The organism is Streptomyces sp. NPDC087420, from assembly GCF_044744165.1.
GTDB lineage: Bacteria > Actinomycetota > Actinomycetes > Streptomycetales > Streptomycetaceae > Streptomyces.
Window position 1 is genome coordinate 284,545 of sequence record NZ_JBIUXU010000010.1, and the last position, 90,802, is coordinate 375,346.

Consider the following 90,802-nt stretch of genomic DNA (forward strand, 5'->3'; position numbering starts at 1 on the left):
CCGCCGTGGTGCGCGCGGTCCGGACCGTCGCGCCCGACCTGGAGTTCGTCAACGGCGGTGGCACCGGCAGTGTGCAGCACACCGCCGCCGAGGACGCGGTCACCGAGATCGCCGCCGGGTCGGGCCTCTACCAGCCCCGGCTCTTCGACAACTACACCTCGTTCAGCGGCCGTCCGGCCGCGCTGTTCGCCCTGCCGGTCGTCCGCAGGCCCGGCGTCGGCGTGGTGACGGTACTCGGCGGCGGTTACCCCGCGTCCGGCGCGGCGGGCCGGGACCGGCTGCCCGTCCCGTACCTGCCGGAAGGCCTGCGCTACGACCCGCAGGAAGGCCCCGGCGAGGTGCAGACCCCGCTCCTCGGCTCCGCCGCCGACGATCTGCTGATCGGCGACAAGGTGTGGTTCCGGCACGCGAAGGCCGGCGAACTCTGCGAGCGCTTCGACACGTTGCACCTCGTGGAGGACGACCGCGTGGTCGCGAGCGCCCCCACGTACCGGGGCGAGGGACTCACCTTCCTCTGAAGCGACGACAAGGGGCCGGTCCCGCACGGGACCGGCCGCCGGCCCCGCTACACCGGTGTCACGTACGCCCCCGAAATGCCCCCGTCCACCAGGAAGTCCGACGCGTTCACGAACGACGAGTCGTCGCTCGCCAGGAACGCGACCGCCGCCGCGATCTCGTCCGCCTCCGCGAACCGGCCCAGCGGGATGTGCACCAGGCGGCGCGCGGCCCGCTCGGGGTCCTTCGCGAACAGCTCCTGGAGCAAGGGGGTGTTGACGGGCCCCGGGCACAGCGCGTTGACGCGGATCCCCTCACGGGCGAACTGCACGCCCAGTTCACGGGACATCGCCAACACCCCGCCCTTGGACGCGGTGTACGAGATCTGCGAGGTCGCCGCGCCCAACCGGGCCACGAACGAGGCGGTGTTGATGATCGAGCCCTTCCCCTGGCGCCGCATGTAGGGGATCGCGGCCTTGCAACACAGGTACACCGAGGTCAGGTTGACCTCCTGGACCCGCCGCCAGGCGTCGAGGCCCGTGGTGAGGATCGAGTCGTCCTCCGGCGGCGAGATGCCCGCGTTGTTGAAGGCGATGTCGACGCTGCCGTAGGTCTCGTACGCCGTCCTGAACAGCGTCTCGACCTCGTCGGCGTCGGTGACGTCGACCCGTACGAAAGTGCCGCCCGACTGCTCGGCGGCGGCAATGCCCGCCGTCTCGTCGATGTCACCGCAGACGATGTGCGCGCCCTCGGAGGCCAGGCGGCGCGCGGTGGCGAGGCCGATGCCGCTGCCGGCTCCGGTGATGACGGCGGTACGGCCGATCAGGCGCCGGCAGACGGGCGCTTCGCTCGGGGCGCTCAGGGCGGCGCTCTGGGGGTCGGTCATGGTGGGCTCAGGCCTCCGTGCTGATGAAGACGTTCTTGGTTTCTGTGAAGGCCGCGAGGGCGTCGGGGCCCAGTTCGCGGCCGAGTCCGGACTGCTTGTAGCCGCCGAACGGCGTCCCGTAACGGACGCTGCTGTGGGAGTTGACCGACAGGTTGCCCGCCGCGACGGCCCGCGAGACGCGCAGCGCGCGGCCCACGTCCCGGGTCCAGATGGACCCGGCGAGGCCGTAGTCCGTGGCGTTGGCCAGCCGGACGGCGTCCTCCTCGTCGTCGAAGGGCAGCACGACGGCGACCGGTCCGAAGACCTCGTCCGTCGCGACCGGGGCGCCGGCGTCCTGGTCGGTGAGGACGGTCGGCGGGAACCAGAAGCCGGGTCCTTCCGGCGCGCTGCCCCGGATGCCCTCGGCGCCTTCGGGGACGTACGACCGTACCCGCTCCAGCTGGACCGCCGAGATGAGCGGGCCCATCTGCGTCTTCTCGTCGGAGGGGTCGCCGACGACCACCGACTCGACGGCGGGGGCGAGCAGTTCGAGGAACCGCTCGTGGGCCTCCCGCTGGACGAGGATGCGGGTACGGGCGCAGCAGTCCTGGCCGCTGTTGTCGAGGAACGCCATCGGGGCGGTGGCGGCCGCGAGGGCGAGATCGGAGTCGGCGAAGACGATGTTCGGGCTCTTGCCGCCGAGTTCGAGTGTCAGGCGCTTCACCAGGCCGGCGCTCCTGGCCATGATCTGCTTGCCGATCCGGGTGGATCCGGTGAACACGATCTTGGCGACGCCCGGGTGTTCGACCAGCGCGTTGCCCGCGACGGCGCCCACGCCGGGCAGGACCTGGAAGAGGTGCTCGGGAAGGCCTGCCTCCAGGGCGAGTTCGGCCAGGCGCAGCGCGGTGAGCGGGGTGGTCTCCGCCGGCTTGAGCAGGACGGCGTTGCCGGCCGCGAGCGCCGGGGCGGCGCCCCAGGCGGCGATGGGCATCGGGAAGTTCCAGGGGGCGATGACGCCGACCACGCCGAGGGGTTCGAGCAAAGTGATGTCGAGGCCGCCGGCGACCGGGATCTGACGTCCCGTCAGCCGTTCGACTCCCCCGGCGGAGTAGTCGAGGAGGTCGCGGACGTTGCCGGCCTCCCAGCGGGCGTTACCGATGGTGTGGCCGGCCTCGGTGACCTCCAGGAGGGCCAGTTCCTCGGTGTGGGCGTCGACCGCGGCGGCGAAGCGGCGCAGCAGCCGCGCGCGGTCGGCGGGGGCCGCGGCGGCCCAGCGGGCCTGCGCGACGGTGGCCCGTACGACCGCGGTGTCGACCTGCTCCAGGGTGGTCGCCGCCACCGTGGTCACGACCTCGCCGGTGGCGGGGTTCAGGATGTGGTGTTCGGTGGGGTGCCGCAGGTGGTCGGCCGGGTGGTACCGGTGTTCGGTGGGGTGCTGCTCGGGCACGTCGTTCCTCACAGGCGTTCGAAGGAGCGGCGCAGCTCCCAGTCGGTCACCGCGGCGTCGTAGGCCTCGACCTCGACCCGCGCCATGTTGCGGTAGTGGGCCACGACCTCGTCGCCGAAGGCCGCCCGGGCGATGGGGCTGTTCTCCCACAGTTCGGCCGCCTCGCGCAGAGAGGTCGGGACGTGCGCGTAGTCGGCGGTGTAGGCGTTGCCGGTGCACGCCTCGGGGAGGTCCAGCCCGTGCTCGATGCCGTACAGCCCGGCGGCGACGAGGCCCGCGACGGCGAGGTGCGGGTTGACGTCCCCGCCCGGCAGCCGGTTCTCGAAGCGCAGCGAGCGGCCGTGGCCGACGACGCGCAGCGCGCAGGTGCGGTTGTCGACGCCCCAGGCGACGGCGGTCGGGGCGAAGGATCCGGGCTGGAAGCGTTTGTACGAGTTGATGTTCGGCGCGTACAGCAGGGAGAAGTCACGCAGCGCGGCGAGCTGGCCCGCGAGGAAGTGCCGCATGACGTCCGACATCCCGCCGGGGCCGTCCCCGGCCATGGCGTTGGCGCCGTGCTCGTCCTGGAGCGAGAGGTGGATGTGGCAGGAGTTGCCCTCGCGCTCGTTGTACTTGGCCATGAACGTCAGCGAGACGCCCTCCTGCGAGGCGATCTCCTTGGCGCCGGTCTTGTAGACGGCGTGCTGGTCACAGGTGACGAGCGCTTCGTCGTACTTGAATACGATCTCGTGCTGCCCCGGGTTGCACTCGCCCTTGGCCGACTCCACCACCAGCCCGGCGGCCGTCATGTCGTTGCGGATTCGGCGCAGCAGCGGCTCGATCCGGCCGGTGCCGAGGACGGAGTAGTCGATGTTGTACTGGTTGGCGGGGGTCAGGCCCTTGTACCCGCTGTCCCAGGCCTGCTCGTACGTGTCCTTGAAGACGATGAACTCCAGCTCCGTGCCCACGTGCGCGGTGAAGCCGCGCTCGGCCAGGCGCTCCAGCTGGCGGCGGAGGATCTGGCGGGGCGCGGCGACGACGGGGGAACCGTCGTTCCAGGCGAGGTCGGCGAGGAGCATCGCCGTACCCGCGTTCCAGGGGACGCGGCGCAGGGTGGAGAAGTCGGGGTGCATCGCGAAGTCACCGTAGCCGCGGTCCCAGGAGGACATCGCGTAGCCGTCGACGGTGTTCATCTCCGTGTCGACGGCGAGGAGGTAGTTGCAGCCCTCGGTGCCGTGTTCCAGGACCTCTTGGAGGAAGAAGGGCGCGGCGAACCGCTTGCCCTGGAGCCGCCCCTGCATGTCGGGGAAGGCCAGGACGACCGTGTCGATCTCGCCGCTCTCGACCAGGACGCGCAGTTCCTCGACGCTCAGCGGGGGTGTGCGGTCTGCCACGGGATGGAGCCTCCTTCGGTCAGCCGGAAGCCATAAGGTATTCCTGGAGACCATTGATTGGGAAGGGGAAACGGCGCCGTGGCGAAGAAGAACGAGCCGATGGACCCGTTGGAGCCACGGTCCGAACCGACGTCCGAACCGGAGTCCGGCCGCGAGTCCGAACCGGCGGCTCCCGATTCCCATCGCGCGATCCCGGACTCGCTGACCCCGGACTCGCTGACCCCGGTCCTGCGGCCCGTGCGGTCCGGCAACGGTTTCGAGGAGGCGCTGGAGCAGATCCTCCAGGTCGTCCGGCTCGGTCTGGTGGCGGCCGGTGAACGGCTGCCCGCCGAGCGGGAGTTGGCGGACCGGCTGCGGATCAGCCGGGTCACGCTGCGCGAGGTGCTCAAGGTGCTCCAGGACCAGGGCCTGGTGGAGAGCCGCCGGGGCCGGTACGGCGGTACGTTCGTACGCCCCCGGCCCGACACCCCGGCGGGCGGCGCCGAGGAGGAGCTGCGGCGGCGCGTTTCCGGCGTGGACATCGAGGACGTCCTGCGCTTCCGCGAGGTGCTGGAGGTGGGCGCGGCGGGGCTCTGCGCCGCGCACGGGCTGGACGGGGAGCGGGCGGAGCGGCTGCGCGCGGCGCTCGCCGCGACGCACGACGCGCCGCTGGCGGAGTACCGCAGACTGGACACCCTGCTGCACCTGACCCTGGCCGAGCTGTCCGGGTCGGCGACGCTGACCGCGCAGTACGCGGCCGTCCGGGCGACGGTCAACGACCTGCTGGACTGCATCCCGCTGCTCGTACGGAACTTGGAGCACTCGCAACAGCAGCACACGGCGCTGGTGGGGGCGGTGCTCGACGGGGACGCGGACGGCGCCCGCGAGATGACGCGCGAGCACTGCGCGGGGACGGCGGCGCTGCTGCGGGGGTTCCTGGCGTGAGCGGCGGGCGTCCTCCACAGGCCGCCGTCACCCGTCACCGCCAAGAAGTAACAGCCTGTTGACGCCGGGGTCTTGCGCGGGACCGCACGGCCCGCAAAGGTGTGGCCTCACACCTTTGCCCCTCACCCCTTTCCCCTCACATCTTTGCCCTCACATCTTTGCCCTCACATCTTTGCCCTCACATCTGCGCCCTCACATCTTTGCCCCTCACCCGGCACCACCGAGGCAGGAGCTGCTCATGAGCGACGGCACCGACTCGCGCGTCCCCACCACCCCCGCCGATTCCGTCCCCGGCGCCGGTCAGGGCCCCGGCACCGACGACGCCGAGTACCTGCGCCGCCGTACGCTGCGCCGAGGCAGCGCCGGCTGGCTGCTGCTCACCGGCCTCGGAGTGGCGTACGTCGTCTCCGGGGACTTCTCCGGCTGGAACCTCGGCCTCGCCGAGGGCGGCTTCGGCGGTCTCGCCATCGCCACCCTCCTGATGGGCGTGATGTACGCCTGTCTCGTCTTCGCCCTCGCCGAACTCTCCGCCATCCTGCCCACGGCAGGCGGCGGTTACGGCTTCGCCCGGCGCGCGCTCGGCACCTGGGGCGGCTTCCTGACCGGTACGGCGATCCTCATCGAGTACATCCTGGCGCCCGCCGCGATCGCCCTCTTCATCGGCGACTACGTGGAGTCGCTCGGCCTCTTCGGGCTGACAGCCGGCTGGCCGGTCTACCTCGCCTGCTTCGTGATCTTCATCGGCATCCACCTGTGGGGGGTCGGCGAGGCCCTGCGCTTCAGCCTCGTGGTGACGGCCGTCGCCGTCGCGGCGCTGCTGATCTTCGCCGTCGGCGCGTTCACCGAGTTCGACTCCGGGGGCCTGAACGACATCCCCGTCGACCAGGACGCCTTCGGCTCGGGCTCCTGGCTGCCGTTCGGCCTCCTGGGCATCTGGTCGGCGTTCCCGTTCGGCATGTGGTTCTTCCTGGGGGTGGAAGGGGTGCCGCTGGCCGCCGAGGAGGCCAAGGACCCGGTGCGCTCGATGCCGAAGGCCCTGTCGATCTCCATGGCGGTGCTGGCCCTGCTCGCACTCATCACCTTCTTCGCCGCGACCGGCGCGCGCGGCTCGGCCGCCGTCGCGGACGCGGGCAATCCGCTGGTGGTCGCGCTCCAGGGCGACGGGGAGCCGACCCCGCTGAGCCGGTTCGTGAACTACGCGGGGCTGGCCGGTCTGGTGGCCTCGTTCTTCTCGCTCATCTACGCCGGTTCCCGGCAGCTGTTCGCGCTCTCCCGGGCGGGCTACCTGCCCCGGTTCCTCTCGCTCACCAGCCGCCGCAAGGCGCCGTACCTCGGTCTGCTCATCCCCGGCGCGATCGGCTTCGCCCTCGCGGCGGGCAGCGGGGACGGCGGGCGGATGCTGAACGTGGCGGTGTTCGGCGCGACCATCTCGTACGCCCTGATGGCGCTCTCGCACCTCGTGCTGCGCCGCCGCGAGCCGGGCCTGCCCCGCCCGTACCGCACCCCCGGCGGGATGGTCACCTCCGGCACCGCCTTCGTGCTGGCGCTGTCGGCGCTGGTCGCGACGTTCCTGGTGGACCAGGACGCGGCCTTCATCGCCCTGGGCGTGTACGCGGTCGCCCTCGCCTACTTCACCTTCTACAGTCGGCACCGGCTGGTCGCGGCGGCGCCGGAGGAGGAGTTCGCGGCGCTGGCCGAGGCGGAGGCGGAACTGGAACGGGGCTGACGGGGCTGACGGGGCCCACCGGGCGGCGCCAAGGATCACCACAACAAAAAGCAACACCGGCACAGAGACCCACGGAGGACCGACCCCCCATGAAGCCGCTCATCGGCGTCAGCACCTACCTGGAGGACTCAGCGCGGTGGGGCGTCTGGGACCTGCCCGCCGCCCTGCTGCCCGTCGGCTACCCGAGGCTCGTCCAGCGCGCGGGCGGCCTCGCGGCGATGCTGCCGCCCGACGACCCGGCCTCGGCGGCCTCCGTGGTGGCCCGGCTGGACGGGCTGGTGATCGCGGGCGGGCCCGACGTGGAGCCCGTACGGTACGGCTCCGAGCCGCATCCGCGCACCGGCCCGCCGGCCCGGGAGCGGGACGCGTGGGAACTGGCCCTGATCGAGGCCGCGTTGGCGTCCGGGACACCGCTGCTGGGCATCTGCCGGGGCATGCAACTGCTGAACGTCGCCGTCGGCGGCACCCTCGTCCAGCACCTGGAGGGGCACACCTCGACGGTCGTCGGCTCCTTCGGCTCGCATCCGGTGAAGCCGGTGCCGGGCACGCTGTACGAGTCCCTCGTCCCGGAGGAGATGACCGTACCCACCCAGCACCACCAGTCGGTCGACCGGCTCGGGGACGGCCTGACGGTCTCCGCGTTCGCGCCCGACGGCACGGTCGAGGCGGTCGAACTGGCCCCGCCCCAATGGGTGCTGGGCGTGCAGTGGCATCCGGAGATGGCCGAGGACACCCGGGTCGTGGCGGCCCTGGTACGGGCGGCGGCGGGCGACGACGGCTGAACGACGCCTGCACGGCGCCCGGCCCGCCAGGGCACCCGGCCCCCGTCAGGGCGCCCGCCGTGTCAGCGCCAGGAGGTCGCGGGCCGGGCCCGTGGGCCGTGGGCCCGCCGGCCAGACGGCCCGCAGTTCGCGGCGCAGCCCGATCCCGGTCACCGGCACGGCGACCAGGCGGCGGGCCGCCAGCTCCTCCACCACCGCGAGTTCGCTCAGCACACACGGCCCCACCCCGCCCATCACGGCGGCCTTGAGCGCGGTGGTGGACGCCAGCTCCAGCAGGGGCGCGGCGGGACCTCCGTACGGGGCGAGGGCGGCGTCCAGCACCTGGCGGTTGCCGGATCCCGGTTCCCGCAGGATCAAGCCGGTGGCGGCGAGTTCGGCGGGGTCGAGCGGAGCGCGGCGGCGGGCCCAGGGGTGGCCCGGCGCCGCGACCACGACCAGCCGGTCGTGCCCGATGACGGTGGCGTCGAGCCCCGCCGGTACGGTCGGGCCCTCGACGAAGCCGAGATCCGCGTCGTGGGCGAGGACACGCGCCCCGACGCTGTCGGAGTTCCCCGCGTACAGGGAGACAGCCGTGCCGGGACGGGCCCGGTGCAGCGCGATCAGCCAGCCCGGCAGCAGGTACTCGGCGATGGTCATGCTGGCGGCGACCCGCAGCCGGGAGTCCTGGCGGGCCCGCAGCGCCCGCGCCCCCGCGTCGAAGGCCTCCGCCGATTCCACGACCCGCCGCGCCCACTCCGTGACGAGGATCCCCGCGTCGGTGAGCCGGGAGCCGCGCGGCGAGCGGTCCAGCAGCGCCACCCCGAGCTGCCGTTCCATGGCCTGGACGCGGCCGCTGGCGGCGGGCTGGCTGATGCCCGTCTCCCGGGCCGCGCGGCCGAGGCTGCCCAGCCGGGCGACGGCGAGCAACAGCTCCAGCGCGCCGAGATCGGGCACGCGGTGTGCGAGAGAATGCCCTTCCACGTCGGTCATAGGTTCAGCTTATGACCTCATAGGCACAAAGGGGCTGGTGGGGCCGGTGCCCCCGCCCCAGGGTGAGGACATGGTCAGCCTCGCCCAGCCGCTCGTACGCCCCCCGGCCCCCGCCGAGCCGCACGTCCCCCGCCCGTCGGCGCTGCGGCACCTCGGGCCCGCCTGGTACGCGACCGTCATGGGAACGGCCGTCGTGGCGAGCGCCGGGGCCGCCCTCCCCCTGCGGACACCGGGCCTGCGGACCGCCGCCACCGCGCTGTGGGCGCTGTCGGCGGTGCTGCTCGCCGCCGTGCTGGCCGCCCGCGCCACGCGCTGGGCGCGCCATCGCGACGCGGCGCGCGCCGATCTGCTGGACCCGGCGGTCGCGCCCTTCTACGGATGCCTGCCGATGGCGCTGCTGGCGGTGGGCGGCGCGACCCTCGCCGTCGGGGGTGACGTGCTCGGGCAGCGGGCCGCTCTGCTCGTGGACGGGGTGCTGTTCGGCGCGGGGACGGTGCTCGGGCTCGTGGTCGCCGTGACGATCCCGTACCTGATGGTCGTACGGCACCGGCTGACCCTCGCGGACGTGTCGCCGGTCTGGCTGCTGCCGGTGGTCCCGCCCCTGGTCGCGGCGGGGGCCGGGGCCGGGCTGGTGCCGCGTCTGCCGGCCGGGCAGGGCCGGGAGGCGCTGCTGCTGGGCTGTTACGCGATGTTCGGGCTGAGCCTCCTCGCCACGCTCACGCTGCTGCCGCTGATCGCCGGGCGGCTGACGCTGCACGGCCCGCTGCCGCTCGCGCTGACGCCCGCGATGTTCCTGGTGCTGGGGCCGCTCGGCCAGTCGACCACGGCGGTGGGCCGGCTCGCGGACGCGGCGCCGACGGCGGTCGGCGGCTCCCTCCCGCCCGCGCTCGGCGCGTTCGCCGTGGTGTACGGCGTGCCCGTGATGGGGTTCGCGCTGCTGTGGCTGGCGCTGTCCGCCGCGCTGGTGGTGCGGGCGCTGCGGCGCGGGATGCCGTTCTCGATGGGCTGGTGGGCGTTCACCTTCCCGGTCGGCACCTGTGTGACCGGCGCGGAGACACTGGCGCACCGGACCGGCCTGGTGGCGTTCCAGTGGCTGGCGGCGGGGCTGTTCGCCCTGCTGGTGTCGGCCTGGGTCACGGCCTGCGCGGGCACGGTACGGGGGCTGCTCGACGGAGCGCTGCCCGCAGGGCCGCCGGCGCCTCGGCCAGGGACGGCCCGTACCAGGTGAGGAAACGTCCGTCGACCAGCGCGGCGGGCAGCCCGGGGAAGGCCTCGGGGCCGTCGTCGGCGGTGAAGCGGTACGGCTCGTCGGGCAGGACCACCAGGTCGGCGCCGGACGCGCGCAGCTCGTCGAGCGGGACGCGCGGGTAGCGCTCGGGGTGGTCGGCGTAGACGTTCCGTACACCGAGGCGGGCCAGCAGATCTGCCGCGAAGGTGTCGCGCCCGAGCACCATCCACGGACGGCGCCAGATCGGGATGACGGCGGTGCGCGGCCGGTACGGGTCCGGGGGCGGCGCGGCCCACGCGGCCCGCGCGTCGTCCAGCCAGCGGGGCGGGGCGGCGAGGCCGCACCCGGTCAGCAGGACCCGTTCCAGCTCGGTGAAGGCCTGGTCCAGGGTCCTGACCTCGGTGACCATGACGTCGAGCCCGGCGGCGCGCAGGGCGGCCAGGTCGGGAGCGCGGTTCTCCTCCTCGTTGGCGATGACCAGGTCGGGGCGGAGCGCCACGACAGCCGCGACGTCGGGGTTCTTCGTGCCGCCGATCCGTACGACATCGAGGCCGGCCGGGCGCTCGCACCAGTCCGTGGCGCCCACCAGCAGACCGGGGGCGCTGACCGCGACCGCCTCGGTGAGGGAGGGGACGAGCGAGACGATCCGGCGTACGGACCGGGGGGACGTCACAGGTGGCACTGGTCGTGTCAGCGCGGCGGGTCGACGGTCGCGTCGATGTGTTCCGCGACGGCGACCACGAGGATGCGGGTGCCCGGCTCCGTGGCGCGCCAGCGGTGCCGTACCCCACCGGACAGATAAAGCGTGTCGCCGCGCTCCAGGCGGTACGCGCGCCCCTCGGCCTCGACCTCCGCCGCGCCGTCGGCGATGTACATCACCTCGTCGTTGCGGTGCTGGTACTCCCGCCCGGTGTCCTGCTCGCCCGTGTACTCCTTGGCGTGCAGCTGATGCCCGCCGCGCGCCACCCGGCGGACCCCGGGGCCGCCGTCCCCGGCCCGGACGACGTCGACCGTCCGCGCGGAGTCGGCCGCCGCGTGCAGCTTGGGGATCGTCGTCTCCAGGGCGTCGGCCACCCGCTCCAGGGAGCGGGTGCTCGGCCTGGCGCGTTCGTTCTCGATCTGGCTCAGGAAGGGCACGGACAACCCGCTGCGGGCCGCGACCGCCGCCAGCGTCAGGCCCAGCGACCTGCGCCTCCTGCGGACGGCGGCGCCCACCCTGAGCGCTTCCTTGTCGTCCATAGCTGGGCTCCCTCCCGACCGGACCGTCATCCTCTCAGAGTTGACGCCGGTACAAGGGCTGTCCCCGGAGGTTCCCCCTCTCGCTCCATCATGCGCGCGTCAGACGGAAGGCGGTACCGGTACGACGCGGCGCCAGGTGAGGCACGGGCGTGGCACCGGTAAGGCGCGCGTGGCACCGGTAAGGTGCGGGCGTGGCACCGGTACGTGCCTCAGCCCCTCTGCCCCCCTCTGCCGTGCCGGATCAGCACTGTCAGTGCCGTGCGGCATCATCGGGGACGTGACGCGACGCCTGATGCTCCTCGACACCGCCTCCCTCTACTACCGCGCCTATTTCGGGGTCCCCGACTCCGTGCGGGCCCCGGACGGCACCCCGGTCAACGCGGTGAAGGGACTGCTGGACTTCATCGCCCGCCTGGTCCAGGACCACCATCCCGACGACCTGGTGGCGTGCATGGACGCGGACTGGCGGCCGCGGTGGCGGGTCGACCTGATCCCCTCGTACAAGGCGCACCGCGTGGCCGAGTTGCACGCGGAGGGGCCCGACGAGGAGGAGACCCCCGACACCCTGGCGCCGCAGGTGCCGGTGATCGAGGAGGTGCTCGACGCGCTGGGCATCGCGCGGGTCGGCGTGGCGGGGTACGAGGCGGACGACGTGATCGGCACCCTGGCGACCCGGGCGGCCGGCCCCGTGGACATCGTCACGGGCGACCGCGACCTCTACCAGCTGATCGACGACGCCCGGGGCGTCCGCGTGCTGTACCCCCTCAAGGGCGTCGGTTCGCTGCATCTCACGGACGAGGCGGCGCTGCGCGAGAAGTACGGGGTGGACGGGGCGGGCTATGTGAACCTCGCCCTCCTGCGCGGCGACCCGAGCGACGGGCTGCCGGGCGTGCCGGGCATCGGCGAGAAGACGGCGGCCAAGCTGATCGACGCGTACGGAGACCTGGCGGGCATCATGGCGGCGGTCGCCGACCCCCGGTCGAAGCTGACTCCGTCGCAGCGCAAGCGGCTCGACGAGGCCCGGGAGTACGTGGCGGTGGCCCCGGTCGTGGTGCGGGTCGCGCGGGACGTCCCCCTGCCGGACTTCGACCCCGTACTGCCCTCCGAGCCACTGCATCCGGAGACCCTGGACGAGCTGGCCGAGCGGTGGGGGCTGGGCGGCGCCCTGCGGCGGCTTCTCCTGGCGCTCCAGCGCTGAGGTGTTAGCTTAGGTAAGCCTAAGCAACGCAACAGTTGGGGAGACCGCCGTGGCAGCACAGCCCGCCCGCAGGACACCGAAGGCACGTGAGGCACAGGTGGTGCGCACCGAGTGGATCACTCCACACATGGTGCGCCTCGTCCTGGGCGGTGACGGGCTGGACGGCCTGGACATCGGCGAGTTCACCGACCACTACGTCAAGGTGCTGTTCGCCCCTGCGGGGGTGACGTACCCGGAACCGTTCGACGTGGAGCGCATCCGGGAGGAGTTCCCGCGCGAGCAGTGGCCGACGACCCGTACGTACACCGTCCGCGCCTGGGACCCGTCGGCCCGTGAGCTGAGCGTCGACTTCGTGGTGCACGGCGACGAGGGGCTGGCCGGCCCGTGGGCGGCGCGGGCCCGGGTCGGCGAGACGATGCGCTTCCTCGGTCCCGGTGGCGGGTACGCGCCGGACCCGGCGGCGGACTGGCACCTGCTGGCCGGTGACGAGAGCGCCCTGCCGGCGATCGCCGCGGCGCTGGAGCGGGCCCCGGCGGGCGCGACCGTGCACGCCTTCGTGGAGATCTCGGGCCCCGGGGAGGAGCAGAAGATCGCGACGCCGGACGGGTCCGGCATCCACTGGCTGCACCGCGGGGACCGGCCGGTGGGCGAGGCGCTGGTCGCCGCCGTACGGGCGCTGGACTTCCCCGCCGGGGACGTGCAGGCCTTCGTCCACGGCGAGGCCGGCTTCGTGAAGGAGCTGCGCCGCCATCTGCGGCTGGAGCGGGAGATCCCGCGCGAGCGGCTCTCCATCTCGGGGTACTGGCGGCTCGGCCAGAGCGACGAGGCGTGGCGCGCGGCCAAGCGGGAGTGGAACGAGCAGGTGGAGCGGGAGCAGGAAAGCGCGTCCTGAGCGGCTGTGGCGTCGTTAGCCGCCACCTGGGCACCCCGGGTCACAAGCCGCCATCCCGGCCCAACGAGCCGCCATCCCGGCACCCCGGCATCCAGCCACCCCGGCACAGCAAGCCGCCTCCGCGTCACGCGGGAAAAGAAATTCGACGAAAGTGGCCCCCGGACCAATCCGCCGGGGCCACCGCTCCGAACCCTCGTCGAACCCCCGCCCGGACGCATCGTGGAGGACGCCGCGTGAAGGAAGCAGTACACATCGGCGGACCCGCTTCGGCGGGGCCCGACCTTCAGGAGTTGCTGGGGCAGGTCGCCCGGGGCGACCAGGAGGCCTTCTCCCGCGTGTACGACCAGGTCTGCGGGCCCGTCCTCGGCCTCGTCCGCTCCGTCCTGCGCGATCCGGCCCAGTCCGAGGAGGTCGCCCAGGAGGTGCTCCTGGAGGTCTGGCGTACCGCCCCGCGCTTCCGCCCCGCCCGGGGCTCCGCCATGACCTGGGTCCTGACCCTCGCCCACCGCAGGGCGGTGGACCGGGTGCGCTCCGCCCAGGCGTCCAGCGACCGCGAGCACCGGGCCGCGCTGCTGGACAGGACCCCGGCGTACGACGAGGTGGTCGAGCAGGTCGAGGCCGGTCTCGAACGCGAACAGGTGCGCCGCTGCCTGCGTACCCTCACCGAACTCCAGCGCCAGTCCGTGACGCTGGCGTACTACCAGGGGCTCGCCTACCGCGAGGTGGCCGAACTGCTGTCCGTACCGCTGGGCACGGTCAAGACCCGGCTGCGCGACGGACTGATCCGCCTGCGCGACTGCTTGGGGGTGAGCGCATGACCACCGCGGATCTGCACACGCTGACCGGCGCCTACGCGCTGCACGCGCTGGCGGGCGACGAGGAGGCCGCGTTCGAACGGCATCTGGAGGTCTGCCCGGCGTGTGCCCAGGAGGTACGTGAACTGGCCGCCACGGCGGCCCGGTTGGGCCGGGCCGTGACGGTGGTCCCGCCCCCGGCGCTCAAGGAGCAGGTGCTGCGCCGGATCGCCACCGAACGCCAGGACCCGCCCAAGGTCGCCCCCCACACCCGGGGCGGCGGAGGCGGCGGCGCGGCCCGCGGGCGCGCGCTGTCCCGCTTCGTCCTGGCCGCGTGCCTGGCCGCCGCCGTCGGGTTCGGCGGGATCGCGGTGTGGCAGCACCAGGAGGCACGGGACGCCCGGCAGCGGGCCGAGGCGACCGACAACCGGGCCCAGCAGCGGTCGGAGTCGCTGGCCGCCGTCCTCGCCGCGCCGGACGCCAAGGTCAGCACGGGAAGGCTGGCGGACGGCGCGACCGGCACCGTCGTGGTCTCCCGCGACCGGGACCGGGCCGTGTTCGTGGCGTCCGGTCTGCCGAGGACGCCCGCCGGGAAGGTCTACCAGCTCTGGTACGACGACGGCGGAAAGATGCGCGCCGCGGGCCTGTTGCACCCGTCGGCGGGCTCCGATGCGGTACTGATGGCCGGGTCCGTCGGCTCGGCCTCCGGGATGGGGATCACGGTGGAACCGGCCGGCGGATCGGTGGCACCCACCACCGACCCCCTGGCCGTGATGGCCTTCCCGAGCGCGTAAGGACGCACGTCCATGAGTGTTGCGGTGGTGCTCTTCACCTCCGACCTGCGGGTGCACGACCAGCCGGTGCTCCGCGCCGCCCTGCGCGGCACGGACCAGGTGGTGCCCCTGTTCGTACGGGACGAGGGGGTGCGGGCGGCGGGCTTCGACGCGCCGAACCGGCTGGCCTTCCTCGCCGACTGCCTGGGCTCGCTGGACGCGGGTCTGCGTCAACGCGGCGGCCGGCTGGTCGTCCGTACGGGGGACGTGGTCGAGCAGGTCTCCCGGGTGGTCCGGGAGTCCGGCGCCCGGCGGGTCCATGTCGCGGCGGGGGTGAGCCGGTACGCGACGGCCCGCGAGGAGCGGCTGCGTACGGCGCTGCGGGGCGTCGGCTGCGCGCTGGACGTGCACGACGCCGTGGTCACCGCCCTGCCGCCCGGTCAGATCACCCCGGCGGGCGGTGACGCCTTCGCCGTCTTCACCCCGTACTTCCGCCGCTGGTCGGAGACGCGGCTGCGCGAGGTGCTCGCCGCACCCCGGACCGTACGGGTCCCGGACATCGCGAGCGATCCGCTGCCGCGGCGCGCGGACGTCGGCCGGGTGTCCCCCGGTCTCCCCGAGGGCGGCGAGAGCGTGGCGCGCAAGCGGCTCAGCGCGTGGCTGGCGAGCGGCATCGAGGCGTACGAGGACCGCCACGACGACCTGCCGGGCGACGCCACGTCCCGGCTCTCGCCGTACCTGCACTTCGGCTGTCTCTCCCCGGTGGAGGCCGTCCACCGGGCACGGGAGAGGCCGGGCGCGGGCGCCGAGGCGTTCGTACGGCAGCTGGCCTGGCGGGACTTCCACCACCAGGTGCTCGCGGCCCGCCCCGAGGTGTCCTGGTCGGACTACCGCCCGCGCGGGGACAGCTGGCGTTCGGACCGGCAGGAGATCGCCGCCTGGCGGGAGGGCCGTACGGGATACCCGGTCGTGGACGCGGCGATGCGCCAACTGGCCCACGAGGGCTGGATGCACAACCGGGGGCGGCTGCTGGTGGCGAGCTTCCTGACCAAGACCCTGTACGTGGACTGGCGTGTCGGCGCCCGCCACTTCCTGGACCTGCTGGTGGACGGGGACCTGGCCAACAACCAGCTGAACTGGCAGTGGGCGGCGGGCACGGGAACGGACACCAGGCCGGGCCGGGTCCTCAACCCCCTGACCCAGGCGGCCCGGTTCGACCCGAAGGGCGACTATGTCCGCCGCTGGGTCCCGGAGTTGGCGGACCTGGCGGGCGGCGCGGTACACCGCCCCTGGCTCCTGCCACCCGAGGACCGCGCCCAACTCGCCTACCCGGAACCGATCGTGGACCTCGCGGAGGGCCGCGACCGCTTCGCCCGCGCACGGGGGTAGCGGGCGGAACCCCGGGGGCGCCCGGCCGGCCTCCCAGCCGGCCGGGCGCCCCCGTGTGGTGCCACCCTCAACCCCGCCCCGCGCCCCCACGCGGTGGGCGGGGGAAGAAGCCGCTTGTTCTGGCGCGGTATTCGGGGTATCCCGGGCGGTCCGCCATGTGGCGTTCCAGGAGGCGTTTTCCGCTGCCGTTGATCAGCAGGTAGCTCATCACCAGCGGGCCGGCCACTGTCGCCGCGGCCACCGCCGGGTTGTCGCAGACGAAGAGGAACAGGCCCCACCAGACGCAGAAGTCCCCGAAGTAGTTGGGGTGGCGGGTCCAGCTCCACAGGCCGCGGTCCATGAGGCGGCCCCGGTGGGCGGGGTCGGACTTGAAGCGGGCCAGCTGGTGGTCCCCCACCGCCTCGAAGAACAGCCCGGTCAGCCAGAGGACGGCTCCCGCGTACGCGACCGGGCCGACCGGGCCCCGGACGTACTGCGCCGCCTGCACCGGCAGCGAGACCAGCACCACGAGGGCGCCCTGGAGGAGGTAGACCATGCGCAGGGCGTAGAGGTTCCGGTGGCCGGGGGCCTTGGCCAGCATCTTCTCGTACCGCTCGTCCTCCCCATGGCCCCTCCCGCGCGCCGCGATGTGGGCCGCCAGCCGCAGCCCCCAGACCGCGGTCAGTACGGTCACGGCCAGCCGCCGCGCGCTGTCCCCCTCCCCCGCCGACGCGGCGTACGAGACGACCGCGACGGCGGCGAAGGCGAGGCCCCAGGCGACGTCGACGATCCGGTGCAGGCCCTTGACCACGGCGATCGCGAAGGTCAGCAGCATGACGGCGAGGGCGGCGGCCGCCGCGTACCCGATGCCCCGGCCGAACTCCGCCCACGGGTAGCCGCCGTTCATACGGTGTCCCCCTCCCCGGGCCTCGTCAGCACCATCTGCTGCACATCCAGGTAGCCGGAGCGGAAGCCCGCCTCGGAGTAGGCCAGGTAGAAGGTCCACATCCGCCGGAACGTCTCGTCGAAGCCGAGCGCCTCGACCTGCGCGGCCTGTTCCGTGAAGCGTTCGCGCCAGAGCCGGAGCGTCTGCTCGTAGTGCGGTCCGAAACCGTCCCGGTCGGTGACCCGCAGGGCGGTGTGTTCGGCGGTGATCTGCTCGATCGCCTCGACCGACGGCAGGAAACCGCCGGGGAAGACGTACTTCTGGATCCAGGTGAAGGTGTCCCGGGTCGCGAGCATGCGGTCGTGCGGCATGGTGATCGCCTGGAGGGCGATCCGCCCGCCCGGCGCCAGCAGCCGGTCCAGCGTCCGGAAGTACTCGGGCCAGAACTCCGCGCCGACGGCCTCGACCATCTCCACGCTGACCACGGCGTCGAACGTGCCCATCACCCGCCGGTAGTCCCGCAGGAGGACGGTGACGTTCTCCTCGTACCCCGCCGCCCTGATCCGGGCCCGGGCCAGGTCCCGCTGTTCCGCCGAGAGGGTCACGGTGATCACACGGGCGCCGCGCTCGGCCGCCCGGATCGCCAACTCGCCCCAGCCGGTGCCGATCTCCAGCAGCTGCGTGCCCAGTCCGACGCCGGCCCGGTCGAGCAGCCGGTCGATCTTGCGGCGCTGCGCGGCGGCCAGCAGGGACCGGTCGGCGGGGAAGCTGCGGAAGAGGGCGGAGGAGTACGAGAGGGTCTCGTCCAGGAACAGCGCGAAGAGGTCGTTCGACAGGTCGTAGTGACGGCTGATGTTGTCGCGCGAGCCCTCGGGGGTGTTGCGCTGGGCGTCCGGCTGCTTCGACGCCCATACGGAGCGCAGCCGTTGGAGCGGGGCGGGGATCAGGTGCGCGGCTCGCTCGGCCAGTACGGTGAGCGCCCCGACCAGGTCCGGTGCCTCCCACTCCCCCGCCATGTACGACTCGCCGAAGCCGATCAGCCCGTCGGCGCCGATCCTGCGGAAGAACGCCGCCGGGTCCCGTACCTCCAGCAGCGGGCCGCCCAGCCCGAGCGTCTCCGTGGCGCCGACCCGTACGCGCAGGGGCAGTTGGCCGAGGGCGCGGCGGACGATCCGTTCCGCGACCGCGGTGCGGACGCGCGAGGTACGGGGCGTACGGGCCACGTCGGGCCAGCGGCGCTCGTCGACGGCGTGTGGCGCCCGATCCGGCAAGACGGTGGCCGGGGCCGACGGTGAGGACGAAGACGCCGCTGACGAAGATGACGAGGTCATTGAGGACAGACTCACTTCACGCCCTCCTGGGCACGGTGATGGGGACGGGGACGCACGGGCAGCCCGCGCAGATACAGCCGGATGCCGTGCAGACGGATCGCGGCGGAGACGACGGCGGTGGACCACGGGTGGCGCACCGCGAGACGCAGCAGGGTCAGGACCGTCGCGGGGCGGCGCTCGCCGTGCACGGTCGCGGTGAACGGCCTTCCCCCGGACCGGTTCAGATGGACCGTCAGGCTCAGCCGGCCGTCCGGCTCCGGCAGCCGCATCGAGTAGCCGCCGTCGACGGGGAAGAACGGCGAGACGTACAGCTCCTTGGCGGCCTCGGCGCGCCCGTCGGCGTCGGGACGCAGCAGGTAGCAGTGGCGTTCGCCGTACGTGTTGTGCACCTCGGCCACGACACACCGCAGTTCGCCGCCGGGGCCGTGGCACCAGTAGAGGCTCAGCGGGTTGAAGACGTACCCGAGGACCCGGGCGTGGGCGAGCATCGTCACGCGCCCGCCGGCCAGTTCGACCCCCTGGGCGGCGAGGAACGCCTCCAGGCCCGCGCGGATCGTCGGCCGGCCGCCGCCGAAGTGGTCGCGGCTGTCGAAGCGGGCGAGCGGGCGCAACACCCGTGGCAGGCGCGGCGGGTGGTCCGGGTCGATCAGCCACATGTACGTCCGGTGGCGCAGCGCGTAGCGGCGGGGCGCGGTCCGTACGTGGCTGATCCGGCAGGTGTAGAGCGCGGGCGGGGCTACGGGCGCGGCGCCCGGCCCCGGGGCGGCGCTCACCACGTCACCCCGAGCGCGGCGGCGGCCAGGACCCCGGAGCGGCAGCCGTCCTCGTGGAATCCCCACCCGTGGTACGCCCCGGCGAACGCGGTGACCGGGCCGCTCAGCGCGGGCAGCCTCCCCTGCGCGGTCACCGACTCCGGTGTGTAGACGGGGTGTTCGTACACCATGCGGGCGATCACCCGCTCCTGGTCCACGTGGTCGGCGCCGTTCAGGGTGACGACGTACGTCTCGGGGGCGTCGAGGCGCTGGAGGCGGCTCATGTCGTAGCTGACCCGTACGGCTCCGGAGTCGGCGTCGCAGGACGGCATCAGGTAGTTCCAGGAGGCGCGGGCGCCCCGGGCGCGCGGCAGCACACCGGTGTCGGTGTGCAGTTGGGTGGGGTTGCGTGAGTACCGGAACGCGCCCAGGACCTGGCGCTCGTCGTCGGTGGCGTCGGCCAGCAGCCGCAGTGCCTCGTCGGGGTGGACGGCGACGACGACGGAGTCGTACCGCCGCACGTCCCCGTCCTCGGCGGTGATCTCGACCCCGTCGGCGAGGCGCCGCACGGCCCGTACCGGAGTGGTGGTGCGGGCGGCGGCGAGCTGCTTGGCCAGCCGGTCCACGTACACACGCGAACCGCCGGTCACGGTCCGCCACTTGGGCGAGCCGCCGACCGACAGCAGGCCGTGGTGCGCCAGGAAGCGGAACAGGTAGCGGGCGGGGTAGCGCATCGCCGTCGCCGCGTCGCAGGACCAGACGCAGGAGACGAGCGGGGTCATGAAGTGCGAGACGAAGTAGGGCGAGAAGCGCCCCTCGGCGAGGAACTCCCCCAGGGTCGGGGTGGCTTCGGTGCCGGCGGTCGACTCGATCAGCCGGCGGGCCCGGCGGTGGAAGACCGGCACCTCGGTGAGCAGGCGCAGGTAGCGGGGGCTGAGGGCGTTGCGCGGCTGGGCGAACACCCCGGCGGGGCCGAGGGCGCCGGCGTATTCGAGCCCGCACCCGTCGCACCGTACGGACATGCTCATCTCCGACTCCTGCGTGGCGACGCCCAGTTCGACGAAGAGCCGCAGGAGGTACGGGTAGGTCCGCTCGTTGTGCACGATGAAGCCGGAGTCGACGTGGTGCACGCGGCCGTCGGCGGACGGGACGTCGTGAGTGTGGGCGTGCCCGCCGAGCCGGTCGTCCGCCTCGTACACCACCACGTCGTGCGCGCGCCGCAGGACGTACGCGGCCGTCAGCCCCGCGATCCCGCCGCCGATCACCGCCGTACGCCGGCGCTGGTCACCGCTCATGCCACTCCTCGCCCCGGGGCCGTCCGGGGTGCTCGGCGCACACCCTCACTGGGCAACAGCCCCTCACTGAGCATTCGAGGCAGGGGGCGCCGGGGATTGGTGGGGGACGGGATCTTTCTTGGCGCCTCCCCGACTTTTAATTCTTTGGAGTGACGGACCAATCCGCCTTGCTTCCCGTGCCGAATAGCCGCCGTGAGCAAAGATCGGAAAGTCCTCTTCGGCCGGGGCGGTCGCCCCGGCCGGCCGGCGCGTCTGCTGCGGAACGCGGCGGCCGCGTCGAGCGGGCTGGTCGCGGGGCTCGCCGCGCTGTGTGTGGCGGAGCTGGTGTCGGTGGCGGTACGCCCCGAGGCGAGCCCGGTCACGGCGGTCGGCGGAGCCTTCATCGACCGCACCCCGCCGTGGCTCAAGGAGTTCGCGGTACGGAACTTCGGGACCGGCGACAAGCTCGTGCTCCAGCTCGGCATCCTCGCCGCGCTGGGGCTCTTCGCCCTGGCGGCCGGCGTGTTCGCGGCCCGCCGCCGGGTGGCCGGTTCCGCGGTGGTGCTGGTGTTCGGCGCGGTCGGGGCCTGGGCGGCGGTGGAGCGTCCTGACGGGCATCTGCCGGACGCCTGGCCGTCGGCGGTGGGCGCGGTGGTGGCGGCGGGGGTCCTGTACCTGCTGGCCGGCACGCTGACTCCGCGTCCGGCGCCGGGGGCGTCAGGGGCGCCGGCAGCACCGGGGGACGGCGAGCCGGCCGCCGGGTCCGGACCCGACGGCGGGCCCGGACCCGGCCCCGGACCGGCCGCCGGATCCACGGCCGCCGCGTCCGAGCCCCCGGCCGGAGCCACGGCCGTCCTGGCCGAGCCCTCCCCCGGAGCCACGGCCGGCCCGCCCGGGCCCATCCCCGGTGCCTTCGACCGGCGGGGCTTCGTGATCGCCGCGAGCGCCGCCGCCGCGGCCTCGGCCGTCGCGGGCGGGGTCGGCCGCCGCCTCAACACCTCGGAGCTGGCGAAGGCCGCCGCCACCCGCGAGGACATCGTGCTCCCGCCGCCCGCGTCACCGGCCCGTCCGGTGCCGGCCGGCGCGGATCTCCGTATCCCGGGCCTGAGTTCGTTCACCACGCCGAACAAGGACTTCTACCGGGTGGACACCGCCCTCGTCGTCCCGCGCGTCGACGCCTCGGCCTGGCGCCTGCGGATCCACGGCACCGGCGTGACCCGCCCGCTGACGGTCGGCTTCGACGACCTGCTCCGCAGGGAGCTGATCGAACGGGACATCACCCTGACCTGTGTGTCCAACGAGGTCGGCGGACCGTACGTCGGGAACGCCCGCTGGATCGGCGTCAGGCTCGCGGACCTGCTGCGCGAGGCCGGCGTCCGGCCGCCGTCCGACGGCGGGCCCGCCGACCAGCTCGTGGCCCGCTCGGTGGACGGCATGACCATCGGGTCACCGGTCGAGACCGTCATGGACGGCCGTGACGCGATGCTCGCGCTGGGCATGAACGGCGAGCCGCTCCCCTTCGCCCACGGCTTCCCCGTCCGGATGCTGGTGCCGGGACTGTACGGCTATGTCTCGGCCTGCAAATGGATCCAGGACCTCGAACTCACCACGTTCGACGCCTACGACGCGTACTGGGTGAAGCGGACCTGGTCCCGCGAGGCCCCCATCAAGACCCAGTCGCGGATCGACACCCCGAGGCCGTTCGCGAGCCCCAAGGCGGGCCGGGTGCCGGTCGCCGGGGTGGCGTGGGCGCAGCACCGGGGCATAGCCCGCGTCGAGGTCCGGGTGGACGGCGGCGCCTGGCAGACGGCCCGGCTGGCCGAGGAGAGCGGCCGGGACACCTGGCGGCAGTGGATGTGGGAGTGGCCGGCCACGGCGGGCAGCCACACGCTCGAAGTCCGCGCGACCGACCGGGACGGCTCCACGCAGACGGCGCAGCGCGCCGGGACCGTGCCGAACGGCGCGACCGGCAGGCACTCGGTGGTGGTCGCGGTGACCTGACGCGCCTCCACACAGACCGATTCACCGAACACCACTCGGCCCATCTCAGAAAAATCAACAAGGAGACATTCCATGACCGCCACCCGTATTCAGCGTGCCGCCCTCGCCGCCGTCGGCGTTTTTGTCCTGCCCCTGGCCCTGAGCGCCTGTTCCAGCGACGACAGCGGCGACAACGCCAAGACGAAGGACTCGGCCGCCGCCGCGCCCGAGGAGTCGCAGAGCGCGACGGACGACGCGGCGGGCGCGATGGACAAGCCGTTCGGTCCCGGCTGCGCGTCGGTCCCCGCGACCGGCGCGGGCAGCTTCGACGGTATGTCGACGGCGCCGGTCGCGACCGCCGCGTCCAACAACCCCGACCTGTCCACCCTGGTCACCGCGGTGAAGAAGGCCGGTCTGGTCGACACGCTCAACAACGCCCAGAACATCACGGTGTTCGCGCCGACCAACGAGGCCTTCGCCAAGATCCCCAAGGCCGACCTGGACAAGGTCCTGGCCGACAAGGCCACGCTGACCAAGATCCTCACGTACCACGTCGTGGGCGAGAAGCTGGCGCCCGCGCAGCTGGCGAGCGGTACGTACCCGACGCTGGAGAAGTCGACGCTGGCGACCGCGGGTTCGGGTGAGTCGTACAAGGTCAACGACACGGCGAGTGTGGTCTGCGGCAACGTGCCGACCTCGAACGCCACGGTCTACATCATCGACACGGTCCTGATGCCGAAGATGTGAGCGATACGGCCCCGTGGTGGGCGGTGACGCCGCACGGCGGGTGCGCGGCGGCCTCCGGTGAGGAGATGTGCCCCGGGCGGACACGGGCGCGTGACGCCGGTGAAACAGGCCCTCCCTAATTTCTGTCAATCGACAGGAATCAGCGACAGGGGCCGCCATGACCGCCACCGCATCCACGGACGTACAGGCCGACCCGGCCGGGACCGGCCGGCTCGACTCGGTCGAGCTGGCCGGTTTCGGCTACCGGCAGGAGCTGCACCGCAGCATGGGGCGGTACGCCTCGTTCGCCGCCGGATTCTCGTTCATCTCGGTCCTCACCACCGTGTTCCAGTTCTTCGCCTTCGGCTTCTCGTTCGGCGGGGCGGCCTTCTTCTGGACCTGGCCGGTGGTACTCACCGGCCAGCTGCTGGTGGCGGCCTGTTTCGGTGAACTCGCCGCGCGCTACCCGCTGTCGGGGGCCATCTACCAGTGGTCGACGCGGCTGAGCACGCCGGTGTTCGGCTGGTTCGCGGGCTGGATCATGGTGATCGGCCAGATGGTCGTGGTGGCGGCCGCGGCGCTCGCGCTCCAGGTGGTGCTGCCCGCGATCTGGTCGGGGTTCCAGCTGGTCGGCAGCGATCCGTCGCCGGCGTCGGCGAGCGGTGCGGCGAACGCGGCGCTGCTGGCCGTGGTGCTGCTCGTCCTGACGACGGCGGTGAACCTGCTGGACAACCGGGTGATGTCGGCCGTCAACCGCATCGGGGTGACCGCCGAGATCATCGGGGCCGTACTGATCGTGGTGCTCCTGTTCACCCACGCGGACCGGGGTCCCGGCGTCACCCTGCACACCGGCGGGCAGGGCGGTGCGATCGGCGCGCTGCTGGTGGGGTCGTTCACGGCGGCGTACGTCCTGATCGGCTTCGACAGCGCGGGCGAGCTGAGCGAGGAGACGCGCGCACCGCGCCGTACCGCCCCGCGCACGATCCTGCTGGCGCTGGCCTCGGCGGGCGTCCTCGGCGGACTGCTGCTGCTGGGCGGGCTGTTGGCCGCGCCCAGCCTGACCGACGGCCGGCTCGCCACGGAGGGCCTGTCGTACGTCCTGACGAGCACGCTCGGCGACGGGGTGGGCCGGGCGCTGCTCGCCGACGTGGTGGTCGCGATCGCGGTCGCGACGCTCGCGATCCAGACCTCGGGGTCGCGGATGCTGTTCTCCATGGCCCGCGACGGCGTCCTGCCCGCCTCGGGCCCGCTGTCGAAGGTCTCGCCCCGCACGGGCATGCCGACGGGCCCCGCCCTGGTGGTGGGCGCGGCGGCGGCGGCGCTGTGCCTGCTCAACCTGGCGTCCCCGGACGCCTTCCTGGCCATCGGCACCACGTGCATCGCGATGCTCTACCTCGCGTACGTCATGGTCACGGGCCCCATGCTGGTACGCCGCCTGCGCGGCACGTACACACCGTCCGCCCCCGGTCTCGACGAGACGGGCAAACCCCTGTTCTCCCTGGGCCGTTGGGGCCTCCCGGTGAACATACTCGCGGTGCTGTACGGCACGGCGATGACGGTGAACCTGGCCTGGCCCCGGGGCCCGGTCTACGACCCGGCGGGCGGCCACTGGTACTTCCAGTGGTTCACGCTCCTGTTCCTCGCCGTCACGGTCGGCGCGGGGGCGCTCTGGCTGGCGGTACGGGCACGGCGGGGGGCGAAGCTGCCAACGCCGACCCGATGACGCGCGGTCGGAGACCGCCCCCTCACGCCCCCTCCGCCGTCACCCCCACGATGCGCAGCGCCGCGTCCGCCGTCGCCGCGGCGAATGCTTCCACCGGGCGGTCGGGGTCCGAGCGGTGGACCAGGATCACGCCCTCGATCAGGCCGAACACCAGGTCCGTGCGGACCGCCAACTCGCCCTTGTCCAGGAGGGATCCGGGACGGGTCGCCGCGAGCAGCCGGCCGTACGCGTCCTTGAGGTCGGCCCGCACCCGGTGGAAGCCTGCGAAGCGCTCCGCCCTCACCTCCGGCAGCAGGTACAGGCCGCCCAGGTTGTGCGGGCCGCCGCACAGCAGCTCCACGTCCGAGCGGCACAGGTCCCACAGCCTGGTCTCCGGCGACCGCGACTCCTCGGCGAGCAGCCCCCGCGCGAGCGCCAGCGACGGCGTCACGGTCGATTCCAGCAGCTCGGCGAGGAGGTCCTCCTTGCCGTCGAAGTAGTGGTACATCGTGGCCTGCCGCAGGCCCGCCCGCTCGGCGACCGTCCGCGTCGTGGTCGCCGCGTACCCGAGCGTCGTGAACAGCTCGGCCGCCGCCCCGAGCAGCTCGTCCCGCACCGCCAGCCCGCTGTCCGGCCGCTGTGCGGCGCGCGGCCTTCCGACCCGTCGTCCCGTCGTGCCCATGGCACCGATCGTCGCACACAGGCGTTTCCGCCGATCTTGGCCGCTCACGGTGAGCGTCCCGTAACTCCCGCGCAACAGACGGGCAATCGCTCCGAATCTCCCCACCCCTCTAATTTCTGTCGGACGACAGAAATCGGAGGCCACGCCATGGCGAAAGCGACAGCGAAGGCGACAACGAAGGCGACATCGACGACGTACGGGGCCAGGGACCACGCCCGCGCCCAGGCCGGTACCAGGACCGACGCCATGCCGGTGGTGCCCGCCACCGACTGGCCCGCGCCGCCCTGCGAGGCGGGCCACCTGGTGTGGGCGGAGACCGTCGCCGGCGGCGGTTACACCCACCGCGCCGTGGCGCGCGGCACCGAGATCCGCCTCACGGACCTGCGCGGCGACGCCTGCGCGCACCTCCTGCTCCACGTGGACGGCCGCCCCTGGGAGCGGCTCAACACGGCGGACACCGTCAAGGTCCAGTGGAACGCCTACCTGGGCGCGGGCCGGCTGCTCCTCTCCGACCAGGGCCGCGTCCTCGCCTCGCTCGTCACCGACACGGCCGACGGCAGACACGACGCCCTCTGCGGCACCTCGACCCTGCGGCGGAACACCGAGCGGTACGGGGACGGCGCCCCGCACTCCGCCACCCCCGCCGGCCGCGAACTCCTCAAGCTGGCCGCCCTCAAGCACGGTCTCGAACCCCGCGATCTGCCGCCGTCGGTCTCCTTCTTCCAGGGCGTGGAGGTACGGGAGGACGGCACGCTCGCCTTCACCGGCTCGTACGGCCCCGGCGGATCGGTCACCCTGCGCGCCGAGCAGAACCTGACCGTACTGATCGCCAACGTGCCGCACCCGCTCGACCCGCGCCCCGCCTACACCAGCACCCCGCTGGAGGTGCTGGCCTGGGCCGCCGGCCCGACGCCGCCCGGCGACCCGCTCCGGGAGGCGACCCCCGAAGGTCGTCGCGCGTTCCTCAACACCGAAGAGGCGCTGGCCTCCAGGGGGATCCGATGAACTCGGTGGCCATACCCACCACCACGAAGGGCTCCGTCGTGGTCCCCGCCCGCGCCGCCTGGTCCGCCGTCCTCCGCCGGGGCGAACACCTCACCCTCACCGACCTGGGCGGCAACCAGGCCGTGGACTTCCTGGTGTACGACGCCCACGACACCGCCGTCCGCTACAGCGCCCCGGACACCATCCACGCCCAGGGCAACATCTTCCTGACCACGGGAAGTGTGCTGCTGTCCAACGAACACACCCCGCTGATGACGGTCACCGAGGACACCTGCGGCCGGCACGACACGCTCGGCGGCGCCTGTTCCAAGGAGTCCAACACCCTGCGCTACGGCCACCACACGTGGTCACAGCACGCCTGCGTGGACAACTTCCTTTCGGAGGGGGCCCGTTACGGCCTGGGCAAGCGCGACCTGGTCTCCAATGTCAACTGGTACATGAACGTGCCGGTGGAGAAGGACGGCACGCTCGGCATCGTGGACGGCCTGTCGGCGCCCGGCCTGCGCGTCACCCTCCGCGCCGAGACCGACGTCCTGGTCCTCGTCTCCAACTGCCCCCAGATCAACAACCCGTGCAACGGCTTCGACCCGACACCGGTGGAGATGACGATCACGGCGGGCACCTCATGACGACCGCCTCCGCCCCCGCCCCCTCCTTCGACACCCTCCTCGTCGCCAACCGGGGCGAGATCGCCGTACGGATCATCCGCACCGCCCGCCGCCTGGGCCTCCGTACCGTCGCGGTCTTCTCCGACCCCGACCGTCCCGCGCCGCACGTCCGGCTCGCCGACCACGCCGTACGGATCGGTCCCGCCGCGCCCAAGGAGTCCTATCTCGACGGGGAGTTGATCCTGCGGGCCGCGAAGGACACCGGAGCGGGTGCCATCCACCCCGGCTACGGGTTCCTCTCCGAGGACGCCGGATTCGCCCGGCGCTGCGAGGACGCCGGCATCGTCTTCGTCGGACCGACCCCGGAACAGCTGGAGCTGTTCGGGGCCAAGCACACCGCACGCGCCGCCGCCCGCGCGGCCGGTGTGCCGCTCGCTCCCGGTACGGACCTGCTGCCCGACCTCGGAACGGCACTGGCGGCAGCCGAGTCGATCGGCTACCCCGTGATGCTCAAGGCCACCGGCGGGGGCGGCGGGATCGGGATGCGCGCAATCCGCGACCCGGCCGGACTCGCCGACGCCTGGGAGGGGGTACGGCGGGTGGCGTCGGCGTCCTTCTCCTCCGCCGGACTCTTCCTGGAACGGCTGGTGGAGGACGCCCGCCACGTCGAGGTACAGGTCTTCGGCGACGGCCTGGGACAGGTCGTCAGCCTCGGCGACCGGGACTGCTCCCTCCAGCGCCGTAACCAGAAAGTCCTCGAAGAGGCCCCCGCGCCGGACCTTCCCACCCCCATTCGCGATCAACTCGCCACTTCCGCACGGGACTTGTGTGCGTCCGTCGGCTACCGCTCGGCGGGCACGGTCGAGTTCGTCTACGACGCCGCCCGCGCCGAGGCGTACTTCCTGGAGGTCAACACCCGCCTCCAGGTCGAACACCCCGTCACCGAGGCCGTCCACGGCATCGACCTCGTCGAGTGGATGCTGCGCCTCGCGCAGGGCGAGACGTCGGTCGTACGGGAACCGGACGCGCCGCGCGGTCACGCCGTCGAGGCCCGCGTCTACGCGGAGGACCCCTCCCGCGACCACCGCCCCGGCGCCGGACTGCTCACCCGGGTCTCCTTCCCGCCGGACGTCCGGGTCGACTCCTGGATCGAGACGGGGACGGAGGTGACCACGGCGTACGACCCGCTCCTCGCCAAGATCGTCGCGCACGGCGCCGACCGCGCCGAGGCCCTGGCCGCGCTGGACACCGCCCTGGCCGCGACCCGGATCGACGGCATCGAGACCAACCTCGGGCTGGTACGGGCGGCCCTGGCCGACCCGTCCGTGCGCGCCGCCACCCACTCCACCGCGACCCTCGCCACGATCACCGACCCGACCCCTCGCATCGAGGTGATCTCCGGCGGGACCCTGACCACCGTGCAGGACTGGCCTGGCCGCACCGGCTACTGGCAGGTCGGCGTGCCGCCTTCGGGGCCGATGGACAGCCTGTCGTTCCGGCTGGGCAACCGTGCCCTCGGCAACGAGGAGGGCGCCCCGGGCCTGGAGTGCACCCTCCAGGGCCCGACCCTGCGTTTCACCCACGCCACCACCGTCTGTGTCACGGGCGCGCCCGCCCCCGTCACCGCCGACGGCGTACCCGCCCCGCAGTGGGAGCCGTTCACGGTTCCCGCCGGCGGCTCACTCGCCGTCGGCGCCCCCACCGAACGGGGTTTGCGGACGTACGTCCTCGTCGCGGGCGGCGGCCTGGACGTCCCGGCCTTCCTGGGCAGCGCGGCCACCTTCACCCTCGGCGGTCTCGGCGGCCACGGCGGGCGGGCCCTGCGCACGGGCGACGTCCTGCACCCCACCGCGCACCCGGCGCAGACCACACCCGGCGCCCCCGTCCCCCGTACCGAACGGCCCGAGATCCCCACCGTCTGGCGGATCGGAGTGGTCGAAGGCCCGCACGCGGCCCCGGAGTTCTTCACCGAGGACGACATGCGGACGTTCTACGACGCCGAGTGGAAGGTCCATTTCAACTCCGCCCGCACGGGAGTCCGGTTGGTCGGCCCCAAGCCCCGCTGGGCGCGAACGGACGGCGGGGAGGCGGGACTTCACCCCTCCAACATCCACGACACCCCCTACTCCGTCGGAGCGGTCGACTACACCGGGGACATGCCGGTGCTCCTCGGCCCCGACGGGCCCTCCCTCGGCGGCTTCGTCTGCCCGGCGACCGTCGTGGTGGGCCAGCGCTGGAAGCTCGGCCAGCTGCGCCCCGGCGACACGGTCCGCTTCGTCCCCGTGACGGCCCGCGCGGCGGCGGCCCTGCGCCGCGCGCCCGCGACCGCTCCGGCCGCCGGCCGCCCCGCCGTGGTCGACGGCGGCGTCCTCGGGCGCGGGGAGCCCCGCGCCCGCCGGGATCCGCTGTCGGGCGTCCTAAACGCCCCTTCGGTCACGTACCGCCGCAGCGGGGACGACAACGTCCTCGTCGAGTACGGCGAGATGCAGCTCGACCTCGCCCTGCGGATGCGCGTGCACGCGCTGGCGGAGGCGGTACGGGCCGAGGCGCTGCCCGGGATCACGGACCTCACGCCCGGCATCCGCTCGCTCCAGATCCAACTCGACCCGGACGTCCTGTCCCAGGAGACCCTCCTCCCCGTCCTCACCCGGATCGAGGACGGACTCCCGCCCACGGACGCCCTGGTGGTCCCGTCGCGCACGGTCCACCTCCCGCTGTCCTGGGACGACCCGGCGACCCGCGAGGCCATCGAGCGCTACATGACGGGGGTACGGGACGACGCGCCCTGGTGCCCGTGGAACATCGAGTTCATCCGCCGGATCAACGGCCTCGACTCGCCCGACGACGTGTACCGCACGGTGTTCGGCGCCGAGTACCTCGTCCTGGGCCTGGGGGACGTCTACCTGGGCGCCCCGGTCGCCACCCCCCTGGACCCGCGCCACCGCCTGGTCACCACCAAGTACAACCCGGCGCGCACCTGGACGGCCGAGAACTCGGTGGGCATCGGCGGCGCGTACCTCTGCGTGTACGGCATGGAGGGACCGGGCGGCTACCAGTTCGTGGGCCGTACGACGCAGGTGTGGTCGGGCCGTCAGCAGCGCGGCGCGTTCGAGGAGGGCAAGCCGTGGCTGCTGCGCTTCTTCGACCGGATCACGTGGTACCCGGTCGAGGCGGACGAACTGCTGGCGCTGCGCGCGGACATGGCGGTGGGCCGGTTTGTCCCCCACGTCGAGGAGGGCACGTTCGCCCTCGCCGACCACGAACGCTTCCTGGCGGAGAACGCCGAGTCGATCGCGGCCTTCCGGGCCCGTCAGGCGACCGCGTTCCGCGCGGAACGTGACGCCTGGGAGGCCTCGGGGGAGTTCACCCGCGCGGAGTCGGTGGCCGCGCCGCCACTCCCCCGTACCGACTTCGAGGTCCCCCCGGGATCCCACCTCCTGGAGGCCGAATTCGCCGCGTCGGTCTGGCAGTTGAACGTCTCACCGGGCGACCGGGTGAGTGCGGGCCAGCCGCTGCTGGCGCTGGAGGCGATGAAGATGGAGTCACGGGTCAACGCGCCGGTGGACGGGGTGGTCACCCACATCCTGACCGCCCCCGGAGCCCAGGTGGAGGCGGGCACGCCGCTGCTGGTGCTGTCGCCGCCCGTCCCCGACGCAAGGAACTCGTGATGACCTTCTCCTCGACTCCCTCAGACCTCTCAGACCTCTCAGCCCCCTCCGCACTCGACCGCGTCCGCGCCGCCTACGCCCGGATCGCCCACGTCGACCGCCCCGAGATCTGGATCTCGCTACGGCCGCAGGCCGACGTGGAGGCCGAGGCCCGCGCCCTCGACGCGCGACGCGGCACCGGTGTCCCCCTTCCCCTGGCTGGCCAACTCCTCGCCGTCAAGGGCAACATCGACGTCGCCGGCCTCCCCACCACCGCCGGCTGCCCCTCCTACGCCTACCTCCCGGAGCGCGACGCCCCGGTCGTGGCCCGCCTCAGGGACGCGGGCGCCCTCGTCCTCGGCACCACCAACCTGGACCAGTTCGCCACCGGCCTGGTCGGCACCCGCTCGCCGTACGGCGCGGTACGCAACGCCCGCGACCCCCTGCGCGTCTCGGGCGGGTCCAGCTCGGGATCCGCCGTCGCCGTCGCCCTCGGCCTCGTGGATCTCGCGCTCGGCACCGACACGGCGGGATCCGGCCGGGTCCCCGCCGCCTTCAACGGCATCGTCGGTCTCAAGCCCACCCGGGGCCTGGTCTCCGCCGAGGGGGTGGTCCCGGCCTGCGCGAGCCTCGACTGCGTCGGCGTGTTCGCCCGTACGCTCCCCGAGGCGCGACTCGCCCTCGCCCTGATGTCCGAGCCGGACGGCGCCCGCGCCACCCCGCCCCGTACACCGGGACCCTGGCGGGTCGCCGTGCCGCCGCTCGCGCAGCTCGGCGAGCTGGACGACGGCTGGGCGCGGGCGTACGAAGCCGCCGCGGCCCGGCTCGCCGCCGCCGGGGCCCGGTTGACGACCGTTGATCTGACGGCCTTCACCGAGGCCGCCGCGATGCTCTACGAAGGGGCGTTTGTCGCCGAGCGGTACACCGCCGTCGGCGCCTTTGTCGACAAGGGCTCCCCCGACCTCGACCCGACCGTCGCCGCGATCGTCCGCCGGGCCCGTGACATCCCCGCGCACCAGCTGTACGCGGACCAGGCCGCCCTCGCCGCGCTGCGGGCCACCGCGCTGACCGCCCTCGGCGACGCGGACGCCCTCCTGCTGCCCACCGCCCCCGGCCACCCCACACTCGCCGAGGTGGCGGCCGACCCGCTGGGCGCCAACGCCCGCCTCGGCCGGTTCACCAACTCCACCAACCTCTTCGACCTGGCGGCCGTGGCGGTCCCGGCCGACGAGGTGGACGGACGCCCGTTCGGCGTGATGCTCGTGGGCCCGGCGGGCACGGACGAGAACCTGGCCACCGTCGCGGCCCTGCTCACCCCGCCCGCCCAGGTCGCGGTGGTGGGCGCCCACCTGACGGGCCAGCCGCTGAACCCCCCACTCCTGTCATTGGGCGCCCGCTTGATCCGTACCACCACCACGGCCCCGGCCTACCGCCTGCACGCCCTGCGCACCGACCCACCCAAACCGGGCCTGGTCCACACCGGGACGCGCGAAGGCCAGGAGATCGAGGTCGAGATCTGGCAGCTGCCGCCCGAAGGCCTCGGCGCCCTGACGGCCGCACTCCCCCGGCCGATGACCCTGGGCCGCGTCGAACTGTCCGACACCACGACCGTCCCCGGCTTCCTGTGCGAACCCTCCGCACTCGAAGGCACAGAGGGCACAGAAGACACAGAAGACACAGAAGACGCCGGGAAAGCCGAAGACATCACCCGGTACGGCGGCTGGCGCGCCTACCTCAACCGCTGATACGCACAAGCCGTCCCCCCGGCCGATACGGACACGGCCCGGGGGACGGCTACGCCGTTGACGGCCCCTCACCCCACCGAGCTGTACGCCACCACCCCGCGCAGCACCGCGTCCACCGCCTTGCGCGCGTTCTTCGCGACCGTGCTGTTCTCCCGGGGCGCCGCCGCCGCGACCTGGCCCAGCACGTCGATGACCTGCTTGCACCAGCGGACGAAGTCGCCCGCCGGCATCTCCGCGTCGCGCAGCACCTCGTCCAGGCCCTTGCCGGACGCCCACCGGTGGACCGCCCAGGCGAAACCGAGGTCGGGCTCACGCTGTCCGACACCCTCCGCCTGGTTGATCTTGAAGTCCTCCTCCAGGGCGTCGAGACGGCCCCAGATGCGGACCATCTCGCCGAGCGCCGCCTTCACGTCGCCCGCCGGGACCTTGGGCGGCCCCGCGTCGTCCGCCTGCCGGGACTCGTACACCAGTGCCGAGACACACGCCGCCAGCTCGGCCGGGCCCAGCCCCTCCCAGACGCCCTCCCGCAGGCATTCGCTCGCCAGGAGGTCCAGCTCGCCGTAGAGGCGGGCCAGCCGCTTGCCGTGCTGGGTGACCTCGTCGCCGCGCAGGTAGTCCATCTCGGTGAGCAGCGCCACAATCCGGTCGAACGTACGGGCGATGGTGTTGGTGCGCCCCTCGATCCGGTTCTCCAGCTGGCGGGTGTCCCGCTGGAGCCGGTGGTACCGCTCGGCCCAGCGCGCGTGGTCCTCCCGCTCGTCGCAGCCGTGGCACGGGTGGGCGCGCAGCTCCGTGCGGAGCCGGGCGATCTCCCGGTCGTCCGCGGCGGCGGCCCGCTCCCTGCGGTGGCGCTCGGGCACGATGTGACCGGCCTTCGACCGCAGCGCGGACGCGAGGTCACGCCGGGACTGCGGCGCGCGCGCGTTGAACGACTTCGGGATCCGCATCCGCTCCAGCACCTCCACGGCCACCGGGAAGTCCATCGACGCCAGCCGCTTGACCTGCCGCTCGGCGGTGAGGACCAGCGGGCGGGGACCGTCCTGGTACTCCATCCCGCGATGTCCGTTGGCCCGCCCGGCCGGCACACCGGGGTCGAGGACCAGCGCGAGGCCGGCGAACTTCCCCGTCGGTACGTGGATGACGTCGCCGGGCTTGAGCCGCTCCAGCGAGGACGCGGCGGCGGCCCTGCGCTGGGCCGCGCCCTGCTTGGCCAGGTCCGTCTCGCGGTCCTTGAGGTCGCGGCGCAGCCGCGCGTACTCCTCGAAGTCCCCGAGGTGGCAGGTCATGCCCGCCTTGTAGCCGTCGAGGCCCTCCTCGTTCTTCTGCACCTGCCGGGAGATCCCGACGACCGACCTGTCGGCCTGGAACTGCGCGAAGGACGTCTCCAGCAACTCGCGCGAGCGGTGCCGCCCGAACTGCTGGGTCAGGTTGACCGCCATGTTGTACGAGGGGCGGAAGCTGGAGCGCAGCGGATACGTCCTGGTCCCGGCCAGGCCGGCCAGCGCGCCCGGGTCCATGCCGCGCTGCCAGAGCACCACCGCGTGGCCCTCGACGTCGATGCCCCGCCGCCCGGCGCGGCCGGTCAGCTGGGTGTACTCGCCGGGGGTGATGTCCGCGTGCTGCTCGCCGTTCCACTTGACGAGCTTCTCCAGGACCACGGACCGCGCGGGCATGTTGATGCCCAGGGCCAGCGTCTCGGTGGCGAAGACCGCCTTGACCAGGCCCTTGACGAACAGCTCCTCCACAACCTCCTTGAAGGTCGGCAGCATGCCCGCGTGGTGCGCGGCGATGCCCCGCTCCAGGCCCTCCAGCCACTCGTAGTACCCGAGGACGTGCAGATCCTCGCCCGGGATGGGCGCCGTGCGCTCCTCGACGATCTCGCGGACCTGCTGCCGCTGCTCGTCGTTGTTGAGCCGCAGCCCGGCGAACATGCACTGCTGTACGGCGGCCTCGCACGCGGCGCGGCTGAAGATGAACGTGATCGCGGGCAGCAGGCCCTCGGTCGCCAGCCGCTCGATCACCTCGGGCCGCGAGGGCGTCCAGATCCGGCTGCGCTGCCTGCGCTCGCGCTCCCGGTCCGCCTCGCGGACCATCTTGCCGCGGCGGCGGTCGCGCGGGTTGTACGTGCGCTGGTTCTCCATCCGGGCCAGCCGGACGAGGTCGGGGTTGGTCTCCCGCTTGCCCACGCCCCGGCCGCCGTGGTCGCTCTCCTCCTCGAACAGGTCGTACATCCGCCGGCCCGCCATCACGTGCTGCCACAGCGGCACGGGGCGGTGCTCGGAGACGATCACCTGGGTGTCGCCGCGGACGGTGTCCAGCCAGTCGCCGAACTCCTCCGCGTTCGACACCGTCGCCGACAACGAGACCAGCGTGACCGACTCGGGGAGGTGGATGATCACCTCTTCCCAGACGGCGCCCCGGAAGCGGTCGGAGAGGTAGTGCACCTCGTCCATCACCACGTAACCGAGGCCGAGGAGCGCCCGCGAGCCCGCGTACAGCATGTTCCGCAGGACTTCCGTGGTCATGACGACCACCGGCGCGTCCGAATTGACGCTGTTGTCCCCGGTCAGCAGGCCCACCTTGTCGGCGCCGTAGCGCTTGCACAGGTCGGCGTACTTCTGGTTGGACAGGGCCTTGATCGGCGTGGTGTAGAAGCACTTGCGGCCCTCGGCCAGGGCCAGGTGCACGGCGAACTCGCCGACGATGGTCTTGCCCGACCCGGTGGGGGCCGCGACGAGCACGCCCTTTCCGGCTTCCAGTGCCTCGCAGGCCTCGATCTGGAACGGGTCCAGCCCGAAGTCGTACATCTCACGGAAGGGGGCGAGCGCCGTGGCCTGCTCGGCGGCGCGGATCCGGGAAGCGGCGTACCGCTCGGCTGGGGAGAGGTCCTCTGTCATCTTGCTGTCGAGCCTACCCGTCACCTCTGACAGTCAGCCCGATCTTTATCCGTCCTTGGAAAGCGCCTCCGGCGACCCCTCCGCGCGCAGGACCCGTACCGCGCCCGGGACACAGACGGCGGTGAGCGGCAGCGGGCCGAGCGGTTCGCCGTCCGCGTACCCCGTGAGCCCGGGCGCGGCCAGCGTCACCCGGGCGGCGCGGTGGACGGTGACGGCGGGGTGGCTGAGGTGGGTGCCCCGGTAGACCCGCGGGAAGACGGTGAGCAGGGTCGTACGGGAGCAGCTTCCGACAACCGTCACGTCGAAGAGCCCGTCGTCGGTGCGCGCGCCGGCGCAGATGCGCATGCCGCCGCCGTACGAGGAGCCGTTGCCGACGGCGACGAGTGTGGCCTCGATCTCCCGCTCGGCGCCGTCGTCCAGGGTGAGGCGGTACGGCACGGGCCGGAAGGCGGCGAGCTCGGCGAGCATCGCGAGGTCGTACTTGGCGCGCCCGCGCGGCCACCGCATCCGGTTGCCCCGGTCGTTGACCCGGGAGTCGAAGCCGGTGGCCAGGACCGTGCCGAACCAGGTCCCGCCGACCCGTCCCTCTTCCCCGGCGGACCCGCCGATCCGTCCCAGGTCCACGGCGGACCCGCCAACCCTCCCCAGGTCCACGGCGGACCCGCCGTCCCGCTTGAGCGCGTCGGCGGCGAGGCGGCCCGCGGCGGCCGGGTCGCGGACGGGCAGTCCGAGTGTCCTGGCGAAGTCGTTGCCGGTGCCGACGGCGATCACGCCGAGCGGGGTGGCCGTACCGGCGACGGCCTGGAGGGCGAGGGAGACCATCCCGTCGCCGCCGACGGCGATCAGCGCGCCGGTCCCGCCGGCCACGGCGTCACGCGCCCGCCGCAGGGTGTCGGCGGAGTCCGTGCCGGTGACGGTGGTGACGGAGAGGCCCGCGTCCCGCAACGCCGAAGCGGCCGGCCTCGCGGCGTGCGCGCCCCGGCCGCGTCCCGCGGTGGGATTGACGAGGAGGGTGATCCCCCCGGTCATGGCCGCCCCCGCCGACCGGACCGCCCGTGAAGCCCGCAGAGTCCGCCGAGAGGGACGGCCGGTCTCACGTCACGTCGTCGTATCCGTTGACCCGGTGGTTCCGGCCGCCGTCGGACTGCTCGGGCAGCATCGGCACGGATCCGACGGGCTCGATGCCGCCGACCGACTCGGGGGTCAGATCGAGGTCGGACGCCTCGTCGTCGTCAAGTCCCGCGTCCGGGTTGTTGCGCCGCCTGCGCCGGTCGTTGAGCAGGCAGATGCCCAGCGCGATGAAGTACAGGAGCACGATGGGCGCCGCCAGCGACATCATGGTGAGCGGATCGCCCGTCGGGGTCGCGAACGCCGCGAAGAGGGTGATGCCCAGGATCATGATGCGCCACCAGGAGGCGAGACGCTTCGCGGTCAGCACCCCGGTGAAATTGAGCAGGACGAGCAGCAGGGGCAGCTCGAAGGCGAGCCCGAAGACGATCACCATCCGCACGACGAGGTCGAGGTACTCGTCCACGGGCAGCAGGTTGCGCGCGTCGTCCGGAGTGAACTCCAGCAGGATCTGCGCGGTCTGGGGAAGGATCTTGTACGCGAGGACGGCACCGGCCAGGAAGAGGGGCACCCCGGCTCCGACGAAGGAGAGGGCGTACCGCTTCTCGTGGCGGTGCAGACCGGGCGCCAGGAAGGCCCAGAGCTGGTAGAGCCAGACCGGGGTGGAGAGCACCACACCCGCTACGAGCGAGACCTTCAGCGCGATGGAGAACGGCGCGATCAGACCGTTCACGGTCATGTCCGCGCACGGCCTGCCGTTCACCTGCCTGCGGGCGCCGTCGACACAGCCGACCGAGTCGAGGATCGGCTTCAGCATGAAGTCGATCAGGTCCTTGTAGTAGAACGCGGCGACGACGGTGATGACCATGATCGCCAACACCGCCTTCAGCAGGCGGTTTCGCAGCTCACGCAGGTGCTCCTTGAGGGGCATGCGCCCCTCGGCGTCCTTCTCCTGCTTGCGGGCAGACTTGAGCAACCCACGTTCCTCGTCTCGTAACAGCAGCCGTCGGTGGGGAGGTTCAGCCCTGGGTGGTGCGGTTCGGCTCGGTGACCGGACGGGAGCTGGTGACATCACCGGGAGCGGCTTGGATCGTCCGTGCGACGGGCTGCTGCTGGGCGGTCGGGTCGACCACCGTGTCGTTGACGGGCGGCACCGGCACGTCGTCGTCCTTCTTCATCGCCTTGGCCTCGCTCTTGAGGATGCGGGCGGACTTGCCGAGCGAACGCGCCATGTCGGGAAGCTTCTTGGCACCGAACAGCAACAGGATGACAACGATGATCAGTACGATCTCGAGCGGCTTCAGATTGCCGATCATGTGCGACTTCCTTCTCACTGAGGCGGCTGGGAGGGTGCTGCCCGTACCACCGGACCGAGGTCACGTCATGGTGCTGTCAGCGATCGTAACCCGAGTGGGTAAACGCGGGGCAATGCCCGCGCATACTCCCCGTAGGGCCCGCGCCTCGTCGGGGCCACGGTCAGCAGCGTACCGTCCGGCCCTGTGAATCAGGAGGGGGCGGTCACCATCACCTGCCTCAGCGCAAGGCGTCGCCGGTCGCCGCGAGGCGGGTCGCCGCGTGTTCCAGGTCCTCCGCCGCGCGGTTGATCCGCTCCGTCGTGGTGGCGACCTGACGGCCCAGGCGCTGGACTTCGAGGAAGACACGGATCGCCAGGACGCCGAGCACGGCGATCCCGCAGAAACCCAGGGCGATGGCGAGCATGGGCCAGAACATGCCCCAGAGCCTAGCCCGTCGGGGCGGGCCCGGCGGGTACGGGCGGGGCTTGTACGGGCGGGGCGGAGGGCACCGCGGCCGCCAGCCGGAGCGTCCGTACCCCGCCGCGTGTGAGCAGTTCGACTATCCGCTCCCCCGCGGGCTTGCGCACCGCCGCGTCGCACTCGGGGCACACGAACGAGTAGAACGTGGTGCGCCGGCTCGCCCCTATCGCCAGGCGCAGCGCGCCCGCGGAGAGTTCGAAGCGGGCACGGCACTCCGGGCAGGCCGCCTTGAAAAGGACCGGGCCCACCATGGAGAGTTCGGACATCTCAGACATTGCCGACATCTTTCATTCTCTCGCCATCTCCGACCTTCACCGGCCCGCGCCGGCCCCGCCACCGCGCGCCGCCCGCACGTCCTACACGTCGTCCTCGTAGGCCGCCAGCGCCTCACGCGCCGCCGACCGCGCGCTGTCCGCGAGCTCCGGCGGCGAGACGATCCGGCCGTCCCCGCCCAGCCGCAGCGCCAGACGCCTCAGCGACGCCGGCGCGGGGGTCCGCAGCGTGATGCGCAGCCCGCCGTCGGGCAACTCCTCCGCGCTGTCGTGCGGGTAGTACTCCGCCACCCACCGGCCGCCGGGCCCGACCTCGACGACCACCTCGGGATCGTCCGCCGACGGCTGCACCAGCCCCGCCGACAGGTCACGCAGTTCCAGCTCCGGAGGCGCCGCCGGGGCGTCCAGCAGCTTGATCTCGGCGACCCGGTCGAGGCGGAACGTACGCCGGGCCTCGGAGAGCCGGCACCACGCCTCCATGTACGTGTGCCCGACCGCGAAGAGCCGGATCGGGTCGACCTCACGCTCCGTCAACTCGTCGCGAGCCGGGGAGTAGTAGCGCAGCCACAGCCTGCGCCGCTCGGAGATGGCCCGGTCGACCTCGGCGAACACCCCGCCCTCCGACTCGAAGGTGACCGACAGCCGGGAACTGGCCCCCGCCGCCTCCCCCGCCGCGGTCTCCAGCTTGGCGGTGGCCCGCAGCAGCGCCTGCCGGTCGCCCTCCCGCAGCCCCGGGAGCGTGGCGACCGCACGGGCCGCGACCAGCAGCGCCGTCGCCTCGTCCGCCGCGAGGCGCAGCGGCTCCGCCACGTCGTCCGGGTTGTGCCACCAGATCCGGTCGCCGTCGGTGTCGATGTCCAGCAGGTCGCCGCCGCGGAAACTCGTCCCGCACATCGGCAGCACGTCGAGGTCGGAGATCAGCTCGTCCTCGGTGATGCCGAAGGCGCGGGCGACGTCGCTGACGTGCGCGCCGGGACGCTCCCGCAGGTAGGTCACGAGCGAGAGCATCCGCCGGGTCTGGTCGATGGCGTTGGCTGCCATGGTGTACGCGTTCCCCTCAGGCCATGTCGATCGGATCTTGCCGGGCCCACCGAAGCCGGAGCCCCCGTCCCCGCCTTGGGGCGCGCCCTAGCCCTTGGCCACGGCGCGCAGCCGCTCCACCACGTCGGCCCGCAGGTCCGCGGGCTCCACCACGGCCACGTCGGGGCCGAACTCCACCAGCCAGGCGTCGAGACCGTGGCCGTACGGGATCTCCAGCTCGTCCCAGCCGTCGCCCAGCTCCCGCGACGACAGCGCCCGCGAGCGCAGCGGATAGCCCGCGCCCGCCCGCAGCCTGATCAGCGCCGACCGGGTCGCGGTCTCCCCCGCCCAGCTCTCCACGGTCTCCCGCACGGTGACCACGTCCGGCACCGGCGCGCTGAACGACCCCGACCGGGAGCGGACCCGGCCGGTGATCCGGGAGAGCCGGAAGACCCGCTCGGCGCCCCGGTCGCGGTCCCAGCCGGCCAGGTACCAGTGCCCGCGCCAGCACTCCAGCGTCCACGGCTCGACCTGGCGCGTGCCGGCGGTCGCCGCGTTGCCCTTGCGGTAGTCGAAGACGACGGGCCGCCGGTCACGGCAGGCCAGCATCAACGGCTCGAAGGCGGCCTCGTGGACGGGGATGCGGGGTTCGAGGGCGCTGTGGTGCGCCTCGTACGAGTCCTCCGCCTCCGGCATCCCGGCGGCCCGCAGCTTCTGGAGCGCCCCGCTGGCCGCGCCGGCCAGCCGCGCCTGCTGCCAGACCTTGGCCGCCAGGCCCAGCGCCGCGGCCTCCTCGGCGTCCAGCGTGATCGCCGGCAGCCGGTTGCTGTCCCGCCGGGCCAGATAGCCGGTGTCCCCGTCGAGATTCTCGACCGTCTCGATGACCAGGCCCAGCTCGCGCAGATCGTCCTTGTCGCGCTCGAACATCCGGTTGAAGGAGTCGTCGGTGCCGGCTTCCAGATACGCCTCGATGGAGCCGCGCAGTTCACGCTTGCTGAGGGGGCGGCGTGTGCCGAGCAGACACAGCGCCAGATTCATCAACCGCTCGGCCTTGGCAATGGCCATCGACGCTCTGCTCCCCTTCGGTCGTGCGGGATCACACGCTGCCCGCCCGTTGACCGTACCGCCACAGGGTGGTGCGGCAAAGCTCGGGCGTGTCCGGGACACGCCCGAGGGCCCATGCCGGTCGGCATGGGCCCTCGAACTGTCCGGTGGTGATCGGACGGCGATCAGACAGCGACCAGATCGCAGACAAAGATCAGCGTCTCGCCGGGGGCGATGGCCCCGGGCGCGCCACGGTCGCCGTACGCCAGGTTCGCCGGGATGATCAGCTGGCGGCGGCCGCCGACCCTCATGCCCTGCACGCCCTGGTCCCAGCCCTGGATGACCTGTCCGGCACCGAGGTGGAACTTCAGCGGCGTACCGCGGTTCCAGGACGAGTCGAACTCCTCGCCCGTGGAGAAGGCCACGCCCACGTAGTGGACGGAGACGGTGTCACCCGCCTTGGCGACCTCCCCGTCACCTTCCCAGATCTCCTTGATGTCCAGCTCGACCGGCGGCTCGCCGCCCGGGAAGTCGACCTCGGGCTTCTCGATGCTCACGTGATTACTCCTAGGAACGCGGTCTTTAAACCGTGTCAGTCTCGCAGATCGCCGTCAGACCTTGCCGATGATGTCGACCACGAAGACAAGTGTGTTCTTCTGGAGCTCGTTGCCGTCCACGGCGCCGTAGCCGTCCTTCGGCGGGATCACCAGCTCGACGCGGTCACCGACGTGCTTGCCGGTCAGGCCCTTGTCCCAGCCCGCCACCACGGAGCCCGTACCGATCTGGAAGCCGATCGCACCGCCGTGGTCCCAGGACGAGTCGAACTTCTTGCCGTCCTCCCACTTCACGCCGGTGTACTGGCCGATCAGGCCCTCGCCCGCCTTGACCTCCGGGCCCGTGCCCTTGATCAGGACCTGCTGCTCCAGCTCCTTGGGGGCCTTCTCGCCCTTGGGGATGGTGATCTCCGCGGCCTTCTGGGACGGGGCCTTCACCGTGGGAAGACCCGCCTTCGGAGCGGCCTGGGTGCCCTTGGCCTCGGCCTTCGCGTCCACCGACGCGGCGTTCACCACGTCGACGACCCACACCAGGCCGTCGGTCGCCTTGATGCCCGACTCCGGGTTGAGGCCGGCGCCGATGAGCGCCTGGGCCGTACCCTCCACCTCGACGCGGCTGCCCGTCTTCTGGCCGATGACCGCCTCCAGGACCTTGGCGGGGATCCGCTGGCTGCTCTGCTGGATGCCCAGCTCGTTCAGCTGCGACACCAGCTGGGGCCGGGGCCCCTTCGTCTGGGCCTGCGCCTGCGAGGACCAGCTGCCGCCGAGGCTCTGGCCGTCCTTCATCGTCTGGCCCTCGAAGTCCAGGCGGACGAAGTTGTCCTTCGTGACCTTCGCGCCCTTGCCCTCGATGACCGTCGTGGCGATCAGCTTGTCCGAGGGCTTGGCGTCCTTCGGGGTCGTGATCTTGGGCTGGGCCCCGAACGCCCCCTCCACCTTGACCACGGGCTTCGACCCGCCCTCGTCGTCACCGCCACCACCGCTCTTGTCGTCCGAACCGCACGCCACGGCGGACAGCAGCAGGGCGGGCACGGCCAGTGCCACAGCGAGACGGCGCTTGTTCTTGGTGTGGTTCATGAGTCCAACTCGGGCTAGGGGGGTGAGGGCAACGCCCGCCACTCTACGGCTTGTGCCTTTGCTATCAACCTCATCCGGCACGCCCGACACAGCGGCACGCCAGGACCACGGAAGTCCTGGCGTGCCGCCGTACCCGTGACGAGTGCCCGGGGGGACACCCGTACGGGCGGGGATCACATCCCCGCGATGAGCTTCTCCACCCGGTCGTCCACCGACCGGAAGGGGTCCTTGCACAGCACCGTGCGCTGCGCCTGGTCGTTGAGCTTGAGATGGACCCAGTCGACGGTGAAGTCCCGCCGCTGCTCCTGCGCCCGGCGGATGAAGTCGCCGCGCAACCGTGCCCTGGTGGTCTGCGGGGGCACGGACTTGCCCTCGAAGATCTTCATGTCGTTGCAGATCCTGGCGGCCTGCCCGCGCTTCTCCAGGAGGTAGTAGAGACCCCGGCGACGGTGGATGTCGTGGTAGGCGAGGTCTATCTGGGCGACCCGCGGATTGGACATGGTCATGTTGTGCTTGGCGCGGTAGCGCTCGATGAGCTTGTACTTCATGACCCAGTCGATCTCCGTGCCGATACGGTCGAGGTCCTCCGCCTCGATCGCGTCCAGCGTCCGGCCCCACAGCTCCAGGACCTGCGCGACCACACCGGTGCGGATGCCCCGGCGGTCCACGAAGTCCACGGCCTTCTCGTAGTACTCCCGCTGGACCTCGATGGCGGAGGCCTCCCGGCCGCTCGCCAGGCGCACCTTGCGCTGGCCCGTGATGTCGTGGCTGACCTCGCGGATCGCCCGGATCGGGTTCTCCAGGGTCAGATCGCGCATCACCGTGCCCGCCTCGATCATGCGCAGCACGAGGTCGGTGGCCCCGACCTTGAGCAGCATGGTCGTCTCGGACATGTTCGAGTCGCCGACGATCACATGCAGACGGCGGTAGCGCTCCGCGTCGGCGTGCGGCTCGTCACGGGTGTTGATGATCGGCCGGGAGCGGGTCGTCGCGGAGCTGACACCCTCCCAGATGTGCTCGGCGCGCTGACTGACGCAGTAGACCGCCCCGCGCGGCGTCTGGAGCACCTTGCCGGCGCCGCAGAGGAGCTGGCGGGTGACGAGGAAGGGAATGAGGATGTCCGCGAGCCGGGAGAACTCTCCGTGACGGGCGACGAGATAGTTCTCGTGGCACCCGTACGAGTTTCCCGCCGAGTCGGTGTTGTTCTTGAAGAGATAGACGTCGCCCGCGATTCCCTCCTCGTGCAGGCGGCGTTCGGCGTCGACGAGCAGGCCTTCGAGAATGCGCTCGCCGGCCTTGTCGTGGGTGACCAGCTCGGTCACGTTGTCGCATTCGGGAGTGGCGTATTCCGGATGCGAACCGACATCGAGGTAGAGGCGGGCGCCGTTCCGCAGAAAGACATTGCTGCTGCGGCCCCATGAGACAACACGGCGGAAGAGGTAGCGCGCCACTTCGTCAGGTGACAGTCGGCGCTGTCCCCTGAACGTGCACGTGACGCCGTACTCGTTCTCCAGCCCGAAAATGCGGCGGTCCATGTCTGAACATTACGCCTGATGGCCTGAGCCCAAACCGGGTTCGGCCGCCCCGCTTCGATCATTTTCGATCAGGGGTGCGGCATTCGAAGGATGTACGGGAGCCGAGAGCACCCGCTGAGTGGTCAGCAGGACCAGCAGCGCGGCGGCCCCGCCCGCCCCCGCCACGGCGAAACTCGCCGGCGTTCCGGCCAGCTCCACCACGGGTCCCGCGACGGCCGTTCCCAGGGCCGCGCCCACCCCGAAGGTCGTCACGAGCCACGAGAACGCCTCGGTGACCGTGCCCTGCGGAGCGTGCCGGTCCACCACCAGGAAGGCACACGCGATGGCCGGTGCGAGGAACACCCCGGCGACGGCGGCGAACGCCGTCATCGCCAGGACCCCGGGGGTGAGGATCAGCGGCAGATAGCCGAGTGCCAGCAGCGCCACGATCACCCGCAGCCGCCGCTCGGGCGCACCCTTCCACTCCCGCGACCCGTACACCGTGCCGCCCACCAGCGCCCCCAGGCCCAGCGCGGCCATCAGCCACGTGTAGACCGCCTCCCGGCCGTGGTCGTCCGCGTACGCCACCCCCGCGACCGTGATCGAACCCAGCGCGATGCCCACGAACAGGAACGCGCCCAGCAGCGCCAGCAGCCCCGGCGAGCGCAGGGCGCCCAGCCAGTGCGCCTCGCGCGGCGCCGAGCGCCAGGCGCGCGACGGCTCCGACAGGACGACCGACAGCGCGCCGAGGACCCCGACCGCGTTCAGGACGAGCAGGGCGGCTCCCGGCGACCACAGCGAGACCAGCAGGGTCACGAGCAGCGGGCCGACCGTGAACATCACCTCCTGCGCCACCGCGTCCATGGCGTACGCCCGGTGCACCCGCTCCTCCGCGCCCAGGACCCCGGGCCACAGGGCCCGCAGCCCGCCCTCCAGCGGCGGCGTGGCCAGACCCGCGACCACCACGGCCGCGTACGCGACCGGCAGCGACCCGATGCCTGCGGTCACCAGCAGGACCGCGCCCAGCGCCGAGACGACGGCGGCGGGCAGCTGGACGCGCGGCTGGCCGTACAGGTCCACCGCCCGCCCCAGCAGCGGCTGGCCGATCGCGTTGGCGATGCCGTACACCGCCGCGAGCCCGCCGGCCAGGCTGTAGCTGCCACCCGCCGCGCGCACGAGCAGGACGATGGCGATGGGGGCCGTGGCGTTCGGCAGCCGCCCCACCAGCGTGCCCGTGAGCAGCCGCGCCGCGTGCGGCGCCCCGAGTATGTCTGCGTACCCCGCGGCCATGTCCCGTCCCCTCGTACCCGGCGTGGCCGGATCGCGCCCGGCCTGGCCGGGTTTTACGTATAACCTGTGGACGTCATACGTACCATGAGTGCAGTCCGCAGGTCCACACCACCGAGATCGGCAGCCATGACAGCACAGCCCCCGCGGCCCACCAGCCGGGACGTGGCACGCGCCGCCGGCGTCTCCCAGGCCACGGTGTCGCTCGTCCTCGGCGACAAATGGCGCGGCAGGGTCTCCGAACCGACCGTCGCACAGGTGCGCGAGACCGCGCGGGCCCTCGGCTACACACCCAACCTCGCCGCCCGCAGCCTGCGCCTCGGCCGCACCAGGACCGCCCTGCTCGTCGTGCCCGCCCTCACCAACGAATTCTTCGCCCGCGTCTACACCGGCGCCGCCGCCGTCGCCGCCGAACACGGCTTCGGCGTGGTCATCTACCCCTCACCCGCCGGCATCGGACCCGCCAGGGACCCCTTCGGCTCGGCCCGCACCGCCCTCGACGGCGTCATCGCCTCCTCCATGGCCACCGACGCCCTCGGCGCGATCCGCGACACCGGACTCCCCCTCGTCATGCTCGACAGCGACCCGGCCGCCCCCGGGGCCGCCGCCCAGGTCAACCTCGACATCGCCGACGGCTTCCGGCAGGTCACCGACCACCTCCTCGGCCTCGGCCACCGCCGCCTGGTCCACCTCGCCTCCGCCGTGGACTCCTGGACCTTCGGCGTACGCGCCGGAGCCCTCGCCGACGCCGTGCGCCACGTACCCGACGCCGGCGTCACCACCGTGACCGCGCCCTTCGACGTCGGCGCCGCCAAGGAAGCCGCCCTGCGCGCCCTGACCGCCCCCGGCCCCCGCCCCACAGCCGTCGTCTGCGACGGCGACATCTTCGCCGCGGGCGCCTGCAAAGCCGTACGCCACCTCGGCCTGCGCGTCCCGCACGACGTGTCCGTCACCGGCTTCGACGACCTCGCCCTGGCCACCGCCGTCGAACCGGAACTCACCACCGTCCGCCTGCCCGCCGAACAGGTGGGCGAACGCGGCATGGCGGCGCTCCTGGCCGTCCTCGACGGCCGCCGGCCCGAGCAGGGCGACCTCCCCGTCTCCCTGGTCGTCCGGGGCTCCACCGCGCCCGCACCGGACAACAAAACGCCGGGCAGGCCACTGCTCGGCCTGCCCGGCGCATAAAGCCATCCGGCGGGTACGGGAGCCCACGGCGCCCCGCCCTACGTCACCTACTTGTCGGAGTCCCCCGACGTCCCACCCGAACCGGAGCCGGAGTCGGAGTCGGAATCGCTCGCGTCCTCCGTGTCCGACGGGGCGTCCGTCGGGGTCGACGCCGCACCGTCCGCCTCCAGGAGACGGGCCAGCTGACGACCCACCACCCGCTTGAACTTCCGCGCCTGCGGACGCTCACGGTCCAGGACCGCCACCTCCAGCCGCTCGGCCGGAATCTCCCGCTCACCACCATTGGTGTCCCGCGACAGCGCCTGCACCGCCAGCTTCAGCGCCTCCGCGAGCGACATGCCCTCACGGTGCTGCTGATCCAGGAACGTACTGATCTGCTCCGCGTTCCCGCCCACCGCGACCGAGCCGTGCTCGTCCACGATCGAGCCGTCGTGCGGCAGCCGGTAGATCTGGTCACCGTCCGGCGTGGACCCCACCTCGGCCACCACCAGCTCCACCTCGTACGGCTTCTCACCGGCACTGGAGAAGATCGTGCCCAGCGTCTGCGCGTACACGTTGGCGAGGCCACGGGCCGTCACGTCGTCGCGGTCGTAGGTGTATCCGCGCAGATCCGCGTAGCGCACACCGCCGATCCGCAGATTCTCGTACTCGTTGTACTTGCCGGCGGCCGCGAAGCCGATCCGGTCGTAGATCTCGCTGAACTTATGCAGCGCCCGGGACGGGTTCTCGCCGACGAAGACGATGCCGTCGGCGTACTGGAGCACAACCAGACTGCGACCGCGGGCAATGCCCTTCCTGGCGTATTCCGCCCGGTCGGCCATCGCCTGCTGGGGTGAGACATAGAACGGCGTCGACACCGGCTATCCGTCCCTTTCTGTCAGTGGCATGGTGTTCAGAAGAGGGGTGGCGGTCAGAGCAGCGCGGCGCGCGGACCGTCGGGCTGTTGCAGGCGTCGCTCCAGGATCGAGCGGGCGATCTCGGCGGAATCCGTGTCGTTCAGCCTCCGGAAACCGTCCTCCGTGATCACCGTGACGATCGGATAGATCCGGCGGGCCACGTCCGGGCCGCCCGTCGCCGAGTCGTCGTCCGCCGCGTCGTACAGCGCCTGGATCACCAGCGTCGTGGCCTGCTGCTCCGTCAGCTCGTCGTGGTAGAGCTTCTTCATCGCCCCCCGGGCGAAGATGGAACCGGACCCGGTGGACGCGTAACCCGTCTCCTCGGAGCGGCCGCCCGTCACGTCGTACGAGAAGATGCGGCCCTTGCCGCGGTCCACGTCGTAGCCGGCGAAAAGCGGGACGACGGCCAGGCCCTGCATGGCCATCGCCAGATTGCTGCGGATCATCGTGGAGAGCCGGTTGGCCTTGCCCTCCAGGGAGAGCGTGGCTCCTTCGACCTTCTCGAAGTGCTCCAGCTCCAGCTGGAAGAGCTTCACCATCTCCACGGCGAGACCCGCCGTGCCCGCGATACCCACGGCCGAGTACTCGTCGGCCGGGAAGACCTTTTCGATGTCGCGCTGGGCGATCATGTTCCCCATGGTCGCCCGCCGGTCACCGGCCAGCACCACACCACCGGGGAACGTCACCGCGACGATCGTCGTGCCGTGCGGCGCCTCGATCGCACCCTGGAGAGGCGGCAGCGACCGCTTGCCCGGCAGCATGTCCGGCGACTGCGCGGCCAGGAAATCCATGAACGAGGACGACCCGGGCGTCAGGAAGGCAGCTGGTAGACGCCCGGTGCTACGAGTGTTGGCTTCCACGCGTTTCCCTCCAGATAAGCGATGGCGCGACGCAAGGTGTCGGGATCGTCTCCCAACTTACCGATGGCCGAATTGCAGTTGAAGCACAGTACGCCACGGACCCTACCCGTCTCGTGACAGTGATCCACATGAACTGCCGGAGCGGCTTTGCCGATCGGACGGGCCGTCACTACCACCGCCGCGACGCGGCCCGAAGGCCCCACGAGGTAGGTGCTCCCCACATCGGGAGCACCCCTTCACCCTCGTTCACATCCGTGACTACTGTCCGCCCTTTTGAACGAAGGACCGCACGAAGTCCTCTGCGTTCTCTTCGAGTACATCGTCAATCTCGTCAAGAACGGAGTCCACGTCGTCCGACAGCTTCTCCTGTCGTTCCTTGAGGTCCTCGGTCGCAGCCGCGTCCTGCGTCTGCTCCTCGACCTCCTCCGTGGAACGCGTCGCCTTCTGCTGTCCGCCGTCTGTGTCCTTGGTCGCCATATCCCTCACACCCCGCTCGGTTCGCCCCGCTCGATGTGACCTTCTTGATCAGACCCTACAAGCCGGGTCCGACATCGGCCCCGCAGTTGCTACAACGTCCGGGGGCCACCCGCATGATTCCCTTCCGGGGGCCTTTTCAGCCGCCGGACAGCACTCGGACCAGCTCTTCCGCCGTACGGCAGCGGTCCAAAAGCTCCTTGACGTGGTTACGTGTACCGCGCAACGGTTCCAGTGTCGGCACCCGTTGCAGTGAGTCACGGCCGGGGAGGTCGAAGATGACCGAATCCCAGGAGGCGGCCGCCACGTCGTCCGCGTACTGCTCCAGGCACCGGCCGCGGAAGTAGGCCCTGGTGTCCTCGGGAGGCTTGGTCCTGGCGCGCTCGACGTCCGGTTCGTCCAGGAGCCTGGACATCTTGCCGCGAGCCACCAGGCGGTTGTAGAGCCCCTTCTCGGGGCGTACGTCCGCGTACTGGAGGTCCACGAGGTGCAGCCGCGCCGCGTCCCAGTCCAGGCTGTCCCGGCGGCGGTAGCCCTCCAGGATCTCGCGCTTGGTGATCCAGTCGAGTTCCCCCGACAGGCTCATCGGGTCGTTCTCCAGCCGGTTGAGCGTGTCCTCCCAGCGGACCAGGATGTCCTTGGTCTGCTCGTCGGCGTCGGCGCCGTACCGCTCCTCGGTGTACTTCCTGGCCAGCTCGAAGTACTCCATCTGGAGCTGTACGGCGGTGAGTGTCCGCCCGCTGCGCAGCGTGATCAGCCGGCCCAGGCCCGGGTCGTGCGAGACCTGGTGCAGCGTGCGGACCGGCTGGTCGACGGCCAGGTCGACGTTGATGAAACCGTCCTCGATCATCGACAGGACGAGCGAGGTCGTGCCGAGCTTGAGGTAGGTGGAGATTTCCGAGAGGTTCGCGTCGCCGATGATCACGTGGAGCCTGCGGTATTTCTCGGCGTCCGAGTGCGGTTCGTCGCGGGTGTTGATGATGGGCCGCTTGAGTGTGGTCTCCAGCCCGACCTCGACCTCGAAGTAGTCGGCGCGCTGGCTGATCTGGAAGCCGTGTTCGTGGCCGTCCTGGCCGATGCCGACGCGGCCGGCCCCGGTGACGACCTGCCGGGAGACGAAGAAGGGCGTCAGGTGGCGCACGATGTCCGAGAAGGGGGTCTCCCGCTTCATCAGGTAGTTCTCGTGCGTGCCGTAGGACGCGCCCTTGTTGTCGGTGTTGTTCTTGTAGAGGTGGATGGGCTGGGCGCCCGGAAGCTGCGCGGCCCGTTCGGCGGCCTCGGCCATGATGCGCTCGCCGGCCTTGTCCCAGAGGACGGCGTCGCGGGGGTTGGTGATCTCCGGGGAGCTGTATTCGGGGTGGGCGTGGTCGACGTAGAGCCGTGCTCCGTTGGTGAGGATCACGTTCGCCAGGCCGATGTCCTCGTCGGTGAGCTGGCTGGAGTCGGCCGTCTCCCGTGCGAGGTCGAAGCCCCGGGCGTCCCGCAGCGGGTTCTCCTCCTCGAAGTCCCAGCGGGCGCGGCGCGCCCGGTGCATCGCCGCCGCGTAGGCGTTGACGATCTGGGACGAGGTGAGCATGGCATTGGCGTTCGGGTGGCCCGGGACGGAAATGCCGTATTCCGTTTCGATGCCCATTACTCGCCGTACGGTCATGCGGCCCTCCTTGCCCGGCGTCGCTCCCGTCCGGGAGCGGCGCTCAAGTACCGCTGGTGCTCCGGTGCGCGTGCGGTGCCCGTCCCCGCACTGCGCGACTCGGCGGTATCACTGAGCCTAGAACGCCTGAGCGCTGGTGGGGAGATCATTTCCGTCATTGGCCTGGTGTGGTGGATGGTGCGGTGGGAACTGGTGGCGGAAACCGGTGGCGGAAAGCAACCGGCTGCGGATGCCCTTGCGGACATCCGCAGCCGGTCCGCGCTTCTACAGGTATTGACCGGTGTTCGCGACCGTGTCGATGGAGCGTCCGGTGTCCGCGCCCTGTTTTCCGGTGACGAGTGTGCGGATGAATACGATCCGCTCGCCCTTCTTTCCGGAGATCCTGGCCCAGTCGTCGGGGTTGGTGGTGTTGGGCAGGTCCTCGTTCTCCTTGAACTCGTCCACGCAGGCCTGGAGGAGGTGGGAGACGCGGAGGCCCTTCTGGTTGTGGTCGAGGAAGTCCTTGATGGCCATCTTCTTCGACCGGTCGACGATGTTCTGGATCATGGCGCCGGAGTTGAAGTCCTTGAAATAGAGGACTTCCTTGTCTCCGTTGGCGTACGTGACTTCGAGGAAGCGGTTCTCCTCGGACTCGGTGTACATCCGTTCGACCACGGTCTGGATCATGCCGTGCACCGCGTCGTCGCGGGAATTGTGGTGCTCGGAGAGATCGTCCGCGTGGAGGGGCAGCGAGGACTTGAGGTACTTGGCGAAGATGTCCTTCGCGGCCTCCGCGTCCGGGCGCTCGATCTTGATCTTCACATCGAGGCGTCCGGGCCGCAGGATCGCGGGGTCGATCATGTCTTCCCGGTTGGAGGCGCCGATGACGATGACGTTCTCCAGGCCTTCCACTCCGTCGATCTCGGCGAGCAGCTGGGGGACGATGGTGTTCTCCACGTCCGAGCTGACGCCGGATCCGCGGGTGCGGAAGAGGGATTCCATCTCGTCGAAGAAGACGATGACGGGGGTGCCCTCGCTGGCCTTCTCGCGGGCGCGCTGGAAGACCAGGCGGATGTGCCGCTCGGTCTCGCCGACGTATTTGTTGAGGAGTTCGGGGCCCTTGATGTTGAGGAAGTAGCTCTTCCCCGCGGGCTGGCCGGTGACTTCGGCGACCTTCTTGGCAAGGGAGTTGGCGACTGCCTTGGCGATGAGGGTCTTGCCGCAGCCGGGCGGGCCGTAGAGCAGGATGCCCTTCGGCGGCCGCAGTTCGTGTTCCTTGAAGAGGTCCGGGTGGAGGTACGGGAGCTCGACGGCGTCGCGGATCATTTCGATCTGGCCGCCGAGGCCGCCGATCTTGTCGTAGTCGACGTCGGGGACCTCTTCGAGGACGAGTTCCTCGACCTCGCTCTTGGGGATGACTTCGTAGACGTATCCGGAGCGGGGTTCGAGGAGCAGGGCGTCGCCGGGGCGGATGTTGATGTCGAGCAGCGGCTCGGCGAGCCGTACCACCCGTTCCTCGTCGGTGTGACCGACCACCAGGGCGCGCTCGCCGTCCTCCAGGATCTCCTTGAGGGTGACGATGTCCCCGGCGCTCTCGTAGGCCATGGCCTCGACCACGTTGAGGGCCTCGTTGAGCATGAGTTCCTGGCCGCGTCTGAGCTCTTCGAGCTCGACGCTGGGGCTGACGTTCACCCGGAGCTTGCGGCCCCCGGTGAAGATGTCGGCCGTTCCGTCCTCGTTCGCCTGCAGGAAGACGCCGAAGCCGGCCGGCGGCTGTGCGAGCCGGTCGACCTCTTCCTTGAGGGCCACGATCTGGTCGCGGGCCTCACGCAGCGTATTGGCGAGCCGCTCGTTCTGCGCGGACACACCCGCCAGGTTCGTCTGCAACTCGACGATCCGCTCTTCGAGAATCCTCGTGTGCCGCGGAGAGTCGGCGAGCTTTCGTCGCAGGACGGCGATTTCCTGCTCGAGATAGGCAACCTGGCCGGCTGGGTCTTCTGACCCCCGCCCCGGCCGGTTACCGCGGTTGATGTCGTCGTCGTGGGCTGCCACGGTCCTCACCTCCTCCAAGGGGAGCTGGACGCTTCCTGACCCTACCTGCGTGGGTGGTGATTGAAACCCCTAGATCACAAAGACTGCCGGGTGTGTCCGATCTTCACTCTTGCGCTCTCCCTCACGCTCCCTCACGCCAGTGCAATACCCACCCGGAGCCATCGGAAAGCAGCCGGTTGTATCGTCGGAGTGTTCAACACCCGTCAGGGCTGGCGCGACTTACTCCATATTGCACCACCCGGCGCAGGAAACGGCAGGAGAGATGATCGTGCAGCAGGAGGCCTCCACCGAAGACGCCACCGAGGTCCGCGAGCCTCTGGAGGTCTGGATCGACCAGGACCTCTGCACCGGGGACGGGATCTGTGTCCAGTACGCCCCGGAGGTCTTCGAGCTCGACATCGACGGGCTGGCGTATGTGAAGAGTGGCGGGGACGAGCTGCTCCAGTCACCGGGAGCGACCACTCCGGTACCGCTGACGCTGTTGCGTGACGTCGTGGACTCCGCGAAGGAGTGCCCCGGCGACTGCATTCACGTACGGCGCGTTTCGGACAGGGTAGAGGTGTACGGCCCTGACGCGGAGTGACGCGGACGGGGCCGTACGGTCACGCGGGGTGAGAGGTCACCGGGAGTGGCGGGTCATATGCTCTGCGATCCCGGTCCTGTGCCGCGTACGAAGGCGCCGTTCTTCCACTCCCAGGTGATCTGTTGTTTCTCGTCCGGGCAGCAGCGGGGTACGTCGGGGCCCGAGTAGCCGAGGAGGGTCGCCGTGACGGCGCCGTCACGGACGGCGAGGCCGGGGCTGAGGCTCTGCTTCTCCTTGGGGTCCAGGAGGGTGGCCACGATCCGTGACCGGGTGGTGTCCTTCCCGGCCCTGGTGAGGACGTAGAGGCCGCTGGGCGGGGTGCCGGACCCCGCCACGCAGCGGACGGCGGCGACGGTCTCGGGGCTGCCGTCCCCGTCGAGGTCCCCGGAGGCCTTTTCCGTGACGACGGTGCCGGCGCCCGCGCACTCCAGCGGGAAGGTCACGCCGGCCGGGTCGGGGGCGGGCAGGGAGGCGCCGGTGGCCGTGGGTGCCGAGCTGTCCTGGGAGGCCGTCGCGGGTCCGGGCTGGAGCAGTCCGGCGACCGCCACCACGCCGGCCATCGCGGTCGCCGTGGCGAGCCAGTGCATCGGCCGGGGCCTGGTGTGCGCGAGGTCCGGGACGTCGGAGAGCTGCACGCGGAGGGTCTCCTGTGGGGGCGGTACCGGTGGGGAGACAGCATCGTGCCACACGTCACAGGGGCGCGGAACAGCGGGGTCCGTATCGTCAACATAAAGAAACCGCCGCCCAGTTCCCGTACATGCCGGGAGAACTGGGCGGCGGTGTGGCCGTGTTGGACGGGCTGGTACGGGCCTCCGGCGCGGGTCAGCGCGGGGCGCCGCCGCTGGCGCTGCCGGGGCCGTCGTAGTCGTCGCCGTACGCGCCCTTGGCGGGGCGGCGGCGGCGCAGGGGCGGTTCGACGCCGTCGGCGAGCCGGCGGGCGGTGATGAGGAAGCCGGTGTGGCCGATCATCCGGTGGTCGGGGCGGACGGCGAGGCCCTCGACGTGCCAGTTGCGGACCATGGATTCCCACGCGGCCGGTTCGTTGAACGTGCCGAATTCCCTGATGGTCTCGACCGTGCGGGCGAGCTGGGTGGTGGTGGCGACGTAGGCGCAGAGGATGCCGCCGGGGACGAGGGCCTTGGAGACGGTCTCGATGCACTCCCAGGGGGCGAGCATGTCGAGGATGACCCGGTCGACGTCCGTGTCCGACAGGTTGTCCTGGAGGTCTCCGACGGTCAGCTGCCAGGCGGGGTGGGGTTCGCCGAAGTAGCGTTCCACGTTCTGCTGGGCGATCTCGGCGAAGTCCTCGCGGCGCTCGTAGGAGTGGAGCATGCCCTGGTCGCCGATGACCCGCAGCAGGAACGCGCTGAGTGAGCCGGAGCCCACACCGGCCTCGACGACTCGCGCGCCGGGGAAGATGTCGGCGAAGGCCAGGATCTGGCCGGCGTCCTTCGGGTAGACCACGGCGGCGCCGCGGGGCATGGACAGGACATAGTCGGGGAGCAGGGGGCGCAGCGCGAGGTAGGCGACGTTTCCCGTGGTTCGGACCACGCTGCCCTCGGGAGCACCGATCAGCTCGTCGTGCGGGAAGGACCCTTTGTGGGTGTGGAAATTCTTCCCGGCTTCGAGCGTGAAGGTGTAGTGGCGTCCCTTGGGATCGGTGAGCTGGACCTGGTCCCCGACCTTGAAGGGCCCGCGTCGGCGGGCGGCACCGGTCGGTTCGGACATGTTGTTCAGCCTAGCTGGTTTATCCGGTGCCTCTTCCCGCCGGACGGCCTAGTGCGGTTCGGGGCGGGCCATGGCCGCGACGAACGCGCGTTCCACGTCGGCGGTGGAGAGGACGCCGTAGATCTCGCCCGTCTCCTCGACGACGAGGTATTCGGTGGCGGGGCTGGCCCTGAGGCGGTCCAGGAGTGCTTCGCCGGCGAGGTCGGCGGGGACCTTCATGCCGTCGTTGAGGTCCTGGGCGAGGCCGCTGACGGCGACCCAGGGGCGGCGGTGCTGGGGGACGCCGACGATGGCGGTCTCGCGGACGACTCCGGTGGGGTCGCCGTGGCCGTCCACGACGACGAGGGCGCGGGCTCCCGCTTCGTTGGCCCGGCGCAGGGCCTCGGAGAGGGGGGTGGCGGCCTCGACGGGAACGGCGCGGCGGGTGAGGACGCGCGCCTGGAGTTCGGGGAGGTGTTCGCGGAGGCGGGCCATGCGCAGGCTGTTGCCGGCGCCGGTCCAGATGATCGCGGCGAGCACGGCGGCGAGGAGGGCGTCGGTGACGGTCTCCAGGCCTCCGATGTCGCGGTTCGCGTTGCCGAGGGCGCCGGTCTGGGTGAGCAGCGGGAGGCCGATCAGGACGGCGACGGCGAGGGCGCGGCCGACCCAGGCGGCGGCGACGGTGCCGCTCATGGGCTTGCCGGTGATCTTCCAGACGACGGCGCGCAGCATGCGGCCGCCGTCGAGCGGGAGGCCGGGGAGCAGGTTGAAGGCGGCGACGATCAGGTTGGAGATCATCAGTCCGGCGAGGAGGACGCCGGGGACGGTGCCCGCGTCGACGGCGAGGAGGCCGAGGTAGAAGAGGCCGGAGAGGACGAGGGAGAGGAGGGGGCCCACGAAGGCGAGGATGAATTCGCGTCCGGGGGTCTCGGATTCCTTCTCGATCTCGGAGACGCCGCCGAAGAACTGGAGCTGGATGCGGCGTACGGGGAGTTTGAAGCGCAGGGCCGCGACGGTGTGGGCCAGTTCGTGGACGAGGACGGAGCCGTAGAAGGCGACCGCGAAGAAGAGGGCGACCGCGTACCGTACGGCGCCCAGCTCGGGCAGGACGCGGCCGAGCTGGCCGCCGAAGATCCAGGTGATCAGGGCGGCGACCAGGAACCAGCTGGGGGCGACGTAGACGGGCACGCCGAAGGGGCGGCCCATGAGAATGCCGCCGCCGGGGTCCGCGGGCCGTGCCGGTTTGCCGCCGGTGGCCTTGTCCCCCTTCCGGGGCTGCGGCCGCCTGCTCTCGCCGCTCTCGTCGTCCTCTTTCACGGGTTCCCTTCGTCGGCGGCGCGGGTCACGCGCACGATCATGTTCGATGATGCAGTGCGTGCCCTCTGTAGTCGATGGTATTCCGCTCGCTGTCAGTGTCGGGCCGTAGGGTCTGCGTCATGAGTACCAGCCGACCGCCCACTTCGCTGTCGCCTTCCCGTGCGAGCGACTTCATGCAGTGTCCTTTGCTGTACCGCTTCCGGGTCATCGACAAACTGCCCGAGAAGCCCAGTGCGGCGGCGACCCGCGGGACGCTGGTGCATGCCGTGCTGGAGCGGCTCTTCGACGCGCCGGCGGCGGAGCGTACGGCTCCGCGGGCGAGGTCGCTGGTGCCCGGACAGTGGGACCGGCTGCTGGAGTCGCGCCCCGAGCTGGGTGAGTTGTTCGCGGGGGATCCGGAGGGCGAGCGGCTGGCGGGCTGGCTGGCGGAGGCCGAGCAGCTGGTGGAGCGGTGGTTCTCGCTGGAGGACCCGACGCGGCTGGAGCCGGCGGAGCGTGAGCTGTTCGTGGAGACGGAGCTGGCGTCGGGGCTGCGGCTGCGCGGGGTGATCGACCGGGTGGACGTGGCGCCGACCGGTGAGGTGCGGATCGTCGACTACAAGACGGGCAAGGCCCCCCGCCCCGAGTACGCGGAGGGGGCGCTGTTCCAGATGACGTTCTACGCCCTGGTGGTGTGGCGGTGGAAGAAGGTGGTGCCGCGCCGTCTCCAGCTGGTCTATCTGGGGAGCGGCGAGGTGGTGACGTACGACCCGGTGGAGGCGGACCTGGAGCGGGTGGAGCGCAAGCTGCTGGCCCTGTGGGAGGCGATCGAGCTGGCGACGGAGACGGGTGACTGGCGGCCGCGGCCCACGAAGCTGTGCGGGTGGTGCGACCACCAGGCGGTGTGTCCGGAATTCGGCGGTACGCCTCCGGTGTATCCGCTGCCCGTGCCGTCGGCGGGTGTGCCGGCGCCGCAGGCGGGCGACGATGCGGTGTCCGTCGTCTGACGGAGAAAGCGCGCCTGACGGGGACAGCACGCCTGACGGAGAAAGTACGCCTGACGGGGACAGCACGTCTGACGGAGAAAGCGCGCCTGACGGGGAAAGTACGACCGGCGACTGCCGGGTGGGGCGGTCAGGGCAGAATGGGACGGGTCTATCGAAGGAGATCCCGTGACTGTCCGCGTCCTACTGGTCGACGATCAGCCGCTGTTGCGCACCGGCTTCCGGATGATCCTGGAGGCGGAGGGCGACATCGCGGTCGTCGGTGAGGCCGGGGACGGTCTTCAGGCCATCGACCAGGTGCGCGCGCTCCAGCCCGACGTGGTGCTGATGGACATCCGGATGCCCCGGATGGACGGGGTGGAGGCGACCCGCCAGATCACCGGCCCCGGCCGCGACGGTCCGGCGAAGGTGCTGGTCCTGACGACGTTCGACCTCGACGAGTACGTGGTGGAGGCGCTGCGCGCGGGGGCGAGCGGTTTCCTGCTCAAGGACGCGCCGGCGAACGAGCTGGTGCAGGCGATCCGGGTGGTGGCGGCGGGCGAGGCGATGCTCGCGCCGAGCATCACGCGCCGGCTCCTGGACAAGTACGCGGACCATCTGCCGTCGGGTGAGGACACGGTGCCGGACACCCTGCACACGCTGACGGACCGTGAGGTCGAGGTGTTGAAGCTGGTCGCGCGGGGGTTGTCGAACGCGGAGATCGCGGCGGACCTGTTCGTCAGCGAGACGACGGTCAAGACGCATGTGGGCCATGTGCTGACGAAGCTGGGGCTGCGCGACCGGGTCCAGGCGGCGGTGTACGCGTACGAGAGCGGGCTGGTGCGCCCCGGCGCCCAGTAGCCGGCCCCTGGCCCGGCCCCCGGCCGGCTCGCGCCGGGCGCCGGCCTGCTCGCGACAGCGCCCCGGCGGCCGGTGACGGCCGCCGGGGCGCTGTCAGTCCTTGTTGATCTCCCAGAAGCGGAAGACGGTCGAGGCGTCGAGCGTCCATTCCAGCCCGGAGATGTTGTCGTAGGCGACCGCGTACTGCTTGCCCTGCCACAGGGGCAGGATCGGCAGGTCGCGGGCCACGTCGTCCTGGAGTTCGCCGAAGTCCCGCTCGGTGGCGCCCCGGTTGGCCTGGGCGGCGGTGGCGGGGATGATCCGGCCGGTGATGTCGGTGTTCTCGTAGTGGTTCTGGAGGACGTTGTCCTTGCCGAAGAACGGCTGGGTGAAGTTGTCCGGATCGGGGTAGTCCGGGACCCAGCCCTTGACGTAGACGCCGTACGTGCCGGCCGCGATGCCCTTCTCGTACTGGTCGAACGGGACGGAGCGCACGCGCGCGTCGAACAGGCCGCTCGCGTTGAGCTGTCCGGCGATGGCCCGGAACTCCTGGTCGGTGGCGGGTCCGTAGCGGCTCGGGGTGGACCACAGGGTGAGTTCCACCTTGCCGGTGATGCCTTCGGACCGGAGCGCCTGCGCGGCCTTGGCGGGCTGCGGGCCGTCTCCGTACAGGTCGAAGAAGGCCGTGTTGTGGGCGGTGATGCCGGCCGGGACGATCGAGTAGAGCGGGGTCGCCGTGGACCGGTAGACCTTGCTGACGAGGGCGTCGCGGTCCACCAGGTAGGCGATGGCCTGGCGTACGCCGAGGCGTCCCGTGACGGGGTCGTCCATGTTGAAGACGAGGTGCTGGACCTCGGCGCTGGTGCCCTCGACGACGTCGATGCCCTTGTCGGAGGCGGCGGTGGAGTCCTGGAGTTTCGCGATGTCGGGGGCGGTCAGGCCGCGGTACGCGACATCGATGTCACCCTTCTCCAGCGCGGCCGCCAGCTTCTTCTGGTTCCCGTGGAACAGGCTCAGCGTGATGCCCGAGTTCTTGACCTGGGCGGTGCCGTCGTAGCGGGAGTTGACCCCGAAGACGGCCTTGGAGGTGTCGAGCGATGTGAGGGTGTACGGGCCCGAGCCGACGGCCTTGCCGTCCTTGCGGAGGCCGTCCGCGGGGTATTCGCGGTGGTCCACGATCGAGCCGGCGCCGGAGGCGATCTTGCTGGGGAACGTGGCGTCGGGGACTTTGAGGTGGAAGACCACGGTCCGCGCGTCCGGGGTGGCGATCGAACCGATCGTGGAGAGCAGCGGCGCGGGCCCGGCGGGGTCGTCGATCCTGATGGCCCGCTCGAAGGAGAACTTGACGTCCTCGGAGGTGAGGGAGTCGCCGTTGCTGAAGGCGAGGCCGTCGCGCAGGGTGCAGCGGTAGGTCCTGCTGCCGTTCTCGAACGCGCAGGCCCGCGCCGCTTCCGGCTGGGGGACGGAGCCGCCCTTGGGGAAGCTCAGCAGTGACTGGAAGACGTTGTTGAACAGGAGCCACGATCCGGGGTCGTAGCCCGAGGCCGGATCGGTGGCCAGGACGTCGTCCGACATGCCGACGACGATCGCGCTGCCGGTGTCGGCCGCTCCCCCGTCGTTCTGGGTCCCGCAGCCGCCCAGCAGGGCGATCGCGAGCCCCGCTCCGAGCGGAGCGCTGGTCCATTTTTTACTGTTGCGTGCCTTCACAGGTCTTGCCTCGTGCTTTCTGCCGGCCGCGCGGGTGGTCCGCCCGCGCGGCCGGTGGGATCAGGATCCGGAGGTGCCACGCCCCAGTTCCCAGAGGTGCAGGTTGGCGCCCGAGTCGAGCGTCCACTCCACCCCGAAGATGTCGTCCCGTGCGGCGATGTACTGCTTGCCCTGCCACAGCGGCAGCATCGGTACGTCCGTGGAGACGATGTTCTGGAGCTCGGCGAAGGTGTTCGACGCGGCGCTGCGGTCGGCCTCACGGCGCGACTCGGGGATCAGCGTGTCGATCGCCCTCTTGTTGGCGTAGGGGCTGCTGAGAATGTTGTCCTTGTCCAGGAACGGTGCGATGTAGTTGTCCGGGTCCGGGAAGTCGGGGAACCACCCGAGGCCGAAGACCGGGAACTTGCCTTCGTTCTTCTTGGGAAGGAAGGTCGCCCACGGTTCGCCCTTGAGATCCACGGAGAACAGCCCGCTGGAGTTCAGCTGGTCCCGAAGTGTCTCGAATTCGTTCTTCGTCGCGGCACCGTAGTGGTCGGTGGTGTAGTTGAGCGTGAACTTCACCGGGGTCGCGATGCCCGCCTCGGACAGGAACTTCGCCGCTTCCGCCTTGTTCCCGTCGCCGTACTCGTTGAAGAACGAGTTGGTGTGCCCGGTGATGCCGGACGGGATGACGGAGTAGAGCGGGTCGGCCATCGGGCCGTAGACCTTCTTGATGAGGTCGCCGCGGTTGACGACGGACGCGATGGCCTGGCGTACGGCCTTGTCCTTGACGACCGGCGCGTTGGTGTTGAAGGCGAGGTAGCGGATCTCCTGACCGGGTATCTCGGTCAGGTTGATGGTGTCGTCGGGCTTCGCCTGCATGTCCTGGATCATCTTGGGCGTCATCGAACGGTTCATCACGTCGATGTCGCCCTTCTTCAGGGCGGCGGCCATCTCTTCGGCGGTCGGGAAGTACCGGACCTCGACCTTGCTGTTCTGGAGCTTCAGCGCGCCCTTGTAGTGCGGGTTCTTGGTGTAGACGGCCTTGAGCATCTTGCCGTCCTTCACCTCCGCCTTGAAGGTGTACGGCCCGGAGCCCTCGATCTTGAAGCCTTCGAGGAGCTTCTTCGGCGCGTAGACCTTGGGGTCGATGATGCCGGCGATGGGGGTCGAGAGCTTGTACGGGAACGTGGCGTCCGCCGTCTTGAGGTGGAAGATCACCCCGTTGTCGCCGCTGGTCTCGATCTTGTCGATGTTGGCCAGCAGGCCGACGGCCCCGTTGGGGTCGTTGATGTTGCTGACGCGCTCGATGGAGTACTTGACGTCCTCGGCGGTGATCGGGTCGCCGTTGGAGAACGTGAGGCCCGAGCGCAGGGTGCAGCGGTAGCTCTCGCTGCCGGTGTCGGTGAAGCCGCACTGGCTGGCGGCGTCCGGCAGGGGCTCGCCGCCGCCGCGCGGGATGTAGAGCAGCGTCTGGATCGTCTGCTTGAGAAGGTTCCAGGTGTTGGTGTCGTAGGTGTACGCCGGGTCGACGGGGGCCGGGGCTTCCTTGGTCGCCACGAACGGGTCCGTGGTGCCCACGACAATGGCATCACCGCCGCCTGAGCCGCCGTCCGAGCCGCCACAACCGGCGAGCACGGGCGCGAGCAGGCCGACCACGGCCGACAGCACCAAAGTCTTGCGGTTCATCCTGGACGTACTCCTCATCCGGCACTGGGATACAGCGGTGCAAATGGGAGACTCCGCCGCCGCCACCCGTTCGGGGCAGTGCGATCGGGCCGGGATACAGGGCGATCGGTCCTGTCGTCGCGGCGACTTGACGGCCGCCGGGACATGCTGCTGGTGCGGCGAAGTACTCGCGACGAGATTAGTCCGAGGCGCCGGGAGGCCCGGACCGGGGCCGAAGTGGCCCGTCATCACAAAGTGACCGGCCATAGCGGCGAGTTGATGTACCGCGTCCGGCAGGTTTCGTACACGCCTTGACCAATCGGGACACAAGGGCCCATCGAAGCCGCCGCCCATCAGGCATGTCGCCGGTGCGCCAGCCCCCAGCGGCCCGCGGGAGCGTGATAAAGCTCACTGCTTGAACCGTGAGCCGAGGTCACGGCGGCTCCATCCGGGTCACGGAAAATACACGGCCCGATGCGATGAGTTTCCGATTGTATCCAATAACCACGCGGAGTGGGACTCAGTCGCGGCGTGTCATCAGACCGCGCAGGAAGACGAGGTCGATCTCTTCGAGGGAGGCGACGACCGAGCGGCCCTCGGAGGGCGCGATCGGGGCGACGGAGGGCACCGCGACCACCTTGCAGCCGGCCGCCTCTGCCGAGGCCACGCCGGTGGCCGTGTCCTCGATGACGGCGCAGCGCGCCGGGTCGGCGCCCAGGCCGCGGGCGGCGATCAGGTAGGGGTCGGGGTGCGGTTTGGTACGGGGCACCTCGTCGCCGGCGACGGTGAGGGCGAAGTACTGGGGTCCGAGGGAGAGCAGGACCCGGTCGATGATGCGCCGGTGGGAGGCGGAGACCAGGGCGGTGGGGACGTCGTGGGCGGCCAGTTCGGCCAGGAGTCTCGCCGCGCCGGGCATCATCGGGACGCCGAGGCCGATCCTGTCCTCGAACTTGTCGTTGAGCAGTACGGTCAGCTCGGCCAGGGTGACGGCGGCGCCGGTGGCCTCGATGAGGAAGGCCGCGCTGCGGGTCATGGGGCCGCCGACGACCACGTGGCGCCAGGACTCGTCGAGGGCGTGGCCGAGGTCCTTGAAGACCTCCACCTCGGCGTCCCACCAGAACCCCTCGGTGTCGACCAGGGTGCCGTCCATGTCGAGAAGGACGGCCTGAAGGGCGGAGCCTTCGGCCGTTCGGGTCAACGATGCGGGGACCGTACTGGTCATCCGGCACACCTCCGTGAGGGACGGGAAGGCCGGTCGCCTGTTCCGCGGGGAATCCCCCCGGGACAGGCGACCGGCCTGCGCTGGACCGATAAGTGTACGGCCCTGCCGATCTCCGTGCGCGCCGGACACGGCAGGTCCGTGTCCTGGTGGCCCGGCCCCCGCCGAATCGGCGCGCCGGAGCGGGTGTGCGGGCGGGTCAGCGGGCGTTGAAGTACTTCGCCTCGGGGTGGTGGATGATGATCGCGTCCGTGGACTGCTCGGGGTGGAGCTGGAACTCCTCGGACAGCTGGACTCCGATGCGCTCGGGCCGGAGCAGCTCGGCGATCTTCGCCCGGTCCTCCAGGTCGGGGCAGGCCCCGTACCCCAGGGAGAAGCGGGCGCCCCGGTACTTGAGCGCGAACATGTCCTCCACCTCGGCCGGGTCCTCCCCGGCGAAGCCCAGTTCGGAGCGGACCCGGGCGTGCCAGTACTCGGCGAGGGCCTCGGCGAGCTGGACGGAGAGGCCGTGCAGTTCGAGGTAGTCGCGGTAGGCGTTCTTCTCGAAGAGTTCGGCGGTGGTCTCGCCGATCCTGCTGCCGACGGTGACGACCTGGAGGCCGACGACGTCCGTCTCGCCGGACTCCTCGGGGCGGAAGAAGTCCGCCAGGCAGAGGCGGCGGCCGCGGCGCTGGCGGGGGAAGGTGAAGCGGGTGCGCTCCGAGCCGTCCTCGCCGAGGAGGATGAGGTCGTCGCCCTTGGAGACGCAGGGGAAGTAGCCGTAGACGACGGCCGCTTCGAGCATGCCGCCGGTGTGCAGCTGGTCGAGCCAGCCGCGCAGGTGGGGCCGGCCCTCGGTCTCGACGAGTTCCTCGTACGTGGGTCCGCCCTTGCGGGCTTCCTTGAGACCCCACTGGCCCTTGAAGAGCGCGCCCTCGTCCAGCCAGGAGGCGTACTCCTTGAGCTGGATGCCCTTGACGACGCGGGTGCCCCAGAACGGCGGGGTGGGCAGGGGGTTGTCGGTGGCGACGTCCGAGCGGGCGGCGCCCTCCTCGGGGCGTTCCTCCACGACGGTGTTGGTGGTGGCCTTGACGCGGCGCTGCTTGAGCTCGGGGAGGGTGGCGCCGGGGACGCCGCGCTTGACGGCGATGAGGGCGTCCATCAGGCGCAGGCCCTCGAACGCGTCGCGGGCGTAGCGGACTTCGCCCTCGTAGATCTCGTGGAGGTCCTGTTCGACGTAGGCGCGGGTGAGGGCGGCTCCGCCGAGGATGACCGGGTAGTCGGCGGCCATCCGGCGCTGGTTGAGCTCCTGGAGGTTCTCCTTCATGATCACGGTCGACTTCACCAGCAGCCCCGACATGCCGATGACGTCCGCGCGGTGTTCCTCGGCGGCTTCCAGGATCGCGGAGACGGGCTGCTTGATGCCGAGGTTGACCACGTTGTAGCCGTTGTTGGAGAGAATGATGTCGACGAGGTTCTTGCCGATGTCGTGGACGTCGCCGCGGACGGTGGCGAGGACGATGGTGCCCTTGCCGTCGGCATCGCTCTTCTCCATGTGCGGTTCCAGGTACGCGACCGCGGTCTTCATGACCTCGGCGGACTGGAGGACGAACGGGAGCTGCATCTGGCCGGAGCCGAAGAGTTCGCCGACGACCTTCATGCCGTTCAGCAGGGTGGCGTTGACGATCTCCAGGGCGGGCCGTTCGGTGAGGGCCTCGGCGAGGTCGGCCTCCAGGCCGTTCTTCTCGCCGTCGATGATGCGGCGCTCCAGCCGCTCGTTCAGCGGGAGGGCCAGCAGCTCCTCGGCGCGGCCGTCCTTCATCGACTTCATGTTGACGCCCTCGAAGAGCGCCATGAGCTTCTGGAGCGGGTCGTACCCTTCCTCGCGCCGGTCGTAGATCAGGTCGAGGGCGACCTTGACCTGCTCCTCCTCCAGGCGGGCGATCGGCAGGATCTTCGAGGCGTGCACGATCGCCGAGTCCAGGCCGGCCTTGACGCACTCGTCGAGGAAGACGGAGTTGAGGACGACGCGGGCGGCCGGGTTGAGGCCGAAGGAGATGTTGGACAGGCCGAGGGTGGTCTGGACGTCGGGGTGGCGGCGCTTGAGTTCGCGGATGGCGTCGATGGTGGCGATGCCGTCCTTGCGGGACTCCTCCTGGCCGGTGCAGATGGTGAAGGTCAGGGTGTCGATGAGGATGTCGGACTCGTGGACGCCCCAGTTCCCGGTGAGGTCGCCGATGAGCCGCTCGGCGATGGCGACCTTGTGCTCGGGGGTACGGGCCTGGCCCTCCTCGTCGATGGTCAGCGCGATGAGCGCGGCGCCGTGCTCGACGGCGAGTTCGGTGACCTTGTGGAAGCGGGACTCGGGGCCGTCGCCGTCCTCGTAGTTCACGGAGTTGATGACCGCGCGTCCGCCGAGCTTCTCCAGGCCCGCCCGCAGGACGGGGAGTTCGGTGGAGTCGAGGACGATCGGGAGGGTGGAGGCGGTAGCGAAGCGGCCGGCCAGTTCGGCCATGTCGGCGGCGCCGTCGCGGCCGACGTAGTCGACGCAGAGGTCCAGCAGGTGGGCGCCTTCGCGGATCTGGTCGCGAGCCATCTCGACGCAGTCGTCCCAGCGGCCTTCCAGCATGGCCTCGCGGAACTTCTTCGACCCGTTGGCGTTCGTCCGCTCGCCGATGGCGAGGAACGCGGCGTCCTGGCGGAACGGCACGGTCTGGTAGAGGGACGCCGCGCCCGGCTCGGGCCGGGGGTCGCGGACCGTGGGCACCGCGTCGCGGACGCGCTCCACGACCTGGCGCAGGTGCTCGGGGGTCGTACCGCAGCAGCCGCCGACGAGGGAGATGCCGTACTCGCGGACGAAGGTCTCCTGCGCGTCGGCCAGTTCGGTGGCGGAGAGCGGGTAGTGCGCGCCGTTCTTGCCGAGGACGGGGAGGCCGGCGTTGGGCATGCAGGAGAGCGGGATACGGGAGTGCCGGGCGAGGTAGCGCAGGTGCTCGCTCATCTCGGCCGGCCCGGTGGCGCAGTTGAGGCCGATCATGTCGATGCCGAGGGGCTCCAGGGCGGTGAGGGCCGCGCCGATCTCGGAGCCGAGGAGCATCGTGCCGGTCGTCTCGACCGTCACCGAGCAGATGATCGGGAGGTTCGCGCCGGTGGCCGTCAGGGCGCGGCGGGCGCCGAGGACGGCGGCCTTGGTCTGGAGCAGGTCCTGGGTGGTCTCCACCAGGAGGGCGTCCGCGCCGCCGGCGATCATGCCTTCCGCGTTCTGCTGGTAGGCGTCGCGCAGGGTGAGGTAGGGGGCGTGGCCGAGGGTCGGCAGCTTGGTGCCGGGGCCCATGGAGCCGAGGACCCAGCGCTGCTGTCCGGTGCTGGTGGTGAACTCGTCGGCGACCTCGCGGGCGATCCTGGCGCCCGCCTCGGCGAGCTCGAAGACGCGGTCGGCGATGTCGTACTCGGCGAGGGCGGCGTAGTTCGTACCGAAGGTGTTGGTCTCGACGCAGTCGACCCCGACGGCGAAATACTCTTCGTGGACGTGCCGGACGATGTCCGGGCGGGTCACGTTGAGGATCTCGTTGCAGCCTTCCAGCTGCTCGAAGTCCTCCATGGTGGGGTCCTGTGCCTGGAGCATCGTGCCCATCGCGCCGTCGGCGACCACCACGCGCGTGGCGAGTGCCTCACGGAGGGCGTCGATCCGGCTCTTGCTGTCGGTGGAGGGTGCTGGCGACGAGGCCATGAAGGTACTCCCGGGTTGCGACGGCTGTCGGCTTTGCGGCGTCTGGAGACGGCGCACCCGGCCAGCGTAGCCGGGCGGGTGCGGGAACGGGGTGCCATTCCGGCCGCCGGACGGGCGGTGGGCCTGTGTCGGCGTGTCGTGTCCGCGCTGACATAAGGTCGGCATCGGCCGATAGTGTTCAGCATTGTCGAACTGTGTGTAACGAAAAGCGCGCGTACGGAGGTCCGGCCGATGGCGAAGAACATCCAGTCGCTGGAACGGGCGGCGGCCATGCTGCGCCTGCTGGCGGGCGGCGAGCGGCGGCTCGGCCTCTCGGACATCGCCGCCTCCCTCGGTCTCGCGAAGGGCACGGCGCACGGCATCCTGCGCACCCTCCAGGCGGAGGGCTTCGTCGAGCAGGAGCCGGCCTCGGGCCGCTACCAGCTGGGGGCGGAGCTGCTGCGGCTGGGGAACAGCTATCTGGACGTGCACGAGCTGCGCTCCCGGGCGCTGGTCTGGACGGACGACCTGGCGCGGTCCAGCGGGGAGAGCGTCCACCTGGGGGTGGTCCACCAGCAGGGTGTGCTGATCGTCCACCACGTCTTCCGGCCGGACGACAGCAGGCAGGTCCTGGAGGTGGGGGCCATGCAGCCGCTGCACTCGACGGCGCTCGGCAAGGTGCTGTCGGCGTACGACCCGGTGGCCCATCACGAGGTCATGGAGGGGGAGCGTACGGCGCTCACGCCCCGGACCGTCACCGGTGCGGCGGAGTTCGAGGAGATCCTCGATCTGACCCGCGCGCGGGGGTGGGCGGTGGACGTCGAGGAGACCTGGGAGGGCGTCGCGGCGGTGGCCGCGCCCATCCACGACCGCAGGAAGATGCCGGTCGGGGCCATAGCGATCACCGGTGCGGTCGAACGTATCTGCAAGGACGGAGAGGTACGTCCCGAGCTGGTGGCGGCGGTGCGCGAGTGCGCCCGTTCGGTCTCCAGGGACATCGGCGCCGGGCGCTTTTGAGCGGTATGGCGGATCATGAGTAGTACGAGGTTTCGGTTCCCGGACCCTTGACTGCGTGTTGGACACAGGAGAAAACTGCCGTTCAGCGGTCGGCATTGTCGAACACTTACCGGTAATGCGAGTTAGTGTGGGACAGCGCCAGTGGCCGGCAACGCTCTCGTGTGAGGGCGCGGGCCCCTGGCGTGTGCCGGAGGCCCGCCTCCCCCTGGACAAAGGAGTCTCGGGTGTCCAACTTTGACATCTTCATAGGCGAGACCACAGGTACCGCCATTTTGATCCTGCTCGGCGGAGGCGTTGTCGCCGCCGTGGTACTCAAGCGCTCGAAGGCCCGGGACGCGGGCTGGCTCGCCATCAGCTTCGGCTGGGGCTTCGCCGTACTGACCGGCGCCTACCTGTCCGCGGGCATCTCCGGCGCACAGCTCAATCCGGCGCTCACCCTCGGTCTGGCGATCGAGGGCGGTACGAAGTGGAGCGACGTACCGCTCTACATCGGCTCCCAGCTGCTGGGGGCGATCATCGGCGCGTTCCTGGTCTGGGTCACCTACATGGGTCAGTTCACGGCCCACCTCACCGACCCGGAGATCCTCGCGGCCCAGCCCGCGACAGAGGGGCTGGTCGACCAGAAGACGGCCCCCCACGCCGGTCCCGTCCTCGGGATCTTCTCCACCGGACCCGAGGTCAGGAACGTCCTCCAGAACGTGCTGACCGAGATCATCGCCACGTTCGTCCTGGTCATCGCGATCCTCACCCAGGGACTCAACAACTCGGGCAACGGCCTCGGCACCATCGGCGTGCTGGTCACCGCGCTGGTCGTGGTGGGCATCGGCCTGTCGCTCGGCGGCCCCACGGGGTACGCGATCAACCCGGCCCGCGACCTGGGCCCCCGTATCGTCCACGCGCTCCTGCCGCTGCCCAACAAGGGCGGCTCCGACTGGAGCTACGCCTGGATACCGGTGGTGGCACCGCTGATCGGCGGCGCCGCGGCCGGTGGTTTCTACAACTGGGTCCTCGCCTGAGCCTGAGCCTCTTCATCCCTTCGCACAGAGCAGGAGCGATACCGTGAGTGACGCAACCACCGGGACTTCCTCCCACGGCACCGGCCCGTTCATCGCCGCCATCGACCAGGGCACCACGTCCAGCCGCTGCATCGTCTTCGACGTCGACGGGCGCATCGTCGCCGTCGACCAGAAGGAGCACGAACAGATCTTCCCCAAGCCCGGCTGGGTGGAGCACAACGCCACCGAGATCTGGACCAACGTCCAGGAAGTCGTGGCGAACGCCATCCAGAAGGCGGGCATCACCAAGAAGGACGTCTTGGCGATCGGCATCACCAACCAGCGCGAGACCACCATGCTCTGGGACAAGAACACCGGTGAGCCCGTGCACAACGCGATCGTCTGGCAGGACACCCGTACCGGCGCGCTCGTCCGCGAACTCGGCCGCAACGTCGGCCAGGACCGCTTCCGCCGCGAGACCGGCCTGCCGCTGGCGACCTACTTCGCGGGGCCGAAGGCCCGCTGGCTGCTCGACAACGTCGAGGGCCTGCGCGAGCGCGCCGAACGCGGCGACATCCTCTTCGGCACCATGGACTCCTGGGTGATCTGGAACCTGACCGGCGGGGTCGACGGCGGCGTGCACGTCACGGACGTCACCAACGCCTCCCGGACGATGCTGATGAGCCTCACCACCCTCCAGTGGGACCCCAAGCTCTGTACCTCCATCGGCGTGCCCATCGAGATGCTGCCGGAGATCCGCTCCTCCGCGGAGGTGTACGGGAACGCCAAGGGCGGCGCCCTCGACGGCATCCCGGTCGCCTCGGCGCTCGGCGACCAGCAGGCGGCGCTGTTCGGCCAGACCTGCTTCGAGGAGGGCGAGGCCAAGTCCACGTACGGCACGGGCACGTTCATGCTGATGAACACGGCCCACAAGCCCATCAACTCGTACTCCGGCCTGCTGACGACCGTCGGCTACCGCATCGGCGACCAGCCGGCCGTGTACGCCCTGGAAGGCGCGATCGCCGTCACCGGTTCGCTGGTGCAGTGGATGCGCGACCAGATGGGCCTCATCAAGTCGGCGCCCGAGATCGAGACCCTGGCCTCCTCCGTGGAGGACAACGGCGGGGTGTACTTCGTCCCCGCCTTCTCCGGGCTCTTCGCCCCGCACTGGCGCGCCGACGCCCGCGGTGTCATCGCCGGTCTGACCGGCTACGTCACCAAGGCCCACATCGCCCGCGCGGTGCTGGAGGCGACCGCCTGGCAGACCCGTGAGATCAGCGACGCCATGACGAAGGACTCGGGCGTCGAGCTGACGACCCTCAAGGTCGACGGCGGCATGACCGCCAACAACCTGCTGATGCAGACGCTCGCCGACGTCCTCGACGCACCCGTGGTGCGCCCGATGGTCGCCGAGACGACCGCGCTCGGCGCCGCCTACGCCGCCGGGCTCGCCGTCGGCTTCTGGCCGGACACCGACGCCCTCAAGGCCAACTGGCGCAGGGCCGCCGAGTGGACGCCCCAGATGGACGCGGACACCCGCGAGCGTGAGTACAAGAGCTGGCTCAAGGCGGTCGACAGGACCATGGGCTGGCTCGAAGAAGAAGACAGCTGAGGACAGCTGAGCACGGCTGACCACGACGCACACCGGCCGCCGAGCCCGGACGAGCTGACGAGGAGTCAACGATGAGCACCACCCTCCAGAGCGCCCCCGCACTGGGGACGCACCCGGCCGGCGGATCCCTGCCGAGCCGCGCCCAGACCCGGGAGCAGCTTTCCACGGCGACGTACGACCTCCTGGTGATCGGCGGCGGCATCCTGGGCATCTCCACCGCCTGGCACGCCTCCCAGTCGGGGCTGCGGGTGGCTCTGGTGGACGGCGGCGACTTCGCCGGCGCCACCTCGTCCGCCTCCTCCAAGCTGCTCCACGGCGGACTGCGCTATCTCCAGACCGGCGCGGTGAAGCTGGTCGCGGAGAACCACTTCGAGCGGCGTGCGGTGTCCCGCCAGGTGGCACCGCACCTGGCCAACCCGCTCACCTTCTACCTGCCCGTCTACAAGGGCGGACCGCACGGCGCCACCAAGCTGGGCGCGGGCGTCTTCGCGTACTCCGCGCTCTCCGCGTTCGGTGACGGCGTGGGCCATGTGATCAGCCCGGCCAAGGCGCGGCGCGCCGTGCCCGAGTTGCGTACGGACAACCTCAAGGCCGTGGCCGTGTACGGCGACGACCAGATGAACGACGCGCGGATGGCGCTCATGACGGTCCGCGCGGCCGTCGACTCGGGCGCCACCGTGCTCAACCACGCCGAGGTCACCGGACTGCGCTTCACCGGCGGCCGGGTGACCGGCGCGGACCTCAAGGACGCTTTGGACGGCAGCGAGTTCGGGGTGAACGCCCGGCTGGTGCTGAACGCCACGGGACCGTGGGTGGACCGGCTGCGGACCATGGAGGACGCGGCCTCGGAGCCGTCGATCCGCCTCTCCAAGGGCGCGCATCTGGTCCTGCGGCGCACCGCCCCGTGGAACGCGGCGCTCGCCACCCCCATCGACAAGTACCGCATCACCTTCGCCCTCCCCTGGGAGGACATGCTGGTGCTCGGGACGACGGACGAGGAGTACGTGGGCGACCCCGCCGACGTCGCCGTCAACGAGAAGGACATCCACCAGATCCTCGACGAGGCGTCGCTGTCCGTACGGGACCAGCAGCTGTCCCGGGACCTGATCACATACTCGTACGCGGGTCTGCGGGTGCTGCCCGGCGGCCCCGGCGACACCTCCAAGGCCAAGCGCGAGACGGTCGTGACCGAGGGCAGCGGCGGCATGCTGTCGGTGGCGGGCGGCAAGTGGACGACCTTCCGGCACATCGGCCGCATGGTGGTCAACAAGCTGGCGGAGCTGCCGGGGCACCCGCTCAGCGACAACATGGAGCCGATCTCGGACCTGCCGAAGAAGCCCCCGCTGCCGGGGCTCGCCAACCCGCACGCGGTGGCGCACCGGCTGATGATCGACGGGGGCGGCACGGGCCCGTCGATGGCGCCCGACACCGCCCACCATCTGGCCACCCACTACGGCACGCTGGCGTTCGACATCGTCCGTCTCGCCAACGAGCACACGGAGTTGGGCGAGCGGATCCACCCGGACGCCCCGGAGATCTGGGCGCAGGTCGTCTACGCCCGTGACCACGAGTGGGCCGAGACGGCGGACGACGTCCTGCGGCGGCGTACGACCCTGACGATCCGCGGACTGGCCACGGACGAGATCCGGGCGCGCGTCGAGGCGATCCTCGCCGAGCGGAACTGACGGCGGGCACACGTCCACGACGGACCGCGGGCACGTATCGAGGGGCGCTCCTTCCACGGAGCGCCCCTCTCCGGTGTTTCCCGGCGCATAATGGGAGTCGATACATCGGATGTATGGAGGTCGCCCATGGCTGTCACCGACGAGGCCATCGAGAAGATCAAGGGAATGATCGTCTCGGGTGCGCTGCGCCCGGGCGATCGCCTCCCCAAGGAGAGCGAACTCGCCGCCGAGCTGGGCCTGTCCCGCAACTCCCTGCGGGAGGCGGTCCGCGCGCTGTCGCTCATCCGCATTCTCGACGTACGGCAGGGCGACGGCACGTACGTCACCAGCCTCGATCCCCAGCTATTGCTGGAAGCGCTGAGCTTTGTGGTGGACTTCCACCGCGACGACACCGTGCTGGAGTTCCTCGCGGTACGGCGCATCCTGGAGCCGGCCGCCACCGCCATGGCGTGCGTGCGGATCACCGACGCGGAACTGGACGCGATGGACGCCCGGTTGGACGCGCTGGGAGCGGATCCCTCGGTGGAGGAGCTGGTCGCGTCGGACCTGGAGTTCCACCGGCGCATCGTGCAGTTCTCGGGCAACTCCGTGCTCTGCTCGCTGCTGGACGGGCTCTCGGGGCCGACCACCCGGGCCCGGGTCTGGAGGGGGCTGACCCAGGAGGACGCCGTCAGCCGCACCCTGCACGAGCACCGGGCGATCCTGGCGGCGCTGCGGGACCGGGACGCGGAGGCGGCGCGCTCGTGGGCGACCGTACACGTGGCGAGTGTGGAGATGTGGCTGCGGTCGACACTGTGATGCCCTGATCCTCCGGGGGAACGCGGAACGGGCGCCGGACAGGCCGTGTGGCCTCTCCGGCGCCCGTCCGCCGCTGTGGGGTGTCAGTCCTGCTTCTCACCGCTCGCGAAGCGCGAGATGACCAGCGCGACGATGATGATCGCGCCGTTGAGGAACTGGTTCCACAGGGCCGGTACGCCCCCGAGGGTCATCACGTTCACGACCAGCTGGAGCGTGAGCACCCCGGTCAGCGCGCCGAACAGCGTGCCGCGCCCGCCCTTGAGGCTGATGCCTCCGATGACCGCCGCCGCGAAGACCTGGAAGATCCAGCCGTTGCCCTGCGTGGCCGCGACCGAGCCGTAGTGGCCGGTGTAGAGGATTCCCGCGAAGGCGGCCAGCAGGCCGCCGATCGCGAGCACGATCCAGGTGATCCGGTCCACCCGGATCCCGGCCGCGCGGGCCGCTTCCGGGTTGCCGCCGATGGCGTACAGCGACCGGCCGTGCTTGAGCCAGGCGAGCGCCGCCCCGCCGATCGCGAAGAGCGCCAGGCAGATCCAGACGGCGGCCGGGGCGCCCAGCCAGTCGGTCTTGCCGAGGTACCGGAAGGACTCCGGGACGTCGGTGATCGACTTGCCCTCGGTGATGCCGATGTGGAGACCGCGCAGCATGGTGAGCATGCCGAGGGTGGCGATGAAGCCGTTGACCCGCAGCTTGAGCATCAGGAAGCCGTTGATCCCCCCGATGATCACGCCGACCAGCAGGCAGAGGGGGATGGCGCTCCAGGACGGCAGTACGCCGAGCCCGTTGAACCGGCCGCCCTCCGTGGGCAGGATCAGCCACATGGCCACGACCGGCGCGATGCCGATCGTCGACTCCAGTGACAGGTCCATCCGGCCGCAGATCAGGATCAGCGCCTGGCCGAGCACGAGCAGGCTCAGCTCGGACGACTGCTGGACCACGCTGATCAGGTTGTTGGAGGTGAGGAAGACCGGCGAGACGATGAAGCCGATCACCATCAGCACCAGGATCACCGGTACGAGCGAGAAGTCGCTCCACCGGATGAGCTTGAGCCGGCTCGCCGGCCCCGCTCCCTTCGCGGTGTCCACCGTCGGCGGACTGATCGTGTCGGTCATTCCCTCTCCCCCACACCTTCCATGGCGGCGACCAGTTCCTGGTCCGTCCACCCGCTCCCGAACGTGGCCACGACGCGCCCGTGGAAGAGCGCCAGGACCCGGTCGCACACCCGCAGATCATCCAGTTCGTCGGAGATGATCACGGCCGCGCTGCCCTGGTCCGCCACCGTGCGCACCACACCGAGCAGCGAGTCCTTCGATTTGATGTCGACCCCGGCGGTCGGCCGCAGGGCGACCAGCGCGCTGGGCTTGCGGGCCAGCGCGCGGGCCACGACGACCTTCTGCTGGTTGCCGCCCGACAGGCCCGAGACCGGCTGCTCGGGGCCCTGCGTCTTGATGTCCAGCGACGCGATCATCGTCCGGGCGAACTCCCGCGTACGGGAGGGCAGTACGGTCCCCCACGGGCCGAGCTGGTCGGTGACCGTGAGCGTCGCGTTCTCCGCGACGCTGCGTTCCAGGACCAGCCCCTGCCGGTGCCGGTCCTCGGGGATGTAGCCGATGCCGGCGTCCAGGGCGTGCGGGACGCTGCCCGGCTTGACCTTCGTGCCGTGCATCAAGACGCTGCCGCCGGACGGCTTGCGCATCCCGGCCAGGATCTCGCCGAGGGCGGTGGCGCCGCTGGCCGCGGCGCCCGCCACACCGAGCACCTCACCCGGCCGTACGGCCAGGTCCAGCGGCTCGAACTCCCCTTCCAGGGTGAGCCCTTCGGTCCGCAGGACGGGCTCGGCCGTGGTGTCCTGCTCCTTCGTGCCCGCCGCGTGCCAGGCCGCCTTGCCCGTGGACTCCCCCGTCATCGCCGTGACCAGGTCCGCCTTCGACAGGTCGGCGACCTGGGCGGTCAGCACATGGCGGGCGTCCCGGTACACAGTGACGGCGGTGCACAGCTCGTACACCTCTTGCAGGTGATGGGAGATGAAGAGGAACGCCACTCCCTGGCCCTGGAGTTCCCGGAGCTTGTCGAAGAGCCGCTGGATCCCCCGGGCGTCGAGCTGGGCGGTCGGCTCGTCCAGGATGATCAGCCGGGCGCCGAAGGACAGCGCCCGGGCGATCTCCACGAACTGCCGCTGCTCGACCGGGAGATCCTTGGCGCGGACGTTCGGGTCGACGTCGACCCCGTACCCCGCGAGCAGCTCCCTGGCGCGCTCCCGCAGCCCGCGCCAGCTGATGAAGCGGCCGCCGGACCCCGAGGCGTCCAGGCCGTAGTTGTTGAGGAAGAGGTTCTCGGCGACGGTCAGGTCGGGCACGACCATCGACTTCTGGTAGACGCAGGCGACCTTGGACTGCCAGGCCGTGGTGTCCCCGAAGGCGGGCGCGGGCTCGCCGCCGAAGCTGACCTGTCCTGCGTCGGGCCTGTGCAGCCCGGTGAGCACGCTCACCAGGGTGGACTTGCCCGCGCCGTTGCGCCCGACGAGCGCGTGGGACTCGCCGGGGCGGACCGTGAGCCGGACACCGTCGAGCGCCACGGTGGGACCGAAGCGCTTGACGATGCCTTCCGCGTGGACCGCGGCGGGTGCGGCCGCGTCCGGAGGTGCCTGGTCCATGGCTAGTTCTTCTTCTCCAGCTGGTTGGCCCAGAGCTTCGGGTCGTCCACGTTCGCCTTGGTCACCAGGGGCGCGGGGAGCTGGTCCTCGAAACCGTTGGGGATCTTGATGATCGTGGACTCGTGGTCGGTGGGACCGGCCTTCGGGGTCGTACCGGCCAGCGCCTCCTTGGCCCAGTACAGCGCGTACTTGGCGTAGAGGTCGGCGGGCTGCGAGATGGTGGCGTCGATCTTGCCCGCGCGGATGGCGTCCAGTTCCTCGGGGATGCCGTCGTTGGAGATGATCGTGATGTGCCCGGGGGTGCCGGGGGCCTTGAGGAGCTTCTTCTGCTCCAGCAGGGCCAGCGTCGGCTGGAGGAAGACACCGCCGGCCTGCATGTAGATGCCGTTGAGGTCGGGGTGGGCGGCGAGGGTGGACTGGAGCTTGGCCGAGGCCACGTCACCCTTCCACTCGGTGGCCAGCTCGAAGACCTGGATGTCCGGGAACTTCTCCGTCATGCAGCTCTTGAACGCCTCGGAGCGGTCACGGCCGTTGATGGAGGAGAGGTCGCCCTGGAACTCCGCGACCTTGCCCTTGCCCTTGAGCTGCTCGCCCAGGTACTCACAGGCCTTCTGGCCGTACGCGCGGTTGTCGGCCCTGACGACCATGTAGACGTCGCCCTTGTCGGGGCGGGTGTCCACGCTGATGACGGGGATCTTCTTGTCGCTCAGCGTCTGGAGCGTCTCGGCTATCGCGCCGGTGTCCTGCGGGGCCATGACGACGGCCTTGGCGCCCTGGTCGGTGAAGGCCTGGACGTTGGCGACGAGCTTGCCGATGTCGTTCTGCGAGTTGGTCGGCGTGAGGGCGTCGATGCCGTCCTCCTTGACCCCCTTGTCGATGTACTGCTGGTAGGAGTTCCAGAAGTCGCTGTCGGCGCGCGGCAGGTCGATGCCGACCTTCCCGCCGCCGGAGCCACTGTCGGATTCCGACTCGCGGTTGCAGCCGGCGAGGGCTGCCACGGCGAGCACCACGGCACAGGCGGAGGCGCCCGTCGTACGAAGTCTGCGGAGTGGGGAGCGGTCCGCGGTGTGACGCTTCATGGAGGTCCCGTCCTTATGAAGGTGAATGTCGGCTCAGTTGGCGGGACGCAGGCGCAGGCCTTGCATCCCACCGTCCACCGCGAGTGCCGTCCCCGTGACGGCCGCCGCGGCGGGGCTGGCGAGGTAGGCGACCGCGGCGGCGACCTCGTCCGCGCCGACCAGTCGTCCTGACGGCTGGCGGGCGGCGAGGGCGGCGCGCTCGGCCGCGGGGTCCGGGGCCTGGTCGAGCAGGCGTCCGATCCAGGGTGTGTCGGCGGTTCCGGGGTTGACGCAGTTGACGCGGATGCCCTCCCGGACGTGGTCCGCGGCCATCGCCAGGGTGAGCGAGAGGACAGCCCCCTTGCTGGCGCTGTAGAGGGCGCGCTGGGGCAGGCCCGCGGTCGCGGCGATGGAGCAGGTCTGGGTGATGGAGACGCAGCCCGGCCGGCCGGCCGCCGCGCGCCGCAGGTGGGGCACCGCGTGGCGCGCGGTGCGGACCATGCCGAGGACGTTGATGTCGAGGACCCGCTGCCACTCGTCGTCGGAGTTGTCGGTGACGGCCCCGATGGCGCCGACCCCGGCGTTGGAGACGACGGTGTGCAGCGCGCCGAACTCCGCCGCCGCCGCGTCGACGGCGGCCTTGACCGCCGCGTCGTCGGTGACGTCCGCCTTGAGCGCCAGCGTCCCCTCGGGGGCTCCCGCGGTGTCCCGGTCCAGTACGGCGACCTGGGCACCCCGTTCGAGCAGCAGCGCGGCGATGGCCGCGCCGATGCCGGAGGCACCACCCGTCACCAGGGCGTTCAGCCCCTCGAAGTCCCGTACTGATGTCATGAGCTGATCTCCTCGGTGGTGCGGCGGGCCTGCCAGACGGGCCCGTCGGGGTAGCTGTGCTCGGCGATCGACCCGGGGAGCATCCGGGCGGAGAAGCCGGGCGCCGTCGGGGCGGAGTATCTCCCGGAGACGATGACGACGGGGTCGGCGAAGTGTTCGTGGAGGTGGTCCACGTACTCGATGACCCGGTCCTCCCAGCTGCCGGAGACGGCCACGAAGTCGAACATCGAGAGGTGCTGGACCAGTTCGCACAGTCCGACCCCGCCGGCGTGCGGGCAGACGGGCACGCCGTACTTGGCCGCCAGGAGCAGGATCGCCACGTTCTCGTTGACGCCGGCCACGCGGGCCGCGTCGATCTGGACGAAGTCGACGGCACCCGCCTGGAGCAGCTGCTTGAAGACGACCCGGTTGGCGACGTGTTCCCCGGTCGCCACCTTCACCGGCTGCCCGGCGCGGATGGCGGCGTGGCCGAGGATGTCGTCGGGGCTGGTGGGCTCCTCGATCCAGTGCGGTTCGTACGGGGCGAGGGCGGCCATCCAGCGGATCGCCTCGGCGACGTCCCAGCGCTGGTTCGCGTCGACGGCGATCCGGATGTCGGGGCCGACGGCCTCGCGGGCCAGCTTCATGCGCCGTACGTCGTCGTCCAGATCGCCGCCCACCTTGAGCTTGATCTGCTCGAAGCCGTCGGCGACGGCCTGCTGGGCGAGGCCGACCAGCTTGGCGTCGGCGTAACCGAGCCAGCCCGGTGAGGTGGTGTACGCGGGGTAGCCCCGCTCGCGCAGTTGCGCGGCCCGCTCGGCGCGGCCCGGCTCGGCGGCCCGCAGGATGGCGAGCGCGTCGTCCGGGGTGAGGACGTCCGTCAGATAGCGGAAGTCGACGAGCGAGACGAGCTCCTCGGGGGTCATCCCGGCGAGGAACTCCCAGACCGGCTTGCCCGCGTATCCGGCGGCCAGGTCCCAGGCGGCATTGACGACGGCGCCCGCCGCCATGTGCATCACGCCCTTCTCCGGGCCGAGCCAGCGCAGCTGCGAGTCATGGGTGAGCTCGAAGTAGAGCGCGGCGAGATCGGCCGCGGTGCGCGGGGCCGGGCGCCCCACGACGTACGGACGCAGTGCCTCGATGGCGGCGGCGGTGACCTCGTTGCCCCGCCCGATCGTGAAGCAGAAGCCGTGCCCCTCGGCGCCGTCCGTGGTACGCAGGACGACGTAGGCCGCCGAGTAGTCGGGGTCCGGGTTCATGGCGTCGGAGCCGTCGAGCTGTTCCGAGGTGGGAAAACGGATGTCGTGAACCTCGAACCCTGTGACGGTCTGACTCATGCACGCCCCCTTGGAAGAACATCGGACCTCTTGTGGTCATCCGATGTATAGCGTCGCTGACGCCTAAACGTCCAGGGCCAGGAGAAAAATAACGGTCACAGCTCGGATGAATCGTCCGCTGGTTGGCTATGTTCCCCGAGCTATGCCCCACCGCGCCGAAGTTCACCCGGGCGTGCGCGGGGCTGCGGGCGGAGAGCCGGAAAGCCGTAAGGTTGGGGCGTGGACAAGGGAACTTCGGAAGGAGGCACTGGGTGATCGAGCTCGAGGCGGTTCCTGAGCTGATCGACCCGGTCATGGTGGCCGCGTTCGAGGGCTGGAACGACGCCGGCGACGCCGCCTCCACCGCGGTCGCGCATCTGGACCGGGAGTGGAAGGGCGAGGTGTTCGCGGCGCTGGACGCCGAGGACTACTACGACTTCCAGGTCAACCGGCCGACGGTGTGGCTGGACGGCGGAGTACGGAAGATCACCTGGCCGACCACCCGGCTCTCCGTGGTCCGGGTCGGCGGTGAGACGCCCCGCGACCTGGTACTCGTCCGCGGCATCGAACCGTCCATGCGCTGGCGCTCCTTCTGCAACGAGATCCTGGGCTTCGCCCATGAGCTGGGCGTGGAGATGGTGGTCATCCTGGGCGCGCTGCTCGGCGACACCCCGCACACCAGGCCGGTGCCGGTCAGCGGGATCACCTCGGACGCCGATCTGGCCAGGACGATGGATCTGGAGGAGACCCGCTACGAGGGACCGACCGGCATCGTCGGCATCCTCCAGGAGGCGTGCACGCACGCGGGGGTGCCCGCGGTGAGCCTGTGGGCGGCCGTGCCGCACTACGTGTCGCAGCCGCCCAACCCCAAGGCGACGCTGGCGCTCCTCAACCGCCTGGAGGACCTGATCGGTCTGCGGATCCCGCTGGGTGAACTGGCCGAGGACGCGCGGGCGTGGCAGCTCGGCGTCGACCAACTGGCCGCCGAGGACAGCGAGGTGGCGGAGTACGTCCAGACGCTGGAGGAGGCGCGGGACACGGCGGAACTGCCCGAGGCGTCCGGCGAGGCCATCGCGCGGGAGTTCGAGCGGTATCTGCGGCGCCGCGACGGCGGGCCGGGACAGGCGCCGGGCGGGCATGCCACGGAGAGCGGTGAGGGGCCGTCGTACCGCCGTGATCCCGCCGCGGGGCGGGGCCGTCCGCAGAGACCGCCGCGGCCGGGTCCTGAGGCGGAGACCGACCCGGAGTCCGGGCCCGGTGCCGACGACTCCGCCGACGAGGACAAGGGCAACGACGACACCCCGTAGGGCGTCTTCTTCCGCGCTGTCTGCCCGCTGCTCGCTGCCGACGCCGGACGGACCGTGGTGCGGTCCGTCCGGCGCGGTGCGTTTCCTACGGACGTACGTGAGTGCGTACGCGCGCGATCGACACCACGTCGTAGTCCGTCTCCGGGGTCGGGGCGGTCACGTCGAACCGGGCGTTGGGCAGGTAGACGCGGTCACCGTACGCCGCCGCCGTCGTGGGGACCCGGAAGGCCCCCGGGGCGGTGATCCGGGTGAGCGCCGTGCCCTTCGTGCCCGCGCCGTCGAGCAGCAGGACGTCGATGGCGTTCTGCCGGTTCTGGACCACGTAGAGGGTACGGCCGAGGAGCAGCAGCCCGTCGCCGTTCGGCAGCCTGGTCGGCCCGAGGTCCACGGCGCGCGCCACGCCGGTGCGGGGGTCGACCCGCATCAGGCCGCCGCCGTTCGCGAAGCTGTTCACCACGAGCAGCGCCCGGCCGTCGGGGGTGGCGGTGATGCCGTTGGCGGTGAGGGCCGGCCCCTGGACCCAGTCGCCGCTGAGCGGGACGGTCTCGACGCGGTCGCCCGGCTCACCGTGCCTGCCCAACGGCAGCCTGTAGAGCTGTGGTTCGAAGGAGTCCGTGAACCACGCGGCGTCCGGTGTCAGGATCACGTCGTTGACCATGGTGAGGTCCGTGCCCACGGTGAAGGTCTTCGTGACCTTCCCCGTCCGCAGGTCCGCGATCCGGATCTCGCCGCTGACCCCGCCGCTCAGGAACAGCCGCCCCCGGCCGTCCGTCTTGAGCCCGATGACGGGGTGTTCGGGGCCGAGCCCCTGGACGACGACCTTGCCGCGGCCGGTGGCGAGGCTCGCGCGGAAGACGTCGCCCCGCGCGATCGAACCTATGTAGGCGTACGGGTCGGAGCCGATGGCGATGCCCTCGGGCCGGAAGCCGTCCGGCAGGGCGAAGGCGGTGGGCCAGGTCCGTGCGGTGGGGCGCGGGGCGGCCGAGGCGGTGGAGCCGAGCGGGGCGAGGAGCGCCGCGCCGCCGAGGGCGGCCGCGGCGGCGAACAAGTCACGCCGTGCGAAGGAACGTTGCATGGTGAGCGTCCTCCCGGAAGTGGGGGTGTGCCGTCCCTCACACCCCATCACACGCTCTGAGCTCGCAGGGAGTTTGGCCGGATCACGCACAACAGCACGGCCGGTTACGGATGTCGGTATCCGTGACCGGCCGTGCTGGGCTGGTGGGTGGCCCCGGGACGTACCCGGGACCATCGGGGGGCGGTTTCCTAGAGGGCCACTCCGAGCAGGGCGTCGACCGCGCGGGAGACCACGCCGGGCGCCCCCTCGTCCGTACCGCCCGTGGAGGCCTGGAGCTCCGCCCAGCGGTCCACGGCGGCCAGCGCCGCCGGGGCGTCCAGGTCGTCCGCCAGCGCCGCGCGGATCTCCTCGACGACCGCGTCGGCCGGGGGGCCGTCGGGGCGCGAGACGGCGGCCCGCCAGCGGGCGAGGCGCTCCTGGGCGTCCTGGAGCACCTGGTCGGTCCACTCCCAGTCGGAGCGGTAGTGGTGCGCCAGCAGGGTGAGCCGGATCGCCGCCGGGTCCACGCCGTCCCGGCGGAGCGTCGAGACGAAGACGAGATTGCCCTTGGACTTGGACATCTTCTCGCCGTCGAGACCGACCATGCCGGCGTGCACGTACGCCTGGGCGAAGGGGTGTTCACCCGTCAGCGCCTGGGCGTGCGAGGCGCCCATCTCGTGGTGCGGGAAGGCCAGGTCGCTGCCGCCGCCCTGGACGTCGAAGCCCATGCCGAGGTGGTCGAGCGCGATGGCCACGCACTCGATGTGCCAGCCGGGCCGGCCCTGGCCGAGGCTCCCGCCGTCCCAGCTGGGCTCGCCCGGCCTGGCGGCCATCCAGAGGATCGGGTCGAGGGGGTTCTTCTTGCCGGGGCGGTCGGGGTCGCCGCCCCGCTCGGCGGAGAGCAGCCGCATCGCCTCGGCGTCGAGGCGCGACACCTCGCCGAAGTGCGGGTCGGCCGCCACCGAGAAGTAGATGTCGCCCTGGAGTTCGTACGCGGCCCCGGCGTCCCGCAGCCGCTCCACGAGCGGCACGATGCCCGGTATGGCCTCGACCGCGCCGATGTAGTGCTGGGGCGGAAGCATCCGCAGGGCCGTCATGTCCTCCCGGAACAGGGCGGTTTCACGCTCCGCGAGCGCCACCCAGTCCTCGCCGTCGCGCTCGGCGCGCTCCAGCAGGGGATCGTCGACGTCGGTCACGTTCTGGACGTAGTGAACCTGCCGCTTCGTGTCGAGCCACACGCGCTGCACGAGGTCGAACGCGTTGTAGGTCGCCGCGTGTCCCATGTGGGTCGCGTCGTACGGGGTGATGCCGCAGACGTAGATGCGGGCGACGGGACCGGGCGCGAGGGTGACGCGGCCGTCGGTCGAGGTGTCGTGAATCCTGAGGTCGCGGCCCTTGCCAGGCAGGGCGGGGACCTCGGAAGCGGGCCAGGCATGCATGTCATGAGCGTAACCGGCCGGTAGTTCCGGAAACGAACCGGATGCGCGGTCCTGGCCGGTTGGGCGCTCTTGCGGAAAGATCAGCCCCGTGGTGGGCGGTCCCGGGCGGACCGCGCCCACCAGGTCCCGGCGGACCCCGGACCTGTTCCCGCACCTGTGGTCCGACCGGTTCTCACACCGGCGGCCAGGGGATGGCGGGCCACTGGCCGGACGGCTGCGGGTGGAGTCCCGTGTGGCGCAGCTCACGGACCCGGGCGCGGACCGCCTCGGTCTCGGCCCCGGTGATCAGCCCCGCCAGCCGGTCCGCGAGCGGCTCGCCGTCGGCGAGCGCGTCCTCCAGCCGGGCGAGTACGGACAGCGCCTCCCCGGTGAGGGGTTCACCCGCCCAGCCCCAGAGCAGCGTGCGCAGCTTGTCGTCCACGTTGAAGGTGACGCCGTGGTCGATGCCGTACAGCCGTCCCCCGGCGGCCGGCAGGAGATGGCCGCCCTTGCGGTCGCCGTTGTTGATGACGGCGTCCAGGACCGCGAGCCGCCGCAGCCGCTCGTCGTCGGCGTGCACGAGCAGGGCCGTCTGCCCCTCGCCGACCTCGGCGAAGCCGACGGCCTTCCAGCCCTCGCCCGGTTCCTCGTCCTCGACCAGGGCGAGCAGGGCCGCCGCCTCGTCGGCGTCCGTCTCGATCCACAGCTGGCACATGCCTTCGCCGTACGGGCCCTCGCGCAGCACGGTGGGCGGTACGAGCCCCCAGCCGGTCGCCTCGGAGATCTCGTACGCCGCCACCTCGCGCCGGGCGAGGTTGCCGTCCGGGAAGTCCCACAGCGGGCGCTCTCCGGCCACGGGCTTGTAGACGCAGTGCGCCTCGGTGCCCTCGTACGAGACGGAGCAGTACAGGACCGCGTTGGACGCCTCACGGATCCGGCCGCGCACGGTCAGCTCGCCCTTGGCGAGCAGGTCGCCCGGGCTCATGCTCCGCGGCGGTATCCGTTCTGGCGCGGGCATACGTGTCCTTCCGGATCGAGCGGCAGGCTGCACAGCGGGCACGGCGGGCGCCCCGCGTTGACCACGTCCAGGGCGCGTTTGGCGAAGGCGCGGGCCTGCGCACCGCTGAGGCGCACCCGGAGCATCGGCGGACCGTTCTCCTCGTCCTGGAGGAGCCGCTCCTCGGCCTCGGCGAGGTCCTCGTCGGTGTCGGCGTCCACCTCGACGAGCGCCTGCGCCTCGACGATCATGCGCTGTTCGTCACCGTCCCACGCCAGCGCCATCGTGCCGACCCGGAACTCCTCCTCCACGGGGGCGTCCAGCGGGGCGGAGTCGGCGATCTCGGTGGGGGCGACGGCGGGCACCGGCGCGTTGCCGCCGGTGCGGCGGACCACTTCGTCGAGCAGTTCGTCGATCCGCTCGGCGAGGGCTGCCACCTGGGTCTTCTCCAGGGCGACGCTGGTGACGCGCCCCGCGGCGGACGCCTGGAGGAAGAACGTACGGCGTCCAGGCAGCCCGACCGTACCGGCCACGAAACGGTCCGGTGGGTCGTAGAGGAACACCTGACGGGACACGTCCTGATCTCCCTTGGGAATCGGCTGGGAAAGTGCTGGGTACTGGGGGAAGTGCTGCGTGAGGAAGGCGCGTCCACCCTACTGCGCGGATGGATCACGGTGCTCCCGCGCCGCCTCCTACAACACCCGTACCGCCGCTTGTGTTCTCACGCGGCGCCAGTCCGTTCAGATCGCCCGTGTCACCGAGCCGTACGACATAGGGGCGCAAGCGCGTGTACCGGACGACGGTGACCGAGCACGGGTCCACGTGGATCCGCTGGAAGAGGTCGAGGTGCATGCCGAGGGCGTCGGCCACGAGCGCCTTGATGATGTCGCCGTGCGAGCACATGAGGTAGACGGCGTCGTCGCCGTGCTCCTTCTCGACGCGCGCGTTCCAGTCCCGTATGGCCTCCACGGCGCGCGCCTGCATGGCGCGCATCGACTCGCCGCCGGGGAACGCGGCGGCGGAGGGGTGCTGCTGCACGACCTCCATCAGCGGTTCGTCGCTCAGCTCGGCGAGTTTGCGGCCCGACCAGTCGCCGTAGTGGCACTCGCCGATCCGGTCCTCGCTGTGCACGGGCACGTCCGGCCTGCTGTCGAGCAGCGGCCGCAGGGTCTCCTGGCAGCGCTGGAGGGGGCTGCTGACGACGGCGGCGAGCGGTACGCCGACCAGCCGGCCGGGCAGGGCGGCGGCCTGGGCCGCGCCGCGCTCGTCGAGCGCGACCCCGGGGGTCCAGCCCGCGAGCAGCCCCGCGGTGTTGGCGGTGGAGCGTCCGTGACGTACGAGGATCAACGTGGCCATGCCCGTCAGCGTAAGGCGCTGGCAGGCCAAAGATGCGTACGGGGGGCCGGAGCGGGGACAATGCGCCAGTGATCGTGGACTGTGCCATCTACCGCGACGGACACCGTACCGACGGGCCCGCCGACTTCTCCGACGCCCTCGACGAGGCGCGTGCCCACGGGGACGCGTTTCTCTGGATCGGGCTGCACGAGCCGACGGAGGAGGAGTTCTCGCTCGTGAGCAGCGAGTTCGGCCTCCACCCGCTCGCCGTCGAGGACGCTCTCACCGCCCACCAGCGGCCCAAGCTGGAGGTGTACGACGACTCGCTGTTCCTGGTCCTCAAGCCCGTGGAGTACGAGCAGAAGAGCGACACGGTCACCACGGGTGAGCTGATGATCTTCATCGGGGACTCGTTCGTGGTGACCGTCCGGCACGGCGAGGGCTCGCCGCTCGGGGAGGTACGGCGGCGGTTGGAGGCCGATCCGTCCGTGCTCAAGCACGGGCCCACCGCCGTGATGTACGCGGTCAGTGACGAGGTGGTCGACCACTACACCGAGGTGGCCGACGAGCTCCAGGTCGACCTGGAGGAGCTGGAGGCCGAGGTCTTCGCGCCGGACGGCGGCGACAGCTCGTCCGGTTCGTCGCGGCCGTCCTCCAGCAAGTCGACGGCGGCGCGGATCTACGGCTTCAAGCGGCAGGTGCTGGAGTTCCGGCGGGCGACCGTGCCGCTGGCGGCGCCGATGGCCCGGCTGGCGGGCGGGTCGCTGCCGTTCGTGCACGACCGTTCGCGGCCCTTCTTCCGTGACGTGAACGACCACCTGCTGCACGCCAACGAGCAGGTCGAGGGGCTGGACCGGCTGCTGTCCGACATCCTCTCGGCGCATCTGGCACAGATGGGCGTGCGGCAGAACGACGACATGCGGAAGATCTCGGCGTGGGCCGCGATGGCCGCCGTACCGACGCTGATCGCGGGGATCTACGGCATGAACTTCGAGCACATGCCGGAGCTGACGTACGTGTGGGCGTACCCCACCGTGATCGCCGTCATGGTGGGGCTCGTCCTCGGTCTGCACCGCGCCTTCAAGCGGCGCGGCTGGCTGTGAGGGGGCGGGGCGCGGTCCGTGGGCGGGGGCCGGCACCCACGGGGTGGGCGCCGGCCCTTTCGGCGGGCGCCGCGGTCAGTACGCGGGGGCGGGGGCCGGAGGCCCGCTCAGGGCGTCGCGGCGCTCCGGCATGGACAGCGTGACCATCCGGCGCCAGCCGAACGCCCGCTCGTACGCGTACATCGCGTGGACCCCGGCGGTGAGCACCGCGGACTTGGCGGCGGACCAGCCGAGCAGCCGCGCCATGTGCGCCATCACCGCGAGGCTCACCCGGCGGTAGACCTGGATCTCGGCCATCGCGCACTCGCGCAGGGCCCGCTGGATCCGCCTGCCGTGGCCCGTGCGGGCCAGCCGCAGCAGTTCCTCGTGGCAGTAGGCGAGGTGGTTGTCCTCGTCGCTACTGATCATCCGGACGGCGTTGCCGATCTCCGGGTGGTCGCCGAAGTACTTGACCAGCATCACCATCTGGTCGGACGCGCGCTGCTCGGTGATCCGGCTGTGCGCGAGGTACACGACGATGTCGTCCTCGGTCAGCGGCTCGTCGCGGCGCAGCTTGTCGTGGGCGAGTCCGATGCCCCGGCGCTCCAGCAGCATCGTGTAGTCGGTGTCGTCGGGGACCTCGACCGGCTCCAGGCCGCGCTTCTTCAGGAGCGCGTTGAAGATCCGCCCGTGCTTGTCCTCGTCGGCTCCGTGCCGGGTGACCTTGGGGGCCAGGTCCCGCATGCTCTCGGGCAGCAGGGCGGCGATACGGCCGTTCTCCCAGCCGCCCTGGGTCTCGCCACTGGCCGCGATGGAGCAGAAGAGCTGGAACGAACGATCGTTGTCCAGGATTTCCTGGAACAGGCTTCGGGCCGAAAGCATCACTGCCACCTCCATACAGGCGTCCGCGAGAACGAGTCAAAGCGGGCGGGGGGCAACAGGCAACAGCAGCGGGGGCCGACTCGGCCGGACGTACGAACGCGGAGCGGCCCCCGGTGGCGTAACCGAAGGGCCGCTCCGCGCGTTGTTGTACGTGACGGCCGTGGCGGGGAAGACCCCCCGAGCCCCCACCACGGCCGCAGACTTCCTCTCGCCCGTTCGGGTTACGGGACGGTGGGGCGGGTTGTCGTGTGGCGCCCCCGTCCTAGGAGACGAGGCCCGCGCGCTCCAGGGCGTCGGTGCCGACCCGCAGGGCCGCGAGCCGCTCGTCGAGCGTCAGGCCGGCCGGCGCGAGGGTGAGCGTGGTGACACCCGCCGCGGCGTACGCGCTCATCCGGTCGGCGATCCGCTCCACGGACCCGAGCAGGGTGGTCGAGTCGATCAGCTGGTGCGGCACGGCGGCGGCGGCGCCCGCCTTGTCCCCGGAGAGGTACGCGTCCTGGATCTCGGCCGCCTCCTTCTCGTACCCCATGCGCCGCGCGAGCTGGTTGTAGAAGTTCTGCTTGCGGCTGCCCATGCCGCCGACGTACAGCGCGGTGTACGGGCGGAAGGTGTCGGCCAGCGCCGTGATGTCGTCGCCGACGGCGATCGGCACGGTCGGGCAGACGTCGAAGCCGTCCATGGTCAGGCCGGCCTTCTCGCGGCCCGCGCGGAGGTGACGGACCGCCGTGTCCTCCAGGTGCTCGGCGGAGGGGAAGATCAGCAGCGCGCCGTCGGCGATCTCGCCGGTCTGCTCCAGGTTCTTCGGACCGATCGCGGCGATGTAGAGCGGGATGTGCTCGCGCTCCGGGTGGACGGTGAGCTTGATCGGCTTGCCGGGGCCGCCGGGCAGCGGCAGCGTCCAGTGCTCACCCTCGTACGACAGCCGCTCGCGGGACATCGCCCTGCGGACGATCTCGACGTACTCGCGGGTGCGGGCGAGCGGCTTGTCGAACTTGACGCCGTACCAGCCCTCGGAGACCTGCGGTCCCGAGACGCCGAGGCCGAGGCGGAAGCGGCCGCCGGAGAGGGAGTCGAGGGTGGCGGCGGTCATCGCGGTCATGGCGGGCTGGCGGGCCGGGATCTGGAGGATCGCGGAGCCGACGTCGATGCTCTCCGTGTGGGCGGCGACCCAGGCCAGGACGGTCGGGGCGTCGGAGCCGTAGGCCTCGGCGGCCCAGCAGACGTCGTAGCCGAGCCGGTCGGCCTCCTGCGCCACCGCGAGGTTGTCGCCGTCCATCCCCGCGCCCCAGTAACCGAGGTTGATGCCGAGCCGCATAACCACTCCCTTGCTCGTCTACCCGCCAGTAACGTCTCTGTCCGCCGGACTCTAGCGCGCGGTGCGGGGCCGCGTCAGGAGCGGGCTGTCCACAGGCTCTCCCGGCACGTTGTCCACAGGCTCTCTCCGTGCGCGGCCCCGGCCAGTAATCTCAGCGCCCATGGAGCAGAGGCATCTCGGCCGTACCGGCCTGCGTGTGTCCCGGATCGGGCTCGGCACCCTGACCTGGGGCAGAGACACCGACGAGCACGACGCGGCCGACCAGTTGAAGGCGTTCTGGGAGGCGGGCGGGACGCTGGTCGACACCGCGGACGTGTACGGGGGCGGGGAGGCCGAGTATCTGCTCGGGCAGTTGGTCGAGCGGCTCGTCCCGCGCCGCGATCTGATCATCTCGACGAAGGCCGGCAGCGTGCCGGACCCGGACCGGCGCTTCGACGGGTCCCGGGGGCATCTGCTGGCGGCGCTGGACGCGTCGCTGGCACGGCTCGGGACGGACTACGTGGACCTGTGGCAGATCCACGCGTTCGACGCGGCGACCCCGCTGGAGGAGACGCTCCACGCGCTGGACATCGCGGTCAGCAGCGGGCGGGTGCGGTACGCGGGCGTGTCGAACTTCTGCGGCTGGCAGCTCGCCAAGGCCGCCACCTGGCAGCTGGCCTCGCCCGGTATACGTACGCGGCTGGCGGGGACGCAGATGGAGTACTCGCTGTTGCAGCGCGGCGTGGAGCGTGAGGTGTTGCCCGCCGCGATCGACCTGGGCATCGGGCTGCTGCCGTCGTCGCCCCTCGGCCGCGGGGTGCTCACCGGGAAGTACCGGCACGGCACCCCGGCGGATTCGCGGGCCGCGTCGGACATGGCGCCGTTCGTGGAGCCGTATCTCGACGAGGCGGCGAGCCGCATCGTCGACGCGGTCGCGACGGCGGCGGAGGGACTGGCCACGACGGCGCTGGAGGTGGCGCTGGCGTGGGTCAGGGACCGCCCGGGGGTGGTGGCCCCGATCGTGGGCGCGCGCAACGCGCAGCAGCTCACGGCGGCTTTGTCAGTGGAGAGCCTTAGTCTTCCTGACGAGATCTGCCAGGCGCTCGACGACGTGTCGGCGCCCGTGCACCGCTATCCGGACCAGGACTGGAGCACGCTGTGAGTACGGACCGCGACACCACGACCGTGGAGGACACCGCGCCGGGGGCCGAGGCCGGGGGGCCGGCAGCGGGCGTGGAGCCGGGCGCGGGTGGTGGCGGTGTGACGGAGGTGGTTGGCGCGGGTGACGGGGGCGCGGAGGCCGAGGCGGACGGGGCCGGGACAGGTGGGTCCGATGCGGGTGAGACCGCTACGGACAGGGCCGATACGGCGGAAGCCGATTCGGACAGCGCCGATGCGAATGGCGCCGGTTCGGACGGAGCCGATGCGGGAGCGGTCGGTGTAGAGGGTGGTGCTGAGGCTGCCGCGGTGTCCGAGGCTGCCGCCGAGCTCGCCGCGCAGCGGGAGTTGCGGGAGCGGATCGAGCAGCGCAAGGCCGAGAAGGAAGGGCCCATCGCCGCCGGCACGAAGCTGAGCGGGCACGCCGCCGACCTGCTCGCCGCCGTGCGGGCCGTGGAGAGCGGCGACAAGCCCGACCCGGCCCTCCTGCGGGCCGTGGCCGCCGCCCCGGCCCCGGTGGCCCCTGGGGCCGCTCCTGTCGCTCCTGCCGCCCCCGCCCCGGTGGCTCCGGCGCCCGGGACCGCACCGGCGCCGCGGGCCGTCGTGGACGGCGTACGGGCCGTGCTCGCCGAGGGCGGTGCGCCGGAGGCGTTCGCGGGGCAGGTCTCGGCCGTGCTCGGGGAGCAGGCCGCCGGTCTCCTGCGCGAGGACCCGTGGCAACTGCTGTCCGTGCCGGGGGTGCGGCCCGAGCAGGCGGACGGCTTCGCGCGGGCGCTCCTCGGCGCGGCCTGCGGGCCCGGTGACGAGCGGCGGGCCGCCGCGCTCGTCGGGTGGCTGCTGGAGCGCGGCGCGCTCCAGGGCCACACCGCGCTGGAGGCGTCGGCGGTGCGTACCGCCCTGGCCGGGCACGGCGTGCCGGATCCCGACGAGGCCGTGCGGCACGCCGTCTCCGAGGGGGCGGTCCTCGTGTTCCAGGAGGGTCCCGAGGGGGGCGAGCAGCACGAAGAGAGCGACGAGGGCGACGAGGCGGGGGAGGACGCGGGCGGGGAGAGCCCGGCCGACGGGGCCGACGCTCCGGGCCGGCCCGTGCTCCTCGGGCTCGACCGGTACGCCCTCGCGGAGGAGAGCCTGGCCGACGGGCTCGCGCGGCTCGTCAAGACCGGGCCGGACGCCTCCTGGGAGGAGGCCGCCACGGCGGCCGGTTCGCCGTCGGCCGCCGAGCTGATCCGGGCGGTCGCGGGGCATGGGCTCGTACTGCACACCGGCGGTGAGGCCGCGCGCGCCGAGCCCGTGGTCCTGGCCGGGGCGGCGCGTGCGCTCGGGCTGCGCGCGGTGGTCGCGGCCCACAGCGAGAACGGCCGGGCCAGGCTGGGCGGCGGCGCGGGGGGAGACGCGGGCGAGGGCGCCGTCACCGTCGCCGGGCTGCTCGCGGGCGCGGAGGGCCCCGGGCGGGACGCGGACGGCATGTTCGCGCTCGACCTGCTCGTCGTACTGGACGCACCGCAGCTGGACGTGGAGACGGCCACGATGCTCGTGGAGTCCCTGCCCGACGGCAGCCGGCTGGTCCTCAGCGGGGACCCCGGGGTGCTCTGGTCGGCGGGCGCGGGCCGGGTGTTCGGGGATCTGCTCGCCGCGCGGGTGTGCCCGCAGATCGCGTCCCGCACGCCGGACCCCGGGCCGGTCGGTGAGCTGGTCTCCGGCATCGGCATCGGTGAGCTGAACCAGGTGGCGGCCCCCGGCAAGGAGGTCGTGATCGTGCCGGTACGGGACGCGGGCGAGGCGGTGCACCGTACGGTGCAGCTGGTCGCGGACTCGGTGCCGCGCGCGTTCGGCCTGGCGGCCGGGCAGACTCAGGTGATCACCGTGGGCCACGGCGGCTCGGCCGGGACCCGTGCGCTCAACACGGCGCTCAAGGAGCGGCTCAACCCCGGCCCCGGGCGGTTCGGGGGCTTCGACCCGGGGGACCGTATCGCCTACGTGCCGGCGCCCGGCAGGACACTCCAGGGCTCGGTGGTCTCGGCCGACGCGGAGGGACTGCACCTGGAGTGCGGGGGCGCGGCGGTGGTGGTGCCGAAGGACCGGGTGGAGTCGGCGGTACGGCACGGGTGGGCGCTCACGGCGCACCAGGCGGCCGGGATGCGGTGGGAGGCGGCGGTGGTAGTGCTGCCCGGGGACGCGGCGCAGGGCCTGAGCCGTCCGTGGGTGTACACGGCGTTCAGCCGGGGCGACCGGCACTTGTCGGTGGTGCACGGAGTGGACGAGGCGTTGCCCCGGGCGGTGGCGGAGGGTGTGCCACGGGAGCGGGTGACGCGGTTGCGGGGCCTGGTGGAGGGCCTGCTGGGGGCGACCGCGTAGCTGTTCGACGGGCCGCGCGTATCGGTGACCGCGTTGCGGCCACGGTTGTCCTCAATCGCCTGACGGGCTTGATTTTGCCCGCGCGCCCGGTGCCGGGTGCGGGTTACTGCGTCCTCAATCGCCGGACGGGCTTGGTTGTGCCCGCTGCGGGCCGGCTTTTCGGCTGCGGGTCGTTGCCGGGGGCCGGTCAGGGGCCGTGTCCTGCACTGCATGTTTTACGTCGCGTTCAGCACCTTGTCTTAGCAACGGTCGCCATGCGACACAAAACACGCTCTACGTTCCGGACACGA

General features: G+C 71.5%; 77 protein-coding genes and 1 pseudogene (1 of these 78 cut by a window edge). 30 read left to right on the forward strand and 48 right to left on the reverse strand.

Annotated elements, in window-relative coordinates:
* Positions 1 to 518: the final stretch of an amino acid deaminase/aldolase gene (locus tag ACIO1C_RS22615; RefSeq protein WP_401866225.1), read on the forward strand. It extends 685 nt beyond the left edge of the window; the window shows 518 of its 1,203 coding nt (coding positions 686–1,203); its start codon lies off the left edge, out of view; the stop codon is at positions 516 to 518.
* Positions 519 to 565: 47 nt separating this feature from the next.
* Here ACIO1C_RS22615 and ACIO1C_RS22620 read toward each other — a convergent pair whose 3' ends face one another.
* The 3 genes from ACIO1C_RS22620 to ACIO1C_RS22630 are packed head-to-tail and all read right to left on the reverse strand — an operon-like array spanning position 566 to position 4,180.
* Positions 566 to 1,381, reverse strand: coding sequence for a 3-oxoacyl-ACP reductase (locus tag ACIO1C_RS22620; RefSeq protein WP_401866227.1), 816 nt, complete (start codon positions 1,379 to 1,381; stop codon positions 566 to 568).
* 7 nt (positions 1,382 to 1,388) lie between these two features.
* Complete coding sequence (locus ACIO1C_RS22625) at positions 1,389 to 2,759, reverse strand: aldehyde dehydrogenase family protein (RefSeq protein WP_401866372.1); 1,371 nt, start codon at positions 2,757 to 2,759, stop codon at positions 1,389 to 1,391.
* A 56-nt stretch (positions 2,760 to 2,815) separates the two neighbouring features.
* Entirely contained in the window at positions 2,816 to 4,180 is a 1,365-nt protein-coding gene (locus ACIO1C_RS22630) for a glutamine synthetase family protein (protein WP_401866229.1), read from the reverse strand.
* Positions 4,181 to 4,258: 78 nt separating this feature from the next.
* Between ACIO1C_RS22630 and ACIO1C_RS22635 the strand changes: the two genes are divergently transcribed.
* The 3 genes from ACIO1C_RS22635 to ACIO1C_RS22645 all read left to right on the forward strand — a co-directional run bounded on the left by ACIO1C_RS22635 (position 4,259) and on the right by ACIO1C_RS22645 (position 7,612).
* Entirely contained in the window at positions 4,259 to 5,104 is an 846-nt protein-coding gene (locus ACIO1C_RS22635; protein WP_401866231.1) for a FadR/GntR family transcriptional regulator, read from the forward strand.
* Between the two features lie 238 nt (positions 5,105 to 5,342).
* The gene (eat, locus tag ACIO1C_RS22640; protein WP_401866233.1) at positions 5,343 to 6,830 is read left to right on the forward strand and encodes an ethanolamine permease; all 1,488 of its coding nucleotides are present in this window, start codon (positions 5,343 to 5,345) and stop codon (positions 6,828 to 6,830) included.
* Between the two features lie 89 nt (positions 6,831 to 6,919).
* A complete protein-coding gene (locus ACIO1C_RS22645) occupies positions 6,920 to 7,612 on the forward strand; it encodes a gamma-glutamyl-gamma-aminobutyrate hydrolase family protein (RefSeq protein ID WP_401866235.1) in 693 nt (230 codons plus the stop codon).
* A gap of 45 nt (positions 7,613 to 7,657) precedes the next feature.
* Here the strand turns inward: ACIO1C_RS22645 and ACIO1C_RS22650 are convergent, their stop codons facing one another.
* Positions 7,658 to 8,581, reverse strand: a complete 924-nt coding sequence (locus ACIO1C_RS22650; protein ID WP_401866237.1) for a LysR family transcriptional regulator — start codon at positions 8,579 to 8,581, stop codon at positions 7,658 to 7,660.
* 70 nt (positions 8,582 to 8,651) lie between these two features.
* On the opposite strand from ACIO1C_RS22650, the gene ACIO1C_RS22655 reads away from it, so the two are divergent.
* Positions 8,652 to 9,809: a TDT family transporter gene (locus tag ACIO1C_RS22655; protein ID WP_401866239.1), complete on the forward strand. Its 1,158-nt coding sequence runs from the start codon at positions 8,652 to 8,654 to the stop codon at positions 9,807 to 9,809.
* Here ACIO1C_RS22655 and ACIO1C_RS22660 read toward each other — a convergent pair.
* Together ACIO1C_RS22660 and ACIO1C_RS22665 are read right to left on the reverse strand one after the other, a co-directional pair.
* The gene (locus tag ACIO1C_RS22660; protein WP_401866241.1) at positions 9,715 to 10,482 is read right to left on the reverse strand and encodes a helical backbone metal receptor; all 768 of its coding nucleotides are present in this window, start codon (positions 10,480 to 10,482) and stop codon (positions 9,715 to 9,717) included. The genes ACIO1C_RS22655 and ACIO1C_RS22660 overlap by 95 nt on opposite strands.
* A 17-nt stretch (positions 10,483 to 10,499) precedes the next feature.
* Positions 10,500 to 11,048 (reverse strand): helix-turn-helix domain-containing protein, encoded by a 549-nt coding sequence (locus ACIO1C_RS22665; RefSeq protein WP_161312802.1) that lies wholly within the window; start codon positions 11,046 to 11,048, stop codon positions 10,500 to 10,502.
* A 292-nt stretch (positions 11,049 to 11,340) separates the two neighbouring features.
* On the opposite strand from ACIO1C_RS22665, the gene ACIO1C_RS22670 reads away from it, so the two are divergent.
* The 5 genes from ACIO1C_RS22670 (at position 11,341) to ACIO1C_RS22690 (ending at position 16,094) form a co-directional block, all read left to right on the forward strand.
* Entirely contained in the window at positions 11,341 to 12,246 is a 906-nt protein-coding gene (locus ACIO1C_RS22670; RefSeq protein WP_401866374.1) for a 5'-3' exonuclease H3TH domain-containing protein, read from the forward strand.
* 49 nt (positions 12,247 to 12,295) lie between these two features.
* The gene (locus ACIO1C_RS22675; protein ID WP_401866243.1) at positions 12,296 to 13,138 is read left to right on the forward strand and encodes a siderophore-interacting protein; all 843 of its coding nucleotides are present in this window, start codon (positions 12,296 to 12,298) and stop codon (positions 13,136 to 13,138) included.
* Between the two features lie 233 nt (positions 13,139 to 13,371).
* Complete coding sequence (locus ACIO1C_RS22680; RefSeq protein ID WP_327237426.1) at positions 13,372 to 13,956, forward strand: sigma-70 family RNA polymerase sigma factor; 585 nt, start codon at positions 13,372 to 13,374, stop codon at positions 13,954 to 13,956.
* Complete coding sequence (locus tag ACIO1C_RS22685; RefSeq protein WP_401866244.1) at positions 13,953 to 14,726, forward strand: anti-sigma factor domain-containing protein; 774 nt, start codon at positions 13,953 to 13,955, stop codon at positions 14,724 to 14,726. Before ACIO1C_RS22680 ends, ACIO1C_RS22685 begins: the two co-directional genes overlap by 4 nt.
* A 12-nt stretch (positions 14,727 to 14,738) precedes the next feature.
* Complete coding sequence (locus ACIO1C_RS22690) at positions 14,739 to 16,094, forward strand: cryptochrome/photolyase family protein (RefSeq protein ID WP_401866246.1); 1,356 nt, start codon at positions 14,739 to 14,741, stop codon at positions 16,092 to 16,094.
* 67 nt (positions 16,095 to 16,161) lie between these two features.
* Here ACIO1C_RS22690 and ACIO1C_RS22695 read toward each other — a convergent pair whose 3' ends face one another.
* The 4 genes from ACIO1C_RS22695 to ACIO1C_RS22710 are packed head-to-tail and all read right to left on the reverse strand — an operon-like array spanning position 16,162 to position 20,337.
* Entirely contained in the window at positions 16,162 to 16,980 is an 819-nt protein-coding gene (locus ACIO1C_RS22695) for a DUF1295 domain-containing protein (RefSeq protein WP_401866248.1), read from the reverse strand.
* Complete coding sequence (locus ACIO1C_RS22700) at positions 16,977 to 18,290, reverse strand: class I SAM-dependent methyltransferase (protein WP_401866250.1); 1,314 nt, start codon at positions 18,288 to 18,290, stop codon at positions 16,977 to 16,979. The genes ACIO1C_RS22695 and ACIO1C_RS22700 overlap by 4 nt, the downstream gene beginning before the upstream one ends.
* A gap of 11 nt (positions 18,291 to 18,301) precedes the next feature.
* Positions 18,302 to 19,063 carry a DUF1365 domain-containing protein gene (locus tag ACIO1C_RS22705; protein ID WP_401866252.1) on the reverse strand — a complete coding sequence of 254 codons (762 nt, stop codon included), beginning with the start codon at positions 19,061 to 19,063 and terminating at the stop codon, positions 18,302 to 18,304.
* A complete protein-coding gene (locus ACIO1C_RS22710) occupies positions 19,060 to 20,337 on the reverse strand; it encodes an NAD(P)/FAD-dependent oxidoreductase (RefSeq protein ID WP_401866254.1) in 1,278 nt (425 codons plus the stop codon). Before ACIO1C_RS22710 ends, ACIO1C_RS22705 begins: the two co-directional genes overlap by 4 nt.
* Before the next feature lie 255 nt (positions 20,338 to 20,592).
* Here ACIO1C_RS22710 and ACIO1C_RS22715 point away from each other — a divergent pair, with 255 nt between their 5' ends.
* The 3 genes from ACIO1C_RS22715 to ACIO1C_RS22725 all read left to right on the forward strand — a co-directional run bounded on the left by ACIO1C_RS22715 (position 20,593) and on the right by ACIO1C_RS22725 (position 24,745).
* Entirely contained in the window at positions 20,593 to 22,317 is a 1,725-nt protein-coding gene (locus ACIO1C_RS22715) for a molybdopterin-dependent oxidoreductase (RefSeq protein WP_401866376.1), read from the forward strand.
* A 72-nt stretch (positions 22,318 to 22,389) separates the two neighbouring features.
* Positions 22,390 to 23,043, forward strand: coding sequence for a fasciclin domain-containing protein (locus ACIO1C_RS22720; protein ID WP_401866256.1), 654 nt, complete (start codon positions 22,390 to 22,392; stop codon positions 23,041 to 23,043).
* A gap of 157 nt (positions 23,044 to 23,200) precedes the next feature.
* Complete coding sequence (locus ACIO1C_RS22725) at positions 23,201 to 24,745, forward strand: amino acid permease (RefSeq protein WP_401866257.1); 1,545 nt, start codon at positions 23,201 to 23,203, stop codon at positions 24,743 to 24,745.
* Positions 24,746 to 24,767: 22 nt separating this feature from the next.
* Here the strand turns inward: ACIO1C_RS22725 and ACIO1C_RS22730 are convergent, their stop codons facing one another.
* The gene (locus tag ACIO1C_RS22730) at positions 24,768 to 25,406 is read right to left on the reverse strand and encodes a TetR/AcrR family transcriptional regulator (protein WP_401866259.1); all 639 of its coding nucleotides are present in this window, start codon (positions 25,404 to 25,406) and stop codon (positions 24,768 to 24,770) included.
* 147 nt (positions 25,407 to 25,553) lie between these two features.
* Between ACIO1C_RS22730 and ACIO1C_RS22735 the strand changes: the two genes are divergently transcribed.
* From ACIO1C_RS22735 to atzF, 4 genes are read left to right on the forward strand one after another with little or no spacing between them, the layout of a single operon-like run.
* The gene (locus ACIO1C_RS22735) at positions 25,554 to 26,411 is read left to right on the forward strand and encodes an urea amidolyase associated protein UAAP1 (protein ID WP_401866261.1); all 858 of its coding nucleotides are present in this window, start codon (positions 25,554 to 25,556) and stop codon (positions 26,409 to 26,411) included.
* Positions 26,412 to 26,416: 5 nt separating this feature from the next.
* Positions 26,417 to 27,040 (forward strand): urea amidolyase associated protein UAAP2, encoded by a 624-nt coding sequence (locus ACIO1C_RS22740; RefSeq protein ID WP_401866263.1) that lies wholly within the window; start codon positions 26,417 to 26,419, stop codon positions 27,038 to 27,040.
* Positions 27,037 to 30,687 carry an urea carboxylase gene (gene uca / locus ACIO1C_RS22745; RefSeq protein WP_401866265.1) on the forward strand — a complete coding sequence of 1,217 codons (3,651 nt, stop codon included), beginning with the start codon at positions 27,037 to 27,039 and terminating at the stop codon, positions 30,685 to 30,687. Before ACIO1C_RS22740 ends, uca begins: the two co-directional genes overlap by 4 nt.
* Entirely contained in the window at positions 30,687 to 32,411 is a 1,725-nt protein-coding gene (atzF, locus tag ACIO1C_RS22750) for an allophanate hydrolase (protein WP_401866267.1), read from the forward strand. Before uca ends, atzF begins: the two co-directional genes overlap by 1 nt.
* A gap of 68 nt (positions 32,412 to 32,479) precedes the next feature.
* On the opposite strand, the gene ACIO1C_RS22755 is transcribed toward atzF, so the two are convergent.
* From ACIO1C_RS22755 to ACIO1C_RS22810, 12 genes are all read right to left on the reverse strand, one after another.
* Positions 32,480 to 35,308 (reverse strand): DEAD/DEAH box helicase, encoded by a 2,829-nt coding sequence (locus ACIO1C_RS22755; protein ID WP_401866268.1) that lies wholly within the window; start codon positions 35,306 to 35,308, stop codon positions 32,480 to 32,482.
* 45 nt (positions 35,309 to 35,353) lie between these two features.
* Positions 35,354 to 36,337, reverse strand: coding sequence for a diacylglycerol kinase (locus ACIO1C_RS22760; protein WP_401866270.1), 984 nt, complete (start codon positions 36,335 to 36,337; stop codon positions 35,354 to 35,356).
* A 64-nt stretch (positions 36,338 to 36,401) separates the two neighbouring features.
* On the reverse strand, positions 36,402 to 37,352 hold the full coding sequence (gene tatC / locus ACIO1C_RS22765; RefSeq protein ID WP_401866272.1) for a twin-arginine translocase subunit TatC: 951 nt from the start codon (positions 37,350 to 37,352) through the stop codon (positions 36,402 to 36,404).
* Positions 37,353 to 37,395: 43 nt separating this feature from the next.
* The gene (tatA, locus tag ACIO1C_RS22770) at positions 37,396 to 37,692 is read right to left on the reverse strand and encodes a Sec-independent protein translocase subunit TatA (protein WP_401866274.1); all 297 of its coding nucleotides are present in this window, start codon (positions 37,690 to 37,692) and stop codon (positions 37,396 to 37,398) included.
* Positions 37,693 to 37,909: 217 nt separating this feature from the next.
* Positions 37,910 to 38,107, reverse strand: coding sequence for a hypothetical protein (locus tag ACIO1C_RS22775; protein WP_401866276.1), 198 nt, complete (start codon positions 38,105 to 38,107; stop codon positions 37,910 to 37,912).
* 10 nt (positions 38,108 to 38,117) lie between these two features.
* Positions 38,118 to 38,426 (reverse strand): hypothetical protein, encoded by a 309-nt coding sequence (locus tag ACIO1C_RS22780; RefSeq protein ID WP_401866278.1) that lies wholly within the window; start codon positions 38,424 to 38,426, stop codon positions 38,118 to 38,120.
* A gap of 81 nt (positions 38,427 to 38,507) precedes the next feature.
* Positions 38,508 to 39,464, reverse strand: coding sequence for a helix-turn-helix transcriptional regulator (locus ACIO1C_RS22785; RefSeq protein ID WP_401866280.1), 957 nt, complete (start codon positions 39,462 to 39,464; stop codon positions 38,508 to 38,510).
* A gap of 87 nt (positions 39,465 to 39,551) precedes the next feature.
* A complete protein-coding gene (locus tag ACIO1C_RS22790; protein ID WP_401866282.1) occupies positions 39,552 to 40,508 on the reverse strand; it encodes a helix-turn-helix transcriptional regulator in 957 nt (318 codons plus the stop codon).
* 164 nt (positions 40,509 to 40,672) lie between these two features.
* Entirely contained in the window at positions 40,673 to 41,044 is a 372-nt protein-coding gene (locus ACIO1C_RS22795) for an FKBP-type peptidyl-prolyl cis-trans isomerase (RefSeq protein WP_401866284.1), read from the reverse strand.
* A gap of 54 nt (positions 41,045 to 41,098) precedes the next feature.
* On the reverse strand, positions 41,099 to 42,118 hold the full coding sequence (locus ACIO1C_RS22800) for an FKBP-type peptidyl-prolyl cis-trans isomerase (protein WP_401866286.1): 1,020 nt from the start codon (positions 42,116 to 42,118) through the stop codon (positions 41,099 to 41,101).
* A 173-nt stretch (positions 42,119 to 42,291) separates the two neighbouring features.
* Entirely contained in the window at positions 42,292 to 43,653 is a 1,362-nt protein-coding gene (pafA, locus tag ACIO1C_RS22805) for a Pup--protein ligase (protein WP_161312519.1), read from the reverse strand.
* Between the two features lie 9 nt (positions 43,654 to 43,662).
* Positions 43,663 to 44,922, reverse strand: coding sequence for an MFS transporter (locus ACIO1C_RS22810; protein WP_401866288.1), 1,260 nt, complete (start codon positions 44,920 to 44,922; stop codon positions 43,663 to 43,665).
* A 126-nt stretch (positions 44,923 to 45,048) separates the two neighbouring features.
* Here ACIO1C_RS22810 and ACIO1C_RS22815 point away from each other — a divergent pair, with 126 nt between their 5' ends.
* A complete protein-coding gene (locus tag ACIO1C_RS22815) occupies positions 45,049 to 46,104 on the forward strand; it encodes a LacI family DNA-binding transcriptional regulator (RefSeq protein ID WP_401866289.1) in 1,056 nt (351 codons plus the stop codon).
* Between the two features lie 47 nt (positions 46,105 to 46,151).
* Here the strand turns inward: ACIO1C_RS22815 and prcA are convergent, their stop codons facing one another.
* From prcA to arc, 6 genes and pseudogenes are all read right to left on the reverse strand, one after another.
* Positions 46,152 to 46,961, reverse strand: coding sequence for a proteasome subunit alpha (gene prcA / locus ACIO1C_RS22820; protein WP_401866291.1), 810 nt, complete (start codon positions 46,959 to 46,961; stop codon positions 46,152 to 46,154).
* A gap of 53 nt (positions 46,962 to 47,014) precedes the next feature.
* Entirely contained in the window at positions 47,015 to 47,860 is an 846-nt protein-coding gene (gene prcB, locus ACIO1C_RS22825; RefSeq protein ID WP_401866293.1) for a proteasome subunit beta, read from the reverse strand.
* Positions 47,812 to 48,009, reverse strand: a pseudogene (locus ACIO1C_RS22830) (endonuclease VII domain-containing protein); the annotation flags it as partial. The gene prcB and the pseudogene ACIO1C_RS22830, both read right to left, overlap by 49 nt.
* 109 nt (positions 48,010 to 48,118) lie before the next feature.
* Positions 48,119 to 48,337: a ubiquitin-like protein Pup gene (locus ACIO1C_RS22835; protein WP_401866295.1), complete on the reverse strand. Its 219-nt coding sequence runs from the start codon at positions 48,335 to 48,337 to the stop codon at positions 48,119 to 48,121.
* 136 nt (positions 48,338 to 48,473) lie between these two features.
* Positions 48,474 to 49,985 (reverse strand): depupylase/deamidase Dop, encoded by a 1,512-nt coding sequence (dop, locus tag ACIO1C_RS22840; RefSeq protein WP_401866297.1) that lies wholly within the window; start codon positions 49,983 to 49,985, stop codon positions 48,474 to 48,476.
* A gap of 264 nt (positions 49,986 to 50,249) precedes the next feature.
* Entirely contained in the window at positions 50,250 to 52,016 is a 1,767-nt protein-coding gene (gene arc, locus ACIO1C_RS22845) for a proteasome ATPase (RefSeq protein ID WP_401866299.1), read from the reverse strand.
* Positions 52,017 to 52,278: 262 nt separating this feature from the next.
* On the opposite strand from arc, the gene ACIO1C_RS22850 reads away from it, so the two are divergent.
* Entirely contained in the window at positions 52,279 to 52,599 is a 321-nt protein-coding gene (locus ACIO1C_RS22850; protein WP_401866301.1) for a ferredoxin, read from the forward strand.
* 53 nt (positions 52,600 to 52,652) lie between these two features.
* Here the strand turns inward: ACIO1C_RS22850 and ACIO1C_RS22855 are convergent, their stop codons facing one another.
* From ACIO1C_RS22855 to ACIO1C_RS22865, 3 genes are all read right to left on the reverse strand, one after another.
* Positions 52,653 to 53,234 (reverse strand): hypothetical protein, encoded by a 582-nt coding sequence (locus ACIO1C_RS22855; RefSeq protein ID WP_401866303.1) that lies wholly within the window; start codon positions 53,232 to 53,234, stop codon positions 52,653 to 52,655.
* A gap of 187 nt (positions 53,235 to 53,421) precedes the next feature.
* Complete coding sequence (locus ACIO1C_RS22860; RefSeq protein WP_327237393.1) at positions 53,422 to 54,327, reverse strand: tRNA (adenine-N1)-methyltransferase; 906 nt, start codon at positions 54,325 to 54,327, stop codon at positions 53,422 to 53,424.
* Between the two features lie 48 nt (positions 54,328 to 54,375).
* Positions 54,376 to 55,623 (reverse strand): site-2 protease family protein, encoded by a 1,248-nt coding sequence (locus tag ACIO1C_RS22865; RefSeq protein ID WP_401866305.1) that lies wholly within the window; start codon positions 55,621 to 55,623, stop codon positions 54,376 to 54,378.
* Positions 55,624 to 55,697: 74 nt separating this feature from the next.
* Between ACIO1C_RS22865 and ACIO1C_RS22870 the strand changes: the two genes are divergently transcribed.
* Together ACIO1C_RS22870 and ACIO1C_RS22875 are read left to right on the forward strand one after the other, a co-directional pair.
* Entirely contained in the window at positions 55,698 to 56,609 is a 912-nt protein-coding gene (locus ACIO1C_RS22870; protein WP_401866307.1) for a RecB family exonuclease, read from the forward strand.
* 165 nt (positions 56,610 to 56,774) lie between these two features.
* A complete protein-coding gene (locus tag ACIO1C_RS22875; RefSeq protein ID WP_327237390.1) occupies positions 56,775 to 57,446 on the forward strand; it encodes a response regulator transcription factor in 672 nt (223 codons plus the stop codon).
* 93 nt (positions 57,447 to 57,539) lie between these two features.
* Here the strand turns inward: ACIO1C_RS22875 and ACIO1C_RS22880 are convergent, their stop codons facing one another.
* The 4 genes from ACIO1C_RS22880 to metH all read right to left on the reverse strand — a co-directional run bounded on the left by ACIO1C_RS22880 (position 57,540) and on the right by metH (position 65,707).
* Positions 57,540 to 59,132 (reverse strand): ABC transporter substrate-binding protein, encoded by a 1,593-nt coding sequence (locus ACIO1C_RS22880; protein ID WP_401866309.1) that lies wholly within the window; start codon positions 59,130 to 59,132, stop codon positions 57,540 to 57,542.
* 60 nt (positions 59,133 to 59,192) lie between these two features.
* Positions 59,193 to 60,800 (reverse strand): ABC transporter substrate-binding protein, encoded by a 1,608-nt coding sequence (locus ACIO1C_RS22885; RefSeq protein ID WP_401866311.1) that lies wholly within the window; start codon positions 60,798 to 60,800, stop codon positions 59,193 to 59,195.
* A gap of 499 nt (positions 60,801 to 61,299) precedes the next feature.
* On the reverse strand, positions 61,300 to 62,001 hold the full coding sequence (locus ACIO1C_RS22890; RefSeq protein WP_401866313.1) for an HAD family hydrolase: 702 nt from the start codon (positions 61,999 to 62,001) through the stop codon (positions 61,300 to 61,302).
* Positions 62,002 to 62,197: 196 nt separating this feature from the next.
* Positions 62,198 to 65,707, reverse strand: a complete 3,510-nt coding sequence (gene metH / locus ACIO1C_RS22895; protein WP_401866315.1) for a methionine synthase — start codon at positions 65,705 to 65,707, stop codon at positions 62,198 to 62,200.
* A 231-nt stretch (positions 65,708 to 65,938) separates the two neighbouring features.
* On the opposite strand from metH, the gene ACIO1C_RS22900 reads away from it, so the two are divergent.
* The 5 genes from ACIO1C_RS22900 (at position 65,939) to ACIO1C_RS22920 (ending at position 71,793) form a co-directional block, all read left to right on the forward strand.
* Entirely contained in the window at positions 65,939 to 66,703 is a 765-nt protein-coding gene (locus ACIO1C_RS22900; protein WP_327237385.1) for an IclR family transcriptional regulator, read from the forward strand.
* A gap of 224 nt (positions 66,704 to 66,927) precedes the next feature.
* Positions 66,928 to 67,719, forward strand: a complete 792-nt coding sequence (locus ACIO1C_RS22905; RefSeq protein WP_401866317.1) for an MIP/aquaporin family protein — start codon at positions 66,928 to 66,930, stop codon at positions 67,717 to 67,719.
* 43 nt (positions 67,720 to 67,762) lie between these two features.
* Entirely contained in the window at positions 67,763 to 69,310 is a 1,548-nt protein-coding gene (glpK, locus tag ACIO1C_RS22910) for a glycerol kinase GlpK (RefSeq protein WP_401866319.1), read from the forward strand.
* Positions 69,311 to 69,381: 71 nt separating this feature from the next.
* Positions 69,382 to 70,995: an FAD-dependent oxidoreductase gene (locus tag ACIO1C_RS22915; RefSeq protein WP_401866320.1), complete on the forward strand. Its 1,614-nt coding sequence runs from the start codon at positions 69,382 to 69,384 to the stop codon at positions 70,993 to 70,995.
* 126 nt (positions 70,996 to 71,121) lie between these two features.
* Positions 71,122 to 71,793, forward strand: a complete 672-nt coding sequence (locus tag ACIO1C_RS22920) for a FadR/GntR family transcriptional regulator (RefSeq protein ID WP_401866322.1) — start codon at positions 71,122 to 71,124, stop codon at positions 71,791 to 71,793.
* A gap of 83 nt (positions 71,794 to 71,876) precedes the next feature.
* On the opposite strand, the gene ACIO1C_RS22925 is transcribed toward ACIO1C_RS22920, so the two are convergent.
* The 5 genes from ACIO1C_RS22925 to ACIO1C_RS22945 are packed head-to-tail and all read right to left on the reverse strand — an operon-like array spanning position 71,877 to position 77,651.
* Positions 71,877 to 72,905, reverse strand: a complete 1,029-nt coding sequence (locus ACIO1C_RS22925; RefSeq protein WP_327237380.1) for an ABC transporter permease — start codon at positions 72,903 to 72,905, stop codon at positions 71,877 to 71,879.
* Entirely contained in the window at positions 72,902 to 74,446 is a 1,545-nt protein-coding gene (locus ACIO1C_RS22930; RefSeq protein WP_401866324.1) for a sugar ABC transporter ATP-binding protein, read from the reverse strand. Before ACIO1C_RS22930 ends, ACIO1C_RS22925 begins: the two co-directional genes overlap by 4 nt.
* Positions 74,447 to 74,448: 2 nt before the next feature.
* A complete protein-coding gene (locus tag ACIO1C_RS22935) occupies positions 74,449 to 75,525 on the reverse strand; it encodes a sugar ABC transporter substrate-binding protein (protein ID WP_401866326.1) in 1,077 nt (358 codons plus the stop codon).
* Positions 75,526 to 75,558: 33 nt separating this feature from the next.
* Positions 75,559 to 76,335 carry an SDR family NAD(P)-dependent oxidoreductase gene (locus ACIO1C_RS22940; protein ID WP_401866328.1) on the reverse strand — a complete coding sequence of 259 codons (777 nt, stop codon included), beginning with the start codon at positions 76,333 to 76,335 and terminating at the stop codon, positions 75,559 to 75,561.
* Complete coding sequence (locus ACIO1C_RS22945; RefSeq protein ID WP_401866330.1) at positions 76,332 to 77,651, reverse strand: enolase C-terminal domain-like protein; 1,320 nt, start codon at positions 77,649 to 77,651, stop codon at positions 76,332 to 76,334. The genes ACIO1C_RS22940 and ACIO1C_RS22945 overlap by 4 nt, the downstream gene beginning before the upstream one ends.
* 251 nt (positions 77,652 to 77,902) lie before the next feature.
* On the opposite strand from ACIO1C_RS22945, the gene ACIO1C_RS22950 reads away from it, so the two are divergent.
* On the forward strand, positions 77,903 to 78,937 hold the full coding sequence (locus tag ACIO1C_RS22950) for a PAC2 family protein (RefSeq protein WP_401866332.1): 1,035 nt from the start codon (positions 77,903 to 77,905) through the stop codon (positions 78,935 to 78,937).
* Positions 78,938 to 79,022: 85 nt separating this feature from the next.
* On the opposite strand, the gene ACIO1C_RS22955 is transcribed toward ACIO1C_RS22950, so the two are convergent.
* The 5 genes from ACIO1C_RS22955 to ACIO1C_RS22975 all read right to left on the reverse strand — a co-directional run bounded on the left by ACIO1C_RS22955 (position 79,023) and on the right by ACIO1C_RS22975 (position 83,762).
* Complete coding sequence (locus ACIO1C_RS22955; RefSeq protein WP_401866334.1) at positions 79,023 to 80,012, reverse strand: SMP-30/gluconolactonase/LRE family protein; 990 nt, start codon at positions 80,010 to 80,012, stop codon at positions 79,023 to 79,025.
* Between the two features lie 188 nt (positions 80,013 to 80,200).
* A complete protein-coding gene (mshC, locus tag ACIO1C_RS22960; RefSeq protein ID WP_401866336.1) occupies positions 80,201 to 81,430 on the reverse strand; it encodes a cysteine--1-D-myo-inosityl 2-amino-2-deoxy-alpha-D-glucopyranoside ligase in 1,230 nt (409 codons plus the stop codon).
* Between the two features lie 172 nt (positions 81,431 to 81,602).
* On the reverse strand, positions 81,603 to 82,427 hold the full coding sequence (locus ACIO1C_RS22965; protein WP_401866338.1) for an SCO1664 family protein: 825 nt from the start codon (positions 82,425 to 82,427) through the stop codon (positions 81,603 to 81,605).
* Positions 82,391 to 82,981 (reverse strand): DUF3090 domain-containing protein, encoded by a 591-nt coding sequence (locus ACIO1C_RS22970; RefSeq protein WP_161312487.1) that lies wholly within the window; start codon positions 82,979 to 82,981, stop codon positions 82,391 to 82,393. Before ACIO1C_RS22970 ends, ACIO1C_RS22965 begins: the two co-directional genes overlap by 37 nt.
* Positions 82,982 to 83,075: 94 nt before the next feature.
* A complete protein-coding gene (locus ACIO1C_RS22975) occupies positions 83,076 to 83,762 on the reverse strand; it encodes a histidine phosphatase family protein (protein WP_401866340.1) in 687 nt (228 codons plus the stop codon).
* 32 nt (positions 83,763 to 83,794) lie between these two features.
* Here ACIO1C_RS22975 and ACIO1C_RS22980 point away from each other — a divergent pair, with 32 nt between their 5' ends.
* Positions 83,795 to 84,844 carry a magnesium and cobalt transport protein CorA gene (locus tag ACIO1C_RS22980; protein WP_401866341.1) on the forward strand — a complete coding sequence of 350 codons (1,050 nt, stop codon included), beginning with the start codon at positions 83,795 to 83,797 and terminating at the stop codon, positions 84,842 to 84,844.
* Positions 84,845 to 84,919: 75 nt separating this feature from the next.
* On the opposite strand, the gene ACIO1C_RS22985 is transcribed toward ACIO1C_RS22980, so the two are convergent.
* Positions 84,920 to 85,705 (reverse strand): ferritin-like domain-containing protein, encoded by a 786-nt coding sequence (locus ACIO1C_RS22985; protein ID WP_401866342.1) that lies wholly within the window; start codon positions 85,703 to 85,705, stop codon positions 84,920 to 84,922.
* Positions 85,706 to 85,967: 262 nt separating this feature from the next.
* Complete coding sequence (locus ACIO1C_RS22990) at positions 85,968 to 87,020, reverse strand: LLM class F420-dependent oxidoreductase (protein ID WP_401866344.1); 1,053 nt, start codon at positions 87,018 to 87,020, stop codon at positions 85,968 to 85,970.
* Positions 87,021 to 87,180: 160 nt separating this feature from the next.
* On the opposite strand from ACIO1C_RS22990, the gene ACIO1C_RS22995 reads away from it, so the two are divergent.
* Both ACIO1C_RS22995 and ACIO1C_RS23000 read left to right on the forward strand, forming a co-directional pair.
* Entirely contained in the window at positions 87,181 to 88,161 is a 981-nt protein-coding gene (locus tag ACIO1C_RS22995) for an aldo/keto reductase (protein WP_401866346.1), read from the forward strand.
* The gene (locus tag ACIO1C_RS23000; RefSeq protein ID WP_401866378.1) at positions 88,146 to 90,512 is read left to right on the forward strand and encodes a helix-hairpin-helix domain-containing protein; all 2,367 of its coding nucleotides are present in this window, start codon (positions 88,146 to 88,148) and stop codon (positions 90,510 to 90,512) included. Before ACIO1C_RS22995 ends, ACIO1C_RS23000 begins: the two co-directional genes overlap by 16 nt.
* Positions 90,513 to 90,802 lie beyond the last annotated feature (290 nt).

Excerpts from the sequence above, each read along its gene's own strand:
- ACIO1C_RS22685 (WP_401866244.1), top strand. The coding sequence starts at position 13,953 with ATGACCACCGCGGATCTGCACACGCTGACCGGCGCCTACGCGCTGCAC.
- ACIO1C_RS22935 (WP_401866326.1), bottom strand. The coding sequence starts at position 75,525 with ATGAAGCGTCACACCGCGGACCGCTCCCCACTCCGCAGACTTCGTACG.
- ACIO1C_RS22690 (WP_401866246.1), top strand. The coding sequence starts at position 14,739 with ATGAGTGTTGCGGTGGTGCTCTTCACCTCCGACCTGCGGGTGCACGAC.
- ACIO1C_RS22975 (WP_401866340.1), bottom strand. The coding sequence starts at position 83,762 with ATGGCCACGTTGATCCTCGTACGTCACGGACGCTCCACCGCCAACACC.
- ACIO1C_RS22900 (WP_327237385.1), top strand. The coding sequence starts at position 65,939 with ATGGCGAAGAACATCCAGTCGCTGGAACGGGCGGCGGCCATGCTGCGC.
- ACIO1C_RS22720 (WP_401866256.1), top strand. The coding sequence starts at position 22,390 with ATGACCGCCACCCGTATTCAGCGTGCCGCCCTCGCCGCCGTCGGCGTT.
- ACIO1C_RS22790 (WP_401866282.1), bottom strand. The coding sequence starts at position 40,508 with ATGGCCATTGCCAAGGCCGAGCGGTTGATGAATCTGGCGCTGTGTCTG.
- ACIO1C_RS22645 (WP_401866235.1), top strand. The coding sequence starts at position 6,920 with ATGAAGCCGCTCATCGGCGTCAGCACCTACCTGGAGGACTCAGCGCGG.
- ACIO1C_RS22995 (WP_401866346.1), top strand. The coding sequence starts at position 87,181 with ATGGAGCAGAGGCATCTCGGCCGTACCGGCCTGCGTGTGTCCCGGATC.
- ACIO1C_RS22650 (WP_401866237.1), bottom strand. The coding sequence starts at position 8,581 with ATGACCGACGTGGAAGGGCATTCTCTCGCACACCGCGTGCCCGATCTC.
- ACIO1C_RS22810 (WP_401866288.1), bottom strand. The coding sequence starts at position 44,922 with ATGGCCGCGGGGTACGCAGACATACTCGGGGCGCCGCACGCGGCGCGG.
- dop (WP_401866297.1), bottom strand. The coding sequence starts at position 49,985 with ATGACCGTACGGCGAGTAATGGGCATCGAAACGGAATACGGCATTTCC.
- ACIO1C_RS22670 (WP_401866374.1), top strand. The coding sequence starts at position 11,341 with ATGCTCCTCGACACCGCCTCCCTCTACTACCGCGCCTATTTCGGGGTC.
- ACIO1C_RS22665 (WP_161312802.1), bottom strand. The coding sequence starts at position 11,048 with ATGGACGACAAGGAAGCGCTCAGGGTGGGCGCCGCCGTCCGCAGGAGG.
- ACIO1C_RS22915 (WP_401866320.1), top strand. The coding sequence starts at position 69,382 with ATGAGCACCACCCTCCAGAGCGCCCCCGCACTGGGGACGCACCCGGCC.
- ACIO1C_RS22890 (WP_401866313.1), bottom strand. The coding sequence starts at position 62,001 with ATGACCAGTACGGTCCCCGCATCGTTGACCCGAACGGCCGAAGGCTCC.
- ACIO1C_RS22860 (WP_327237393.1), bottom strand. The coding sequence starts at position 54,327 with ATGTCCGAACCGACCGGTGCCGCCCGCCGACGCGGGCCCTTCAAGGTC.
- ACIO1C_RS22815 (WP_401866289.1), top strand. The coding sequence starts at position 45,049 with ATGACAGCACAGCCCCCGCGGCCCACCAGCCGGGACGTGGCACGCGCC.
- ACIO1C_RS22885 (WP_401866311.1), bottom strand. The coding sequence starts at position 60,800 with ATGAACCGCAAGACTTTGGTGCTGTCGGCCGTGGTCGGCCTGCTCGCG.
- ACIO1C_RS22730 (WP_401866259.1), bottom strand. The coding sequence starts at position 25,406 with ATGGGCACGACGGGACGACGGGTCGGAAGGCCGCGCGCCGCACAGCGG.
- ACIO1C_RS22870 (WP_401866307.1), top strand. The coding sequence starts at position 55,698 with ATGGTATTCCGCTCGCTGTCAGTGTCGGGCCGTAGGGTCTGCGTCATG.
- ACIO1C_RS22710 (WP_401866254.1), bottom strand. The coding sequence starts at position 20,337 with ATGAGCGGTGACCAGCGCCGGCGTACGGCGGTGATCGGCGGCGGGATC.
- ACIO1C_RS22835 (WP_401866295.1), bottom strand. The coding sequence starts at position 48,337 with ATGGCGACCAAGGACACAGACGGCGGACAGCAGAAGGCGACGCGTTCC.
- ACIO1C_RS22785 (WP_401866280.1), bottom strand. The coding sequence starts at position 39,464 with ATGGCAGCCAACGCCATCGACCAGACCCGGCGGATGCTCTCGCTCGTG.
- eat (WP_401866233.1), top strand. The coding sequence starts at position 5,343 with ATGAGCGACGGCACCGACTCGCGCGTCCCCACCACCCCCGCCGATTCC.
- ACIO1C_RS22655 (WP_401866239.1), top strand. The coding sequence starts at position 8,652 with ATGGTCAGCCTCGCCCAGCCGCTCGTACGCCCCCCGGCCCCCGCCGAG.
- ACIO1C_RS22965 (WP_401866338.1), bottom strand. The coding sequence starts at position 82,427 with ATGCCCGCGCCAGAACGGATACCGCCGCGGAGCATGAGCCCGGGCGAC.
- ACIO1C_RS22700 (WP_401866250.1), bottom strand. The coding sequence starts at position 18,290 with ATGACCTCGTCATCTTCGTCAGCGGCGTCTTCGTCCTCACCGTCGGCC.
- ACIO1C_RS22850 (WP_401866301.1), top strand. The coding sequence starts at position 52,279 with ATGATCGTGCAGCAGGAGGCCTCCACCGAAGACGCCACCGAGGTCCGC.
- ACIO1C_RS22725 (WP_401866257.1), top strand. The coding sequence starts at position 23,201 with ATGACCGCCACCGCATCCACGGACGTACAGGCCGACCCGGCCGGGACC.
- ACIO1C_RS22925 (WP_327237380.1), bottom strand. The coding sequence starts at position 72,905 with ATGACCGACACGATCAGTCCGCCGACGGTGGACACCGCGAAGGGAGCG.
- ACIO1C_RS22990 (WP_401866344.1), bottom strand. The coding sequence starts at position 87,020 with ATGCGGCTCGGCATCAACCTCGGTTACTGGGGCGCGGGGATGGACGGC.
- ACIO1C_RS22775 (WP_401866276.1), bottom strand. The coding sequence starts at position 38,107 with ATGTTCTGGCCCATGCTCGCCATCGCCCTGGGTTTCTGCGGGATCGCC.
- tatA (WP_401866274.1), bottom strand. The coding sequence starts at position 37,692 with ATGATCGGCAATCTGAAGCCGCTCGAGATCGTACTGATCATCGTTGTC.
- uca (WP_401866265.1), top strand. The coding sequence starts at position 27,037 with ATGACGACCGCCTCCGCCCCCGCCCCCTCCTTCGACACCCTCCTCGTC.
- ACIO1C_RS22945 (WP_401866330.1), bottom strand. The coding sequence starts at position 77,651 with ATGAGTCAGACCGTCACAGGGTTCGAGGTTCACGACATCCGTTTTCCC.
- pafA (WP_161312519.1), bottom strand. The coding sequence starts at position 43,653 with ATGGACCGCCGCATTTTCGGGCTGGAGAACGAGTACGGCGTCACGTGC.
- ACIO1C_RS22930 (WP_401866324.1), bottom strand. The coding sequence starts at position 74,446 with ATGGACCAGGCACCTCCGGACGCGGCCGCACCCGCCGCGGTCCACGCG.
- ACIO1C_RS22780 (WP_401866278.1), bottom strand. The coding sequence starts at position 38,426 with ATGTCTGAGATGTCCGAACTCTCCATGGTGGGCCCGGTCCTTTTCAAG.
- ACIO1C_RS22800 (WP_401866286.1), bottom strand. The coding sequence starts at position 42,118 with ATGAACCACACCAAGAACAAGCGCCGTCTCGCTGTGGCACTGGCCGTG.
- atzF (WP_401866267.1), top strand. The coding sequence starts at position 30,687 with ATGACCTTCTCCTCGACTCCCTCAGACCTCTCAGACCTCTCAGCCCCC.
- ACIO1C_RS22760 (WP_401866270.1), bottom strand. The coding sequence starts at position 36,337 with ATGACCGGGGGGATCACCCTCCTCGTCAATCCCACCGCGGGACGCGGC.
- ACIO1C_RS22735 (WP_401866261.1), top strand. The coding sequence starts at position 25,554 with ATGGCGAAAGCGACAGCGAAGGCGACAACGAAGGCGACATCGACGACG.
- ACIO1C_RS22985 (WP_401866342.1), bottom strand. The coding sequence starts at position 85,705 with ATGCTTTCGGCCCGAAGCCTGTTCCAGGAAATCCTGGACAACGATCGT.
- ACIO1C_RS22755 (WP_401866268.1), bottom strand. The coding sequence starts at position 35,308 with ATGACAGAGGACCTCTCCCCAGCCGAGCGGTACGCCGCTTCCCGGATC.
- ACIO1C_RS22695 (WP_401866248.1), bottom strand. The coding sequence starts at position 16,980 with ATGAACGGCGGCTACCCGTGGGCGGAGTTCGGCCGGGGCATCGGGTAC.
- ACIO1C_RS22620 (WP_401866227.1), bottom strand. The coding sequence starts at position 1,381 with ATGACCGACCCCCAGAGCGCCGCCCTGAGCGCCCCGAGCGAAGCGCCC.
- metH (WP_401866315.1), bottom strand. The coding sequence starts at position 65,707 with ATGGCCTCGTCGCCAGCACCCTCCACCGACAGCAAGAGCCGGATCGAC.
- ACIO1C_RS22980 (WP_401866341.1), top strand. The coding sequence starts at position 83,795 with ATGCGTACGGGGGGCCGGAGCGGGGACAATGCGCCAGTGATCGTGGAC.
- mshC (WP_401866336.1), bottom strand. The coding sequence starts at position 81,430 with ATGCATGCCTGGCCCGCTTCCGAGGTCCCCGCCCTGCCTGGCAAGGGC.
- ACIO1C_RS22940 (WP_401866328.1), bottom strand. The coding sequence starts at position 76,335 with ATGACATCAGTACGGGACTTCGAGGGGCTGAACGCCCTGGTGACGGGT.
- ACIO1C_RS22955 (WP_401866334.1), bottom strand. The coding sequence starts at position 80,012 with ATGCAACGTTCCTTCGCACGGCGTGACTTGTTCGCCGCCGCGGCCGCC.
- ACIO1C_RS22920 (WP_401866322.1), top strand. The coding sequence starts at position 71,122 with ATGGCTGTCACCGACGAGGCCATCGAGAAGATCAAGGGAATGATCGTC.